Origin of the sequence: Pseudomonas sp. B5(2017) (genome assembly GCF_002112825.1) — a bacterium.
Taxonomy (GTDB): Bacteria; Pseudomonadota; Gammaproteobacteria; order Pseudomonadales; family Pseudomonadaceae; genus Aquipseudomonas; species Aquipseudomonas putida_Z.
Genome location: NZ_NEIR01000005.1, coordinates 1 through 114,888 on the forward strand (window position 1 = coordinate 1; position 114,888 = coordinate 114,888).

Below are 114,888 nucleotides of genomic sequence, written 5' to 3' on the forward strand. Positions count from 1 at the left end.
TGGGTTTTTAAGAAACCCTAAACTTGGCTCAGCAATCTCAAATGACTATGTGATTTCTCGCATGGCCACTTGTGATGCTGATAATCTTTGTGACTATCAGTCCGTACTCACAAGCACCCACACGAATTGCTTGATTCGATTTGTTAAAGAGCGTTTGGTTAAGAGCTTTTCGTCTCAACCGAGGCGCGCATTCTACGCTTTCCTCATTTGCTGTCAAGCGTTTATTTTGAAGTTTTTTGCGAGAAACTCGTTTAGCTTCAAACACTTGACTCGCTGCGATCTCTCGTAGCGGGAGGCAAATCATACAGCGTTTAGAAGCGCTGTCAACCATCATCTCAACCGCTGCCGATCATTCGATCGTAGCACTCCTGATACTGCCTGAATTGCTTAACTAATTGATTTACAAGAAGTTTTGCGCTTCGACTACGTCAGAAGTGGGGCGCATTATAAGGGGATTCGAAACCGCGTCAACCCTTAATTTCAAGAAACCCTGATATCGCTGAAAAGCAAAGCGGGGAGGCCTGTCGGCCTCCCCGCTTCTATATAGCTACACCTACCGACTATCACTCAGCCTTGAGGGTAACCCGGGCAAACGACTTCTTGCCCGCCTGGCACACATGGGTAGCACCCAGCGCAAACATGAAGTCACGATCAACCACCGCACCATCGACCTTCACCGCACCACCACTCAGCAAGTCCCGCGCCTGAGCCGAGTTCTTCACCAGGCCTGCCCGGTTCAGTACGGCAGCAATCGGCAGGCTTTCGCCCGCAGCCACTTCGATTTCCGGCAGATCTTCCGGCAGCTCGCCTTCCTTCATACGGTTACCCGCGGCACGGTGAGCATTGGCCGCAGCCTCCTCGCCATGGAAGCGCGCAACGATCTCTTCCGCCAGCTTGATCTTGATGTCGCGCGGGTTGGCACCATTGGCGACGTCGGCACGGAACTGCTCGATCTCTTCCATCGAACGGAAGCTCAGCAGTTCGAAGTAGCGCCACATCAGGGTATCCGGGATCGACACCAGCTTGCTGTACATCACCCCCGGCGCTTCCTGGATACCTACATAGTTACCCAGAGACTTGGACATCTTCTTCACGCCGTCGAGCCCTTCGAGCAGCGGCATAGTCACGATGTTCTGCGCTTCCTGGCCATAGGCGCGCTGCAGCTCACGCCCCATCAGCAGGTTGAACTTCTGGTCAGTACCACCCAGCTCGACATCCGCCTTCAGGGCCACCGAGTCATAACCCTGCACCAGCGGGTACAGGAACTCGTGGATGGCAATAGGCTGGTTGGTGGTGTAGCGCTTGTCGAAGTCATCGCGCTCGAGCATGCGCGCCACGGTGTACTGCGACGCCAGGCGAATGAAGTCGGCCGGGGTCAGCTTGTCCATCCAGGTGGAGTTGAACGCGACCTCGGTCTTGGCCGGATCGAGGATCTTGAACACCTGCTGCTTGTAGGTCTCGGCGTTTTCCAGCACCTGCTCGCGGGTCAGCGGCGGGCGCGTGGCGCTCTTGCCGCTCGGGTCACCGATCATGCCGGTGAAGTCACCGATCAGGAAGATGACCTGGTGCCCCAGGTCCTGGAACTGGCGCAGCTTGTTGATCAGCACCGTGTGCCCAAGGTGCAGGTCAGGCGCGGTCGGGTCGAAGCCGGCCTTGATGCGCAGAGGCTGGCCGCGCTTGAGCTTCTCCACCAGTTCCGACTCGACCAGTACTTCTTCCGCACCGCGCTTGATAAGCGCCAGCTGCTCTTCAACCGACTTCATAGACAAACCCGCAAGGCTCAGATTCAGGGGGAGCCAACCATACAAGATCGGCCGTCAATTACAAGTTTCGCAAAGGAATGTGACCCGAACACGGGCTTGCGGCGTCTACGCGCCCTTGCGTGAAAATGGATTTGGTTATATTTTATACAGTTATTTCATCTTCATCATGTCATTCATCTTTTCCATTTCACCTTTTTCAAAGTCACCTTGCCCATGACCAACGAACCGCCTAAAGCGCCCCCGCTTTATCCGAAAAGCCATCTGTTGGCCGCCAGCGGCATCGCCGCCCTGCTCAGCCTGGCCCTGCTGGTGTTCCCCTCCAGCGAAGTGGAAGCCAAGAAAACCACCCTCAACCTCGAGCTGGAGAGCCCTGCCGAGCAGTTGAAGGACGAATCCCGCGCTGCGCCCCTGGTGCAGGCAGAAGGTGAGCAAGGCTCGCCATTCGCCCAGATCGAAGAGGCCCCCCCCGAGACCCAGAAGGCCGAGCAGGAAGCCCCTGCCGCCGAACCGGTCGTCGAAGCCGCCAAGCAACCCAGCCACCGTGAAGTCACCGTGGCCCGGGGCGATACCCTGTCCACCCTGTTCGCCAAGGTCGGCTTGCCGACCAATGCGGTGCACGACCTGCTGGCCAGCAACAAGCAGGCCAAGCAGTTCAGCCAGCTCAAGCACGGCCAGGTGCTGCAGTTCGAGCTCGACAAGGACGGCCAGCTGGCCAGCCTGCACAGCAAGGTCAGCAACCTCGAAACCATTCGCCTGACCAAGACCGACAAGGGCTATACCTTCAACCGCGAAATCAGCAAGCCGGTAGTGCGTACCGCCTACGCCCACGGCGTGATCAAAAGCTCGCTGTCGGCCTCGGCCCAGCGCGCCGGCCTGTCCCACAGCATGACCATGGACATGGCCCGCGTGCTGGGTTACGACATCGATTTCGCCCAGGACATTCGCCCGGGCGATGAATTCGACGTGGTCTACGAGCAGAAGGTAATGGACGGCAAGGTCGTCGGCACCGGTAACATCCTGTCCGCGCGCTTCACCAACCGCGGCAAGACCTACACCGCCGTGCGCTATACCAACAAGCAGGGCAACACCAGCTACTACACCGCTGATGGCAACAGCCTGCGCAAGGCCTTCATCCGCACCCCGGTCGACTTCGCCCGCATCAGCTCGCGCTTCTCCGCCGGCCGCAAGCACCCGATCCTGAACAAGATCCGTGCCCACAAGGGCGTCGACTACGCCGCCCCGCGCGGCACTCCGATCAAGGCAGCCGGTGACGGCCGCATCGAGCTGGCCGGGCGCCGCGGTGGTTACGGCAACACCGTGATCATCCAGCACGGTAACCGCTACAAGACGCTGTACGGCCACATGCAGGGCTTTGCCAAGGGCATCAAGACCGGCGGCTCGGTCAAGCAGGGCCAGATCATCGGCTACATCGGCACCACCGGCCTGTCCACCGGTCCGCACCTGCACTACGAGTTTCAGGTCAACGGTGTGCACGTCGACCCGCTGAGCCAGAAAGTGCCGATGGCCGACCCGATCGCCAGGAACGAGCGCCAGCGTTTCCTGCAGCAAAGCCAACCCCTGATCGCCCGCATGGATCAGGAAAAGGCCACCCTGCTCGCAGCGAACAAGCGCTAAGCCCATGGCGCTCTACCTGGGGGTGATGTCCGGCACCAGCCTCGATGGCCTGGACATTGCCTTGATCGAACAAGGCGAACAGCTCGAACTGCTCGCCACCCACTACCTGCCCATGCCCGGCGACCTGCGCCAGGAACTGCTGGGCCTTTGCAGCAGCGGCCCTGACGAGATCGCCCGCGCTGCACTGGCGGAAAACCGCTGGGCCAGCCTGGCAGGCGAAGGCATCCGCCAACTGCTGGCCAGGCAAGGGCTGCAGGCCGGAGCCATCCGCGCCATCGGCAGCCACGGCCAGACCATCCGCCACGAACCTGCACGCGGCTTTACCGTGCAGATCGGCAACCCGGCGCTGCTGGCCGAGCTTACCGGTATCAGCGTGGTCGCCGACTTCCGCCGTCGCGATGTGGCCGCCGGCGGCCAAGGTGCGCCACTGGTGCCGGCCTTCCATGAAACCCTGTTCAGCCACCTGGGCCAGCGCCTGGCCATTCTCAACGTGGGCGGTTTCAGCAACCTCAGCCTGATCGAACACGACAAGCCAGTCCACGGCTTCGACTGCGGCCCGGGCAACGTGCTGCTGGATGCCTGGATCGAACGCAAGCGCGGCCAGGCCTACGATGCGGATGGGGCTTGGGCTGCCTCGGGCGTGGTGCAGGCCGACTTGCTCAGCGCACTGCTGGCCGACCCGTTCTTCGCCGGCAGCGGCCCGAAGAGCACCGGCCGCGAAGTATTCAACCTGCCCTGGCTGGATGGCCACCTGACCCGCCTGCCCGCTTACCGCGACGAGGACGTACAGGCAACATTGCTGGAACTGACCGCACGCAGCATCATCGACTCGTTGAGCAACGCCCAGCAAGGCACCGAAGCGCTGCTGGTCTGCGGTGGCGGTGCGCGCAACGGCGCCCTGATGGCACGCCTCGGCCAGTTGCTGCCCGACGCCCGTGTCGCCAGCACCGGCGCCCATGGCGTGGACCCGGACTGGGTCGAAGCCATGGCCTTCGCCTGGCTGGCCCACTGTTGCCTGGAAGGCATCGCTGCCAATCGCCCTAGCGTGACAGCGGCCAAGGGCCTGCGCGTACTCGGCGCAATCTACCCGGCCTGAACGTTACGCCAGAAAGCAAAACGCCGCGCAATTGCGCGGCGTTTTCGTATGGCCAGGCCTCAGATCGAGAACGAGGAGCCGCAGCCACAGGTGGTGGCAGCGTTCGGGTTCTTGATCACGAAGCGCGAGCCTTCCAGGCCTTCCTGGTAATCCACCTCGGCGCCGGCCAGGTACTGGAAGCTCATCGGGTCGACCACAAGGGAAACACCTTCGCGCTCGACGATGGTGTCGTCTTCGGCCACGTCTTCATCGAAGGTAAAGCCATACTGGAAGCCCGAGCAGCCGCCACCGGTGACGAACACGCGCAGCTTCAGACGATCGTTGCCTTCCTCGGAAACCAGGTTCTTCACCTTTTGCGCAGCGCCGTGGGTGAATTCCAAAGCGGTGGGGGTGAAGGTTTCGACGCTCATGTTGATTCTCCCGGCGTGGTAGCCGCCATAAAACTCGATGACGCGCATTATCCGCTTTCCCGAGAAAATCGGTCAAGAATTGTGCGGCTTTAGTCGCGACCTACAAAAAGGCCCGCACGACGCGGGCCTTTTCGAACGCTGGCGGCTTACGGCAGCAGGCCCGCGTGTGACAAGCCCATGCGCTCGTCCAGGCCGAACAGGATGTTGAGGTTCTGCACCGCCTGGCCGGACGCGCCCTTGACCAGGTTGTCGATCACCGACAGCACCACCACCAGGTCACCACCTTGCGGGCGATGAACGGCAATGCGGCAGACGTTGGCGCCGCGCACACTGCGGGTTTCCGGGTGGCTGCCAGCCGGCATCACATCGACGAACGGTTCATTGGCGTAACGCTTCTCGAACAGCGCCTGCAGGTCGACCGAGGTGTCGGCGACGGTAGCGTACAGGGTGGCGTGGATGCCACGAATCATTGGCGTCAGGTGCGGCACGAAAGTCAGGCCGATATCCTTGCCAGCGGCCAGGCGCAGGCCCTGGCTGATTTCCGGCAGGTGGCGATGGCCCTTCACTGCGTAGGCTTTCATGCTTTCGCCGGCCTCGCAGAACAGCGAGCCCACCGCCGCACCACGGCCAGCGCCGCTGACACCCGACTTGCAGTCGGCGATCAGGCGCGACGGGTCGGCCAGGCCAGCTTCCAGCAGCGGCAGGAAGCCCAGTTGGGTGGCGGTCGGGTAGCAACCCGGCACAGCGATCAGGCGTGCCTGGCGAATCTTCTCGCGGTTGACTTCAGGCAGGCCGTATACCGCGTCCTTGAGCAGCTCTGGCGCACCGTGCGGCTGGCCGTACCACTTGCCCCACTCGGCGGCGTCCTGCAGGCGGAAGTCGGCCGACAGGTCGATCACCTTGGTACCGGCCGCCAGCAGTTCGCCAGCCAGGGCGTGGGCAACACCGTGCGGGGTGGCGAAGAACACCACGTCGCAGGCGGCCAGGGTCTTGCTGTCCGGCACGCTGAACGCCAGCCCGTCATAGTGGCCGCGCAGGTTCGGGTACATGTCCGCCACTGCAACGCCCGCCTCGGAGCGCGAAGTGATGACCGCCACTTCGGCCTGTGGATGCTGTGCCAGCAGACGCAACAGTTCGACGCCGGTGTAACCCGTGCCGCCGACGATACCGACCTTGATCATAACGCTTGCCCCTTATCAACGAGCCGTCTGGAAAGCGCACGATAATAGGGGCGCAAGGCGCCTGTAACAACTCTTCGGGTGACCCTTCGGGCGCTTGACCACTACTATCTGACGACCGTGAATACCTGAAGGAACTCCCCCATGCTTTACCTATGGATCAAAGCGCTGCATATCGTCAGCGTGGTCTGCTGGTTCGCCGGCCTGTTCTACCTGCCGCGGCTGTTCGTCTACCACGCCCAAAGCCAGGACAGCATCAGCCAGGAACGCTTCGTGACCATGGAGCGCAAGCTGTTTCGCGGCATCATGAACCCGGCGATGATCGCCACCTACGTGTTCGGCGCGTGGATGCTCTACCTCACGCCCGGCTGGCTCAGCCAGGGCTGGCTGCATGCCAAGCTGACTCTGGTCATCCTGCTGACCGTCTACCATCACATGTGCGGCGCCCAGCGCAAGCGCTTCGCCAGCGGCAGCAACACCCGCAGCCACGTCTACTATCGCTGGTTCAACGAAGTGCCCGTGCTGTTCCTGCTGGGTATCGTGATTCTGGTGGTGGTCAAACCGTTCTGACATAGCCACCCGCTCAAGGAGCCTTGCCATGTCGTTACCTGCCTCCCTCGAACAACGCCTGCGTCTGCCCGTGGTTGCCGCACCGATGTTCCTGATCTCCAACCCCAGGCTGGTACTGGCCTGCTGCTCCAGCGGCGTGGTCGGCAGCTTCCCGGCCCTGAACCAGCGCGACAGCGCCGGCTTCAAGGCCTGGCTGGAGGAAATCGAGGCAGGCCTGGCACAGCTGCAGGCGCCAGCCCCCTATGCCGTCAACCTGATCGTCCACCCGACCAACCCGCGCCTGCAGGCCGACCTGGCGTTGTGCGTGGAACATCGTGTGCCGATCGTCATCACCAGCCTCGGCGCGGTGAAGGAAGTGGTCGATGCCGTGCATGGCTACGGCGGCCTGGTGTTCCACGATGTCACCACCCGCCGCCATGCCGAGAAAGCGGCCGAAGCCGGTGTCGATGGCCTGATCGCCGTTGCTGCAGGCGCAGGCGGCCATGCGGGCACCTGGAGCCCGTTCGCCCTGGCCGCGGAAATTCGCCAGTTCTTCGACAAGACCCTGCTGCTGGCCGGCTGCCTCAACCACGGCCATGAGATCCTCGCCGCGCAAATGCTGGGGGCGGACCTTGCATACATGGGCACCCGCTTCATCGCCACCGCAGAAAGCCAGGCCCCGGACGCCTACAAGCAGATGCTGCTCGATTCCCATGCCGCCGACATCGTCCACACCCCGGCGGTGTCCGGCGTCCCCGCCAGCTTCCTGCGCCCGAGCCTGGAACAGGCCGGCTATGACATCAACGCCATCAAGGGCGGCCATGAGCAAGGCAAGCTCAAGCCGATCGACGACGAAGCCAAGGCCTGGAAGACCGTGTGGTCGGCGGGCCAGGGGGTCGGCGGTATCGACGACCTGCCCAGCGCCAGCGCGCTGATCGGACGGCTGCATGACGAATACCGGGACGCCCTGGAACGCTGCCAGGCCCTGCGCGCCCGCACCCTGTAGCAAAAGGCAACACCTTGCCCGGCCAAGCTGTACACTAGGCGCCCTCTTCAGCCCCCAGGAGCCTTGCATGACCCGTTACGCCATGATCACTGGTGCTTCCAGCGGCCTGGGCCTGGCCCTGGCGGAAGCCCTGGCGCGGCGCGGGCGCAATCTGATCCTGGTGGCACGCCAGCGTGAAACGCTGGAACCGGTGGCCATCGAGCTGACCCAACGCTTCGGTGTCGAGGTGCTGTTCCGTGCCTGCGACCTCAGCCAGCCGTTGCGCCTGTCGGGCTTCGTGCTGGAACTGGAGGAAGGCGAGCGGCGCATCGACCTGCTGGTCAATTGTGCCGGCCTGCGCACCTACGGGCCATTCCTGGCCCATGAGTGGGCCGACGAACAGGACCTGCTGGAAGTCAACGTGCTGGCCCTGAGCCGCCTGTGCCACGCCATCGGTAACCTGATGGCCGTGCAGGGCGGCGGGCAGATCCTCAATGTCGCCGGCCTGGCCGGGGTGGCGCCTGGCCCGTGGATGGCCGCCTATGCCGCCAGCAAGGCCTATGTGCTGAGCTTCTCCCAGGCCTTGCGTGAAGAACTCAAGCGCACCGGCATCAAGGTTTCGGTACTGTGCCCCGGCCCGGTGCGCTCCTCGCGCCGGCGCATTCCGCGGCTGGATGGCAAGCCACGCTGCCTCAGCCCTGAGGAAGTGGCGCTGTACACCGTGCGCGCGCTGGACAAGAACCGTGCACTGATACTGCCCGGTCGTCGCAACCGCTGGCTGGCGTTCGCCCCGCGCCTGCTGCCACGGTGGCTGGTGCGCAAGCTGGCAGGGGCCATCCACCGCCGCTATTGCCCGGTAGGCATGGAATAGCCACTGGGCGAGCGGCGCCCGGCTGAGTACACTCGGCCCGACCCTCACCATGGAGCAAGTGCTGTGGACGATTTATTCATCAAGATCATCAACCGGGAGATCCCGGCGAAGATCATCTACGAGGACGACCAGGTTCTGGCGTTCCACGATATCGCCCCCCAGGCGCCCGTGCATTTTCTGGTCATCCCGAAAAAGCACATCCGCACCCTCAATGACTTGACCGAAGAAGACAAAGGCCTGGCTGGTCACATCTTGTTCACCGCCCAGCGTCTGGCCAAGGAACTTGGCTGCGAGGAAGGCTTCCGCGTAGTGATGAACTGCAACGAGCAAGGCGGCCAGACCGTCTACCACATCCACATGCACGTGCTTGGCCAGCGCCAGATGCACTGGCCACCGGGCTGATCCACGGCAAGCCACCCTGCCACTATTGCGGTAAACTGTCGGGCACATTCTTGCGGAGGTGCCCGATGGCTACCGAACGTCACTACTCGCCGCTCGACCGCTTGTTGCTGCAGGCCGATACCGCCATGCGCACCTTGCTGCCCTTCAGCGGCCAACCCGCCCGCCCATCGCCGGCCATCGTCCAGCCGGACGTCGACCTGGACGAACAGCAGGCTCGTCATGTTGCCGGGCTGATGCGTATCAACCACACCGGTGAAGTCTGCGCCCAGGCGCTGTACCAGGGCCAGGCCCTGACCGCCAAGCTGCCCGAAGTGCGCAAGGCCATGGAACACGCCGCCGAGGAAGAAGTGGACCACCTGGCCTGGTGCGAACAGCGCATTCGCCAGCTGAACAGCCACCCCAGCGTGCTCAACCCGTTGTTCTACGGCATGTCGTTCGGTATCGGCGCACTCGCTGGACTGGTCAGCGACAAGGTAAGCCTGGGCTTCGTCGCCGCCACCGAGCACCAGGTGTGCAAGCACCTCGACGAGCACCTGGAGCAGATCCCGCAGGAAGACGAAAAGTCCCGGGCCATCCTCGAACAGATGCGCATCGATGAGGAACAGCACGCCGAGTCTGCACTGGAAGCCGGCGGTTATCGCTTCCCCGCCCCTGTTCGCTTTGGCATGAGCCTGTTGGCCAAGGTCATGACCAAGAGCACCTACCGTATCTGAAGGCATCACCATGACGGACCGTTTCGACGCCAAGGACCTGGCGCGCGCCGTGCAAGCCGGCATTCTCCAGCCGGGCCAGGACCAGGCCCTGCTGGCCTTCCTGCGCCAGCAGCCGGCACAGCGCGGCAGCTTCCAGCTGGCCCATGTCGCTTTCTACTTCGGCGCCATGCTGATCATGGCAGCCATGGGCTGGTTGCTCACCGAAGCCTGGATGCGCATCGGCGACTGGGCGCTGCTGGTCATCGCCAGCCTCTATATCCTGCTGCTCACGCTGTTCGCCGTTAACCTGCAACGGCGCGTACAGCCAGTCGCGGCCGGCGTGCTGGCGGCAGTCGCGGTCAGCATCGTGCCATTGGCGGTGTTCGCCATCGAACGGCTGGCCGGCTGGTGGCCAATGGATGATGCGCAGGCAAACTATCACCAGTACTACACCTACGTGCAGGGCGGCTGGCTGGCAATGGAAGCAGCCACGGTGCTTGCCGGGCTGTTGATGCTGAGGCTGATCCCCTACCCGTTCATCGTCATGCCGATTGCCGTGGCCTTGTGGTTCATGTCGATGGACCTGAGCGAATGGTTCTTCGGCTCGCCATTCAGCTGGGAACAGCGCCGTGAGGTTTCGCTGTGGTTCGGGCTCGGGTTGCTGGTGGTGTTCGTCGGGGTGGACGGCCGCACCCGCGAAGACTACGCCCACTGGGGCTACCTGGCCGGGCTGGCGGCATTCTGGGGCGGGCTGACGCTGGTGGACAGCGGCAGCGAGCTGGGCAAGGCCCTGTACTGCCTGATCAATATTGCCCTGATGGGTATGGCGGTGCTGTTGCGTCGGCCGGTGTTCATGGTTTTCGGGGCGTTGGGCGTGGCGGCTTACCTGGGGTACCTGTCGTACGAGGTGTTTGCCGACTCGCTGCTGTTCCCGGTGGTGGTGACCTTGATCGGGCTGGGGGTTATTGGGCTGGGGCTGGTTTACCAGAAGCGGCGGGAGCGGTTGAGCCGGGTGATGCGCGGTTGTTTGCCGGGATGGGTGCGTGCTGCGCTGCCGGCGCTTCGCAGCTGAAATTGTCGGGGCCGCTCTGCGCCCCATCGCGACACAAGGCCGCTCCTGCAGGTGGTACGCGATCCCCTGTAGGAGCGGCCTTGTGTCGCGATGGGGCGCAAAGCGGCCCCAAAATGTCAGCCTTGACCCAGCTCTACAATCTCGTACCCGTGGGTAATCTCAACCCCGGCACGCTCGAGCATGATCGAAGCCGAGCAATACTTCTCCGCCGACAGCTCTACCGCACGCTTGACCTGGGCCTCCTTCAGCCCACGCCCCTTCACCACGAAGTTCATGTGGATCTTGGTGAACACCTTCGGGTCTTCGCTGGCACGCTCGGCCTCCAGAAACGCCTCGCAGCTTTCCACCGCCTGGCGCGACTTCTTCAGAATGCTGACCACGTCAAAGCTGCTGCAGCCACCCAGGCCCAGCAACAGCATTTCCATCGGGCGCACGCCCAGGTTACGGCCGCCGGCCTCGGGCGGGCCGTCCATCACGACGACATGGCCGCTCCCCGATTCGCCGAGGAACATCGCCTCACCGGCCCACTGGATACGTGCCTTCATCTACCCGGACTCCTGATTTTCGGAAAAGGGTGTCAGCTTAGACCTTGTGCGGCCGTGGGAAAAGCACGAGTCGTGTCGGTTTAGTACCGAAACATCCTGTAGTGTCTGATAAGCTGGCGCCAAATGACTGGCGCGTTCCGCCAGCCGACCTTTATAAAAAGCCTATGCGTCATATCGAACAGGATTTCGTGATGGTTGCTTCCGCCCTACCCGCCAAGATCAAGAACATCGACAAGCTGCTGGTGCACTGCCAGCGCCGTCGCTATACCGCCAAAAGCAACATCATCTGCGCCGGCGACCGGGCCGAGACACTGTCGTTCATCATCAAGGGTTCGGTCACCATCCTCATCGAGGACGATGACGGCCATGAAATGATCATCGCCTACCTCAACAATGGCGACTTCTTCGGCGAGTTGGGCCTGTTCGAACCGGTCGAGGGTGAACAGCAGCGCAGTGCCTGGGTGCGCGCCAAGACCGAATGCGAAGTAGCCGAAATCAGTTATGAGAAGTTTCGCGAACTGGCGCGCCAGGACCCGGAAATCCTCTATGCCCTGGGCAGCCAGATGGCCCAGCGCCTGCGCAACACCACGCGCAAGGTCGGCGACTTGGCGTTCTTCGACGTTACCGGGCGTGTCGCCCGCTGCCTGCTGGAACTGTGCAAGCAACCCGACGCCATGACCCACCCCGATGGCATGCAGATCAAGATCACTCGTCAGGAAATCGGCCGCATCGTCGGTTGCTCGCGGGAAATGGTCGGCCGCGTCCTCAAGGACCTTGAAGAACGCAGCCTGGTGCAGGTCAAGGGCAAGACCATGGTGGTCTACGGTACCCGCTAGTCCTTGGGCAGGTCGGCCAGCACCTTGGCATAGGCCTGCGACAGCCGCTCGAACCATGGGGCCGCAGGCGCCACTTCGTGCAGGGCGATGTGCGCATCGGCGCGGCAGCGCTGTTCCAGCTCGCAGCACTCGTTGAAGCGGTTGACCGCCGCCACCATCGATTCACGCTCGTTGTCCAGCAGCAGCGCACCGTGCACCAGCACCACCGGGCGCTTGCCACCCAGCCCCTGGCGCCAGCGCTGGGCGGTGCCCACCAGTTTGCGGCCATTGAGGTTGACGTTGTAGCGGCCATCGCAGAAGGCGCCGTCGATTTCACCCACCGACGCCACCCCGCCCCACTCGCGCAGCACGTCACACAGCGGCAGGCACAGGCGCTCGTAGGCGTTTTCGATACGGCCGTGGTCGCCTTCGCTGCGGGGGGCAACATAGACCAGGGCAACGTTCACCGTGGCGTGTGATTGCGGCACCGGCTCGCCGCCGGTTTCGCGCAGCAGCACCGGCCAGCCGGCAATCGCCAGCTCCGAGCAGGCGGCTTCGAAATTGTCCAGACGGCTCATGCGCCGGGGCATGACCAGGGCGTGGTCGGTCGGGCGCCAGAACAGCACGCCACTGTCGCGCTCGCCGCGGCAGACGGCGGCCAGCAATTCCTGTTCGGCGTGCAGGCCTTGTTCTACGGTCAGGGCCAGGGGTTGATCGGTCATTGATCCACCTTTGATGTTGTTATTCAGGGCCTCTTCGCGGGCACGCCCGCTCCCACAGGGATTACCACAGGCCCCGAGGGTGATGGAGAACCTGTGGGAGCGGGCGTGCCGAAGCGTCGGACCGCCGCGAAGGGGCCATTACAGGCATACAAAAAAGCCGGCAATAACGCCGGCTTCATTTGATCAGTCCAGTTGCTGAACAGTCTTCTTCACCTGTTCCGGGAAGAACAACCGCTGCAGCTCCAGCCCCGGCTGCTCGGCGCGCATGAACGCCTCACCGACCAGGAAAGAGTAGACCTCGTTGATCTCCATCAGCTCCACATCGGCCCGGTTCAAGATGCCACTCTCGGTAATCGCCAGGCGATCACGCGGAATACGCGGCAGCAGGTCGAGGGTGGTTTCCAGGCTGACCTCGAAGGTGTGCAGGTTGCGGTTGTTCACCCCTACCAGCGGTGTATCCAGGGTTTTCAACGCGCGCTCCAGCTCATCGCCGTCGTGCACTTCCACCAGCACGTCGAGGCCGACATCCTTGGCCGTGGCCGCCAGTTCGGCCATCTTCACGTCATCCAGCGCCGACACGATCAGCAGTACACAGTCCGCGCCCAGGGCCCGGGCCTCGACGATCTGGTACGGGTCGACCATGAAGTCCTTGCGGATCACCGGCAGCGACACCGCCGCGCGGGCCTGCTGCAGGTACTCGTCGGCGCCCTGGAAGTAGTCCACATCGGTCAGCACCGACAGGCAAGTCGCCCCGCCCTTCTCGTAGCTGACGGCGATTTCCGCCGGCACGAAATGCTCGCGAATCACGCCCTTGCTCGGCGAGGCCTTCTTGATTTCGGCAATCACCGCCGGCTGCTTGCGCGCGGCTTGTTCGATCAGGGCCTTGGCAAAGCCACGCGGGGCGTCGGCAGCCTTGGCCAGGGCCTCCAGTTCGGCAAGGCTGACGCGCGCGCTGCGCTCGGCCACTTCCTGAAACTTGCGGGCGATGATCCTTTCCAGCACCGTCGGCACACTCATGCTTCGTTCTCCACCTTGAATACTGCAGTAAAGGCACCCAGCTCCTGCAGCTTCTCCCAGGCCAGCCCGGTGTGCAGTACGTCGTGGGCCAGTTCCACACCGGCTTTCAGGCTCATGGCATGGTCAGCGGCATACAGCGCCGCGCCCGCATTGAGCACGATCATCTCGGCGGCCTTCTGGCCGTTTTCGGTCTTGCGTCGGCCCAGTGCATCGCGGATCAGCTCCAGCGACGCCTGCGGGTTCTCGACGGCCAGGCCGTGCAGGCTCTGGCTCTTCATGCCGAGGTCTTCCGGCTCTACCCAGTATTCGGTGATTTCGCCATTCTTCAGTTCGGCAACGAAGGTCGGCGCAGCCAGGCTGAACTCGTCCAGGCCATCCTTCGAGTGCACCACCAGCACGTGCTTGCTGCCCAGGCGCTGCAGTACTTCAGCCAACGGGCGGCACAGGGTCTGGGCAAATACACCGACCACCTGGTGCCTCACCCCGGCCGGATTCGTAAGCGGGCCGAGCATGTTGAACAGGGTGCGCAGCCCCAGGTCGCGACGCGGGCCGGCAGCGTGCTTCATGGCCGAATGATGGCTTTGCGCGAACATGAAGCCGATGCCCAGGCTGTCGATGCAGCGGGCCACCTGGGTGGGCGTCAGGTTCAGGTAGATACCGGCGGCCTCCAGCAGGTCGGCACTGCCGCTCTTGCCTGATACCGCGCGGTTGCCATGCTTGGCCACGGTGCAGCCTGCCGCCGCCAGTACGAACGACGAGGCGGTGGACACGTTGAAGATGTTGGCGCCATCACCGCCGGTACCGACGATATCGACCACGCCATCGAGGCTCTGCAGTTCGACCTTGTCGGCCAGCTCGCGCATCACCGACACCGCACCGACGATTTCGTCGATGCTTTCGCTCTTCATGCGCATGCCCATCAGGAATGCGCCAATCTGCGCTTCGCTGCACTGGCCGGTCATGATCTGGCGCATGACGTCGCGCATTTCTTCGGTGGAAAGGTCCAGCTGGCCGACGATACGGCTCAACGCACTCTTGATATCCATGTTCGATCCTTAGCGGCGGCCGCCGGTCTGCTTGAGGAAGTTGGCGAACAGTTCGTGGCCCTGTTCGGTCAGGATCGACTCGGGGTGGAACTGCACCCCTTCGATATTCAGCGTCTTGTGGCGCAGGCCCATGATCTCGTCGACCGAACCGTCAGCATGGGCGGTCCAGGCGGTCACTTCCAGGCACTCGGGCAAGGTTTCGCGCTTTACCACCAGCGAGTGGTAACGGGTCACGGTCAACGGGTTGTTGAGGCCGGCGAACACGCCCAGGTCACGGTGGTGTACCGGGCTGGTCTTGCCGTGCATCACCTGGCGGGCACGTACCACATCACCACCAAAGGCCTGGCCGATGGACTGGTGGCCCAGGCATACGCCAAGGATCGGCAGCTTGCCGGCAAAGTGCAGGATGGCCTCGATGGACACGCCCGCCTCGCTCGGCGTGCACGGGCCTGGAGATACGACGATGCGCTCGGGGTTGAGGGCTTCGATCTGGGCGATGGTCATTTCGTCATTGCGAATGACCTTTACCTCGGCACCCAGCTCGCCAAGGTACTGAACGACGTTGTAAGTGAATGAGTCGTAATTGTCGATCATCAGTAACATCGGGTTAAACCTCTTGAATCTACTGACTTCAGAATTCGAACCTTTCTGCACCAGCCAACAGGCGCGGCTTTGCCACAAGGGGCGGTAGACAGGAAGGCAAACGGGGGCGGGCCGGACGGGCCGGCAGGGGACAAAGTCAGGCGCGCCAACGCCAACGGGCGTGGGCCTTGATTACGCGCATCAAGAGTTTGCTGACGATCAACACAGGATAGGTCTCGCTCATACGTCCCGGCACAGTAGCCTACCGGGGCGGCGGGCGCAATATGCCTGTAAACACGGGGAAACGAATGGACTTGGGAGGGATGCACTGCGATTTGCTAAGGTCGATCGGGTTGTCCTTCATAAAAACAAAGAAAAGGATGTTCACCGATGCGAAAAGCACCGTTATTGCGCTTTACCGTTGCCTCACTGGCACTGGCCTGCAGCCAGGCGTTCGCAGCACCCTCGCCCTACTCCAGCATGATCGTGTTTGGTGACAGCCTCAGCGACGCCGGGCAGTTTGGCGGGGTGCGCTTCACCAACCGCGATGCCAATGGCAATTATGCGCCAGTGTCACCGATGATCCTGGGCGGGCGGCTCGGTGTGAGCCCGACCGAGCTTGGCCCTTCCACCTCCCCGGTCAATCCGGTACTGGGCCTTCCCGACGGCAACAACTGGGCAGTCGGTGGCTACACCACCCAGCAGATCCTGGATTCGATCACCACTACCTCCGAGACCGTCATCCCGCCAGGGCGCCCCGGCGCCGGGCAGGTACTGCGTGATAAACCGGGCTACCTGGCCAACGGCCTGCGCGCCGACCCCAACGCGTTGTATTACCTGACTGGCGGCGGCAATGACTTCCTGCAAGGCCTGGTCAACAGCCCGGCTGATGCCGTGGCCGCTGGCGCCCGCCTGGCCGCCAGCGCCCAGGCCCTGCAGCAAGGCGGTGCCCGTTACATCATGGTCTGGCTGCTGCCCGACCTCGGGCAGACACCGAACTTCAGCGGTACGCCGCAACAAAACCCGCTGTCGCTGCTTTCCGGCGCGTTCAACCAGTCCCTGCTCAGCCAGTTGGGGCAGATCGATGCCGAAATCATTCCGCTGAACATCCCCGTGCTGCTGAGCGAAGCGCTGGCCAGCCCCGAGCAGTTCGGCCTGGCCAGCGGCCAGAACCTGGTCGGCACCTGCTACAGCGGCGAAGGCTGCGTGGAAAACCCGGTGTACGGCATCAACGGCGCCACGCCAGACCCGACCAAGCTGCTGTTCAACGACTCGGTGCACCCGACCATCGCCGGCCAGCAACTGATTGCCGACTACGCCTATTCGATTATCGCCGCCCCCTGGGAACTGACCCTGCTCCCGGAAATGGCCCACGCCAGCCTGCGTGCCCACCAGGACGAACTGCGCAACCAGTGGCAGACACCCTGGCAGGCAGTTGGCCAGTGGCAAGCCTTCGTTGCCACCGGCGCCCAGGACCTGGACTTCGACGGCCAGCGCAGCGCGGCCAGCGGCGATGGCCGCGGCTACAACCTGACCCTGGGCGGCAGCTATCGCCTGAACGATGCATGGCGCCTGGGCCTGGCCGGCGGCGTGTACCGGCAGAAGCTGGAAGCCGGCGCACAGGATTCGGACTACAAGCTGGACAGCTACCTTGCCAGCGCCTTCGCCCAATACCGCCAGGACCGCTGGTGGGCCGACGCGGCGCTGACCGCCGGGCACCTGGACTACAGCGACCTCAAGCGCACCTTCGCCCTTGGCGTGAACGACCGCAGCGAAAAGGGCGATACCGATGGCGAGGCCTGGGCTATGTCGGGGCGGCTGGGCTACAACCTGGCAGCCGAGAGCAGCAACTGGCAGCTGGCTCCGTTCATCAGTGCCGACTATGCGCGGGTGAAGGTGGATGGCTATGACGAGAAAAGCGGGCGCTCGACGGCGCTGGGCTTCGATGACCAGGAACGTACATCACGCCGTTTGGGCGTGGGGTTGCTGGGCAGTGTGCAGGTGCTGCCGAGTACCCGGCTGTTCGCCGAGGTGGCGCAGGAGCATGAGTTCGAGGATGACCAGCAGGATGTGACGATGCACCTGACCAGCCTACCGGCGAATGACTTCACCCTGACAGGGTATACGCCGCACAGCGACCTGACCCGGGCGAGCCTGGGGGTGAGCCATGAAGTGGTGACGGGGGTGCATTTGCGCGGTAACTATAACTGGCGCAAGAGTGATGAATTGACGCAGCAGGGGGTGAGTGTGGGCGTCAGCGTCGACTTTTGAATTGATGGGGCCGCTTTGCGGCCCTTCGCGACACAAGGCCGCTCCTACAGGCGATCGTGTTTCCCTGTAGGAGCGGCCTTGTGTCGCGATGGGCTGCAAAGCAGCCCCAATGCCCACTGAATTACTTGGCCGAAGTCTGCTCAGCCAACGCCACCGCGCGGAACATCGCCCGGCGCTTGTTGATGGTTTCTTCCCACTCCAGCGCCGGCACCGAGTCGGCAACGATGCCGCCCCCGGCCTGCACATGCAGCTCACCGTCCTTGATTACCGCGGTACGGATGGCAATGGCGGTATCCATGTTGCCGTTCCACGCGAAGTAGCCGACGGCACCACCGTAAACCCCACGCTTGACCGGCTCCAGCTCGTCGATGATCTCCATCGCGCGAATCTTCGGCGCACCCGAAAGCGTACCGGCCGGCAAGATCGCCCGCAGTGCGTCCATCGCCGTCAGCCCTTCGCGCAACTGGCCAGTGACGTTGGACACAATGTGCATCACGTTGGAGTAACGCTCGATCACCATCTTCTCGGTCAGGCGCACGCTGCCGGTCGAGGACACGCGACCGACGTCGTTACGGCCCAGGTCGATCAGCATCAGGTGCTCGGCAATTTCCTTGTCGTCCGACAGCAGGTCGTCTTCCAGCGCGCGGTCGGCCTCTTCGGTAGCGCCACGCGGGCGGGTGCCGGCAATCGGGCGTACGGTGACCAGGTTGTCCTCGACGCGTACCAGCACCTCGGGCGAGCTGCCGACCACATGGAAGTCGCCAAAGTTGAAGAAGTACATGTACGGCGTCGGGTTGAAGCAGCGCAGCGCGCGGTACAGGTCGATTGGCGCAGCCTTGAAGTCGATCGACATGCGCTGCGACGGCACCACCTGCATGCAGTCACCGGCCAGGATGTATTCCTTGATGCGGCCGACGGCGTTCTCGTAATCCTCGCGGGTATAGCTGGAGCGGAATTCCGGCTCGGCAGCCTGCGGGCCACTCAGGTCCAAGCCACGGCGTGGAGTGATCGGCTGACGCAGGGTTTCCAGCAGGCCTTGCAGGCGTGCCTGGCCCTGTTCGAAAGCCTGCTCTTCAGCCGGGTCGACCAGCACGATCGCGTGCATCTTGCCCGCCAGGTTGTCGAACACCACCACCGCATCGGACACCATCAGCAGGATATCCGGCACACCCAGCGGGTCCGGGTTGGGGCTGGCGCCCAGGCGCTTTTCCACATAGCGCACGCAGTCGTAGCCGAAGTAGCCGACCAGGCCGCCGTTGAAGCGCGGCAGGCCAGGGATATCGGCGACCTTGTAACGGTCCTTGAAGGTTTCGACGAAGGCCAGCGGGTCTTCGACATCGTGGCTTTCCACCTCCACGCCATCCTGCAGGATGCTGACGTGGTAGCCGTGCACACGCATCACCGTGCGCGACGGCAGGCCGATCATCGAGTAACGGCCCCATTTCTCGCCGCCCTGCACCGACTCGAGCAGGTACGAGTTGGGCTGGTCGGCCAGTTTCAGGTAGATCGACAGCGGCGTGTCGAAGTCGGCCAGGGTTTCGCAGGCCAGGGGAATGCGGTTGTAGCCGGCAGCGGCCAGGCGCAGGAATTCTTCGCGGGTCATGGGTAGCCTCGTGGCAAGCAGCAATAGGTCAGGCAAACGGACGGGCCGGCACGCGCCGGCAGGCTGAAGTCAGGCGCGCCAACGCCAACGGGCCAGGGCCTTGATGACTTTCATCCAGAATTTGCCGGTAACCGCCACGGTGGACTCTCTGTCTTGTGAGGCTTGAAGGTCCGCCAACGTTATCCCAGTGGCCGGGTCTGCGCAACCGGGCAGCAATGCGCGCAGGTCGTCGATCACCAGGCTGGGGGCTTCGTCGTGGATCGGTCGGCCGTGGTTGTAGCCGTAGGTCAGGCCCACGCACTGCACGCCAGCCGCCTTGGCCGCCAGCACGTCACTGCGTGAATCGCCGACAAACAGCGACTGCTGCGGGGTGACACCGGCCATCTGCATGACGAACAGCAGCGCCGCAGGGTCGGGCTTTTTCTGCGGCAGGGTGTCGCCGCCGATGATCCAGCGGAAGTAGTTGCCGATCTTCATCTGGTCCAGCAGCGGGCCAACGAAGCGTTCGGGCTTGTTGGTGATCAGCGCCATTTCCACGCCCTGCTTGCGCAGCCAGCGCAGGGTGTCCTGCACACCGGGGTAGACCACGGTCAGTTCGTGGCTTTCGGCATAGGCGTCCATGAACAACGCCAACGCCTGGTCGGCCAGCGCATCGTCCACGGCAGCGTGGTCGATGCCACCGGCCAGCGCCCGGCGCACCAGCACCTGGGCACCGTTGCCCACCCAGTGGCGCACCGCCTCCAGGCCGGCAGGCGGGCGCCCCAGTTCGAGCAGCATGCGGTCCACGGCGGCGGCCAGGTCTGGCACGGAATCGATCAGGGTACCGTCCAGATCGAACATCACCAGCCTGGGCAGCGTCCCCGGGAACAGCTGCTCGAAGCCGCTCATGGGCGGGCCTGAGCCAGTTCGGAACGCATCCTGGCGATGACTTCCTGGTAGTCCGGGGCGTTGAAGATTGCCGAGCCGGCCACGAAGGTGTCGGCGCCAGCGGCAGCGATCTCGCGGATGTTGTTGACGTTGACGCCACCGTCGATTTCCAGGCGGATATCACGGCCGCTGGCGTCGATCAGCGCACGCGCCTCGCGCAGCTTGTCGAGGGTGCCAGGGATGAACTTCTGCCCGCCGAAGCCCGGGTTGACGCTCATCAGCAGCACCATGTCGACCTTGTCCATCACGTACTTCAGCGCGTCCAGGCTGGTGGCCGGGTTGAACACCAGGCCGGCCTTGCAGCCACCGTCCTTGATCAGCTGCAGCGAACGGTCGATGTGCTGCGAGGCTTCCGGGTGGAAGGTGATGTAGGTGGCACCAGCTTCGATGAAGTCGCCGATGATGCGGTCGACCGGGCTGACCATCAGGTGCACGTCGATCGGGGCGGTGACGCCGTACTTGCGCAGGGCGGTGCAGACCATCGGGCCGATGGTCAGGTTGGGGACGTAGTGGTTGTCCATGACATCGAAGTGGACGATGTCGGCACCCGCGGCCAATACCTTGTCGACGTCCTCGCCCAGTCGGGCGAAATCGGCGGAGAGAATGGAGGGGGCAATAGCGTAGGGCTGCATGGCGCACCTGTTGGCAGAATCACGGTGGCGCGCATTGTAACCCAGGGAAGCGGATGAAGGCTGATTAGCATCAACCTGGACCGGCCTCTTCGCGGCTAAAGCCGCTCCTACAGGGACCGCGCAGACATCGAAAGCTGCACAAATCCTGTGGGAGCGGCTTTAGCCGCGAAGAGGCCAGCACAGGCAACATACCTTCAACCAGGCTGCTGGGTCCTCAGCTTCTCGCTACGCCCACGCAACCACTCCAGGGTCAGCAGCAATACCACCGAGAAGGCAATCAGCAAGGTCGCCGCCGCAGCAATGGTCGGGCTCAGGTTCTCGCGAATACCACTGAACATCTGCCGCGGCAGGGTCGCCTGCTCCGGCCCGGCCAGGAACAGGGTCACCACTACTTCGTCAAACGACGTGGCAAAGGCGAACAATGCCCCCGAAATCACCCCGGGCGCGATCAGCGGCAGGGTCACCCGGCGGAAAGTCAGCAGCGGCGAGGCGCCCAGGCTGGCTGCCGCGCGCACCAGGTTGTAGTTGAAGCCCTGCAAGGTCGCCGACACAGTAATGATGACGAACGGCACGCCCAGTACCGCATGCACCAGAATCAGCGAGGTGAAGCTGTTGCCCATGCCCAGCGGGGCAAAGAACAGGTAGCTGGCCACACCGATGATCACCACCGGCACCACCATCGGCGAAATCACCAGCGCCATCACCAGCGACTTGCCCGGGAAGTCGCCACGGGTCAGCCCGATGGCCGCCAGGGTGCCGAACACCATGGCCAGCACCGTGGCTGCCGGGGCGACGATGATGCTGTTCTTCAAGGCCCGCATCCACTCGGCCGAGCCGAAGAAGTCCTGGTACCACTGCAGCGAGAAGCCCTGCAGCGGGTACACCAGGAAACTGCCACTGTTGAACGACAGCGGCACGATCACCAGCACCGGCAATATGAGGAACAGCAGGATCAAGCCGCAAAGAATGCGCAGGCTGTAGAACCACACCCGCTCCACGGGCGACATGTAAGGGCTCAGCATGACAAGGCTCCTCAGCTCAGGCGCAGGCGGCTGGCGCCGACCAGCCAGCTATAGATCAGGTACAACAGCACGGTCGCCAGCAGCAACAGCCCGCCCAGCGCGGTGGCCATGCCCCAGTTGATGCTGGTGTTGGTGTAGAAGGCCACGAAGTAGCTGACCATCTGGTCATTCGGGCTGCCCAGCAGTGCCGGGGTGATGTAGTAGCCGATGGCCAGGATGAACACCAGCAGGCAACCAGCGCCAACCCCGGCGTAGGTCTGCGGGAAGTAGACCCGCCAGAAACTGGCGAACGGGTGGCAGCCCAGCGAGATCGCCGCACGCATGTAACTTGGCGAAATGCCCTTCATCACGCTGTACAGCGGCAGGATCATGAACGGCAACAGGATGTGCACCATCGAGATGTACACGCCGGTGCGGTTGAACACCAGCTCCAGCGGCTGGTCGATGATGCCCATTGCCATCAGCGCGCTGTTGATCAGGCCACCCGACTGCAACAGCACGATCCACGCCGCCACCCGCACCAGGATCGAGGTCCAGAACGGCAGCAGCACCAGGATCATCAGCAGGTTGCTCTGCCGGGTCGGCAGGTTGGCCAGCAGGTAGGCCAGCGGGTAGGCCAGCACCAGACAGATGGCAGTAATCACCACACCCATCCACAGGGTGCGGGCGAAGATATCCAGGTAGATGGCCTGGTCCGGGGTGGCCTTGGCCAGTTCGCCAAGGTCATCGATACGGTGGTCGAGCGAAGCCAGCAGGTAGAACGAGGTGACCGTACTGGTGTTGCGACGGATCGCCTGCCAGTAGGCCGGGTCGCCCCAACGCTCGTCGAGGGCCTGCAAGGCATCTTTATAGGAAGCGGGTTCGCTCTTGAACGGCAGCGCCCGCGCGGTCTTGGCCAACAGGCTGCGGTAACCGGCCAGCTCCATGTTCAGGCGCTTGGAAAGGTCGCCCAGGGTCTGGTTCTTGCGCGACTCGGCCAGGTCCTGGCTCAACGCCTTGTACACGTCCTCGCCCGGCAGGCTCTTGCCATCCCACTGGGTGATGACGCCCACGGTGCGCGGCAGGCCGCCAACCACTTCCGGGTTGCCGACGCTCTTGTACAGCAGCGCCGCGATCGGCACCAGGAACACCAGCAGGAGAAACAGCGCCAGCGGCGCGATCAACGCCTGCGCCTTCCAGCGGTTGACCCGCTCGGCGTGCTTGAGGCGCTGCTTGAGACTTGGACCTGCGCCTTCTTTGAGGGGCACTGCAATGGCCATGGCGAACTCCGCGATACGAACTGAAAATGGGGCTGCTGCGCAGCCCATCGCAGGCAAGCCAGCTCCTACAGATACTCCGCTGGCTCCAGGGCAGCGGCCCCCTGTGGGAGCTGGCTTGCCAGCGATGGGCCGCAATGCGGCCCCCTACGCTGGTCGTTTACTTCTTCGCCGCCCAGGCGTTGAAGCGTTGCTCCAGCTGCTCGCTGTTGTCAGCCCAGAAGGCCACGTCGATCTGCACCTGGTTGGCGATGTTTTCAGGCGTGGTCGGCATGTCCTTCTTAACCGCGTCCGACAGCAGGCTCACGGCCTTGGAATTGGCCGGGCCGTAGGCGATGTTCTCGGAGTAGATCTTCTGCTGCTCGGGCTGCACGCTGAAGGCGATGAATTTCTTCGCTTCCTCGGCATCCTTGGCGCCTTTCGGGATGGCCCAGGCGTCGAAGTCGTAGATGCCGCCGTTCCATACCACCTTCAGGTTGCTCTCTTTCTGCACCGCAGCGATGCGGCCGTTATAGGCAGAGCTCATGACCACGTCACCCGAGGCCAGGTACTGCGGCGGCTGGGCGCCGGCTTCCCACCACTGGATGCTTGGCTTGAGTTCGTCGAGTTTCTTGAAGGCACGGTCCACGCCCTCTTTGGTGCCCAGCACCTGGTACACGTCCTTCGGCGCCACGCCGTCGGCCATCAGGGCGAATTCCAGGGTGTACTTGGCGCCCTTGCGCAGGCCGCGCTTGCCCGGGAATTTCTTGGTATCCCAGAAATCGGCCCAGCTGGTCGGTGCGGTCTTCAGCTTGTCGGCGTTGTAGGCCAGCACCGTGGACCATACGAAGAAGCCCACGCCGCATGGCTGGATGGCACCCGGCACGTAGTCGGCCTCATTACCGAACAGGGCCGGGTCGAGTTCTTCGAACATGCCCTCGTCACAGCCGCGGGCCAGTTCTGGCGACTCGACTTCCACCAGGTTCCAGGACACGCTCTTGGTGTCGACCATGGCTTTGACCTTGGCCATCTCGCCGTTGTACTCGCCTGCGACGATCTTGCCCTTGCCGGCCTTCTCCCACGGTTCGTAGAACGCCTTGACCTGGGCCGCCTTGTTGGCACCGCCGAACGAGACCACGGTGAGGTCTGCGGCCATGGCCTGGCCAGCGGCGAACAGCCCCAGGGCCAGGGCGGTCAGTTTCAACTGCTTGCGCATTATTATTCTCTCCACAGTACAGGGTTGGTGAAGCAATCGATCAATGGGCTTCGGCAATCGGATCGAGCGCGCGGGCGTGCTCCACCTCCCAGCCCAGCGGTACCACATCGCCCACGGCCAAGGCCGGGTCGAGCTCGGCAATCGGCTGTTTCACGAAGAAGTCGCCCTTGCCGCAAACCTCCAGGCGCACCCGCACGTGGTCGCCCAGGTAAATGAATTCGGCCACCCGGCCCGAGAAGCGGTTCACGCAGCTCTCGCTGTGGCCGTTCAGGCGCACGCGCTCCGGGCGGATCGACAGGGTCACCGGCTCGCCGGCCTGGCCGACATTCACCGCCAGCGCCTCGACCCGCTCGCCGCGCGGCAACTGCACCTGGCAGCGCTTGCCATCACTGGCCAGCAAGGTGCCGTTGATGCGGTTGTTCTCGCCGATGAAGTTGGCGACGAAGGTGTTGCAGGGTTCTTCGTACAGCGTGCGCGGGTCAGCGATCTGCTGGATTTCACCCTGGTGGAACACGGCCACCCGGTCGGACATGGTCAGCGCTTCGCCCTGGTCGTGGGTCACGTACACCACGGTCACGCCCAGGCGCTGGTGGATGTGCTTGATCTCCATCTGCATGTGCTCGCGCAGCTGCTTGTCCAGCGCGCCCAGCGGTTCGTCCATCAGCACCAGCTGCGGCTCGAACACCAATGCCCGGGCCAGGGCCACACGCTGCTGCTGGCCGCCGGACAGCTGGCCGGGGTAACGCTTGGCGAAGGCATCGAGCTGGACCATGTTCAGCACCCGCTTGACCCGCTCGCTGATGTCGGTCTTGCTCAGGTTGCGCACGGTCAGCGGGAAGGCCAGGTTCTCGGCCACGGTCATGTGCGGGAACAGCGCGTAGTTCTGGAACACCATGCCGATGTCGCGCTTGTGCGGCGGCACGTTGTTGATCGAGCGCCCGGCCAGCTGGATTTCACCGGCGGTGGGGGTTTCGAAGCCGGCCAGCATCATCAGGCTGGTGGTCTTGCCCGAGCCGGACGGGCCAAGCAGGGTGAGGAACTCGCCCTTGCGAATATCCAGGTTGAGGTCTTTGACGATCAGCGACTCGCCGTCGTAGCTCTTCTGCACACCACGGAAGCTGACCAGCGTTTCGCTGGTTGCAGCGTTCGACTTCGCCTCGCTCATGCCTGCACCTTCTTGTTGGATGACTGCGTAGGCAAAGACTAGACAAGCGGCAAGCGCCGGAAAATCGGGGGTGCTGAGAGAATGCCATCATCCGGATGGAAGATTTGTTGTAGGGATTCCCCTACAAAGATGGCGGGTTTGGAATACTTCTCTCAGCCCTCCGGCGCGCCCCTGTGGGAGCGGGTTCACCCGCGAAGAGGCCAGCCAGGCACCGCAGATGGCAGGTCAGGCCCTTTCGCGGGTAAACCCGCTCCCACAGGGATTCGCTACAGGACGCAGGAAGCGCATGTCGCATTCAGACCAGCTTGTGCTCCATCGCGTACTTCACCAGCTCAGCCAGCGAGTTCACTTTCAGCTTTTGCATCAGGCGCGCCTTGTGGGTGCTGATGGTCTTGCTCGACAGCGCCAGCTGCTGGGCGATGTCGTTGACGTTGGCGCCCTGGGCCAGGCGTTCGAACACCGAAAACTCCCGCTCCGACAGCAGCGTGTGCAACGGCCGCGACTCGGTCAGGCCCACTTCGAAGACCATGCGGTCGGCCAGCGCCGGGTCGATATAACGCCCGCCAGCGGCAACCCGGCGAATTGCGGTCAGCAACAGCGCCGGGTCGCTGTCCTTGGTGGCATAGCCCGCCGCCCCGGCCTTCAGCGCCCGCGCCGCCATCTGCGCTTCATCGTGCATCGACAGCATCAGGATCGCCGGGGCGTCGTGCAACGCTCGGATCCGCGGGATCGCCTCCAGGCCATTCACACCCGGCATCGAGATATCCAGCAGTACCACCTCGCACGGCGTGTGCCGCAGGGTTTCCAGCAACTGCTCACCGTTACCGGCCTCCCCCGCCACCTGCATGTCCTTGGCCAGGCCAATCAACTGCTTGATGCCCTCACGGACAATGGTGTGGTCTTCGGCCACCAGCACTCGAATCACGATCGCTCTCCTACTCCAACGGTATGGCCACGCTCAGGCTGGTGCCTTCGCCCGGTTCACTGTCCAGCGCCATGCTGCCGCCCAACATCAGCACCCGCTCACGCACCCCTACCAGGCCGAACGAGGTGGGCCGTGGCTGGTCGCGGCAAAAGCCCTGGCCGTCATCGCTGACAGTCATGCGCAATTGCCCGTGCTCACGCACCAGTTCGATCTCCACGCTGTGCGCCTGGGCATGGCGCATCACGTTGGTCAGCGCCTCCTGGAGGATACGGAACAGCCCGGTGGCCTTGGCATCGCTCAATGCTGGCAGATTATCCGGTACTTGCACCAGGCAGGGGATCTGCGTGCGTGCTTCAAAGCGCCGCGCCTGCCATTCGATGGCCGAGGCGATGCCGGCATCGAGAATCGGCGGGCGCAAGGCGGTGGCCACGTCGCGCACCAGCTGGAACAGTTGGGCGATCAGGCGCTTCATGCTGGTCAGGCGCTCGTTCAGGCCCGGGTCCAGCTCGGCGAAGGCCAGCTCGCACATCGACACCTCCAGCTTGAGCACGGTCAGCATCTGCCCCAGTTCATCGTGCACTTCCCGGGCAATGCGGGCCTTTTCTTCCTCACGCACGCTCTCCAGGTGGGCCGACAGTTCGCGCAGCTGCTCCTGGGACCTGGCCAGCGCCAACTCGGCCCGCTTGCCCTGGGTGATGTCCCACACCACGCCGTCCCACACCACCTGGCCGTTGCCCAGGCGCCGGGTGCTGGCCTTGATGTCGGCCCAGCGCTGTTCACCCTGGCGGGTGAGGATGCGCCCCTGCCAGGACCAGTCCTGGTCACTGGCCAGGGCCAGGTCCTGCACTCGGTGGTAATCGGCGCGGTCCTCGGGATGTACCAGGTTGCGCAGGCCCATCTGCGGGTGCTGGATCTCGCTGGGCGAATAGCCCACCAAGGCCTCGCTGCCCTCGCTGATGTAGGGGAATTCCAGGTCGCCCTCGGCCGGGTCGCGCTCCAGGCGGAACACCAACCCCGGCACGTTGCCGGCAATGCCCTTGAGCCGCGCCTCGCTTTCGCGCAGGGCCGCAAGGGCGCGGTGGCGCTCGGTAACATCGGCGAGGTAAACCACAAGGTACTCGGAATCACGAAAGCGCAGAAAACTCAGCGACAGCTCGACCGGCAGCAGGCTCTGGTCAGCCCGGCGGCACTGCGTCTCGAACTGGCCGACACCGCCCGCCCCGGTGCGCGCGCCCTTCCACAGCTCCAGCCAGCGGTCCATGGTCAGGCTGGGTTCAAAGTCGCTCAGCGGCCGCTCCAGCAGCGCGCCTTCGCCATAGCCCAGCATGCGCTCGGCGGCATGGTTGGCGTAGCGTACGTGGCTGTCCCAGTTGACCCAGAGGATGCCCACCGTGCTCTGGTCGATGGCGAACTGGCTCAGGCGCAACGCTTCTTCGCGCACCTGCCGCTCCACCAGGCTTTCGCGCGTGGCCAGCAGGCTGCGCTCCAGCTGGCGCTGCTGCCGACGCTGCCACACCAGGGTGGCCAGCACGCACAACAGCAGCATGCCGAACAGCAGGGCCAGGTTCTGCCAGAACCCCGTCGACTCGCTCAGGCGTGGGTACTTTGGCTGCAGCCAACGCTGGTGCAGTTGCTCCAGTTCCTTGGCCGGCAGCGTCTGCAGGCCACGCTCGAGCACATCGGCCAGCAGTGGCCAGTCGCGCCGCGAACCGATGCGCAACAGTTGCGGCAGGCCGATATCGCCGACCACCGCCAGCTCGCCGAACTCGCTTTCGCGCGACAGGCGGCTGAGCTGGGCTTCGTCCAGCACTGCGAAACTGGCCTGGCCGCCCACCACCAGTTGCAAGGCCTCGCGCTCGCTGGGCACCCCTTGCAGGTTGAGGTTGCTGTAGTTGCCGCGCAGGTAGTCCGCCAGCTGGCTGGGCATGCGCACCGCCACCCGCTGCTCGGCCTCGAGCGTTTCCAGTTCCACGGCCATGGTCCCGGTGCGCGGCCCAACCACCAGTTGCGGCACGCGCATGTACGGGTCGCTGAACAGCCACAGACGCAGGCTGGCAGGGGTCTGGGTAAGCCCCGGGGCAAAGTCGATTTCGCCGGCCTGCAGGGCATGCTCGAGGCTGGCCTGGTCGGCGAAGTTGCGCCAGGTAAGGTCCAGCCGCAGCGCCTGCGCCAGGCTGCTCACCAGTTCCACGTTGGCCCCGTACAGCTGCTGCAGGCGCCGGTCGAACTGAGCGTAGGGCGCCTGCAACACCAGGCCGACACGCAGACTGCGGTGTGTATCCAGCCATTGCTGCTGGGCCGGTTCCAGGGCAACCGTGGGCACCGCTTCGGGACTGGCCAATGCAATCAAGGGCAGCCAAAAGCAGCCGATAACCAACAGGCGACGCACTCGCTTCATCTACACGCTCGTCTTGGCAAGGCGGCCATGCAGCATGGCCGTCACGGGCAAATACTATTAGGCTGCCGGTATCATTCTGGCCCTGGGTTGACTCATGTCCACACTTTATCGCACGACGCTGGCAATGTGCTGCCTGGCCTCGATCCTTCCACTCGGCGCCCTGGCCGCCGATGCCGAAAAACCATCCACCACCACCGAGGCACCCGCTGCCCAAGCCCCTCGCCCGCCGCTGCTGGAGCGCAGCCAGGAGGACGCCCAGGCGCTGGAGCGGCTGGTGCCCAAGGCCGAACAGCAGACCCTGCAGGCCGGTGCCGACAGCTTCCTGGCCCTGTGGAAACCGGCCAACGACAGCGACCCGCAGGGGGCGGTCATCATCGTCCCGGGGGCTGGCGAAACGGCTGACTGGCCAAATGCGGTCGGCCCGCTGCGGCAGAAGTTCCCCGATATCGGCTGGCACAGCCTGAGCATCAGCCTGCCCGACCTGCTTGCCGACAGCCCGCAGGCGCGGGTCGAGGCCAAGCCGGCTGCCGAGCCGCAGCCAGACAACGGCGAAAGCGCCCCGGCCAAGGACGTGCCGGCCGATGCCAATGCCAACGTCGCCCAGGCCACCGCAGCCGATGCCGACACCGCGGAAAGCACTGACGCCAAACAGGCCAGCGAGCAAACCGACCCGGCCGATGCCGAGCGCATTTTCGCCCGCCTGGATGCTGCGGTGGCCTTTGCCCAGCAGCACAACGCCCGCAGTATCGTGCTGATCGGCCATGGCAGCGGCGCGTATTGGGCGGCCCGCTACCTGAGCGAGAAACAGCCACCGCAGGTGCAGAAACTGGTGATGGTTGCCGCGCAGACACCGGCGCGGGTGGAGCATGACCTGGAAAGCCTGGCGCCGACCTTGAAAGTGCCGACTGCCGACATCTACTACGCCACCCGCAGCGCTGACCGCAATGCTGCCGCGCAGCGCCTGCAGGCCAGCAAGCGGCAGAAGGACAGCCAGTACCGGCAGTTGTCGCTGATTGCCATGCCGGGGAACAAGGTGGCCGAGCAGGAGCAACTGTTCCGCCGGGTGCGGGGGTGGATGAACCCGCAGGGTTGATCCAGGAATGCTGCGGCCGCTTTGCGGCCCTTTCGCGACACAAGGCCGCTCCCACAGGTGCCGCGCAAAACCCGAGGGCTGCGCTGTACTTGTGGGAGCGGCCTTGTGTCGCGAAAGGGGTGCGAAGCGCCCCCGCTTTTACAGGCCGCGCCGCTTACGGATCATTGCATAGGCCTGATGCAACTCCCGGGTCCGCTCGGTCGCTTCACGCACCTGCGCCTCACTGGCACCAGTGCCCGCCAGCTTGTCCGGGTGGTGCCGGCTGACCAGCCGACGATACGCCTGCTTGACCTTGTCGGCATCGGTATCCGCCTCGACCGCCAGCAAGCGCAACGCCGCCGCATAGGTCATGGCGACCCCTTCCGGCCCCGCCGCCTTGCGTGGTTCGTACTCCAGCGACATGGCTTGCACCTGCCGCCGGCTCAGGCCCAGTTTCTGACCCCAGTCCAACAGCAGTTCACGCTCCTTGTTGCCCATCTTGCCGTCGGCCCAGACCATGCGCCAACAGGCACGCAGGGTGCCTTCGGCCGCATGCGGCTGCTGGCGAATGCGCCGCAGGTGCCCACCCAGCCGGTCCTTGCCCGCCTTGCCACGGTTGAACGCGGCAATCGCACGCAGCCGGGCCGCTTCGGCCAGGTCCAGGCGCACCATCTCCTGGCGCGCCTGCTGGATATGCTGCTCGCCCACCCGGCCATCGCACTTCGCCAGGCGCCCGAGCATCACGAACAGCAACTCATCGTCCTGCAAGGCCGGACGCCCGCCCAGGCGTTCGCGCATGTCCTCCCAGCCTTGCAAACGCAGGCGGCGGTCCATGGCCTGGCCGAGCAACGCGCCGAGCAAGGCCCCGGGGATGCTGGCAACGGCAAAGCCGGCACCGGCACCAATCACCGTGCTTGGCCACCACATGTCAGGCGCGCTCGCCGATCAGGCGCTCGGCCTCGGCCAGGCGCTCGATAGTACCGACATCAACCCAGTGCCCACGGTAGTGCTCGCCACTGACCTGGCCCGCAGCCATGGCCTTGCGCAGCAACGGCGCCAGCTTGAAGGCGCCAGGCTGGCAGCCTTCGAACAGCGCCGGGTGCAGCACCGAAAGGCCGCTGAAGGTCAGCGTGCCAGGGGCATCATCACCATCGACCACCCGCTCGCCCACCAGGCGGAAGTCGCCGCGGCCGTGATGGCCTGGGTTATCGACCAGCACCAAATGGGCCAGGCCTTGCAGGGGAGCCAGCAGGCGCGCGAAGTCGTAGTCGGTCCAGACATCGCCGTTCACCAACAGGAACGGCGCGTCACCCAGCAATGGCAGGGCCTTGAAGATGCCACCGCCGGTTTCCAGCGGCTCGCCTTCGGGCGAATAGCGGATGCTCAGGCCGAAACGGCTGCCGTCACCCAGGTGGTCCTCGATCTGCTGGCCGAGCCAGGCATGGTTGATCACCACCTCGGTGACGCCCGCCGCAGCCAGGGCCCGCAGGTGATACTCGATCAGTGGCTGGCCGGCGACCGGGACCAGCGGCTTGGGGGTGTGCAGGGTCAGCGGGCGCATGCGCTCGCCTTTGCCCGCTGCCAATATCATTGCCTTCATGCACGCGCTCCGGCCTGCAACTCGGCAATCAGCTCACCCAGCTCCGCCAATTCGGGCCGGCGGCTGATCACTTCTTCTATATAGGCGAAGAAGCGCGGCACGTCGCCCAGGTAACGGGGTTTGCCGTCGCGGTGGCAGATACGGGCGAAGATACCGATCACCTTCAGGTGGCGCTGCACACCCATCAGGTCGCTGGCACGCTGGAACGCCTCGAAGTCGGCCTGCACCGGGATGCCGGCAGCCTGCGCCTTCTTCCAGTAGTCGCGCAGCCAGCCTTCGACCCGCGCCTGCGGCCAGCTGAGGAATGCGTCCTTGAACAGGCAGGTGATGTCGTAGGTGACCGGGCCGTACACGGCATCCTGGAAATCCAGCACGCCGGGGTTGGGCGTGCTCTGCATCAGGTTGCGCGGCATGTAGTCGCGGTGCACCAGTACCTTGGGCTGGGCCAATGCGCTGTCGATCAGCAGCTGGCTGATTCGTTGCCAGGTGGCTTTCTGGGCATCGCTGAAGGCCAGGCCAAGCTCACGGCCCACGTACCACTCCGGGAACAACTCGATTTCACGGCGCAGCAGCGCATCGTCGTAGCTGGGCAGCGGCGCGTCCATCGGCAGGCGCTGGAACGCCAGCAACGCGTCGATGGCATCGGCGAACAGGCCGTCGGCGTTGTTGGCATCAATGATATCAAGGTATGTCTGGTGGCCCAGGTCACCCAGCAGCAGGAAGCCACGCTCCAGGTCCTGGGCATGGATCAGCGGCACATGCACGCCGGCGCTGGCCAGCAAGTGGTCGATGGCGACGAACGGTCGGCAGTTTTCCTGCGGAGGTGGTGCATCCATGATCACGAAGCTGTGGCCGGCGCCCTGCCAGCGAAAGTAACGACGGAAGCTGGCATCGCTGCTGGCCGCGGTCAGGCTGCCTGCGGGCACTTCGCCCCAGGCGTTTTTCCGGAAAAGATCATTGAGCTGCTCATCGAGCCAGACCGTCAGTTGTTGCAGGCGTACATCGTGTTCAGGCATTACAAGGGTCTCCGACGGCCCTAGCCGTCAAGCGGGTCATGCTTTATTATCCAGCATCTTTTTCAGACCATCGAGAGGCGTGCGGCCCCACACGCGGGCAGATGGCACGCAGGAAGCCCGGACTAATAAGATGGCATTGAAATCCCCCGCGTTTCGTAGAAAGTTTCCGTTGCTGGTAACCGGCGGTTTGCTGGCCCTGCAACCTCTGGCCACGTCTTACGTGGTGGCAGCCGAACAGTTCGACTGCCAAGTGTCCGCCTCCGGTGGTTGGGACTGCAAGCCCAAGACCCCAGCCAACAACCTGCCGCCGCGCCCGGTGCACGAGGGTGCTGCCGTCAGCACCGGCACCGAAGCCGCGAGCGAAGGCGAAACCGCGGACCGGCCGATGCTGGTCACCGAGGCCAAGGGCCGTGGCCTGAAGTCGCGTAGCGAAGACTACAGCCACCTGGACTGGGTTCCGCGTGAAAAGCTCACTGCCGCACAGCTGGCCGAAACCGGCCCGTACTGCGGTGGCGCCTACATCGAGCCAACCCGCCCGGGCATGGCCGACACCACGCCGAAGGACGAGTCGCCGACCTACATCAACGCCAAGGTATCCAAGTACCAGCAGGAGCAGCAGATCGCTACCCTCGCCGGTGACGTGGTGATGCGCCAGGGCAGCATGCAGGCCGAGGCCGACGAGGCCAACCTCTACCAGACCGAAAACCGTGGCGAGCTCAAGGGCAACGTCAAGATCCGTGACAACGGTTCGCTGGTGGTCGGTGACGAGGCACAGATCCAGCTCGACACGGGCGAAGCCCAGGTCGACAACGCCGAATACGTGATGCACAAGTCGCACATCCGCGGCAGTGCCCTGTACGCCAAGCGTGGCGAGAACGCCATCATCCGCCTCAAGGACGGTACGTACACCACCTGCGAACCGGGCAGCAACGCCTGGCAGCTGAAGGGCAACAACATCACCCTGAACCCGGCCACCGGTTTCGGTACCGCGACCAACGTTACGCTGCGGGTCAAGGATTTCCCGGTGTTCTACACACCGTACATCTACTTCCCGATCGACGACCGTCGCCAGTCCGGCTTCCTGCCGCCATCGTTCAGCAGCACCAGCGACACCGGCTTCATGCTGGTCACGCCGTACTACTTCAACCTGGCGCCGAACTACGACGCCACGTTGTACCCGCGCTACATGACCAAGCGCGGCCTGCTGATGGAAGGCGAGTTCCGCTACCTGACGCCTTCCAGCGAAGGCCAGTTCGGTGGCGCGTATCTCAACGACAAGAACGACGACCGCAAAGACCAGACTGACTACAAAGAGCAGCGCTGGATGGTCAACTGGCAGCACAAGGGCGGGCTGGACGAGCGCCTGATGACCGAGGTGGACTACACCGACATCAGCGATCCGTTCTACTTCCAGGACCTGGAATCCGACCAGATCGGTATTGAAACCCAGGACCTGCTGAACCAGCAGGGTGCATTGACCTACCGTGGTGACAACTACACCGCGCGGTTGAATGTGCATGCCTACGAGATGGCGACCATCTCGAAGATCACGCCGTATGATCGCCTGCCGCAGATTACCTTCAACGGTAAGCTGCCGTACGAGCCAGGTGGGCTCAATATTGCCTACGAAACCGAGGCAGTCCGTTTCGATCGTGACCTGAAAGACGACTTCGTACTGAACGAAGATGGCCTTCCCGACACTTCGGCGGGTGCGCCTGGTCGCCGCCTGGACCAGAACGTCAGCGGCATCGCTCGCGCCAACGGCAACCGTTTCAACGTCGCACCATCGATCAGCCTGCCGATGGAAGCCAGCTACGGCTTCCTGACCCCCAAGCTGAAGTATGCGTATACCCACTACGATCTGGACTTGGACAGCCAGGGTAAAACCCAGGCTATCGCGCAATCGGCCAACCCGGCGTACGGCAGCTACAACAGCTCGCTGAACCGCGACGTACCGATCTTCAGCGTGGACAGCGGCCTGTACTTCGACCGCAAAACTTCGCTGTTCGGCACCAACTACAAGCAAACCCTCGAACCGCGTATGTACTACCTCTACGTCCCGTACAAGGACCAGAAGGACATCCCGCTGTTCGACTCGGGTGAAACCCTGTTCAGCTACGATTCGCTATTCCGCGACAACCGCTTCAGCGGCACCGACCGTATCGGTGACGAGAACAAGCTGTCGCTGGGCGTAACCACCCGCTGGATCGAAGAAAACGGTTTCGAACGCCAGAACTTCAGCATCGGTCAGGCCTTCTACTTCAAGGACCGCAAAGTTCAGCTCCCTGGTATCGATTACCGTACCCGCAGCGACTCGCAGTCCGATGTGTCGCCATACGCGTTGGTGTACAACTACTACTTCAACCGCGACTGGCGCTTCAATTCGGACTTCAACTGGGACCCGGACAGCCGCAGCACCCGCTCGGGCAGCGCGATGTTCCATTACCAGCCTGAAGACAACCCGAACAAAGTGGTCAACCTCGGTTATCGCTACCGTAACGACACCATCTCCTACGACTCCACGACCGGTACCTGGAAAGTGGGCGGTGGCGACTACGGCGTCCCAGGCAGCGAGAACTACATCAAGGACTACTACAAGATCCAGCAGCATGACTTCTCGGTCATCTGGCCGATCGTTCCGCAGTGGAGCGTCATCGCTCGCTGGCAGCATGACTACAACCGCAACCGCACCCTGGAAGCCATGGGCGGTTTCGAGTACGACAACTGCTGCTGGAAGCTGCGTCTGATCAACCGTTACTGGATCGACTACGACGACTTCAGCCAAGCCCTCCCGGCGAACGAAAAAGGCGACCACGGCATCTTCCTTCAGATCGTCCTGAAAGGCCTCGGTGGTGTAGTCGGCAACAAGGTCGAATCTTTCCTCGACCAAGGCATTCAAGGTTACCGTGAACGTGAAGACCAAGCTTATTGATCGACTGCGCCCGGCGTTGCTGGGCGTTGCATTGCTGAGTGGCGCGGTGCATGCCGCGGTGCAACCTCTTGATCGCGTGGTGGCCATCGTCGACAACGACGTGGTCATGCAAAGCCAGCTGGACCAGCGTGTCCGCGAGGTCCAGCAAACCATCGCCAAGCGCGGCGGCGGCATGCCGCCTGCCGGTGCGCTGGACCAGCAGGTACTGGAACGCCTGATCGTCGAAAACCTGCAGCTGCAGATCGGCGAGCGCTCCGGCATCCGCATCACCGACGAAGAACTGAACCAGGCCATGGGCACCATTGCCCAGCGCAACGGCATGTCGCTGGACCAGTTCCACGCCGCCCTGGCCCGTGACGGCATGTCGTTCGACGACGCCCGCGAGCAGGTCAAGCGCGAGATGATCATCAGCCGCGTGCGCCAGCGCCGCGTGGCCGAGCGTATCCAGGTCTCCGAGCAGGAAGTGAAGAACTTCCTCAACTCCGACCTTGGCAAGATGCAGATGTCGGAAGAGTACCGCCTGGCCAACATCCTGATCCCGACCCCGGAAGCGGCCAACTCGGAAGCCATCCAGGCCGCCGCGCGCCAGGTTGGCGATGTGTACCAGCAGCTCAAGCAGGGCGCGGACTTCGGCCAGATGGCCATTGCCCGCTCCGCCAGCGAAAACGCCCTGGAAGGCGGCGAGATGGGCTGGCGTAAAGCCGGCCAACTGCCGCCAGACTTCGCCAAGATGCTCAGCAGCATGCCGGTTGGCGAAATTACCCAGCCTATCCGCATCCCCAACGGCTTCATCATCCTCAAGCTCGAGGAGAAGCGTGGCGGCAGCGAGAACGTGCTGCGTGACGAAGTGCACGTTCGCCACATCCTGATCAAGCCTAGCGAGATCCGCAGCGAGGCTGCCACCGAGCAACTGGCCGAGCGCCTGTACGAGCGCATCAAGAACGGCGAAGACTTCGGCGAGCTGGCCAAGAGCTTCTCGGAAGACCCGGGTTCGGCGCTCAACGGCGGCGACCTCAACTGGGTTGACCCGAACAGCCTGGTACCGGAGTTCCGCGAGCAGATGGCCAACGCCGCCCAAGGCGAAGTCACCCGTCCGTTCAAGACCCAGTACGGCTGGCATGTCCTGGAAGTGCTGGGCCGTCGCGCCACCGACAGCACCGAGCAGGCTCGTGAGCAACAGGCCATGAACGTACTGCGCAACCGCAAGTACGACGAAGAGCTGCAGACCTGGCTGCGCCAGATCCGCGACGAGGCCTACGTTGAAATCAAGCTGCCTGGCGCTGACCAGGCCGCCCAGTGAAGCCCCTGCGCTTCGCCGTCACCCCCGGCGAGCCGGCCGGCATAGGCCCCGACCTGTGCCTGCTGCTCGCCGCAGACGCCCAGCCCCACCCCCTGATCGCCATCACCAGCCGTGACCTGCTCGCCGAGCGGGCCACGCAGCTGGGGCTGGCCGTCAACCTGCTGCCGGTAGCGCCGGGCCTATGGCCCGAGCAGCCGGCGCCAGCGGGTAGCCTGTACGTCTGGGATACCCCCCTGGCGGCCCCGGTAGTGCCGGGCAAGCTCGACAAGGCCAATGCCGCGTTCGTGCTGGAAACCCTGACCCGTGCCGGGCAAGGCTGCCTGGACGGGCACTTCGCCGGGATGATCACCGCCCCTGTACACAAGGGCGTGATCAACGAAAGCGGTATCGCCTTCTCCGGGCATACCGAATTCCTTGCCGAGCTGACCCACACCGCGCAAGTGGTGATGATGCTGGCCACCCGTGGCCTGCGCGTGGCCCTGGTGACCACACACCTGCCACTGCGCGACATTGCCGACGCCATCACTGCCGAGCGCGTCGAGCGTGTAACCCGTATCCTGCATGCCGACATGCGCGACAAGTTCGGCATTGCCAACCCGCGCATCCTGGTGTGCGGCCTCAACCCGCACGCGGGCGAGGGCGGCCACCTGGGCCGCGAGGAAATCGACATCATCGAGCCGACCCTGGCCCGCCTGCGCACCGAAGGCATGGACCTGCGCGGGCCGCTGCCGGCCGATACCCTGTTTACCCCCAAATATCTGGAGCACTGCGATGCGGTGCTGGCGATGTACCACGACCAGGGCCTGCCTGTACTCAAGTACAAAGGCTTCGGCGCTGCAGTCAACGTGACCCTGGGCCTGCCGATCATCCGCACGTCGGTCGACCACGGCACCGCCCTGGACCTGGCCGGCACCGGCAAGGTCGACACCGGCAGCCTGCGCGTCGCGCTGGAAACCGCCTACCAGATGGCCGAGAACCGACCATGAACGAGCAATACCAACACCGGGCGCGCAAGCGCTTCGGCCAGAACTTCCTGCACGACGCCGGCATCATCGACCGCATCCTGCGTGCCATCAACGCCAAGGCCGGCGAACATCTGCTGGAAATCGGCCCCGGCCAGGGCGCCCTGACCGAAGGCCTGCTGGGCAGCGGGGCACAGTTGGACGTGGTGGAACTGGACAAGGACCTGGTGCCGATCCTGCAGCACAAGTTCGCCGGTCGCAGCAATTTCCGCCTGCACCAGGGCGACGCCCTGAAGTTCGACTTCAACCAGCTGGGTGTGCCACCGCGCAGCCTCAAGGTGGTGGGCAACCTGCCCTACAACATCTCCACCCCACTGATCTTCCACCTGCTCAGCCATGCCGGGCTGATCCGCGACATGCACTTCATGTTGCAGAAGGAAGTGGTCGAGCGCATGGCCGCCGGCCCTGGCGGTGGTGACTGGGGGCGTCTGTCGATCATGGTGCAGTACCACTGCCGGGTCGAGCACCTGTTCAACGTTGGCCCTGGCGCCTTCAACCCGCCGCCGAAAGTGGACTCGGCCATCGTCCGCCTGGTGCCGCACGAAGTGCTGCCGTACCCGGCCAAGGACGCAAAGCTGCTGGAGCAGGTGGTACGCGAAGCCTTCAACCAGCGCCGCAAGACCCTGCGCAACACCATGAAAGGCCTGCTCGACAGCGCCGCCATCGAAGCTGCCGGCGTGGACGGCAGCCTGCGCCCTGAACAGCTGGACCTGGCCGCCTTCGTGCGCCTGGCTGACCAGTTGGCTGACCTACAAGCCTGATATCTCCTGTACCGGCCTCTTCGCGGGTAAACCCGCTCCCACAGGTACTGCACAGCTCTCAAAATCTGCGCAGTACCTTGTAGGAGCGGGTTTACCCGCGAAAGGGCCGGGACAGACAACACAATCCCCAAGCCCCTCACCGCTGGCCCTCCCCCCTCCCAATGGCCTAGACTGCATTATTGCGTCAGTTCGCCCAAGGCCCTTGCATGTCCGACCCCCGCTATCAGATCGACGTCAGCGTCGTGACCCGCTACCTCAAAGAACAATCCGACCCCGAAAACAGTCGTTTCGCTTTCGCCTACACCATCACCGTGCAGAACAATGGCTCGCTCAAGGCCAAGCTGCTGTCGCGCCACTGGCTGATCACCAACGGTGACGGCGAGGTCGAGGAGGTGCGTGGCGCCGGCGTGGTCGGCCAGCAGCCCAATATCGACCCGGGCCAGAGCCATACCTACAGCAGCGGCGCGGTCATCAGCACCCGCGTGGGCACCATGCAGGGCAGCTACCAGATGTTCGCCGAAGACGGCAAACGCTTCGATGCCGAGATCGCCCCCTTCCGCCTGGCGGTGCCCGGGGCGCTGCACTGATGGCTACCTACGCCGTCGGTGACCTGCAGGGCTGCCTGCAGCCACTCAAGTGCCTGCTCGAACGGGTCAACTTCAACCCCGCCGTCGACCGCCTGTGGCTGGTCGGCGACCTGGTCAACCGCGGCCCCGAGTCACTGGAAACCCTGCGCTTCCTTTATTCGATCCGCCAGTCGCTGGTGTGCGTGCTGGGCAACCATGACCTGCACCTGCTGGCCGCCTGGCACAACGTCGAACGCCTGAAGAAAAGCGACACCCTGCGCGAGATCATCGAAGCGCCGGACGCCGACCAGCTGTTCGACTGGCTGCGCCAGCAAAAGCTGCTGCATTACGACGAACCCCGTGGCATTGCCCTGGTTCACGCCGGCATTCCACCGCAATGGACCTTGGGCAAAGCCCTGGAGCTGGCCGCCGAGGTCGAGGAAGTGCTGCGCGACGACGAGCGCCTGAAACTGTACCTGGACGGCATGTACGGCAACGAGCCGAACAAGTGGAGCAAGAACCTCAGCGGCATCGAACGCCTGCGGGTCATCACCAACTGCCTCACGCGCATGCGCTTCTGCACCGCCGAGGGCAAGCTCGACCTCAAGAGCAAGGAAGGCCTGGACACCGCCCCCAAGGGCTACAAGCCCTGGTACGCACACAAAGGCCGCCGCTCACGCCACGTGAAGATCATCTTCGGCCACTGGGCCGCCTTGCAGGGGCAGGTCGACGAGCCCGGCATCATCGCCCTGGACACCGGTTGCGTGTGGGGCGGTGCCATGACCCTGTACAACGTCGACAGCGGCGAATACCACCGTTGTGACTGCAGCGACGACGGCAACTTACGCCTCCCCACCCAAACGCCTACACTGAAAGATCAATCCTGAAGGAAGCCGTACCCATGAGCGAATTCAAGCGCATCCCTCCCGAACAGGCCCTGGCCCTGCGCGCGCAAGGTGCGGTAGTCGTCGACATTCGCGACCCGCAGGCCTTTGCCGCCGGCCACATCACCGGTGCCAAGCATCTGGATAACCATTCGGTCGCCGAGTTCATCCGCAATGCCGACCTCGATGCCCCAACCCTGGTGGTGTGCTACCACGGCAACTCCAGCCAGAGCGCCGCGGCCTATCTGGTGAACCAGGGCTTCTCGGACGTATACAGCGTGGACGGCGGCTTTGAGCTGTGGCGCGCCACCTACCCGGCCGAAACCGCCCAGGGCACTGCCGAATAATTTTTTCATTTTTACTGCAGCCCGCGCCCCATGCGGGCTTGCGGCTTATCTGACGAACGGTCGTTCGCAACTTCTCCGCCCCTCGCCCTTGACCTTGCGGATAACCAACTATTCTTAAGCGCAGGCCATCCAGAAAAAGGGGAGAGCCGGTACACCGGCGTGCGGGTCATCGGTAGCGTTACAGGGTGTTCTGGGGGGTATACAGCAATCGGCAACCCCGGTTGCATGCCAGCATCAGCTGACTGATCCGGCGTCGTCTCCACGTATCGAGCGAGGTGACGTCATGAGTATTTTTAGCCACTTCCAACAACGTTTCGAGTCTACGCGCCAGGAAGAACTCTCGCTGCAGGAGTACCTCGAGCTGTGCAAAGAGGATCGCAGTGCCTACGCATCGGCGGCCGAACGGCTGTTGCTGGCCATCGGTGAGCCGGAGCTGATCGACACCTCAACCAACTCCAGACTGTCGCGAATCTTCTCCAACAAGGTTATCCGCCGCTATCCGGCCTTTGCCGACTTCCATGGCATGGAAGAGTGCATCGACCAGATCGTGTCCTACTTCCGCCACGCCGCCCAAGGCCTGGAGGAAAAGAAACAGATCCTCTATCTGCTGGGCCCGGTGGGCGGCGGTAAGTCGTCGCTGGCCGAAAAACTCAAGCAGCTGATGGAAAAGGTACCGTTCTACGCCATCAAGGGCTCGCCGGTATTCGAGTCGCCCCTGGGCCTGTTCAACGCCACCGAAGACGGGGCCATCCTCGAGGAAGAGTTCGGCATCCCGCGGCGCTACCTGAACACCATCATGTCGCCCTGGGCCACCAAGCGCCTGCAGGAGTTCGGCGGCGACATCAGCAAGTTCAAGGTGGTGAAGCTGTACCCGTCGATCCTCAACCAGATCGCCATCGCCAAGACCGAACCCGGTGACGAGAACAACCAGGACATTTCGGCGCTGGTCGGCAAGGTGGATATCCGCAAGCTCGAGGAATTCCCGCAGAACGACGCCGACGCCTATGCCTATTCGGGCGCGCTGTGCCGGGCCAACCAGGGCCTGATGGAATTCGTCGAGATGTTCAAGGCACCGATCAAGGTCCTGCACCCGTTGCTCACCGCCACCCAGGAAGGCAACTACAACAGTACCGAAGGCCTCGGCGCCATCCCCTACTCCGGGATTCTGCTGGCCCACTCCAACGAGTCGGAATGGCACACCTTCCGTAACAACAAGAACAACGAGGCGTTCATCGACCGGATCTACATCGTCAAGGTGCCGTACTGCCTGCGCGTCAGCGACGAAATCAAGATCTACGACAAGCTGCTGATCAACAGTTCTCTGGCCAAGGCCCACTGCGCGCCAGACACGCTGAAGATGCTCGCCCAGTTCACCGTACTATCGCGCCTGAAAGAGCCGGAAAACTCCAACATCTATTCGAAGATGCGGGTGTACGATGGGGAAAACCTCAAGGACACCGATCCGAAGGCCAAGTCGATCCAGGAGTACCGCGATGCCGCCGGCGTCGACGAAGGCATGAACGGCCTGTCGACCCGCTTCGCCTTCAAGATCCTGTCCAAGGTGTTCAACTTCGACCCGCATGAAGTGGCTGCCAACCCGGTGCACCTGCTGTATGTGCTGGAGCAGCAGATCGAGCAGGAACAGTTCCCGGCCGAGGTGCGCGAACGCTACCTGCGCTACCTAAAGGAGTACCTGGCCCCGCGCTACATCGAGTTCATCGGCAAGGAAATCCAGACCGCCTATCTGGAGTCCTACAGCGAATACGGCCAGAACATCTTCGACCGCTACGTGCTGTACGCAGACTTCTGGATCCAGGACCAGGAATACCGCGACCCGGAAACCGGCGAAATCCTCAACCGTATCGCCCTCAACGAAGAACTGGAGAAGATCGAGAAGCCGGCCGGCATCAGCAACCCGAAAGATTTCCGCAACGAAATCGTCAACTTCGTGCTGCGTGCCCGGGCCAACAACAACGGCAAGAACCCGAGCTGGCTGAGCTACGAAAAGCTGCGGGTGGTGATCGAGAAGAAAATGTTCTCCAACACCGAGGACCTGCTGCCGGTCATCAGCTTCAACGCCAAGGCAAGCAAGGAGGACCAACAGAAACACAACGACTTCGTCACACGCATGGTGGAGCGTGGCTACACCGACAAACAGGTTCGTCTGCTGTCGGAATGGTACCTGCGGGTCAGGAAATCGCAATAAAGCGACAAGCTACCCACCGCGCGCCCAGGGCTGCTATGCCAGCCCTGGGCGGCGGCAGCTGCTTTGCTGCCTTTACGTGCAGCAGCTCGTAGCTTGAAGCGTGCAGCTGTTCCCAGCTACCGGAGGGACCATGAGCTACGTTATAGATCGACGCCTGAACGGCAAGAACAAGAGCACGGTGAACCGCCAGCGCTTCCTGCGGCGGTACCGCGAACACATCAAGAAAGCCGTCGAAGAGGCGGTAAGCCGCCGTTCCATCATGGACATGGAACATGGCGAGCAGATCAGCATCCCGGGGCGCGACATCGACGAACCGGTGCTGCACCATGGTCGCGGGGGCAAGCAGACCATCGTGCACCCAGGCAACAAGGAATTCACCGCCGGTGAACACATCCCCAGGCCACAAGGCGGTGGCGGTGGCAGCGGCCGAGGCAAGGCCGGCAACTCCGGCGAAGGCATGGACGACTTCGTCTTCCAGATCACCCAGGAAGAATTCCTCGAGTTCATGTTCGAGGACCTCGAACTGCCCAACCTGGTCAAACGTCACCTGACCGGGGCCGACACCTTCAAGACCGTGCGCGCCGGTATCGCCAACGAAGGCAACCCGTCACGCATCAACATCGTGCGCACCCTGCGTTCGGCCCATGCCCGGCGCATCGCCCTGACCGGCAGCAGCCGCGCACTGCTGCGCGAAGCGCAGAAGGAACTCGCCCGCCTGAAGGTCGAGGAACCCGACAACTTCACCGATATCCAGGAAGTCGAACACGAGATCGAACGCCTGAAGGCACGCATCAACCGCCTGCCCTTCCTCGACACCTTCGACCTCAAGTACAACCTGCTGGTCAAGCAGCCCAACCCCAGCTCCAAGGCGGTGATGTTCTGCCTGATGGACGTGTCCGGCTCGATGACCCAGGCCACCAAGGACATCGCCAAGCGCTTCTTCATCCTGCTGTACCTGTTCCTCAAGCGTAACTACGACCGCATCGAAGTGGTGTTCATCCGCCACCACACCAGCGCCCGTGAAGTCGACGAGGAAGAATTCTTCTATTCGCGGGAAACCGGCGGCACCATCGTTTCCAGCGCGCTGAAGCTGATGCAGGAGGTCATGGCCGAACGCTACCCGGCCAGCGACTGGAACATCTACGCCGCCCAGGCTTCCGACGGCGACAACTGGAACGACGACTCGCCGATCTGCCGCGACATCCTGGCCAAGCAGATCATGCCGCATGTGCAGTACTACACTTACGTTGAAATCACCCCGCGTGAACACCAGGCGCTGTGGTACGAATACGAGCGCATCGGCGAAGCCTTCCCCGACACGTTCGCCCAGCAGCAGTTGGTATCGGCCGGCGATATCTACCCGGTCTTCCGTGAACTCTTCCAGCGCAGGTTAGCCACATGACCGCCAGAGCACAGAGACGCCAACCTATTTCCACCGGGTCCGAGTGGACGTTCGAACTGATCCAGACCTACGACCGGGAAATCAGCCGTCTGGCCGAGCGTTACGCCCTGGACACCTACCCCAACCAGATCGAGGTGATTACCGCCGAGCAGATGATGGACGCCTACGCCTCGGTCGGCATGCCGCTGGGTTATCACCACTGGTCCTACGGCAAGCAGTTCCTCAGCACGGAGAAGTCCTACAGCCGTGGCCAGATGGGCCTGGCCTACGAGATCGTGATCAACTCCGACCCGTGCATCGCCTATCTGATGGAAGAAAACACCATGTGCATGCAGGCACTGGTAATCGCCCATGCCTGCTACGGCCATAACAGTTTCTTCAAGGGCAACTACCTGTTCCGCACCTGGACCGACGCCAGCTCGATCATCGACTATCTGGTGTTCGCCAAGCAGTACATCGCCCAGTGCGAAGAGCGCCATGGCATCGATGCCGTGGAAGACCTGATCGACTCCTGCCACGCCCTGATGAACTACGGCGTCGACCGTTACAAGCGGCCTTATCCCATTTCCGCCGAAGAGGAGCGGCGGCGGCAGAAGGAGCGCGAGGAGCACCTGCAGCGGCAGATCAATGACCTGTGGCGCACCATTCCGAAGAGTGCCGACAAGGGTAACGAGCGCGATGATGCACGCTTCCCCGCCGAACCGCAGGAAAACATCCTGTATTTCATCGAGAAGAACGCCCCGCTGCTGGAGCCCTGGCAACGTGAAGTGGTGCGCATCGTGCGCAAGATCGCCCAGTATTTCTACCCGCAGCGCCAGACCCAGGTGATGAACGAAGGCTGGGCGACGTTCTGGCACTACACGCTGATGAACGACCTGTACGATGAGGGGCTGATCACCGAAGGCTTCATGATGGAGTTCCTGCAGTCGCACACCAGCGTGGTGTTCCAGCCCGGCTTCGACAGCCCCTACTACAACGGCATCAACCCCTACGCACTGGGCTTTGCGATGTACACCGACATCCGCCGCATGTGCGAAAACCCGACTGAAGAAGATCGCCGCTGGTTCCCCGACATTGCCGGCAGTGACTGGCTTTCTACCATCAAGTTCGCCATGAGCAGCTTCAAGGACGAGAGCTTCATCCTGCAGTACCTGTCGCCGAAGGTCATGCGCGATCTGAAGCTGTTCAGCATCCTCGATGACGACCAGCGCGACGACCTGTATGTACCTGCCATCCACGACGAGGCCGGCTACCGGACCATTCGCGAACTGCTGGCGGCGCAGTACAACCTGGGCAACCGCGAACCGAACGTGCAGATCTGGAGCGTCGACCGCCGCGGCGACCGCTCGCTGACCTTGCGTCACCAGCAGCACAACCGCAAACCGCTGGGCGATTCTACCGATGAAGTGCTCAAGCACCTGCACCGCCTGTGGGGCTTCGACATCCACCTGGAGACCGTCCAGGGCGAGCAGGTGATGAAGACCCACCACATGCCACCACGCGGCGAGCACGGCGAAAGTGCCGACTACGGCCGCATGGACCTGGCTGTCATCCACCACCTCTAGTGCCACGCCATGAGTGCCGACAGGGTATCCTGTCGGCAGTTATGGAGAGCTGCACATGCACATCTACAAAGTCGGCGGCGCCGTGCGCGACCGCCTGCTCGGCCGCCCTGTCAGCGATATCGACTGGCTGGTGGTCGGCGCCACGGTCGAGGAAATGCACGCCAAGGGCTTTCGTCCGGTCGGCGCTGATTTCCCGGTGTTCCTGCACCCGAAAACCGGCGAGGAATATGCCCTGGCGCGCACCGAGCGCAAGAGCGGGCGCGGCTACGGCGGCTTCACCTTCCACGCCAGCCCCGATGTGACCTTGGAAGAAGACCTGATCCGCCGTGACCTGACCATCAATGCAATGGCCGAGGACGAGACGGGTACGGTGTACGACCCCTATCACGGCCAGAGCGATCTCGATCAGCGCCTTTTACGCCATGTTTCCCCGGCATTCGCCGAAGATCCTTTGCGCGTGCTGCGTGTTGCGCGCTTTGCTGCCCGATATGCGCCGCTGGGTTTCCGGGTTGCCGATGAGACGCTTGAGCTGATGCGCCAGATCAGTGCCTCGGGCGAACTGCAGGCACTGACCGCCGAGCGCAGCTGGAAGGAAATCGAGCGGGCACTGATGGAGGCGCAGCCGCAGGTGTTCTTCCAGGTGCTGCATGCTTGTGGAGCCCTGCGGGAGCTGCTGCCAGAGCTTGATGACGCCCCCCAGGCCCTGGCGGCGCTGGAACAGGCGGCCATGCACGAACAGCCCCTGCATGTACGCTGGGCCTGCCTGCTGCAGTCGCTGACACCGGCCGCGATCAAAGCCATCAACCAGCGCCTGAAGGCGCCGCGGGAGTGCCAGGAGCTGGCGCTGCTGACGGGTGAGTGCCTGAAGCTGGGCAACCAGGCGCAGGAGCTGCCTGCCACGGCACTGCTGGAGCTGTTGCAGAAGTTCGATGTGTACCGGCGGCCACAGCGGTTCGAAGACTTCCTGATCGCTTGCGAGATGACAGCGCTGGGCGAGGGCAAAGCGGGTTATCCACAGGCCGACTACCTGCGAGGGGCAGCGGCGGCGGCGCGGGCAGTGGATGTCAAGCCGTTGGTGCAGGCTGGGCTGACTGGCCAGGCCTTGGGGGAAGCGCTCAAAGGTGAACGGCTGAGAGCGCTCGAGGCTTACAAGCTCGGCTGAACATACCGGCCCTTTCGCGGCTAAAGCCGCTCCCACAGGTACGGCGTTGCTCTCGAGGTTGTCGCTGTACCTGTGGGAGCGGCTTTAGCCGCGAAAGGGCCGGTACAGGCTTACGCGGGAGTCAGCTGCAACCCACGCCACTCAAAGGCAACCGGGGCCAACACCTGATCAATCCGCGCCTCCTGCCACAACTGCGCCATTGTCTTGCCTACCCCCGGATGCACCAGCTCCGGCGCCAGCAGCGACAGCGGCCACAACACAAAGGCGTTCTTCAGGATCTCGGCCCGAGGCAACACCAGCCCATCGAACGTGCCGTGCAGGCCGTCATACATCAGCACGTCGATATCCAGCGGCAGGCCCTTGCGGTCCGGGGCATAGCGGCCATTGTCGGCCTCGATGAACTTCAACCGGCGGTCCAGTTCGATCAACGGCAACGCAGTCTGCCCGGTCACCACGAAGTTGATGAATGGCCCGCTCTTGATCCCCACCGCCTGGCTTTCGAACGCCGGCGAACAGCGCATGTCGGTCAGGATGCCCGCCAACGCATCGAGCCCGGCGCACAAGTGCGCCTCGCGATCGATGTTGCTGCCAAGGCCCAGGTAAACCGTGCTCAGAGACATCCGCGCTCGATCTCCACGCCAACACCACCACGGGCCGCCGGCACCGCACCCGGCTTGGTCAGTTTCAACCGCACCCACGGGATGTGGAACTCTTCCATCAACGTCGCCACCAGGCGCTCGGCGAAGGTTTCCACCAACTCGAAACGAGCCTGTTCGGCAAATGCCTGGATGCGCGCCGACACACTGGCATAGTCCAGTGCCAGGTTCAGGTCGTCACCGGCCGCAGCCGGGCGGTTGTCCCAGGCAAAGCTCAGGTCCAGGCGCAAGCACTGGCGAATATCCCGCTCCCAGTCATAGGCACCGATGACGGTATCGACTTCCAGGCCTTCGATGAACACTCTGTCCAAGCACTTCTCTCCACAGCACGACAAGGGCGACTGGCGCCGTTAGAATCAGGGCGTCCTCGCCCGGAATAGTTAGCATGTTTTGGTTACTGGCGTTGCTCGCCTACCTGCTCGGCTCGCTGTCCTTCGCCATCGTCCTCAGCCGCCTTACGGGCAGCCCGGACCCGCGTTCCAGCGGTTCAGGCAATGCCGGCGCCACCAACATGCTACGCCTGGCAGGCCGCAAACTGGCGATCCTGACCCTGCTTGGCGACCTGTGCAAGGGCCTGTTGCCGGTATTGCTCGCCCGCGGTGCCGGGCTGGACCTGCACGCGCAGGCCTGGATTGGCGTGTGCGCAGTGCTGGGCCACCTGTTCCCGCTGTACTTCCGCTTCCAGGGCGGCAAGGGCGTGGCAACCGCCGCCGGCATGCTCATGGCCCTGTACTTCCCGGCCGCGCTGCTGGCCATCGGTGCCTGGCTGCTGACCTTCTACCTCACCCGCACCAGCTCGCTGGCGGCGCTGATAGCCACACCGCTGACCTTGCCATTGCTGGCCTGGCGCGAGCCAGAGGCCCTGCTGCCGATCACTGTGCTGACGGCGATGATCGTATGGCGCCACCGCAGCAACCTGCGCGACCTGTTCGCCGGCCGCGAACGGCACTTCTAACGCTTAAACCGGCGGCAACTGCTCCATCGGCCAACGTGCCTGCACGCTGATTGCCAGGTCCTGCTTTTGCCCGGCCAACAACCGCTGGCAGCCGGCATAGGCGATCATCGCGCCGTTGTCGGTGCAGAACTGCGGGCGCGCGTAGTAAACGTTGCCCTTGATGCTGCCGAGCATGTCCTCGAGGGACGCTCGCAAGGCCTTGTTGGCGCTGACGCCACCAGCAATGACCAGGCGCTTGAGGCCTGTCTGCTTCAACGCCCGCTTGCACTTGATGGTCAAAGTCTCCACCACCGCCTGCTGGAATGCCAGGGACAGGTCGCAACGGGTTTGCTCACTGTCGTCGCCGGCATCGCGGCACTGCTGCCAGGTGTTCAGGGCAAAGGTTTTCAGGCCGCTGAAGCTGAACTCCAGGCCCGGGCGGTCGGTCATCGGCCGCGGGAACACGAAGCGGCCAGGCACGCCGCGCTCGGCCAGGCGGGCGATTTCCGGGCCACCGGGGTAGTTCAGGCCGATCAGCTTGGCGGTCTTGTCGAACGCTTCGCCGGCGGCGTCATCCAGGCTCTCGCCCAGCAGCTCGTACTGGCCGATGCCATCGACCCGCACCAACTGCGTGTGGCCACCGGAAACCAACAAAGCGACGAACGGAAACTCCGGCGGGTTTTCTTCCAGCATGGGTGCCAGCAGGTGGCCTTCCATGTGGTGTACGCCAATCGCCGGGATGTCCCAGGCAAAGGCCAGCGCCTGGGCGCAGGAGGCCCCCACCAGCAGGGCACCGACCAGGCCAGGGCCCGCGGTGTAGGCGATGGCGTCGATCTCGGTGGCGACGCAGCCGGCCTCATCCAGCACCTGGCGGATGAGTGGCAGCATGCGCTTGACGTGGTCACGCGAGGCAAGCTCTGGCACCACACCGCCGAACACGCGGTGCAGGTCGATCTGGCTGAACAGCGCGTCGGCCAACAAACCGCGTTCGCTGTCGTATAATGCGACGCCAGTTTCGTCGCAGGATGTTTCCAATCCCAGTACTAGCATGGGTTCGTCCCTTGTGGGGGCTGAATTCGAAGCCGCGCATGATAGTCCCCGTGTCGGATGCCGACCAGCGGTTTTCGATCAGAGGCTTTGCATTCCGGCTTGCTAAGGGTTAACATCCGCAACCCTTGAAAACCGACGTTCTCCAGCACACCTTTGTTTTGCCAGGAGCACGTCTACCCCGGTAATGAATTAAGGTAGCCCTGGATGCCAGCCGTCAAAGTTAAAGAGAACGAACCCTTCGACGTAGCTCTGCGTCGTTTCAAGCGCTCCTGCGAAAAAGCCGGTGTACTGGCTGAAGTTCGTAGCCGCGAGTTTTACGAGAAGCCGACCGCCGAGCGTAAGCGCAAAGCAGCTGCTGCTGTTAAGCGTCACGCCAAGAAAGTTCAGCGCGAACAGCGCCGCGCCGTTCGTCTGTACTAATACAGACGTTCTACGCAAAGCTTCTGCCCTGCCCGGCTAACCGCCGGGCGATGGCAGTGGTCGTTTCAAACTTGAGCAGCTAGCTCAAGGCCCTGCACAAGCTTCATGCGAACTGCACATGGGCAACCTGCCTGAAACGTCAGAGCTGGTCCTCCTTGTTGTATGACCAGACGTGCACGTCCGACTGACGGGCCCTCAGGGGCCGGCGACGAGCACACATTCCCTCGCACTTTCCCAAGCGGCACTCGCCCCATCCGGCGCGTGAGCGATTAGACTTGCCAGCTGCCAGATGACGAGACTGCCATGGCCGGGCTGATTCCCCAGAGTTTCATCGACGACCTTATCAACCGCCTCGACATCGTCGACGTGGTGAGTTCGCGCGTCCAGCTGAAAAAAACCGGCAAGAACTACTCCGCCTGCTGCCCGTTCCACAAGGAAAAGACCCCTTCCTTCACGGTCAGCCCCGACAAGCAGTTCTACTACTGCTTCGGCTGCGGCGCCGGCGGCAACGCCCTGGGCTTCGTCATGGACCACGACAACCTGGACTTCCCCCAGGCCGTCGAGGAGCTGGCCCGCGCCGCCGGCATGGAAGTGCCCCGCGAGCAAGGCCGCCGCGACCACAAGCCGCGCCAGCCAACCGATTCGCCGCTGTACCCGCTGCTGGACGCCGCCTCGGAGTTCTACCGCCAGGCCCTGCGCAGCCACCCGACCCGCAAGGCGGCGGTGGATTACCTCAAGGGCCGCGGCCTGTCCGGGGAAATCGCCCGCGACTTCGGCCTGGGCTTCGCCCCGCCAGGCTGGGACAACCTGCTCAAGCACCTGGGTGCCGACACCCTGCAGCAGAAGGTGATGATCGATGCCGGCCTGCTGATCGAGAACGCCGAAAGCGGCAAGCGCTATGACCGCTTCCGCGACCGGGTGATGTTCCCGATCCGCGACAGCCGCGGGCGCATCATCGCCTTCGGTGGCCGGGTGCTCGGCGACGACAAACCCAAGTACCTGAACTCCCCGGAAACCCCGGTATTCCACAAGGGCCAGGAACTCTACGGCCTGTACGAGGCACGCAAGCACAACCGCAACCTCGACGAAATCATCGTCGTCGAGGGCTACATGGACGTGATTGCCCTGGCCCAGCAGGGCCTGCGCAACGCCGTGGCCACCCTCGGTACCGCCACCAGCGAAGAGCACCTCAAGCGCCTGTTCCGCGTGGTACCCAGCGTGCTGTTCTGCTTCGACGGTGACCAGGCCGGGCGCAAGGCCGCCTGGCGCGCCCTGGAGTCGACCCTGTCGAACCTGCAGGACGGCCGCCGCGCGCGCTTCCTGTTCCTGCCCGAAGGCGAAGACCCGGACAGCCTGGTGCGCGCCGAAGGCACCGATGCCTTCATGGCCCGCATCAACCAGCACGCCCAGCCGCTGGCCGATTACTTCTTCGAGCAACTAGGCGTCGAAGCCGACCCGCGCTCGCTGGAAGGCAAGGCGCACATGGCGACCCTGGCCGCACCGCTGATCGAAAAGATCCCCGGCGCCAACCTGCGCCAGCTGATGCGCAACCGCCTGAAGGAAATCACCGGCCTCGACCCGCAGCAGGTCGAACAACTGGCGCAACACGCCCCGGCCGCCAGCAGCGTGCCGGACTACGACCCTGGCTACGACTACGACGCCATGGCCAGCTACACCCCCGACTACGGCGACATGCCGCAGCACGACTTCGCCCCCGTTCATCAGGAACAGGAGTGGAAGCCGAACAAGGGCGCTGGCAAGAAGCAGTGGAGCGACAAACCCTGGGACAAGAACCGCAAGGGTGGCAAGCCATGGCAGCAACGTGACGAAGCGCCACCACGCGTACCGGCCCCGGTCGAGCCGCCCACCCTGGCCGCCCTGCGCACCCTGCTGCACCACCCGCTGCTGGCCGGCAAGGTGGAGGATGCCAGCCACTTCGCCGACGAAGAACACCTGTACAGCCAGCTTCTGGTGGCACTGATCGAAGCCGCGCAGAAAAATCCTGGGCTAAGCTCAATGCAGTTGATCGCACGTTGGCACGGCACCGAACAGGGGCGCCTGCTGCGGGCTCTGGCGGAAAAGGAATGGCTGATCGTGGCCGACAACCTTGAACAACAGTTTTTCGACACTATAACTAGCTTGTCCGCCCGCCAACGCGAGCGCAGCCTGGAACAACTGCTCAGGAAATCACGTCAAAGCGAATTGACCAGCGAGGAAAAAACCCAGCTCCTCGCCCTGCTGAGCCGGAATGTTCCCGCACAAACGCCGACCTCATCTGGCGCGTGAGGCCCATGCTCGGGTATAATCCTCGGCTTGTTTTTTGCCCGCCAAGACCTTCAGTGGATAGGGTGTTATGTCCGGAAAAGCGCAACAGCAGTCTCGTATCAAAGAGTTGATCACCCGCGGTCGTGAGCAGGGCTACCTGACTTACGCGGAGGTCAACGACCACCTGCCTGAGGATATTTCAGATCCGGAACAGGTGGAAGACATCATCCGCATGATCAACGACATGGGGATCAACGTATTCGAGAGTGCTCCGGATGCGGATGCCCTTCTGTTGGCGGAAGCCGACACCGACGAAGCCGCGGCCGAAGAAGCCGCTGCTGCGTTGGCGGCAGTTGAAACCGATATCGGCCGCACGACCGACCCGGTGCGCATGTACATGCGCGAAATGGGTACCGTCGAGCTGCTGACCCGCGAAGGCGAGATCGAAATCGCCAAGCGTATCGAGGAAGGCATCCGTGAAGTCATGGGCGCCATCGCCCACTTCCCGGGCACTGTCGACTACATTCTCGGCGAATATGACCGTGTCACCACCGAAGGTGGCCGTCTGTCCGACGTTCTCAGCGGTTACATCGACCCTGATGACAATATCGCCGCGCCGACCGAAGAAGTGCCGATCCCTGGCACCAAGGCCGCCGCCGCGAAGGAAGAGTCCGACGACGACGAGGAAGAATCCGAAAGCGGTGACGACGAGGAAGAGGCCGAGAGCGGCCCGGACCCGGAAGTCGCCCGCCAGCGTTTCGGTGCGGTCAACGACCAGCTTCAGGCCACCAACAAGGTCCTGAAGAAGAACGGTCGCGCCCACAAGGAAAGCATCGACGCCCTGCAGGCCCTGGCCGACCTGTTCATGCCGATCAAGCTGGTACCGAAGCAGTTCGAGGTACTGGTAGAGCGTGTTCGTGACGCCCTGAACCGCCTGCGCCAGCAGGAACGCGCCATCATGCAGCTGTGCGTGCGTGACGCCCGCATGCCGCGTGCCGACTTCCTGCGCATGTTCCCGAGCAACGAAACCGACCAGACCTGGAGCGGTGACCTGGCCAAGCGCAACACCAAGTGGGCTGCCGCCCTGGGTGAAAAGGACGCTGCCATCGTCGCTTGCCAGCAGAAGCTGATCGACCTTGAGACCGAAACCGGCCTGACCGTTGCCGAGATCAAGGAAATCAACCGTCGCATGTCGATCGGTGAAGCCAAGGCCCGCCGCGCCAAGAAAGAAATGGTCGAGGCGAACCTGCGTCTGGTGATCTCCATCGCCAAGAAGTACACCAACCGTGGCCTGCAGTTCCTCGACCTGATCCAGGAAGGCAACATCGGCTTGATGAAAGCGGTGGACAAGTTCGAATACCGTCGCGGCTACAAGTTCTCGACCTACGCCACCTGGTGGATCCGCCAGGCGATCACCCGTTCGATCGCCGACCAGGCGCGCACCATCCGTATTCCGGTGCACATGATCGAGACGATCAACAAGCTCAACCGTATTTCCCGCCAGATGCTGCAGGAAATGGGTCGCGAACCGACCCCGGAAGAGCTGGGCGAGCGCATGGAAATGCCTGAGGACAAGATCCGCAAGGTACTGAAGATCGCCAAAGAGCCGATCTCCATGGAAACCCCGATCGGTGACGACGAAGATTCGCACCTGGGCGACTTCATCGAGGACTCGACCATGCAGTCCCCGATCGACGTGGCCACGGTCGAAAGCCTCAAGGAAGCCACCCGTGACGTGCTCTCGGGCCTGACCGCACGCGAAGCCAAGGTGCTGCGCATGCGTTTCGGTATCGACATGAACACCGACCACACCCTCGAAGAGGTGGGCAAGCAGTTCGACGTGACCCGCGAGCGGATCCGTCAGATCGAAGCGAAGGCGTTGCGCAAACTGCGCCACCCGACTCGCAGCGAGCATCTGCGCTCCTTCCTCGACGAGTGATGACAAACCCCGGCCCAGGCCGGGGTTTTCTTTTCCGGCCCTGCGCGATCCCTGTGGGAGCCGGCTTGCCGGCGATGGGCTGCGCAGCAGCCCCATTTCCTCATTACCTCCCCCTTCCGACAGCCAGAACACAAAGCCCGCCCTTCCACCGCACACCTGCAGCAATGCCCGTCTACACTCGACTTCATACCACTTGAATGTGAGGCCGCTATGCCGCTGATGCCGGCCATCCTGTTGCTGCTCCTGATTTTGTGGAACACAGCGGCCGGCGCCCTGACCCTGACAGACGAGGAGAAAGCCTGGTTGGCTGCCCACCCGCAGCTGAGCCTGGGTGTAGACGCCTCTTGGCCACCGTTCGAGTTTCGCGACCAGGAGGGCCGATACCAGGGATTGGCCGCCGATTACATCGCCACGATCCAGCAACGCCTGGGTGTGACGCTCAAACCGGTCGAACCCAGCAGCTGGACCGAGGTACTGGCGCAAGCACGCGAAAGCCGCATCGACCTGCTGCCCGGCATCATGTCCACCCCCGAACGCCAAGGCTACCTGGCCTTCACCCGGCCGTACCTCGACTTCCCGATCGTCATCCTCGCCCACAAAGGCGGCGCACAGCCGCGCAACCTGGACGACCTGTACGGCCTGAAGATTGCCGTGGTCGAAAACTACGCCCCGCACGAACTGCTGCGCACCCACCACCCGGACCTCAACCTGGTGGCCCTGCCCAACGTCAGCTCCACCCTGCAGGCCCTGGCCACCGACGAAGTGGACGCGGTGGTCGGTGACCTCGCGTCAAGCATCTGGAGCCTGCGCCAGCTCAAGCTCGATGGCCTCTACGTCAGCGGTGAAACGCCCTACCGCTACCAGCTGGCCATGGCCGCCCCGCGCGACAAGAAGGTGCTGGTCGGCATTCTCGACAAAGTGATGGCCGACATGAGCAGCGCTGAAGTCAGCCAGATCCAGCAACGCTGGGTAGGCAATGTGGTCGACCAACGGATGTTCTGGTCGGACCTGCTGGTATACGGCCTGCCGGCGGTGCTGGTATTGATGGCCGTGCTGGCAGTGGTCATCCGTATCAACCGCCGGCTCAGTTCGGAAATTTCCCGACGCATCGCCCTGGAACAGGAACTGCGCAGCAGCGAGTACCACTATCGCAGCCTGGTCGAGAGCCTGTCCGCCATCGCCTGGGAGGCCGACGCCAACGACTTCACCTACAGCTACGTCTCACCCCACGCCGAAGGCCTGCTCGGCTACCCATTGGCCGACTGGCTCAAGCCCGGCTTCTGGCGCAGCATCCTGCACCCGGAGGATGCCCTCTGGGCCCAGGCCTACTGCGACAGCGAAACCGCCGCCGGGCGCGACCACAGCCTCGACTACCGGGTAATCCGGGCCGATGGCCAGCCATTGTGGGTACGCAACATCGTCAGCATGATCGAGCATGGCCACCAGCCGGTGATGCGTGGCCTGATGATCGACATCAGCGAGACCAAGCGCACCGAGGACGCCCTGCGCCTGTCCGAGCAGAAGTTCGCCTCGGTGTTCCAGCAGTGCCCCGACATCCTGCTGATCGCCCGCCACAGCGACGGCTGCCTGCTGGAGGTGAACGAAGCCTTCGAAGAGCAGATCGGCCTCACCCCGGGCCAGGTAATCGGCCGCACCGCCACCGAGCTCAACCTGTGGGGCGTCGAAGGCACCGGCCCGCGATTGCTCGAACGCCTGCACCGGGGCGGTATCCGCAACCTGGAAATGAGCTTCCGCCGTAGCAACGGCCAACTGTTCACCGGCCTGACCTCGGCCGAAACCTTCGAGCTCGACGGCAACCTCGCGCTGGTGGTAGCGGTACGCGATATCAGCCAGCTCAAGGAAACCCAGGAGCAGCTGCAAATCTCAGAAGAGAAATTCGCCAAGGCCTTCCATGCCTCGCCCGATGGCCTGCTGCTGTCGCGCCAGAGCGACGGCTTGCTGCTTGAAGTGAACGAGGGCTTCTGCCGCCTCACCGGCTATGACCTCAGCCCGACGCTCGACCAGACCTCGCTGGACCTGGGCATCTGGGTCGACCTCAACGAGCGCAAGCGCCTGGTCGAACAGCTCAACCGCGACGGTTTCGTACGCGACTTCACGTGCCACCTGCGCCGCAGTGATGGGCAGATTCGCCTCTGCGAGCTCTCTGCACGGCCGCTGCCGATTGCTGGCGACGACTGCATGCTGACCATCGCCCGCGACATCACCGAGCGCCACCTGATGCAGGAAAAGCTGCAGCTGGCCGCTACCGTGTTCGAGAACACCGCCGAAGGCGTGCTGATCACCGACATCGACCAGCGCATCAGTGCCGTCAACCGCGCCTTCAGCGAAATCACCGGCTACAGCGAGATCGAAGCCCTCGGCCAGACTCCGCGCCTGCTTGCCTCCGGCCAGCACGACAGCGCGTTCTATGTCGCCATGTGGCACCAGCTGACCGACGAAGGCCACTGGCAAGGCGAGATCTACAACAAGCGCAAGAACGGCGAGCTGTACCCCGGCTGGCTGACCATCAGCGCCGTGCGCAACAGAGAGCGCGAGATCACCCACTTCGTCGCCGTGTTTGCCGACATCTCCAGCCTCAAGCACGCCCAGGCCAAGCTCGACTACCAGGCCCACCACGACCCGCTGACCGGCCTGCCCAATCGTGCCCTGTTCGAGAACCGCCTGCAGGCCGCACTCACCTGCTCGCAAGTGTCCAACCGCAAGGGCGCGGTGCTGTTCCTTGACCTCGACCGTTTCAAGCACATCAACGACAGCCTCGGCCACCCGGTCGGCGACCTGCTGCTCAAGGGCATTGCCCAACGCCTGAAGGAGCAGGTGCGTGATGTCGACACCGTGGCCCGCCTGGGCGGCGACGAGTTCATCATCCTGCTGCCCGGCTTGCACAAACCCAGTGACGCCAGCGCCATCGCCAACAAGCTGCTGGCCTGCTTCAACGCGCCGTTCCAAGCCGGCGAGCACGAGTTCTTCACCAGCGCCAGCATCGGCATCAGCCTTTATCCACAGGACGGCACCGACGTTTCCACACTGATTCGCAACGCCGACGCAGCCATGTACCGCTCCAAGGCCAAGGGCCGCAACCGCGTCGAAGCCTACACCCTCGACCTCACCGCCCAGGCCAGCGAACGCATCGCCCTGGAGCACGAACTGCGCCGCGCCATCGAGCGCAACGAACTGAGCCTGTGCTTCCAGCCCAAGCTCAGCCTCAAGACCCAGAGCCTGGTCGGCGCCGAAGCGCTGATCCGCTGGAGCCACCCGACCTTTGGTGAAGTGCCGCCAGAGCACTTCATCCACCTGGCGGAAGAGAACGGCACCATCCTCCAGATCGGCGACTGGGTACTGGAACAGGCCTGCCGGCAGATGCAGGCCTGGAAGATGCACTACGACCCCTTCGGCCCGCTGTCGATAAACCTCGCCGGCGCCCAGCTGCGCCACCCCCACCTTGCCCGGCGCATCGAACAGTTGCTGAAGCACTACCAGCTCAAGGCCGGCGACCTGCAGCTGGAAATCACCGAAAACTTCATCATGAGCCAGGCAGAGGAAGCCCTGGCCGTGCTGCACCAGCTGAAGAAGCTGGGCGTGCAGCTGGCCATCGACGACTTCGGCACCGGTTATTCATCGCTGAGCTACCTCAAGCGCCTGCCGCTGGACATCCTCAAGATCGACAAATCGTTCATCCGCGGCCTGCCCGACGATCCCCACGACGCCGCCATCGCCCGCGCGATCATCGCCCTGGGCCGCAGCATGCAGCTGACCATCATTGCCGAGGGTGTGGAAAACCAGGCCCAGCAACGCTTCCTGGCGGCTGAAGGCTGTGAGCAGATCCAGGGCTACATCGTCAGCCTGCCCCTGCCCCCGGACGACTTCGCGGCGACGTTTCTTCGCATAGCACTATCGGATCTTTCAGATGGCACAGGTACGAAACCCTCGTTATAATCCGGCCACTTACTGAGGGCCTATAGCTCAGTCGGTTAGAGCAGAGGACTCATAATCCTTTGGTCCACGGTTCGAGTCCGTGTGGGCCCACCAGAAACTCAAAGGCCTACGTTGCAGAACGTAGGCCTTTGTCATTTCAGGGACTGCAGTTGTCATGTTCTCCTGACTAGGGCAACTCCTCTTGCTGGGCAATCCAGCTGTGTATGTACTGAAGAACCCGTGTCGCACCTTCGGCAGTTTCCACCAGCTCTATCGGCCGCTCACCACTGAGGAACTGATTGGGCTGCTCCATCCACTTGAACGCTGCCGCCCTGCTTCCGCGTACAGGAATGGCCAGATCCAGAATTTCCTGCAGCAGTTCAGGTTGCCCATACCAAGACTCCGGCTTGATGGTTGGTTTCCTCCCTGGAATCACTCTTGGTAGCTGACAGGCCGCAAGCTCGCCTGAATTGATGTGCTCTCGCTTCCAGTGCGCAAACTTGATCAGGTCTGTATTCGCCGAGCGGTTTTGCCCCGACGTCGGCACAACCACGCCAATCCGCACATCTGTGTGAGCACGAATCATCTCAAGTGCAGGAGCGATGTCAGTATCGTTGGTAACGATGACGGCATGGTCAATCTGCCCCGTGATCGAATCATGGTAAGCCTGGAGGGCCAGATTCACGTCGCTCTGTTTCTCCTCCACCTTCCAGGCCTGGATTTCCCGGCACTCACGCGGAGCCTTGTCCGGATCTTCAGGGTCGACGATCTTCACCTTCATTTTATTGACGGCGTAATAACCTTCGATGAGCTCTATTCGACTGTCATGCAGCTTGCGCAAAGCGGTGTGGTAGCGAGCTTGTGACGACACCGAATCGCCAGCACGGGCGACCGACTCGATGATCTTTGCCGTGAAATATTTGATCGAGGGGGATTCCAGGAGCCGCCATGCCCTGATCTGGCCATGGCTGTCCGTGACCAGTATGGAAGGCAAGATGTGCTTTTCAAAGAGAGGTAGCAGGTCGAGCCACTTGTACGGTGTGCCGCGCAAGCAGCCGTAGTAGAAGTTGTAGCCGTCGATATAGATACGAGTGCGCAGAGGCTCAGAATCAAGCTTTCTCTGCATTTTTTGCACTCCAGAAACGAAAAAACCGGCTTAAGCCGGCTTTTTCCCCCTCCAACCAGATGGTCATGCCACGCCGGTCGTGAGGGTTAGTTGTTGTCGGCAGTATTGCGCAATGAGGGAGCTGATGCAAGGTGGTAGGCTGGCATCCTCGTCCTCCGAAACACAACGTTCGTGAGAGGGCCATTCTCTGCTCAGGCATGGCTATCTAGACAGCGATAAATCGTTAGATTTTGTGAGCCCTATCCCACCCTGGACCGCACCTCGACCTGCCGCACCAATCGAGCAGTTCTGCCATTGCGCCCGATGCTTACATGCCGGCGCGGCGGCTGTAGGAGCGGCCTTGTGTCGCGAAAGGGCCGCGAAGCGGCCCCGGGATTTCGGCGCTGATGCAAATATTGCTGGGGCTGCTGCGCAGCCCTTTCGCGACGCAAGGCCGCTCCTACAACGGGGGCGCGTCAGCATGGCCAACTGTCTACCCTTGCCCTGTTGACCGCAGGCTGGCTAGGCTAGCGGGTCAACCGTAGAGACTCGCCATGTCGGATTCCCGCTCCATCACGCTGGATGAAATCGATCGCCAGCTGATCGCCCTGCTGCAGATAAACGCCCGCGAAAGCGTCGCCACCCTCGCCCGTCAGTTGGGCATCGCCCGCACCACCGTCAACTCGCGCCTGGAGCGGTTGGAGAAGAACAAGGTCATCTCCGGCTATGGCGTGCGCCTGGGCCAGCGGGTGATGGGTGGTGGGCTGCAGGCGTATGTGGGGATCAAGGTGCAGCCGCGCTCGGGCAAGGAGGTGGTGCGGCGCCTGAGTGCCATGGGCCAGGTGCAGCAGCTGTGCGCAGTGAGCGGGGAGTTCGACTATGTGGCCTGGCTGCGTACGGATTCGCCCGAGCAACTGGACCAGTTGCTCGACCAGATCGGCAGTGTCGACGGGGTGGAGAAGACCACCACGTCGATCATTCTCAGCAGCAAGGTGGACCGCGGGCAGCCGCTCTGAACCTGGCTGGCGGTCAGGCCTCCTGGCCGTCGAGCAGGCCTTCCAGAATCGCCGAAAGGCTTTCGGCGGAATGCTGCATCGACCAGACAATGTCACGGCTGCGCTCGGGGGCGTGATGCTGGGCGTAGTCGGTGGCGATCTGATTGAGGCCACGGGCCAGCAGGCAGGCGTGGACCAAGGCGTCTGCGGCGTCGATGCCGGGGCGTATGGCGAATAATGGCGGGTGGCTGGATTCGCAGTTGCAGAAGGTTTTTTCTGCGGTGGGTTTCAGTTTTTCGGGTTGGTCGGGTAAGCGTTTGGTCATGGTATAGCCTCCAAATCACAAGGGTGATCGGCGGCCAATCGCATCCTTCTCACGGGAATTGGGTGGCAGCCATGCACGAGGTGAGAACCGGCGAACTTGGAGGCGCGTACCCGGCCAGGCAAAGCCTGCCCGCGCACAGCTGCCATAGCAGTGCGCCTCCAGAATGGTCCGCGGGTTCTCACGCCCGATCGCCGAATTTCCGGCGACCCAGTGAAGTTAACGATGAAGCGATTCCCGCGATGCCAGACCGAGGCGGTAGAGGGCGTAGGGTAGTTCCCTATTTCATGGCATGGGTGTAGGCAATTTCTGATCGACCGCATGGCAAGGGCAACACAGCCCCCTGTGGGAGCGGGTTTACCCGCGAATGCGTCGGTAGATTCACTGCAGCATTCGCGGGTAAACCCGCTCCCACATAGACCGGTTCCACTCTTGGATTAGTCAATCGCCTGCTTCGTCGTAATGCTCCTAAATAGTTCTATTTCGACGACACAAGCTACATTCAGACAACAATCTGTACCTTAATAACGAACACCCCACTCCCTAAAATGGCCCCCAGGCATCTCCTATACTCAGGCTCCGCCCGTTGCGCAGCCTCTCTGGCAAGGTCACTTCATGAACAAGAAAAACCGCCACCCCGCCGATGGTAAAAAACCCGTCACCATCTTCGGCCCGGATTTCCCCTTCGCCTTCGACGACTGGCTGGAACACCCCGCAGGCCTGGGCAGCATCCCGGCCGAGCGCCATGGTGAGGAAGTGGCAATCGTGGGCGCCGGCATTGCCGGCCTGGTGGCGGCCTACGAGCTGATGAAGCTGGGCCTCAAGCCGGTGGTGTACGAAGCATCCAAGCTGGGTGGCCGGCTGCGCTCGCAAACCTTCAACGGCACCGACGGGATCATCGCCGAACTGGGTGGCATGCGCTTCCCGGTGTCGTCCACTGCCTTCTACCACTACGTGGACAAGCTGGGCCTGGAGACCAAACCGTTCCCCAACCCGCTGACCCCGGCCTCGGGCAGCACGGTGATCGACCTGGAAGGCCAGACCTACTACGCCGAAAAACCCACCGACCTGCCCAAGCTGTTCCACGAAGTGGCCGATGCCTGGGCCGACGCACTGGAAAGCGGTGCCCGGTTCGCCGACATCCAGCAGGCCATCCGCGACCGTGACGTACCGCGCCTGAAAGAGCTGTGGAACAAGCTGGTACCGCTGTGGGACGACCGCACCTTCTACGACTTCGTCGCCACCTCGCGCTCGTTCGCCCAGCTGAGCTTCCAGCACCGCGAAGTGTTCGGCCAGGTCGGCTTCGGCACCGGCGGCTGGGACTCGGACTTCCCCAACTCGATGCTGGAAATCTTCCGCGTGGTGATGACCAACTGCGACGACCACCAACACCTGGTGGTCGGCGGTGTGGAGCAGGTACCGCAAGGCATCTGGCGCCATGTACCGGAGCGCTGCGTGCATTGGCCGGAAGGCACCAGCCTGAGCGGGCTGCATGGCGGCGCACCGCGTACCGGGGTCAAGCGCATCGCCCGCGCTGCCGATGGCCGCCTGGCGGTCACCGACAACTGGGGCGACACCCGTCACTACAGTGCCGTGCTCGCCACCTGCCAGACCTGGCTGCTGACCACCCAGATCGACTGCGAGGAATCGCTGTTTTCGCAAAAGATGTGGATGGCCCTGGACCGCACCCGCTACATGCAGTCGTCGAAGACCTTCGTCATGGTCGACCGGCCGTTCTGGAAGGACAAGGACCCGGAAACCGGCCGCGACCTGATGAGCATGACCCTCACCGATCGCCTCACCCGTGGCACCTACCTGTTCGACAACGGTGACGACAAGCCTGGGGTGATCTGCCTGTCCTACTCGTGGATGAGCGATGCGCTGAAGATGCTGCCGCACCCGGTGGAAAAACGCGTGCAACTGGCCCTGGATGCACTGAAGAAGATCTACCCGAAGACCGACATTGCCGGGCACATCATCGGCGACCCGATCACCGTTTCCTGGGAAGCCGACCCGCACTTCCTCGGCGCCTTCAAGGGCGCGCTGCCTGGGCACTACCGCTACAACCAACGCATGTACGCGCACTTCATGCAGCAGGACATGCCTGCCGAGCAGCGCGGCATGTTCATCGCCGGTGACGATGTGTCGTGGACGCCGGCCTGGGTGGAAGGCGCGGTACAGACATCGCTGAATGCGGTGTGGGGTATCATGAATCACTTCGGTGGCCGCACCCACCCGGACAACCCCGGCCCAGGCGACGTGTTCGACGAAATCGGCCCGATCGCCCTGCCGGACTGAGACAAGGAGGCAGCATGCGCATCGCTCTGTTCCAGGGCGCCCCCAAGCCACTGGACGTACCCGGCAACCTGCAAAGGTTGCGCCACCAGGCGCAACTGGCGGCCGAACGCGGCGCCCGGTTGCTGGTGTGCCCGGAGATGTTCCTGACCGGCTACAACATCGGCCTGGCCCAGGTCGAGCGCCTGGCCGAGGCCGTCGATGGCCCGGCGGCCATGGCGGTGGTGGAGATCGCCCAGGCGCACCGCATCGCCATCGTCTATGGCTACCCGGAGCGTGGCGATGATGGCGCGATCTACAACAGCGTGCAGTTGATCGATGCGCACGGCCGCAGCCTGAGCAACTATCGCAAGACCCACCTGTTCGGCGAGCTGGACCGCTCGATGTTCAGCGCAGGTTCCGATCAATTCCCGGTGGTGGAGCTGGATGGCTGGAAGGTCGGCCTGCTGATCTGCTACGACATCGAGTTCCCGGAGAATGCCCGGCGCCTGGCGCTGGACGGTGCCGAGCTGATCCTGGTGCCGACGGCGAACATGTCGCCGTACGACTTCATCTGCCAGGTGACCGTGAGGGCGCGGGCGCAGGAGAACCAGTGCTACCTGGTGTATGCCAACTATTGCGGCTCGGAAGGCGAGATCCAGTATTGCGGGCAGAGCAGCATCATCGGCCCGGATGGCAGCCTGCTGGCCATGGCCGGGCGGGATGAGTGCCAGTTGCTGGCGGAACTGGAGCATGAGCGGGTGGTGCAGGGGCGGGCGGCGTTTCCTTACCTGAGCGATCTGCGCCAGGAGCTGTACCTGCGTAAAGGCTGACAGGGGCCGCTGTGCGGCCCATTCGCGGGTAAACCCGCTCCCACAGGGTAAATCACAGGCCTGAAAGCTGTGCAGTGCCTGTGGGAGCGGGTTTACCCGCGAAGAGGCCGGCCCTGCAAACAAATGGGTTAGCATGAACACCTGCCCCGGAGTTTCCATGCCTGACGCCACCCGCCACCTCACCCTCGCCAACGGCCTGCAGCTGACCCTGCGCCACGCCCCGCGCCTGAAGCGCTCGGCCGCGGCCCTGCGGGTGCACGCGGGTAGCCACGACGCGCCGACCAGATGGCCCGGCCTGGCCCACTTTCTGGAGCACCTGTTCTTCCTCGGCACCTCGCGCTTCCCTCTGGACGACGGCTTGATGCGCTACGTGCAGGCCCTCGGCGGCCAGGTCAATGCCAGTACTCGCGAACGCACCACCGACTTCTTCTTCGAGGTCCCGCCCAGCGCCCTGGCCGGGGGGCTGGAGCGCCTGTGCCAGATGTTGGCCGAGCCAGACCTTTGCATCGAGCGCCAACGCCGCGAACGCGAAGTAATCCATGCCGAGTTCATTGCCTGGTCGCGCAGCCCTCAGGCCCAGCAGCAGTTCGCCTTGCTGCAATCGGCAGCGCCCGGCCATCCATTGGGCGCTTTTCATGCCGGTAACCGGCACACCCTGGCCTTGCAGGATCCTGCCTTCCAGCAAGCGCTCGGTGGATTTCACCAGCGCTTCTACCAAGGCGGCCAGGTCACCCTGAGCCTGTGCGGCCCGCAATCGCTGGATGAACTGGAATTGCTGGGCCGGCAGCACGCCAAGCTGTTCGCAACGGGTGAACGGGTGCCACAAGCTCTGCCACCGCCTTTATCGACGACCGACACGCACCTGTTGTTCAGCCACGAAAACCTGCCGGCAGGTGCCGACCAGGCCCTTGAGTTGCTGATCGCCTGCCTCGGCGATAGCCGCCCGGGCACCTGGCTGCATGCGCTTCGCCAGCGTGGCTGGCTGCAAGGCTTCAAGGCCGAGGCGCTGTATGCCTTTGCCGGGCAGTTGCTGTGGCACATTGACCTGAAGCTGAGCGAGGACGCCTGCCCAGAGGAAGTCGATGCCCTGTTGCAGGGCTGGTTCGGCTTCATCCGCCAGGCCGCCCCTGAGCAATTGAGTGCCGAGTTCGAGCTGCTGCAGCAAAGTCGCGAACGCAGTGCCAGTGCGCTTGAGCTGGCCCGCCGGGACAGCGCCGGCCAGCCGTTCGCCGGCCTGGACACACAAGGCTTGCAGGCCCTTCGTGCCCTGCTGGAAGGCCTGCCGGGCCGCGCACATGGGCATTGGCAACCGCCCGCCGTCGACCCCTTGCTCCTGGCCGACTTGCCTGATGCCAGTCCGCACCCGCTGCCAGCGGCACTGAAAGTGAGCGACCAGCTGCCTGGCGCCCGTCAGTACGCGGCGCTGTACCTGCGCTGGCATGTCCCGTCCCCCTTGCGCCAGCGCCTGCATGCGCTGCTCGAACGCGCCTTGCACCCCCTGCAGGAGCGCTGCGAGCGCGTATCGGTGCAGTTGCAGTTCAGTACCGCTGGCGAATATTGGCAACTGCGCTGCGCCGGGCTGCCGGCAGCGGTATTGCGCACTGTGGAGCAGGCCTTGGCACTGATGCTCAAGCCCCCGGCAGGAAGCTGGCTGCCGAGTTCGACGCAGCCTCCGGCACTGATCCCCATCCGGGCCCTACTCAAGCAGCTGCCCGACGCAGTGCTGGGCGCCGCGCCTGCACCTGCTCCGGCCTGCACCCTGGCACAGACGCATCTCGACAGCCTGTGGCAGCAAGCACGCTGGCACGGCCTGGCTGCCGGCTTCGACGATGCCGCCCTGAACGCATTGGGCACCGTGCTGCAGCACTGCCCTGGCCAAGGCTCGGCGCCTGGCCCTCTGCCCGCCTGGGCCAACCACCGTTGGCAACATGCCGAAGTACCTGGCAGTGAGCATGCCCTGCTGCTGTTCTGCCCACTGCCGGCGGCCATGGAAGCCGCTGGCCGCCTGCTCGCCCAATTGCTGCAAGGGCCGGTTTACCAACGGCTGCGGGTAGAATTGCAACTCGGCTATGCGGTATTCAGTACCTTTCGTCAGGTCGAGGGGGTCGGCGGCCTGCTGTTCGGGGTCCAGTCGCCTCATGCCAGCCAGGTACAGATCCTCGACCACCTGCTCACCTTGCTGCGCCAGGGCGTCACCCTGGCCCCTGCCGCTGGTCAGGCCCTGGCCGGGCAATTCGATGAACCGGCGATGGGCAACGCCGAAGTCGCCGAATGGGCGTGGCAGACATTCCTGGCCACACAACCCGGCAAGCTGGATGCGCTGCGCAGGTCTATCCTGAAAACGCGGCAGACGGATCTGGACCATCTGCTGAGCCACTTGCTCGATACAGGCTCCACTTGGCTATGCCTTGCCAACGCTGCCGCACCAGATGCTTCCTGGCTGGGTACAACCCCATGATTGTTACGAAAACCGCAACGGAGTTTTCGAATAATTAACCTTTCGGTACAAATTTTTCTTGTAAGATAGCGCAATCCCAACCATGGGAACCTCCAGCCAATGGCGGTACCCAAGTAGTAGCTGACAAACCCACCCCCTCATCCGGAAGGAGTAATTCCATGTGGACCAAACCTGCATACACTGATCTGCGCATCGGCTTCGAAGTCACCATGTACTTCGCCAACCGCTAAGCCCGGCTTACGGTTCAACGCCTCGGCCTGCCGGGGCGTTTTCGTTTTTTCGCTACGGTTTCTGCAGAGAGAGTGGCCATGTACATCCAGGTTCTCGGTTCCGCCGCCGGCGGCGGGTTCCCACAGTGGAACTGCAACTGCGTCAACTGCAAGGGCTTGCGTGACGGCACCCTGCGTGCCACGCCACGCACCCAGTCGTCCATCGCCCTGTCCGACGACGGCGTGCACTGGGTGCTGTGCAATGCCTCGCCCGACATTCGCGCCCAGCTCCAGGCCTTTGCGCCGATGCAGCCGGCCCGCGCCCTGCGCGACACCGGCATCAACGCCATCATCCTGCTGGACAGCCAGATCGACCACACCACCGGCCTGCTCAGCCTGCGCGAAGGCTGCCCGCACCAGGTGTGGTGCACCGACATGGTCCACCAGGACCTGACCACCGGCTTCCCGCTGTTCAACATGCTCAGCCACTGGAACGGCGGCCTGCAGTGGAACCGCATCGAGCTGGAAGGCAGCTTCGTCATCGACGCCTGCCCCAACCTGCGCTTCACCCCGTTCCCCCTGCGCAGCGCCGCGCCGCCCTACTCGCCGCACCGCTTCGACCCGCACCCGGGAGACAACCTTGGCCTGCTGGTAGAGGACACCCGCACCGGCGGCAAGCTGTTCTACGCCCCGGGCCTGGGCCAGGTGGACGACAAGCTGCTGACGATGATGCACGGCGCCGACTGCCTGCTGGTCGACGGCACCCTGTGGGAAGATGATGAAATGCAGCGCCGTGGCGTGGGCACCCGAACCGGCCGCGAAATGGGCCACCTGGCGCAGAACGGCCCCGGCGGCATGCTGGAGGTGCTGGATGGCTTCCCGCGCCAGCGCAAGGTACTTATCCACATCAACAACACCAACCCGATTCTCGACGAAGACTCGCCCGAGCGTGCCGAAGTGCTGCGCCGGGGTGTGGAAGTGGCCTTTGATGGCATGAGTATCGAGTTGTAACAGCCAGATTGCACAAGCAACACAGGCCCTGTGGGAGCGGGTTCACCCGCGAAGAATCCCACACAGTGTATGGCACCGGCTTCGCCGGTGTTCGCGGGTAAACCCGCTCCCACAGGGATCGCGCCGAGACTCAGCTATACAGGAGCCAGCCGAATGAGCGACGCACTGCCAATGTCCCCTGCCGAATTCGAGCAGGCCCTGCGCGCCAAGGGCGCCTACTATCACATTCATCACCCGTACCACGTGGCGATGTATCAGGGTCGCGCCACCCGCGAACAGATCCAGGGCTGGGTGGCCAACCGCTTCTACTACCAGGTCAACATCCCGATGAAGGATGCCGCGATCCTGGCCAACTGCCCGGACCGCGAAGTACGCCGCGAGTGGATCCAGCGCCTGCTCGACCACGATGGCGCGCCCGGCGAGGACGGTGGTATCGAAGCCTGGCTGCGCCTGGGCCAGGCCGTGGGCCTGGACCCGGACCAGCTGCGCTCCCAGGAGCTGGTACTGCCCGGTGTACGCTTTGCCGTGGACGCCTACGTCAACTTCGCCCGCCGGGCCAGTTGGCAGGAAGCGGCCAGCAGCTCGCTGACCGAGCTGTTCGCCCCGCAGATCCACCAGTCGCGCCTGGACAGCTGGCCGCAGCACTACCCGTGGATCGACCCGGCCGGCTACGAATACTTCCGCACCCGCCTGGGCCAGGCCCGGCGTGACGTGGAGCACGGCCTGGCGATTACCTTGCAGCACTACACCACCCGCGCGGGCCAGGAGCGTATGCTGGAGATACTGCAGTTCAAGCTGGATATTCTCTGGAGCATGCTCGACGCCATGAGCATGGCCTACGAGCTGAACCGCCCGCCCTATCACTCCGTCACCCAGGAACGGGTGTGGCACAAAGGGATCACCCTATGAGTTTCGACCGTAATCAAGTGCCAGCCTGGCGCCCCGGCTACCGCTTCCAGTACGAGCCGGCGCAAAAGGGCCATGTGCTGCTGTACCCCGAGGGCATGATCAAGCTCAACGACAGCGCGGCCCTGATCGGTGGCCTGATCGACGGCCAACGCGACGTTGCCGCGATCATCAGCGAACTCGAACAACAGTTCCCCGGTGTCCCGGAAGTGGCCGATGACATCGAGCAGTTCATGGAGGTGGCCCGTGCCGAACACTGGATCGTCCTCGCCTGAGTTACCGCCCACGCCCGCAGTCGGCCTGCCGCTGTGGCTGCTGGCCGAGCTGACCTACCGCTGCCCGCTGCAATGCCCGTACTGCTCCAACCCGCTGGACTTCGCCGCCCAGGGCCAGGAGCTGAGCACCGCGCAGTGGTTCAAGGTGATGGCCGAAGCCCGGGAAATGGGTGCCGCGCAAATCGGCTTTTCCGGCGGAGAACCGCTGGTACGCCAGGACCTCGCCGAACTGATCGGCGAGGCCCGCCGGCTGGGCTACTACACCAACCTGATCACCTCGGGCATCGGCCTGACCGAGGCGCGCATCGCCGACTTCAAGAAGGCCGGCCTGGACCATATCCAGATCAGCTTCCAGGCCAGCGACGAGCAGGTCAACAACCTGCTGGCCGGCTCGAAGAAGGCCTTTGCGCAAAAGCTGGAAATGGCCCGTGCGGTGAAGGCCCATGGCTACCCGATGGTGCTCAACTTCGTCACCCACCGGCACAACATCGACAAGATCGACCGCATCATCGAGCTGTGCATCGCACTGGAAGCCGACTTCGTCGAGCTTGCCACCTGCCAGTTCTACGGCTGGGCCCACCTCAACCGGCTGGGCCTGCTGCCGACCCGCGCGCAGCTGGAACGGGCCGAACGCATCACCAACGAGTACCGGGACAAGCTCAAGGCCGAGGGCAACCCGTGCAAGCTGATCTTCGTCACCCCGGACTACTACGAGGAGCGCCCCAAGGCCTGCATGAATGGCTGGGGCAGCCTGTTCCTCACCATCACTCCGGACGGCACCGCCCTGCCCTGCCATGGCGCGCGCCAGTTGCCGGTGCAGTTCCCCAACGTGCGCGACCACGACCTGCACCACATCTGGTACGACTCGTTCGGCTTCAACCGCTTCCGCGGCTATGAGTGGATGCCCGAACCCTGCCGTTCCTGCGACGAGAAGGAAAAGGACTTCGGCGGCTGCCGCTGCCAGGCCTTCATGCTCACCGGCGATGCCAGCAACGCCGACCCGGTGTGCGCCAAGTCGGCCGACCACGGCATCATCCTCAAGGCCCGCGAGGAGGCGGAAAGCGCCCAGCTCACCATTGAAGAGATGACCTTCCGCAATGAACGAAACTCCCGTGTCATCGTCCGCGGCTGAGTTCAGCGCGGCCCAGGCAGTTGCTGCCGGCACTGACTTCGCCGAACTCAAGGTCAGCGCCGCGGGGCTGTTCTGGAACGAGTTTCGCCCGGCCGATGGTGCCTGTCGCATCTGGCACTGGCAGCACCAGCAGGCCCGCTGCCTGACCCCCGATGGCTTCAGCGTGCGTAGCCGGGTGTACGAATACGGCGGTGGCAGTTTTTGCCTGGGTGGTGACGGGCTACTGTTCGTCAACGAAAAGGACCAGCAGGTCTATACCCAGGCCCTGGAAGGCGCGGTACCGCGTGCCCTGACCGATGATGCCAGCTGCCGCTATGGCGATGTGCAGTGGCACGACGGCCTGGTGCTGGCGGTCGAGGAGCAGCATGGCGAACGGGTCGAGCATCGCCTGGTCACCCTGGGGGAACAAGCCCGCGAAGTACTCGCCGAGGGTGCCGACTTCTATGCCTCGCCTACGGTGAGTACCGACGGCCAGCGCCTGGCGTGGGTCGAATGGGACCGCCCGGCACAACCCTGGACCGTCACCAGGCTGATGTGCCGCACACGTGATGCAAGTGGCCGCTGGGGGCCCGCGCAATGTGTGGCCGGCGCTGACGAATCGCTGCAGCAGCCGCGCTTCGATAGCGAAGGCCGACTCTACTGCCTGTCTGACCGCAATGGCTTCTGGCAACCCTGGGGCGAGGTCGATGGCTGCTGGCAGGCCCTGCCTGCCGAGCCCGCGGACCACGCTGCGGCACCCTGGCAACTGGGCGCCAGTACCTGGTTGGCGCTGGGGCCACAAAGCTATCTGGCCAGCTGGTTCGAAGACGGCTTCGGGCAACTGGGGCTGCGTACTGCCGATGGCCGCCTGGAGCGTTTCGCCAGCGCCTACACGCGTTTTCGCAGCCTGGCCATGGATGCCGAACACCTGTACGCGATTGCCGCCTCGCCGATCAGCCCGCCGGCGGTCATCGCCATCGCCCGCAGCAACCACGAGGTCAGCGTATTGGCTGGTGGCGCCGAAATACTGCCGGCAAGGCATATCAGCCTGCCACAGTCGATCCACTACGGCAGTGACGGCCACCGCGCCCATGGCTTCTTCTACCCGGCAGCCCGCTCGCAAGGGGCCGCGCCGCTGGTGGTGTTCATCCACGGCGGGCCGACTTCGGCCTGTTATCCCGTGCTCGACCCGCGCATCCAGTACTGGACCCAACGCGGCTTCGCCGTCGCCGACCTGAACTACCGGGGCAGCACCGGCTATGGCCGTGAATACCGCCAGGCCTTGCATCTGCGCTGGGGCGAAAGCGATGTGGCCGATGCTTGCGCGGCGGTGGAATACCTGGCCGGACGTGGGCTGGTCGACAGCCGCAAGGCGTTCATCCGCGGCGGTAGCGCGGGCGGCTACACCACACTGTGCGCCCTGGCGTTCCATGATGTGTTCCGCGCTGGCGCCAGCCTGTACGGGGTCAGCGACCCGGTTGCCCTGGGCCGGGCCACCCACAAGTTCGAAGGGGACTACCTGGACTGGCTGATCGGCGATCCGCTGCAGGATGCCGAGCGCTATCGCCAGCGTACGCCGCTGCTGCATGCGGGGCAGATCAAGGTACCGGTGATTTTCTTCCAGGGTGAGCTGGATGCGGTGGTGGTGCCGGAGCAGACGCGGTCGATGCTGGCGGCGTTGCAGGCTAACGGGATAGAGGCCGAAGGGCATTTCTATGCGGGGGAGCGTCATGGGTTCCGCAAGGCGGAGAACCTGGCGCATGCCTTGGAAGAAGAGTGGAAGTTCTATTGCCGGGTGTTGGAGGGCTGAGATTCTGGGGCCGCTTTGCGGCCCATCGCGACACAAGGCCGCTCCTACAGGGATCGCACAAGCCCGAATGTGGCGCTGTACCTGTAGGAGCGGCCTTGTGTCGCGATGGGCTGCAAAGCAGCCCCAAAAATCTCAGCGCTTGGCGATGATATACACCGCATGCACGATCCCCGGAATATACCCCAGCAAGGTCAGCAAGATATTCAGCCAGAACGCCCCGCCAAACCCCACCTGCAGGAACACGCCCAGCGGTGGCAGGATGATGGCGATGATGATGCGTATAAAGTCCATGCGAGTTTCTCCTGAAGGGGTTACATCAGAGACTAGCCGCCCGCCACAGAGGTTCAACAGGCAAAAAAAACGCCCCGGGCCGAATGAAACAGGCCAAGGGCGATGCGCAGGAACGCCAGACGGTTCGTAGAATTCTCGATGTCACCAGGCCGCTAGGCTGGCATTTCGCGGCGGGCCTGCTGCTGGGCGTGCAGGCGGGCGAAGGCACGGGCCAGGCGCAGCAGCATTTCGTCGATGTTGCCCTTGCTCACGGTCAGCGCTGGCGAAAAACGCACCACATCCGCCTGCGGTGCGTTGAGCAGCAGGCCTTCGTGCAGGGCAGCCGCCACCAGCTCGCGGGCTAGGTTTTCTTTCATCTGCAGGGCCCACAGCAGGCCTTGCCCGCGCACTTCGCCCTGGCCATAGCGCCCGGCCAGCCGGCTCAGGCCTTCACGCAGGTGGCGGCCGTTGTCCTGCACGTGGACGAAGAAGCCAGGCTCCAGCACGGTATCCAGCACGGCCAGGCCGGCGGCGCACATCAGCGCGTTGCCATGGTGGCTGCCTTCCAGTTCGCCAGGCTCGGCGCAGCACGCCGTGCCCCGGGCCAGCAAGGCCGCCAGCGGCACGCCACCGCCCAGGCCCTTGCCCAGGGTGATGATGTCGGCGCGCACGCCGTAGGTTTCCTCTGCCAGCAGCGCACCACAGCGGCCGATGCCGGTCTGCACCTCGTCGAGGATCAGCAGGATGCCCAGTTCGCGGCACAGCGTTTCCACACCCTTGAGGTATTCCTGCGTGGCCGGGATGACACCTGCCTCGCCCTGGATAGGCTCGAGCATGATCGCCACGGTGCGCGAGTCCACCTCGGCGTGCAGCGCCGCCAAGTCATTGAACGGTACCTTGCTGAAGCCCGGCAGGCCCGGCTCGCAGCGGTTGCATGGCAGCGGGTCGGACGCCGACAACGCGCCCAAGCTGCGGCCATGGCAGGCCTGGCTGGCGGTAATGATGTGATAGGCGCCGTTGCGGTGCAGTTGGCCCCACTTGCGCGCCAGCTTGATCGCACCTTCGCAGGCTTCGGCACCGCTGTTGAGCAGGTAGGCCTGGTCGCTGCCGGTGCTCTGGCACAGGCGGTTGACCAGCCCCAGCAGGCCACGGCTGTGGTAGCCCGAGCCCGGGTTGATCAGCGCCTGGGCCTGGTTGCCCAGCGCCTTCACCAGCACACTGGGGCTGTGGCCCAGGCAGTTGACTGCACCACCTTGGGTGAAGTCCAGGTAGGCATGCCCTTCGTTGTCCCACAACCAGGAGCCCTGGCCACGCACGAACACCTGCGCTGCGCGTTCGGTGCTGGGCATCAGGCGCTCACGCGACAGCTGCGGCGCTTCCGGCACGATCACCGGCGCACGCTTGGGCTCGGCGACGGCGGCAGGGGCCGGGCGGCGCAGGTTGAACAGGTTCATCAGGGCTCCAACCAATCACGACAGGGGCGGCCACGGTGCGGTCTGGGTGCCGGCACTCGATATTTTGCCTTTCCTATCAAAAGTGTTTTTCATCCGGGGTAACAATCGATCGATTCATCGCTGTAACCCGTTGGAATACGGCGATAGACTAGGCCTCGCGAGGGTTTTCGACCATTTCGTTTTTCCAGCATTTTCGATAAGTATCACTTATGGATTTCCGCCAACTGCGTTATTTCGTCGCGGTGTATGAAGAAGGCCACGTGGGCCGCGCCGCCGAGCGCCTGTCGCTGTCCCAGCCAGCGCTTTCCCAGCAGATCCGCCAGCTGGAGCACAGCCTCGACCTGAGCCTGTTCGAACGCAGCAACAAGCGGCTGCTGCCGACTCTGGCCGCCCACACCCTGTACAACCACGCCCTGCCGTTGCTCGACGGGCTGCAGCGAGCCCACGAGGCCATGCGCAACTTCAAGGGCCAGTCGCTGCGTACTTTGGCCATCGGCGTGCTGCAGACCGTGCGACCGAGCCTGGTGCCGCAGCTGCTCGAGCGCCTGCGCAGGGCACAGCCGCACCTTGTGGTGCAGATCTACGAATTGTCGGGGCTGGAGATCGAACGGCGCTTGCTCAATGGCAGCCTGGACATCGGTATCAGCTACCTGCCGCCACGCCAGCCGGGGCTGCATGGTCTGTTGCTGTACGAAGATGAGCTGCAACTGGTCATCCCCGCTACCCACCCGCTGAAGGACTTCAAGAAGGTGTCCATTCGCCAGGCCGCCGAGCTGCCCATGCTGATGCTGGGCGAGGAGTTCCAGATCCGCCAGATCTGGCAGGCGCAGCTGGCCAGCCAGGGGCGTCGGCCGCAGGTGCAGGCAGAGATGAACAACATGGCGGGGATTCTCGACAGCCTGGCCCATACCGCGCTGGCCACCATCCTGCCGGGGCGGGCCAAGGAGGCCGCCGAGGATGACCAGGGGCTGCTGTGGAAGCCGTTGAGCGAGCCGCGGGTACCGCTGAAGGTTGGCTTGGTGTTCCGCGATGCCCAGCGCCAGCAGGCCTCTGTGGAGCTGCTGCGCACGCTGCTGGAGGAAGAGACGGACGCCCGCCTGTTGGGCGCATCACCGCTGGATGTGCTGGGCTGAAAAACACGCGCACAAAGAAAACCCCGCCGAAGCGGGGTTTTCCAGACTGTTTCCCTGTGACATCCGTATCGCCCCGCCATCCTGGCAGGTGGTCCTTCGTCGTCATCCTTGATCTGTCCTTTGCGCTTCCTGCGCAACGTCCATGTGGTAAAGAATAGCCGTGGATCCAATCTGAGAACAGTGGTGAAAAGTCACCACGTTGTGTAGGAAAAAGCTTACACGACAGGGGCCGCTTGGCGGCCCATCGCGACACAAGGCCGCTCCTACAGGGGAACGCATAGCCATTCGAGCTTGCGCGGTACCTGTAGGAGCGGCCTTGTGTCGCGATGGGCTGCAAAGCAGCCCCCCAAAATCCCTCAGAACTGCTCGGCATCCAGCAGGTACAACGACTCACTCCCCGCCTTCACCGAAGCCACCAGCGAATCCACCCGCGGCAGCAACCGCGCAAAGTAGAACCGCGCCGTACCCAGCTTGCCCGAATAGAACGCTGCATCCCCCTCACCCGCCTTCGCCGCCCGCGCCATCAATGCCCACATGTAGGCATAGGCGACATAACCAAAGGCATGCAGGTACTCGACAGAAGCCGCGCCAATCTCGTTCGGGTTGCCCTTGGCCTGTTCCAGCACCCACTCGGTCAGCCCGTCGAGTTGATCGAGACCGGCAGCCAACGGCTTGGCAAATTCATCCAGCTCGCTACCCGCGCTGGCAATGAACTGGCGAATCTCGTCGGAGAACAGCCGGTAGTACGCCCCACCACTGGCCACCACCTTGCGCCCCATCAGGTCGAGGGCCTGGATGCCGTTGGTGCCTTCGTAGATCTGCGTGATACGCACATCGCGCACCAGTTGCTCCTGCCCCCATTCGCGAATGTAGCCATGCCCGCCGAACACCTGCTGGCCGTGCACCGCGCACTCCAGGCCCAGGTCGGTTAGGAAAGCCTTGGCCACCGGCGTCAGCAGTGCCACCAGCTCTTCGCTGCGCTTGCGCACGGCGGGGTCTTCGCTGTACTTGGCACTGTCCAGCTGCATGGCCACGTAGCTGGAGAAGGCACGGCCACCCTCGATCAGCGCCTTCATGGTCAGCAGCATGCGGCGCACGTCCGGGTGGACAATGATCGGGTCAGCGGCCTTGTCCTTGGCTTGTGGCCCGGTCGGGGCGCGGCTTTGCAGGCGGTCGCGGGCGTACTCCACGGCATTCTGGTAGGAGCGCTCGGCCGAAGCCAGGCCCTGGATACCAACACCCAGGCGCTCGTAGTTCATCATGGTGAACATGGCCGCCAGGCCCTTGTTCGGCTCACCGACGAGATAGCCGACCGCTTCGTCGAAGTTCATCACGCAAGTGGCCGAGGCCTGGATGCCCATCTTGTGCTCGATCGAGCCACAGGTGGCCGGGTTGCGCGCCCCCAGGCTGCCGTCTTCATTGACCAGGAACTTCGGCACCAGGAACAGCGAAATGCCTTTCGGCCCCGCCGGTGCGTCCGGCAGCTTGGCCAGCACCAGGTGGATGATGTTCTCGGTCAGGTCGTGCTCGCCGCCGGTGATGAAGATCTTGGTGCCGCTGACCTTGTAGCTGCCGTCGGCCTGGGGCTCGGCCTTGGTGCGGATGATGCCCAGGTCGGTACCGGCATGCGGCTCGGTCAGGCACATGGAACCGGCCCACACGCCGGCGTACATGTTCGGCAGGTACTTTTCCTTCAGCGCTTCACTGGCGTGGGCATTGATCGACAGGCAGGCGCCGGCAGTCAGCATCGGGTACAGGCCGAAGGACAGGCTGGAGGCGTTGACCATTTCCTCGACCTGGGCCGAGATGACCTTGGGCATGCCCATGCCGCCGAACAGCGGGTCGCCGCCCACGCCCACCCAACCGCCTTCGGCGTAGGTGTTGTAGGCCTCGATGAAACCGGCTGGGGTACTTACCGCGCCGTTTTCCCAGTGACAGCCCTCTTCGTCGGCGGCACGGCTGAGCGGTGCGATGGACTTGGCAGTGACCTTGCCGGCTTCTTCCAGCACCGCCATGGCCGTGTCGGCATCGACAACCTCGGCCAGCCCGGGCAACTGCGCCCACTGCTCGGCCACGTTGAAGACTTCATTCAGTACGAAGCGCATGTCGCGCAGGGGCGCTTTATATTCAGCCATGACAACCTCTCGCTAGTCGGTTCGGGGCGGTCTCGGGGAACCGCGACACTGGGTTGCAGGCAGTGTAACCGAACAACTTTTACGAGACATAGGGTCATCACTAGACCGTACAGTCTATTTCGGTCACGCCGTGCGCACTGCCCCTCGCTGCGATTGTTGCCCATGCACCATGACACAATTGCGCCCCGCGCCCTTGGCGCTGTACAGCGCCTGGTCGGCGGATTTCAGCACGGCTTCGGGGTTACGATGATCGGCCTGACGCTCGGCCACGCCGATGCTGATGGTGACCGACACCGTGCCGCCACTGCTGCCCGCCCGCCGTTGGCGCCCGGTGGTATCGTCCTGCGGGCGGTTGTGCTGGTCGCGCAGGTGCATCACGTAATTGGCGATCACTTCGCGCACGGCCTCCACGTGCGGCACGCATTCCTCGGCGGTCTTGCCAGCAAACACCAGGGCGAATTCCTCGCCGCCATAGCGGTAGGCGCGGCCACCCCCGGTGACCTTGGACAGGCGGCTGGCAACCAGGCGCAGCACCTGGTCGCCGACGTCGTGGCCGTGGGTGTCGTTGAATTTCTTGAAGTGGTCGACATCGGTCATGGCGATCACATAGTTGCGCCCCAGGCGCTGCATGCGCTCGTTCAGCGCACGGCGCCCCGGCAGGCCGGTCAGCTCGTCGCGGAAGGCCATCTGGTAGGCCTCGTGCGCCACCGCTGCGGCGATCATCAGCATCACCTGGCTGCACATGATGTTCAGGGTGAACGGCAGGATGAAGGTTTGCGGCAGCATCCAGAAGATGCCCAGCAGGCCCATCACCTGCGCAGCGTGCAGCGGCCGTGGCGCACGCAGGTATTGCACCACCAGCAGGATGAATACGCCGAGGAACAGCGGGTAGACCATCTGGATCAGGCTCATCCACTGGCCATGCAAGGTTGGCCAGCGGATTTCCGCCAACCAGGTCAGCAGCGCTTCGGGGTAGCTTTGCTCCAGGGCCACTGCCACGCTGCCCACGGCAAACAGCACGGCGCCACGGGCGACCAGGTCCTGCAGCAGGTGGGTGCGCTCCTGCCAGGCACCATACAGCCCGAACAGGGTGGGCAGCAGCAGGCACACCAGGTGGAAGATCACCGCCGCGTCCTCGCGCACGCGGCCATGGTCACGGTAGAAGTCGGTCTGGGTGTCGAGCAGGTAGTAGGCGATGTACACCGTGAGCATCAGGAACAGCTCGCGCTGGCGACGGTACACCGCACAGTAGGCTCCGCCCAGCAGCAGGACCAAGGTGGGCAGGACGTTGAACAGCGATGTGAAAAAGACACTGAGGTCTCTCACATAGGCCGCGGCGAGGCCTGCCAGCAAAAGAATCAGCGAAGGCAGGAAGTGGCTCGCGCGAACAGCGTTAAAACGAAACAAGGGTAATCTCCAACCCGGCAGATCAATGGTGGCATTGTGCCCTTACTTCATCGGCAGTGCACATGAACAGTTGAATTTCGAATCAGACTCGATTCCTTGTAGGAGCGGCCTTGTGTCGCGATCGGGGTGCGTAGCGGCCCCAGGATTTCTGCCACAGCAAAGATCGCCGGGGCTGCTTTGCAGCCCATCGCGACACAAGGCCGCTCCTACAAGGGGACCGCGCCGGACCTGAAGAAATAAAAAACCCGCCTGCCGGTGAAGGCAGGCGGGTTTGGTTTACAGCGGCAGGATCAGTACGACAGGCCGAAGTGCTCTTCGTCCATCGCCATCAGGTTGTTGGCACCCGACAGCATGGTCGCCACGTGGGTACGGGTACGCGGCAGGATGCGCTGGAAGTAGAAGCGCGCGGTCTGCAGCTTGGCGGTGTAGAACGCTTCTTCGCTGGTGCCGGCAGCCAGTTTCTCGGCCGCCAGGCGGGCGATGTCGGCCCAGAAGTAGGCCAGGCAGGCGTAGCCGGAATACATCAGGTAATCCACCGAGGCCGCACCCACTTCTTCGCGGTCCTTCATGGCGGCCATACCCACTTTCATGGTCAGCTCGCCCCATTCCTTGTTCAGCGCCGCCAGCGGTTCGACGAACTCCTTGACCGCTTCGTTGCCTTCCTGCGCCTGGCAGAACTTGTGCACGATCTTGGTGAAGCCCTTCAGCGCTTCGCCCTGGGTCATCAGCACCTTGCGGCCGAGCAGGTCCAGGGCCTGGATGCCGGTGGTGCCTTCGTACAGCATGGAAATGCGGCTGTCGCGCACGTTCTGCTCCATGCCCCACTCGGCGATGAAGCCGTGGCCACCGTAGATCTGCACGCCATGGTTGGCGGCTTCGAAGCCGACCTCGGTCATGAACGCCTTGGCGATCGGGGTCAGGAACGCCAGCAGGGCATCGGCCTTCTTGCGCTCTTCTTCATCCTGGCTGTACTTGACGATGTCCACCTGCTTGGCAGTGAAGTACACCATCGCGCGGTTGCCTTCGGCGAAGGCCTTCATGGTCAGCAGCATGCGACGCACGTCCGGGTGGACGATGATCGGGTCAGCAGCCTTGTCCGGTGCTTTCGGGCCGGTCAGGGAACGCATCTGCAGGCGCTCACGGGCGTACTTCAGACCACCCTGGAACGCTACTTCGGCGTGGGCCAGGCCTTGCAGCGCGGTACCCAGGCGAGCGGTGTTCATGAAGGTGAACATGCAGTTCAGGCCTTTGTTGGCCGGGCCGATCAGGTAGCCGGTAGCGCCGTCGAAGTTCATCACGCAGGTGGCGTTGCCGTGGATACCCATCTTGTGTTCGATCGAGCCGCAGCTCACGCCATTGCGCTCGCCCACACCGCCTTCGGCGTTGGGCAGGAACTTCGGCACGATGAACAGCGAGATGCCCTTGGTGCCAGCCGGTGCGTCCGGCAGGCGGGCCAGGACGATATGGACAATGTTGTCGGCCATGTCGTGCTCACCGGCCGAAATGAAGATCTTGGTGCCCGACACCTTGTAGCTGCCATCAGCCTGTGGCTCGGCCTTGGTGCGCAGCATGCCCAGGTCGGTACCGCAGTGCGGCTCGGTCAGGCACATGGTGCCGGTCCACTCGCCGGATACCAGCTTGGTCAGGTAGGTGTGCTGCTGCTCGGCGGTGCCGTGCGCAGAGATGGTGTTCATCGCGCCGTGCGACAGGCCCGGGTACATGCCCCACGACCAGTTCGAACCACCGACCATTTCGCTCAGGGCCAGGCCCAGCGATTCCGGCAGGCCCTGGCCGCCGTGCTCGACGTCATGCGCCAAGCTCGGCCAGCCGCCTTCGACGAACTGTTCGTAGGCCTCTTTGAAGCCGGTAGGGGTTTTCACGCCCGATTCGCTCCAGGTGCAACCTTCCTGGTCACCCACGCGGTTCAGCGGCGACAGCACCTGCTCACAGAACTTCGCGCCTTCTTCGAGGATCGCGTCGACCATGTCGGGCGTGGCGTCCTGGCAACCCGGCAGGCTCTGATAGTGCGCCTCATAGCCGAGCAGCTCGTCGCGAACGAAGCGGATATCACGCAAGGGGGCTTTGTAATCAGGCATTGCGATGAACCTCTAGGTGAGTTCTGTGGGGTGACCCGCACTTGGCGGCCGTCGATCAAACAGTTGTTTGAAACTTACGTTTAGCTCCGCCTTATGTCAAGGATGGACTATGGTGCCATTTACGCCACGAAAAATGGCAAAAGCGCCAAGCCATGATATGTACCCCTGTGGGAGCGGGTTTACCCGCGAATGGGCCAGCCCGGAAAACAGAGGTGTCCGGGCGGACGCATTCGCGGGTAAACCCGCTCCCACAGGGATAGCGTTAGGTTCGGGAAGGGCCGCCGTATCAGGCGTAGGTGTCGATGATCCGGCCGAGCATTTCGTCGGATGCCTTGGCGACCTTTGCGCCAAGCTCGACTTCGAGTTTGCCCACGGCCAGCTGCACGGTGCTGGTGGCCAGGTCCATCTGCTGGCTGCGGTCGACCGCGCGCAGGCGTTCGGCCTGAAAATCGCTGGACTGGCTGGTGGCGCTACGTTCGGCGGTGGTGCTGGCGATCTGGCTGGCGGCCTGATCGACGCGGTTCTGGCCGGTCTGGATTGCGCTCAGGCCCGCGTAGTAGGCGGAGCTACCGGTGATTTCCATGTCAGGACTCCATTGACGCTGGATGACGAACAGGCCCAATTAAAGCAGGCCAGGGGTGAAAAGGCCCGTTTAAATCCCTAATGGCCTGGTGCCATTTGATAGGCCTTGGGTATTCCTGCACTGGCCTCTTCGCGGGTAAACCCGCTCCCACAGGTACTGCACAAGTCTCAAAAACTGTGGAGATCCTGTGGGAGCGGGTTTACCCGCGAAAGGGCCTGGCCTGGAAACGGCTAATCCAGCAGATCCAGCTGAAGGTGTTCAGCCACCATGTCGGCACTGGCCTGCTTCAATTTGGGCACACGCCCCAGGCATGGCGCTGGCAAACGCTCGGCCAGGCTGGCCAGGTTCTCTTCCAGGCGCGAAGTACGCGGCTCGATGATGTTCGCCACCCATCCCGCCAATTGCAGCCCGTCACGGGCAATCGCCTCGGCGCTGAGCAAGGCGTGGCTGATGCACCCCAGTCGCACCCCCACCACCAGGATCACCGGCAACTTCAAGGCAATGGCCAGATCGGACAAGTTGGCCTGCCCCGACAACGGCACGCGCCAGCCACCGGCCCCCTCGATCAGGGTGAAGTCGGCATCTTGTTGCAGCACATTGCGCATCGCCGCCAACAGTTCCGGCACGGCAAGCGTTACTCCCGCCTCGCGCGCTGCCACATGGGGTGCGATAGCCGGTTCGAAGGCAAACGGGTTGACCTGTTCGTAGGGCAGCTTGATCGTGCTTTCATCGATCAGCGCCTGGGCGTCACTGTTGCGCAAGCCTTTCGGTGTCATGGTGCAACCGGAGGCCACCGGCTTGGCCCCCAGCGTGCTCATGCCCTGCAACCGTGCCGCATGCAACAGCCCGGCAGCGATGGTGGTCTTGCCAACATCGGTATCGGTACCGGCAATGAAATAGGCCTGGTTCATCTCGCTCCCCTTACACCTGTGGCTTGCGCAACAAACCATAGACCACCTGATAGGTGGCTGGCAGCCCCTCAGGCTGGCGAAACGCCTCATAAGCCTGCAGCAGGCCCTGAATGCGTGCCCGGCCGGTAAGCCCGGAAGGTCGGCCAGGGTTCAGGTTGTGAGCACCGAGGGCCTTGAGTTCATGGGTCAGGCTGCGTACATCCGGGTAGTGCAGCACGTGCGGGCAGCGCTGCAGCCCGAGCTGTTCGAAGCCGCTGGCTGCGCACAGGCGCTGATAGTCCTCGAAACGGCGGAAGCGGTTCACATGCACCAGGCCATCCACCGCCTGCCAACTGGCGCGCAGTTCATCGAGCGTACCCACACACAGGCTGCTGAAGGCCAGCACGCCGCCCGGGCGCAGCACTCGCAGCGCTTCTGCCAGCACGCTGGCGAACTGGTCGCACCACTGCACGGCCAGGCTGGTGAACACCAGGTCGACGCTGGCATCACGCAGCGGCAAACGCTCGGCGTCACCGGCCACGTGATAGAGCGCCCCGCCCTGTTCGTTGCGGGCATGGCACAACATGCCCTCGGCGATATCCACCGCCACACCGCTGGCCTGGGTGAAACGCTCGGCCAGCGCCCGGCTGAAATGGCCGGTGCCGCTGCCCAGGTCCAGCCAGCGTGACGGCTGCAGGCCTTCCGGCAACTGCTCCAGCAAGCTCGAACCCACCGCGCGCTGCAAGGCTGCCACGCTGTCGTAGCTGGCTGCGGCGCGGGAGAACGAGGCCGCTACCTGGCGCTTGTCGGGCAGCGCGCCGGGCAAGGTTGGACGGGAAAGGTCAGTCATCGCCACTCTCATGCAGGAAACTCTTGATGCCCGCCGCCAGTTCCTGCGGGTACTCCAGCAGAAACGCGTGGGAACTGTCTTCGACCAGGCCCACTTCCACATCGGGCAGCAGCTCGCTCAGCGCTTTTGCCGCCTCTGCCGGCACCAGCGCATCGCTGCCGGCGAACAGGTGCAACTGCGGGCCACCGTAGGCCTGCAGTGCTTCGCGGGTGTCCAGCCTGGCCAGCACCTCAAGGCCGGTGGCCAGGTACAGCGGGTCGGTGTCCGGTACGCCGACACCAAGCTGGCGCAGCAGGGTACGCGGTTGCAGGGCACCGTCGCTGCACAAGGTACGGAAGCGCTTCAGGGTGACCTGGGTATGGCTGCGGCAGCCGTCGAGGAAGGTGCCGAAAGTGTCTTCGGCCATGCCGTGGGGCCAGTCGGGGCGCGCCACGAAACTGGGGTTGCTGGCCAGGGTCAGCAGGCCGCAGCAATGGTCGCCGCGCTTGTGCGCCAGCGCGCTGGCCAGCATGCCGCCTAACGACCAGCCGCCCAGCCAGACATCGCTCGGCAGCTTGCGGTCGAGGTGGTCGACCCAGGCCTGCACATCGCTGTCGGCCAGTTCCGGCAAGGGCATCAGCTCTACCTGCAGGCGGGCGTCCTGGGCACGCAGGCTGGCGGCCAGCGGCTCCAGAGAAGCAGTGCCCAGGCCCCAACCAGGCAACAGAACAAGTCGATTACGCATCGGCGCTCTCCAATTGTGGATAACACTCGGCCAATGCATTCAACAATAGCTGCACCTGCGCCTCGCTGTGCGCGGCGCTCAATGTCACCCGCAGGCGTGCGCTGCCCGCCGGCACGGTGGGCGGGCGGATGGCCGTCACCAGCAAGCCGCGCTCGCGCAGCATGCGTGACAGGCGCAGGGCCTGTGCGCTGTCGCCGATGACGATCGGCTGGATCGGCGTCGGGCTGTCCATCAATGCCAGGCCGATCTGCTGCGCGCCTTCACGGAACTGGCGGATCAGCGCGGCCAGGTGCTCGCGGCGCCAGGCCTCGCGACGCAGCAGTTCCAGGCTCTTGAGGGTGGCGCAGGCCAGCGCCGGTGGCTGGCTGGTGGTGTAGATGTACGGGCGGGCGAACTGCACCAGCGCCTCGATCAGTTCTTCGCTGCCAGCCACAAAGGCGCCAGCGGTACCACAGGCCTTGCCCAGCGTACCGATCAACACCGGCACATCTTCAACGCCCAGGCCGAAGTGCTCGACGATACCGCCACCCTGGGTGCCGAGGGTGCCCAGGCCATGGGCATCGTCGACCATCAGCCAGGCACCGCGGGCGCGGGCGACATCGGCCAGCGCCGGCAGGTCGGCCAGGTCGCCGTCCATGCTGAACACGCCATCGGTCACTACCAGGGTATTGCCGACGGCCTTGTCCAGGCGGCTGGCCAGGCTGGCCGGGTCGTTGTGCAGGTAGCGGTTGAAACGGGCGCCGCTGAGCAAGCCGCCATCCAGCAGCGACGCGTGGTTCAGGCGGTCCTGCAGCACCGTGTCGCCCTGCCCCACCAGCGCGGTGATGGCGCCCAGGTTGGCCATGTAGCCGGTGGAGAACAACAGCGCGCGCGGGCGCCCGGTGAGTTCGGCCAAGGCCTCTTCCACCTGGTGGTGCGGCGTACTGTGGCCGATCACCAGGTGCGAGGCACCGCCACCGACACCCCAACGCTCTGCGCCGGCCTGCCAGGCGGCAATCACCTCGGGGTGGTTGGCCAGGCCCAGGTAGTCATTGCTGCAGAAGGCCAGCATACGCTGGCCATCGACCACCACTTCCGGCCCCTGCGGGCTTTCCAGCAGTGGCCGCTGCCGATACAGGTCTGCGGCGCGCCGTTCGGCCAGGCGCGCCGCCAGGTCGAAGGCCATTTCAGGCTGTCGCGGCGTTGTAGAACATCTCGCTGCTGCGCTGCTCGACCAGCGCCTGCTCGATGGCCGCCTGGTGCACTTCGTCGGCGTGCTCTTCACGCGCTTCGGGCTTGATGCCCAGGCGTGCGAACAGCTGCATGTCCTTGTCGGCCTGCGGGTTGGCGGTGGTCAGCAGTTTTTCGCCGTAGAAGATCGAGTTGGCGCCAGCCATGAAGGCCAGGGCCTGCATCTGCTCGTTCATCTGCTCGCGGCCGGCGGACAGGCGCACGTGCGACTTGGGCATGAGGATACGGGCAACGGCCAGCATGCGGATGAAGTCGAACGGGTCGACGTCTTCTTCCTCGGCCAGCGGCGTGCCGGCCACCTTGACCAGCATGTTGATCGGCACCGACTCCGGGTGCTCGGGCAGGTTGGCCAGCTGGATCAGCAGGCCGGCGCGGTCGTCCAGCGACTCGCCCATGCCGAGGATGCCGCCGGAGCAGATCTTCATCCCGGCATCGCGCACGTAGGCCAGGGTCTGCAGGCGCTCGCTGTAGGTGCGGGTGGTGATGATGCTGCCGTAGAACTCCGGCGAGGTGTCGAGGTTGTGGTTGTAGTAGTCCAGGCCGGCCTGGGCCAGGGCCTTGGTCTGCTCCTGGTCGAGCTTGCCGAGGGTCATGCAGGTTTCCAGGCCCATGGCCTTCACGCCTTTGACCATCTCCAGCACGTAGGGCATGTCTTTGGCCGACGGGTGCTTCCACGCCGCGCCCATGCAGAAGCGGGTAGAACCGATGGCTTTGGCGCGGGCGGCTTCTTCCAGCACCTTCTGCACTTCCATCAGCTTCTGTTTTTCCAGCCCCGTGTTGTAGTGGCCGGACTGTGGACAATATTTGCAATCTTCCGGGCAGGCGCCGGTCTTGATCGACAGCAGGGTCGAAACCTGCACGCGGTTCGGGTCGAAATGCGCGCGGTGCACGGTCTGCGCCTGGAACAGCAGGTCATTGAATGGTTGCTGGAACAGCGCCTTGACCTCGGCCAGGGACCAGTCGTGACGTGTTGTTGCAGTTGTGCTGGCGCTCATTGGCGTTTCCTTGTTTAGGCTGAAGCAGGCGCCGGGACAGGAAAGCCCGCCAGCGCATCACGGATAGCTCGCATAGTCATGGAAGGCCTATGAACTGTCAACCACACTGGAAAAGACTGGTTTACAAGTGCTCACTTATTAACCAATCGTGTTTACTGTGCGATGAACCTGCCGAGCAGGCCTACCCGCTGTGCGTCGCCTGCGAGCAGGAACTGCCCTGGCTGGGCGATCATTGCCTGCGCTGCGCCCTGCCGTTGCCCATGGCCGGCCTGACCTGCGCTCAGTGCCAGCGCCGCGCACCGGCCTTCGAGCAGGTGCTTGCACTGTGGCATTTCGGCTTTCCGGTGGACACGCTGATCAGCCGTTTCAAGCACAACCGCCAGTGGCCCTTGGGGCGCCTGATGGCCGAATTGCTCGGGCATGGGCTGCTGCACCGCTTTACCGAAGGGCTGCCGCGCCCCGACCTGTTGTTGCCTGTACCCTTGGCCAAACGTCGACTACGGGAGCGGGGGTTCAACCAGGCGGGGATGCTCGGGCGCTGGCTGTCGTCGCAGGTGGGGGTACGTTGCGACGAGCGGTTGCTGCTGCGCACACGGGAGACACCTGCGCAGCAACAACTGGACGCCAAGGCCAGGCGACGCAACTTGCGCCAGGCGTTTGCGGTCAAGGGCAAGCTGACGGGCAAGCATGTCGCCATTGTCGATGACGTGTTGACCACCGGTGCGACCGCGCAGGCAGTTGCCGAAGTGCTGCGCAAGGCCGGTGCGCGGCGGGTGGATGTGTATTGCCTGGCGCGCACGCCCAAGCCGGGGTATGTATGAGCAAGCGCGGATCGCCCGGTGTAGGAGCGGCCTTGTGTCGCGATCGGGCTGCGCAGCAGCCCCAGCGATATTTGCCAAGGCATGAATCGTGGGGCCGCTTCGCGCCCCTTTCGCGACACAAGGCCGCTCCTACACACTATCCATCCTCAGGCCCCCACAAGACCGAATGCCCATGCCCCTGCCCCCCCACCTCACCCAGCACATCGCCCGCCGCCCCCAGCGCATCGCGCTGCTGCAGCATATTGCCGAAGAAGGTTCGATCACCCGCGCCGCCAAGGCTGCGGGCATCAGCTACAAGGCCGCCTGGGACGCCATCGACGAACTCAACAACCTGGCCAGCCAGCCCCTCGTCGAGCGCAGTACCGGCGGGCGTGGTGGCGGTGGTGCCCGTCTGTCGCCGGAAGGCCAGCGGGTGCTGCGCCTGTATCAGAGGCTGCAGGCCCTTCAGGCGCAAATCCTCGAAGCGGCCGAGGAGTCCAGCGACCTCGACCTGCTCGGCCGGCTGATGCTGCGTACCAGCGCGCGCAACCAGTTGCAGGGCCAGGTCAGTGGCCTGCGCCGCGAGGGACGGCATGATCGCGTCAGCCTGGCGTTGGGCGGAGGGTTGGAGATCGAGGCGTTGATCACCCAGGACAGCACCGCACGGCTGGAACTGACGCTGGGTACGACGGTAGTGGCGCTGCTCAAGGCAGGGTGGGTGAGGTTGCTGGCCGACGAGGAAGAGGCCGAAGTGGGTAGCAATTGCCTGCGGGCGACGGTGGAGGAGGTGCTGGCGGAGGCTGATGGGCCTGGTGAGGTCCGGTTGGCGTTGGGGAATGGGCAGACGTTGTGTGCGTTTGCCGAGACGGATTGGTTGGCTGGGCAGCGGGTGGCAGCAGGCAGTTCGGTGCGGGTTCAATTTCATCCCTCTTATGTATTGCTTGGGATTCCTGCATAGCCTGGCCGCCAGGGAAACGATGCACCTGTGGGAGCGGGTTTACCCGCGAAGAGGCCGGTACAGGCATAACGCGCTACCATGGCCCCCACGCCGCCTACCCCCGGAGCCACCATGTCCCACCCCTTCGACACCCTCACCCCCGACCTGGTCCTGGACGCCGTGGAAAGCCTGGGCTTTCTCAGCGATGCCCGGGTGCTGGCGCTGAACAGCTACGAAAACCGCGTCTACCAGGTGGGCATCGAGGGCGCGCAACCGCTGATCGCCAAGTTCTACCGCCCAGGCCGCTGGAGCGACGCGGCCATCCTCGAAGAGCACAGCTTCACCGCCGAACTGGCCGACTGCGAAGTGCCGGTGGTCGCCCCGCTGCAGCACAACGACCGCACCCTGTTCGAACACCAGGGCTTCCGCTTCACCCTGTTCCCCCGCCGCGGCGGCCACGCGCCAGAGCCGGGCAACCTCGACCAGCTCTACCGCCTCGGCCAGTTGCTCGGCCGCCTGCACGCCGTGGGCGCCAGCAAACCGTTCGAGCACCGCGAAGCGCTGGCTGTGGACAACTTCGGCCATGCATCGCTGAATACCCTGCTGGAAGGCGACTTCGTCCCCCGCGAACTGCTGCCAGCGTTCGAATCGGTAGCTCGCGACCTGCTCAAGCGGGTGGAGGACATCTATGCCCGCACGCCGCACCAGCTCATCCGCCTGCATGGCGACCTGCACCCCGGCAACCTGATGCACCGCGACGAGGTGTACCACGTGGTCGACCTCGACGACTGCCGCATGGGCCCGGCGATGCAGGACCTGTGGATGATGCTGGCCGGCAGCCGCGAGGAGCGCCTGGGGCAACTGGCCGAACTGATCGACGGCTACAACGAGTTCCACGACTTCGACCCGCGCGAGCTGGCCCTGATCGAGCCCCTGCGCGCCCTGCGCCAGCTGCACTACAGCGCCTGGCTGGCGCGGCGCTGGGACGACCCGGCATTCCCGCCGAGCTTCCCCTGGTTCGGCCAGCCACGCTACTGGGGAGACCAGATTCTCGCCCTGCGCGAGCAAATGGCCGCACTGGATGAAGCGCCGCTGAAATTGTTCTAGAAGCACGCCCGCCTCTGTCTACAATAGGCGTCGCTTTATTTAGCTACCTAAGCAAGGATTCTGCATGCACGCCGCAAACCCGCGTCGCGGGTACCTACTGGGCCTCAGCGCCTACATCATCTGGGGGCTGTTCCCCCTGTACTTCAAGGCAATCCAGAGCGTCCCGGCGGTGGAGATCATTGTCCACCGGGTGCTCTGGTCGGCTTTGTTCGGCTCGTTGCTGCTACTGGTGTGGAAACACCCTGGCTGGTGGCGTGAACTGCGTGACAACCCGCGCCGGCTGGGCATCCTGGCCCTGAGCGGGGCGCTGATCGCCGGCAACTGGCTGACCTACGTATGGTCGGTGAACAACGGGCGCATGCTCGAGGCCAGCCTGGGTTACTACATCAACCCACTGATCAATGTGCTGCTGGGCATGCTGATTCTCGGCGAGCGCCTGCGCCGCCTGCAGTGGCTGGCCGTGGCCATGGCCGCCGTGGGTGTGGCCCAGCAGGTGTGGCAGGTGGGCAGCCTGCCGTGGGTGTCGCTGGTGCTGGCGCTGAGCTTCGGCTTCTATGGGCTGATTCGCAAACAGGCACCGGTGGCGGCGCTGCCGGGCCTGGTGGTGGAAACCTGGATGCTGGTACCGCTGGCCCTTGGCTGGCTGTTGCTGCACCCGGCGGCGACAAGTGCCCAGGGCGCGTTCTACACCAGCAGCGAAGCGTTGTGGCTGATGGCTGCGGGGCCGGTGACACTGGTGCCGCTGGTGTGCTTCAACGCTGCCGCGCGGCACTTGCCGTATACCACGCTGGGCTTCCTGCAGTACCTGGCGCCGACCCTGGTGCTGCTGCAGGCGGTGCTGCTGTTCGATGAGCACTTGTCGTCGAGCAACTTGGTGGCGTTCATGTTCATCTGGGCGGGTTTGGCGATTTACAGCGTCGATGCGTGGGTCAGTTTGCGCAAGCGTAGCTGATCAAAAAATGATCACAACTCTGCAGGCCTTGTGATTCGTGGCCTGCAGAGACATCTCCAAAGGTTATCCACACCCTCGTCCCCGTGCTTTGTGCACAAGCTGCTGATTTTTGGGTGTTTTTTGATCAAAGCCGTGCAAGGCGCGCGTGGCCTGGGCTGGAGAGGGGAACCCCCAGGTTATCCACAGGCCCTTCCCCGTGATATCGGGATAACCGCAGGGGGCTGCTTTGCAGCCCATCGCGACACAAGGCCGCTCCTACAGGGGAACGCGTAACCCTTGTAGGAGCGGCCTTGTGTCGCGATGGCCGCGAAGCGGCCCGGCAATCTCGGATCAATCCTCCGGCCGCAGCTTCAACTCCACCATCAAGTCGTCCGCCAGGCTCTCCAGCTTCTGCTGCAAATCCTCCAGCGACAGGGTCAACGGCAATGCCAGCAAGGCATCGGCATGGAACAGCGGTTCGCTGCTCATGGGCGCCGGCCGCACCTCAGTGGTAAACCGCTCAAGGTTCACCCCCAGGTCCGCCAGCAAGCGGGTGATATCACGCACGATCCCCGGCCGGTCATTACCTACCAGCTCCATTGCTATCGGCTTCCAGGTACACGACGGCTCGATGCCGCTCTCGGCGATCAGCACGCGAATGTCATATCGGACCAACCCCTGCAGCGAAGCCACCAACTCGTCGTAGTTTTCCGCCGGCACCGCCACCCGCAGGATGCCGGCAAACTGCCCGGCCATGCGCGACATGCGGCTTTCCAGCCAGTTGCCACTGTGGTCGGCGATGCACTGGGCAATGCGCTCGACCTGGCCGGCCTTGTCAGGGGCAATCACAGTCAGTACAAGATGATCCACAAGCCCTTCCTCGTGTCGGACCGCGCCGTGCGGCAGAAAATCGGGGGATCGACTCAGTATAGGCAAGGCGCGGCAACCTGCCGCAGGGCAATCCGCATAACGAATCGTGTACTGTTTCAAGATTTATCTGGAACAATCCACCTGTTTTTTGCGAACATACTCACTCCCAGCGTGACCATACGCGACCAACGGGTCGCATAACGGCGCTTTTAGTCTGATTTTGCCCCGCCTACTGCTTCATGTAGTATCCCGTGGCGCGGACTACAAAACGTCGTTTGGATGTCTGCCAAGGCGCCTGTGAAAATACGCACACTGTCTGCCAGCCGGTCTGGCAGGCCGCACCCAGCCGCGCTCGGGGCTTTACTCGGGGGCATGCACTGGTGCCGTGTTTAGAGAAGCGCTACAGGCTTAATACAGAAGAGCGAAATAGCTGAGCAGAGTGAGGCAAGCAATGACTGGATACGTTCAAGTCGGTGGCCTTCAGGTCGCCAAGGTCCTGTACGACTTCGTGAACAACGAAGCCATCCCGGGGACCGGCATCGTCGCCGAGCAGTTCTGGGCGGGTGCAGAGAAGATCATCAATGACCTCGCTCCAAAGAACAAAGCCCTGCTCGCCAAGCGCGACGAGCTGCAAGCCAAGATCGACGCCTGGCACCAGGCACGCAAAGGCCAGGCCCACGACGCCGTAGCCTACAAAGCATTCCTCCAGGAAATCGGCTACCTGCTGCCACAAGCCGACGATTTCCAGGCCACCACCCAGAACGTGGACGAAGAAATCGCCCACATGGCCGGCCCGCAGCTGGTCGTACCGGTGATGAACGCCCGCTTCGCCCTGAACGCCGCCAACGCCCGTTGGGGTTCGCTGTACGACGCGCTGTATGGCACCGATGCCATCAGCGATGAAGGCGGCGCCGAGAAAGGCCAAGGCTACAACAAGGTACGTGGCGACAAGGTCATCGCCTTCGCCCGCGCCTTCCTCGACGAAGCCGCGCCACTGGCGGCCGGCTCGCATGTCGACTCCACCGGCTACCGCATCGAAGGTGGCAAGCTGGTAGTTGCCCTGAAAGGCGGCAGCAACAGCGGCCTGCGTGACGACGCCCAGCTGATCGGCTTCCATGGCGATGCCGCCGCGCCGACTGCCGTGCTGCTCAAGCACAACGGCCTGCACTTCGAAATCCAGGTCGATGCCAGCACCCCGGTCGGCAGCACCGACGCCGCCGGCGTGAAAGACATCCTGATGGAATCGGCGCTGACCACCATCATGGACTGCGAAGACTCGGTTGCCGCCGTCGACGCCGACGACAAGGTGATCGTCTACCGCAACTGGCTGGGCCTGATGAAAGGCGACCTGGCCGAAAGCGTGAGCAAGGGTGGCAAGACCTTCACCCGCACCATGAACCCGGACCGCGAGTACGCCGCGCCCAACGGCGGCAGCGTGACCCTGCACGGTCGTTCGCTGCTGTTCGTGCGCAACGTTGGCCACCTGATGACCAACCCGGCGATCCTCGACGCCCAAGGCAACGAAATCCCCGAAGGCATCCAGGACGGTCTGTTCACCAACCTGATCGCCCTGCACAACCTCAATGGCAACACCAGCCGCAAGAACACCCGCAGCGGCAGCGTGTACATCGTCAAGCCGAAGATGCACGGCCCGGAGGAAGTAGCCTTCGCCGCCGAGATCTTCAGCCAGGTCGAAGACCTGCTGGGCATGAAGCGCAACACCGTCAAGGTCGGCATCATGGACGAGGAGCGCCGTACCACGGTCAACCTCAAGTCGTGCATCAAGGCCGCAGCCGAGCGCGTGGTGTTCATCAACACCGGCTTCCTTGACCGCACCGGCGATGAAATCCACACCTCGATGGAAGCCGGCGCCGTGGTGCGCAAGGGCGCCATGAAGAACGAGAAGTGGATCGGTGCCTACGAGAACAACAACGTCGACGTTGGCCTGGCCACCGGCCTGCAAGGCCGTGCGCAGATCGGCAAAGGCATGTGGGCCATGCCCGACCTGATGGCGGCCATGCTCGAGCAGAAGATCGCCCACCCGCTGGCCGGTGCCAACACCGCCTGGGTGCCGTCGCCGACCGCCGCCACCCTGCATGCGCTGCACTACCACAAGGTGGACGTACAGGCGCGTCAGCGTGAACTGGCTTCGCGTACCCCGGCGTCGGTGGACGACATCCTGTCCATCCCGCTGGCCGCCGACACCAACTGGTCGGCCGAAGAGATCCGCAACGAACTGGACAACAACGCTCAGGGCATCCTCGGCTACGTGGTGCGCTGGATCGACCAGGGTGTGGGTTGCTCGAAGGTGCCGGACATCAACAACGTCGGCCTGATGGAAGACCGCGCCACCCTGCGCATTTCGGCCCAGCTGCTGGCCAACTGGCTGCGCCATGGCGTAGTCAGCCAGGAGCAGGTGCTGGAAAGCCTCAAGCGCATGGCCGTGGTGGTCGACCAGCAGAACGCCGGCGACGCCCTGTATCGCCCGATGGCACCGCACTTCGACGACAACGTCGCGTTCCAGGCTGCGGTAGAGCTGGTGGTGGAAGGTGGCAAGCAGCCGAACGGCTATACCGAGCCGGTACTGCACCGCCGTCGCCGCGAGTTCAAGGCGCGTAACGGGTTGTAAGCGACATCTGCGACAGGGGGCCGCTTTGCGGCCCTTTCGCGACACAAGGCCGCTCCTACAGGTACCGCGCAAGGCTGAGGTCTGGCGCAGTACTTGTAGGAGCGGCCTTGTGTCGCGAAAGGGCTGCAAAGCAGCCCCACTCCTGCACTACTCGATCTTCAGTTCTTTCTTCACCAGCTCCAGCAGCCTGTCCAGATCGACCGGCTTCAGCAGAAAATCCACAACCCCCAGGTGCATCACGTCCACCGCCTCTTTCACATCGGTGTCGCCCGACACCACGATGATCGACAACGCCGCCCGTTCCGACTCGCGAATCTGCCGGATCAGGTCCAGGCCATCCTCGGGCTGCATGCGCAAATCCGTGATCATCAAGCCGATTCGTTGCTGGTAGTGCAGGTATAGCCTGGCTTCCTCGGCCCCATCCGCTCCGACACAGTCGATCCCCCGGCTTTTCAGGTACAGGATCAGCGCCTCACGGTTCACTGCATTGTCATCCACCACCAGCACCAACGGCTTGGCAGCCACGGGCGCACTTACGACTGCCAATGCCTCGCGCTCGGCGTCGCTCAGGATGTCGTGTTGCTCAGGCATGCTCATCTCGTCAAAAAAATTCCGCTTCAGCATTAGGACCGCAGAACTTGCGCAACCCGGCTGGCCTTTCGTCGGGTCTTTGACAGGGGCGCTCATAGACTTACGTCCAATGGGCACCACCCCGCCGCAAGCCGACCATGGAGGCAGAGAACAACATGGCCGGCACCTATATATAGATATATATAGTTCGGCATAGCGATACGGTCAGTTTCATGAGTAAAAAGGACGCCTACAGCCAGGCGGGCAGGACAGCAGTGCTGCAGAACATCCAGGGCACCCTGCAGTTCCTGCAGCGTTTTCCGCCGTTCAACCAGATGGAACACAGCCACCTGGCCTACCTGGTCGAACAGTGCCAGCTGCGCTTCTATGCCAGCGGCGAAAGCATCGTCAAACCTGCCGACGGGCCGGTCGAGCACTTCTACATCGTCAAGCAGGGCCGCGTGGTGGGTGAGCGCCAGCACCTGGTCAAGCCTGGTGTGGAGACCACCTTCGAAATCACCAGCGGCGAATGCTTCCCGCTGGCTGCCCTGCTCGGCGAGCGAGCGACCCGTACCGAGCACCTGGCCGGTGAGGACACCTTCTGCCTGCAGCTGAACAAGGCCGCGTTCATCCGCGTGTTCTCGATGTCGGAAGTGTTTCGGGATTTTGCCCTGCGCGGGGTCAGCAGCCTGCTCGACCAGGTCAATCAGCAGGTACGCCAGCGCGCGGTGGAAACCCTCGGCACCCAATATTCGCTGAACACGCCACTGGGTGAACTGGCCATGCGCCACCCGGTGGTGTGCAGCCCCGACACGCCCCTGCGCGACGCCGTGCGGCTGATGCACGAGCAGCAGGTCGGCAGCATCGTGGTGGTCGACCCGCAGCGCTACCCCACCGGTATCTTCACCCTGCGCGACCTGCGCCAGGTGGTGGCTGCGGCCGATGCCGACCTGGGCGCGCCCATCGCGCGGCACATGACCGCCCAGCCATTCTACCTCAGCCCCCAGGCCAGCGCCTTCGACGCAGCCATGGCCATGACCGAGCGGCATATCGCCCACGTATGCCTGGTGGAAAAACGACGCCTGTGCGGTGTGGTTTCGGAGCGCGACCTGTTCTCCCTGCAACGGGTCGATCTGGTGCACCTGGCGCGCACCATCCGCCATGCGCCACGCCTGGATACCCTGGTCTCGCTGCGCGGCGAAATCAGCCAACTGGTCGAGCGCATGCTGGCCCATGGCGCGTCCTCCACGCAGATCACCCAGATCATCACCCTGCTCAACGACCACACCGTGTGCCGGGTGATCGAACTGGCGCTGGCCGAGCGCGGTGACCCGGGCGTGCCGTTCAGCTGGCTGTGCTTTGGCAGCGAAGGGCGGCGTGAACAAACCCTGCACACCGACCAGGACAACGGCATCCTCTTCGAAGCCGCCGACGGCGCCGAAGCCAACGCCATCCGCGCACGGCTGCTGCCGCTGGCGCAATACATCAACCAGTGCCTGGCCCAGTGTGGCTTCACCCTGTGCAAGGGCAACGTCATGGCCGGCAACCCAGAGCTGTGCCTGTCGCGTAGTGAGTGGGCGCGGCGTTTTTCCGGTTTTGTCCGTGAAGCCAGCCCGGAGAACCTGCTGGGCTCGAGCATCTATTTCGACCTGCGCGTGGTGTGGGGCGACGAGCAAGGTTGCGAGCAGCTGCGCCAGGGCCTGCTCGAGCAGGTGGCCGATAACCGCATCTTCCAGCGCATGATGGCTGACAACGCCCTGCGTCAGCGCCCACCGGTGGGCCGCCTGCGCGAGTTCGTGCTGACCCGCCAGGGCAACGACAAGGCCGCCACCCTCGACCTCAAGGTCCAGGGCCTGACGCCCTTCGTCGATGGTGCCCGGCTGCTGGCCCTGGCCAACGGCATCGGTGCCTGCAATACCCTGGAACGCCTGCGCCAGCTGGTGGCCAAGGGCGTGATCGAGGCACTGGACGGCGCAGCGTATGAAGAGGCCTACCACTTCATCCAGCAAACCCGCATGCAGCAGCACCAGCGCCAGACCCGCGACAACCTGCCCTATTCCAACCGCCTGGACCCGGACAGCCTCAACCACCTGGACCGGCGCATCCTGCGCGAGTCCCTGCGCCAGGCCCAGCGCCTGCAAAGCAGCCTGGCCTTGCGGTACCAGCTATGAGCCTGTTCGCCTGGCTGCGCCCCAGTGCGCCCGAACTGGACCATGCCACGCGCCAGCGCCTGGCCCGGCTGCCCAAGGCCGCGCCCCTGGGGGTGTGTACCCTGCGCGAGCAGCGCTGGGTGGTGCTCGACCTGGAGACCAGCGGCCTGAACCCCAACCGTGACCAGGTGCTGTCGGTTGGCGCCGTGGCCATCGAGGATGGCGCCATCGACTTTGCCCAGCAGTTCGAACGCACCCTGCACCGGCCTTTGCAGAAGACCAACGCCAGCGTGCTGATCCATGGCCTGGGCCCGAGTGCCCTGGCTGCCGGTTGCGACCCGGCCGAGGCCTTGCTCGACCTGCTCGACTTCATTGGCAATAGCCCGGTGCTGGCATTCCACGCGCCGTTCGACCAGCGCATGCTGGCCCGTGCGCTGAAGGAAAGCCTGGGCTATCGCTTGCACTCGCCCTTCCTGGATGTTGCCGAGCTGGCACCGATGCTCAACCCCGACACAGTGCTGCGCGAGGCCGGGCTGGATGACTGGGTGGCGCGGTTTGGCCTGCAGGTAGAGGAGCGCCATCATGCCAGCGCCGATGCCCTGGTTACCGCCGAGCTGGCGCTGATCCTGTTCAGCCAGGCCCGGCGCCAGCAGCTGGACAGCCCGCTGCAGCTGGAGCAGCGGCTGCGCGGCTGGCGGCGGCGGAAAGCGCACAATCACGGCCTGTGAAGATCCTGTAGGAGCGGCCTTGTGTCGCGAAAGGGGCGCGCAGCGGCCCCACATTTTCAGCTTCGCCGCAGATATGGCCGGGGCTGCTATGCAGCCCTTTCGCGACGCAAGGCCGCTCCTACAACGACCGAGTTGCTGAACGGCCACCTGCCTTTTCCATGATGGCCATCCGATAAGCGTCCATTGCACCCACCCCCTCCCCTCTGCAACAATCGCGAATAATTATCGTTAGTTAATGCATTCGTTCCGGGGGGACGCTGCTTGTCTTCTGCACAGAGCCCACACGCCGATCTGGTCGGTGCGCTGTACCGCGACCACCGCGGCTGGCTGCTCGCCTGGCTGCAACGCAGCATGGCCTGCCGCCAACGTGCCGAAGACCTGAGCCAGGACACCTTCGTGCGCCTGCTCGGCCGTGAGCAACTGGATACGCCCCGCGAACCCCGCGCATTCCTGGCCGCCGTGGCCAAGGGCCTGATGTTCGACCACTTCCGCCGCGCCGCGCTGGAACAGGCCTACCTGGCCGAACTGGCCCTGATGCCGGAAGCCGAACAACCTTCCCCGGAAGTGCAGCACCTGATCCTCGAGGACCTCAAGGCCATCGACCGCCTGCTCGGCAAGCTGTCGAGCAAGGCCCGTGCAGCATTCCTGCACAATCGCCTGGACGGTATGAGCCATGCCGAAATCGCCGAGCGCATGGGGGTTTCGGTGTCGCGGGTGCGCCAGTACATCGCCCAGGGCATGCGCCAGTGCTACGTGGCCCTGTACGGGGAGCCGACGTGAGCAGTGCACCGGTTTCGTCCCGGGTGCTGGAAGCCGCCATTGCCTGGAAACTCAGCCTCGACAACGGCAGCGGCACACCCGACGAGCGCAGCGAATTCATGCGCTGGCATGCCGCCAGCGAGGAGCACGCCCGCGCCTGGCGCCAGCTCGGCGCCATGGACCAGCGTGTGAGCGCCGCTGCCGGCCCGGCACGCCAGGCCCTGCTGCAATCGCGCGCCGGCCTGCGCCGACGCATCGGCAAGGTCGGCGGCGGGCTGGCCGGCATGTTTCTTTTGGGCTCGCTGCTGGCCTGGGTCGGCGCACCATCGCTGGCACCGAGCTACTGGCTGGCCGACCAGCGTACCGCCACCGGCGAACTGCGTACCCTGCGCCTGGAAGACGGCACCTTGCTGAGCCTGAACAGCCACACTGCCGTGGATATCGACTACGCCGGCGAGCAGCGGGTAATCGTGCTGCACCAGGGCGAGATTTCGGTCGAAACCGGCCATCAGGACCCGCGCCCGCTGCTGGTGCGCACCGGCGATGGCCGCCTGCGCCCGTTGGGCACGCGCTTCCTGGTGCGCCGTGAGGACGACGGCACGCGCCTGGAGGTGTTGCAGGCCTCGGTCGCCGCCATGCCGCTGAACAGCGGCGACGAACAGGTGCTGCGCGAAGGCCAGCAGGTGCTGATGAACGCCAACGGCCTTGGCCGGATCGGCACGGTGCCAGCCGGTGCCGACGCCTGGACCCGCGGCATGCTGGTGGTGGACAACGTGCGCCTGGCTGACCTGCTGGCCACGCTCGGCCAGTACCGCAGCGGTTACCTCGGGGTGGACGAGCAAGTCGCCGACCTGCGTGTGACCGGCAGCTTCCCGCTGACCGACACCGACCTGGCGCTGTCGTCGCTGGTGCCGGCACTGCCGGTGAAGGTCGAGCGGCATACGCCGTGGTGGGTGACCGTCGTTCCCAAGTAGGCCTGCACCGGCCTCTTCGCGGGTAAACCCGCTCCCACAGGATTGCACCAGCCTCAAAGCCCCCGCGATCCCTGTGGGAGCGGGTTTACCCGCGAAAGGGCCGGTACAGGCAAAAACCAACTTCAAATAATTCTCAATTTATTTCAGATTCGCCCTGTCACTTTTCAAATCTCGCTCGGCAAGGAAGCAGAAAGCACTTATCCGTCGAGGAGCCGCTGCATGTCCCGTGCTGTTGATCGTATCCTGCGCCCCAGCCTGATGGCCTTGGCCATCGCCGTGGCCGCGCCATTGGCCAGCCCTGCCCTGTTCGCCGCCGAGCAATCCGCTCAGCGCGCCTACGACCTGCCCAGCGCCCCGCTGGCCACCACCCTCAACCAGATCGCCAGCCAGGCCGGCATCACTCTGGCCATCGACCCGGCACTGGTCAGCGGCCGCACCTCGGCCCCGGTGAGCGGGCAGTACGATGGCCTTGGTGCCCTGCAGGCCGCCCTGCGCGGCACCGGCCTGCAGCTGCAGCAAAGCAGCGTGGGCAGCTACAGCCTGGTGGCTACGCCGGAAGGGACACTGGCGTTGCCGGAGACTGCGATCAATGCCACTTCCAACTATGAAAGCGCCTGGGGGCCGGTAGAGGGTTACACCGCGACCCGGACAGCAGCTGGCACCAAGACCGACACCGCGATCGCTGAACTCCCCCGCTCGGTAAGCGTGATCACCCGCCAGCAGATGGAAGACCGGCCGGTGCTCAGCCTGAACGATGCCCTTCGCTACACCGCTGGCGTGCAAAGCAGCGGCTATGGCTCCGACTCGCGCAGCGACTGGTTGCTGGTACGTGGTTTTGAGCCTACCCAGTTCCTCGATGGCCTGCCATTGCCCAAGGGCAACTACGCCACCCCCAAGATCGAACCCTGGAACCTGGAGCGCATCGCCGTGCTGCGCGGCCCGGCTTCTTCGGTCTACGGCCAGACTCCACCAGGCGGCCTGCTGGACATGACCAGCCGTCGGCCGCAATTGGAAAGCAGCCACGAAGTCGAAGCCCAGGTTGGCAGCAATAACCACAAGCAGATCAACTTCGACAGCACCGGCAAGCTCGACGATGCAGGCCAGTTCCTGTACCGAGTGAGCGGCACCGTGCGTGACAGCGGTGCGCCGGTAGACCACATCCCGGACAAGCGCTACAACATCGCGCCCAGCCTGACCTGGAACATCAACGACGATACCAAGCTGACGTTCATCAGCCAGTACACCCGCGATGACACCGGCATCACCGGCCAGTTCCTGCCACTGCAAGGCACCAAGCTGGATAGCCCCGCAGGCAAGATTTCGCACCACAAGAACCTGGGCGACCCGGATTGGGAGTCCTACGACCGCACCTACTACCACCTGGGCTATGCGTTCGAGACCCGCCTGAACGATACCTGGCAGTTCCGTCAGAACCTGCGCTACGCGCGTAACGAACTGGACTTCAAGGGCATTACCGCCGGTGGCTCGATCTGGCCAGCCGGCCCGGACGAAGCTGTCAGCGCCGATGGCACCGTGCAACGCACCGCCGGTATCGTCGAGGAGGACATCTCCCAGTTCGCCCTGGACAACAACTTCCAGGCCGACTTCCAGACCGGCCAGGTTGCCCATACCCTGCTGCTGGGTCTCGACCACCAGCGCTCGGACAGCAATGCCCGCTGGCGCTGGGGCTCGGCTGGTGTGCCACCGAGCAATATCCACAACCCAATCTACGGTCAGGATTTCTCGAACGTTCAGTACTTCGACATGTACGACTACGACCAGAAAACCCAGCAGACCGGCCTGTATATCCAGGACCAGATGGCCCTGGACAACTGGCGCCTGACCCTTGGTGGCCGTGAGGACTGGGTGCACACCGGCACCACCTTCCACAACCAAGGCGATGCCACCAACACCCAACGCGACAAGAAATTCAGTGGTAACGCAGCACTCAGCTATGTATTCGATAACGGCCTGACGCCTTACATCTCCTATGCCGAGTCGTTCCAGGCCGCCACCGGCTCCACCGTCAACAGCACCGATGCCTTCAAACCGACCGAAGGCAAGCAATACGAACTGGGCATCAAGTACCAGCCTCCAGGCAGCAATAGCCTGTTCACCGCTGCTGTGTTCGACCTGACGCAGGAGAACATGTCTGTGACCGAGGGTGGTGTAACCCGCCAGGTTGGCGAAGTGCGTGTCAAAGGCCTGGAGCTGGAGGCTACCTCGGATGTGACCGAGAACCTCAAACTGGTGGGCTCGTACACCTACAACGACAGCGAAATCATCAAAGGCACCAGTGACGAGAAAGGCAAGCGCATGGCGCAGGTGCCGCGCAACCAGGCCACTGCCTGGGCTGACTACACCTGGCACAGCGGACCACTGGATGGGTTTGGGGTCGGCGTTGGCGTGCGCTACGTGGGCGACACCTACGGTAATACCACTAACACCGATTGGGGCCATGTGGGGTCCTACACCGTCTACGACGCATCGGTGCACTACGACCTGGGCCGCCTGAACAGCACCCTCAAGGGAGTGACCGTAGCCGTGGATGCGAAGAACCTGTTCAACAAGGACTACTTGTCTACCTGTGACGGGTACTACTGCTACTACGGCGACGAGCGCAACGTGGTGGCCAGTGTCAATTACAAGTTCTGAGTGAACGGGGGCCGCTTTGCGGCCCTTTCGCGACACAAGGCCGCTCCTACAGGAAAACGTGCTCCCCTGTAGGAGCGGCCTTGTGTCGCGAAAGGGCTGCGCAGCAGCCCCAGCTTCCGACAGGCAAAAATCGGTACCGTGATGAAAAGCCCAACCATCCGCCGCTGGTCGGTGATCCACACCTGGAGCAGCCTGGTCTGCACCCTGTTCCTGCTGTTGCTGGCAGTCACCGGCCTGCCGCTGATCTTCCACCACGAACTCGAACACCTGCTCGGCGACGCCCCCGAACTGCGGGAAATGCCGGCCGATACACCACACCTCGACCTGCAGCAGTTGGTGATCAAGGCCGAGCAGCACCTCCCCGGCGAGGTCATGCAGTACTTCGGCTACGACGAGGACGAAGCCAACGGCGTAGTGGCCATAACCGCCGCCACCGCCGGCACCGATCCCAATTCGTCGCACACCTTCATGCTCGACGCCCGCACCGGTGAAGCCGTGGCCATGCCGGCCGCCAACGGCGGCTTCATGATGACCATGCTGCGCCTGCACGTGGACATGTTCGCCGGCCTGCCCGGCAAGCTGCTGCTGGCCTTCATGGGCGTGCTGTTCGTCGTGGCGATCATCTCCGGCACCGTGCTCTATGCACCGTTCATGCGCCGCCTGGACTTCGGCACGGTGCGCCACGGCAAATCCCGTCGCCTGCGCTGGCTCGACCTGCACAACCTGATCGGCGTGGTCACCTTGGCCTGGGCTCTGACGGTAGGCGTGACCGGTGTCATCAGCGCGCTGTCGGACCTGGTCATCGCCGCCTGGCGCAACGACAGCCTGGCCGCCATGGTTGCCCCGTACCGTGATGCCCCACCGCTCACCGAACGCGCCCCGGCCACCCACCTGCTGACCATCGCCGAACAGGCCGCCCCCGGCATGCGCCCGGACTTCATCGCCTTCCCCGGCACACGCTTTTCCAGTGAGCACCACTATGCGGTGTTCATGAAGGGCGCCACGCACCTGACCTCGCACCTGCTCACGCCCGTGCTGATCGATGCGCGAACACTGGCGGTGACCGCCGTCGGCGAACGCCCCTGGTACATGGATGCCATGGGCCTGTCGCAACCACTGCACTTCGGCGACTACGGCGGCCGGCCAATGCAAATCCTGTGGGCGCTACTCGATGTGCTGACCATCATCGTCCTCGGCAGCGGCTTGTACCTGTGGTGGGGCAAACAACGCACGAAGCGGGAGGCGCGGGCATGAGCCACAGGTCACAGCCGACCTGGCGCATCTTCGTCTGGCCGATGGTCGTGGCCTTGCTCACTGCCGTGGGGCTGTTTGCCGCCTTGCTGGGGGACGGGGTCTGGGACAGCCTGGCCTGGCTCGGCCTGGGGGTGTCGGCGGCTCTCGGCCTGCAAGGTTTCTACCCTCGTCCACGGCAGTAACCGGGTAATACCCGCACCCTCTTTTGCCGCGACATGGTTGGCTCCCATTTTCCAAGGAGCCATACCATGACACCCTTGCAGCGCCTCGAAGCGCTCGATCAACAACTCATCGCCCTTGAGCAAGGCAAACCCGAACTGGCGGGCGAAACGGAACCGGCCGCCATGCGTCAGCGTTTTTTTGGTGACCTGGCAGCGTTCTGGAACGACCCTGTCGAAGCAGGCCACAGCCGCGTCCGGCAACTGCGCGAACTGCGTCATGAGCAACTTCTGGCCGAACTGGAACTGCGCCTCGCCGACCAGACCCTGGACTACAGCCACATCAGCCTGCTGCGCACCTCCCTGGAGCTGCCGCTACCCTGGCAGCGCAACCACCTGCCAGACACCCACCGGGCCCAGGTTTATCGGCCGGTATTCAACCGCTCAAGGCCCCATGGCCGGTTGCCGTTACCCGGCGTGCTGGTATTGGTGGCAGACGCACCGGAAGGGGCCGTTGCCGAGCCTGCAACAGCCACAGGCCAGGCACTGCTGTGCAGCGTTTCTCATGGCGTTGAAGGCTTCGCCAACCTGGCCGAACTGCATAGAGAGCTGTGCGAGCGCCTGGACGACCCCATGCAAAGCCGGCCAATGCTGCAACTGCTACCCCGCCTGCAGGATCAGCAACTGATCCGGTGTGCCGACCGGCTGCGCTACGAGTGGTTTACTGGCGACCTGGTCGAACAACAGGCCACTGACGTGATCGACGCGCAGCATCAACGGCTTACCATCGCCTGGCACGCCGCCTGGGCGCTTGACCAGAATCCGAATCTACCGGCACTGAAAAGCACCCTGGCCAAACAGCAGTCACTGACCGATCTCATGGGCAGCCAATATGCGTTGTCCACCCGTTATGCGCTGCTGCTGGAAAAACACCTGCCCGCCTGGCTGCGCCAAAGCTCCACGCAAAGCCTGACGCACATCATGCAAACGATCCAGGAGCTCGCCGGGGCCATCACCCAGGCTGCTGCACCCGGCCTTTTGACCCTGGAGGCATTCGGTAATCGCCACCACCTGCTGGCATGGGTGCGCGAACGCCTTGGCAAGGCGCTGCGGCGCGAATTCTCCATCGACTTGCCTGCCGAAAAAGTCTGCATAACCGTCACGCTTGCACACCGCACCGGCCCGCTGATCAACCCGCTGGCACCTTCGGGTTACGTGGCCGTTGCCAACCGTCGCCATGTCGGTGGCACCATCGAACTGGTAACCACCACCTACCGCCTGGACGAGCTGGCCCTGTTGAACATCGGCTGGTTCGACGTCGATTACTGGCTGACTGCCCGGATACACAACGAGGACGGTTCCACGCTGGAATCAATATCCGCGGAAGGGGTAAAGCGCCTGGTGCGTGAGCTGGACGCCGGCAGTGGCTACATCCGCTACCTGCGAACCCACCTGCTGGAGTCTCCAGGTGCGCGCTGGCGCATGCAATGCCACGGCAACATGAACCGCGCCCGCATGCGCGCCGAGGCGGCCAAGGCCCGCTATGCCAGGCACTTTCTGAACGATACCCACGAGCGGGGCTATCGCTGGGTCAAGGCCGTCACCGACCACCCCGACAACAATTGGCGCCCTACCATCGACGAGCATCGTATCGCGGTGCGCCAACTGATCATCGACGGGCACACGCTGCAAGGGGTACTGCTGCTCAATGCCGAGAGCGACAACCAGCCGTCGCTGGTGCTGTATACGCCGGACGCTCCCGACCGGCGCGCATGGCGTGAATACCCCGATACCCGGGCGCTGCTCAGAACCCTTCGCAGCACGCCTTCCTTGCGAAAGTACCTGATCCAGCGCGCGCCTCTGGCTGATGGCAAGCGGCTCGACAAGTTGGTGCGCAAAGGCCGCCTCGGGCCATATGTGCAAAGACCAATGATCAACGGCAACCTCTTCGATGCCCTTTACAAGGCCCAGGTCCACGCCATGATCGCCGAGGCCGATACCAACAGCCGCAGCAACCGCGAGCTGCTCGGCGAGTACGGGCTGTCGACGCTGCGCCTGGTTCTCGACATGATCAGCCTCGTGCTACCGGCCCCGACAATGTCAGCCCTGGCCTTCGGCCGTATGTCGATTTCGCTGTGGGACGGCTTCGAAGCCCTGGAAAAAGAGGATTACGCAGCAACCTTCCACCACGCCATGGCCGCTTTGAGCCACAGCGCCGACGGGTTGTCCAGTTTCGCTGGCTCGCCCCTCATGCGCAGGGCCATGCGCGGCCTGCCACCGCAACCCCCGCGCCCACTGCCGAAAACCCACGAAGCGGCCGTGGACGTTAGCAAGCTGCGCTACCGGATCGACGGGGTTCATGGCGAGGAAGTGTACGAACAGATCAACAGCGTGCCAGGTCCGGACCGGTACTTCGTCAAGGACAGCCAGGGGCGGTTGTACAACGTCCACTTCGACGGCTATCGCTGGAGGGTGCTCGACCCCAGGCAGCCGGATGCCTACGCGCAACTGCCGATCAAACGGCTGCGCAATGGCAATTGGGTGGTCGATTCCATCGTGCTATGGCATGACGGGCTACCTGACGTAGCCCAGCTGTTGGAAGAGGTACGCCTGCAACCGCCGCTCGAGGGCGAACCGGTGGCAGGGGAAGCCGACCTGCACGACGCCGGGGGGCAACTCTATCTGCAGCTGGGTGACCAGCAGTTGCCGGTTCGTCGGCACCTGCTCGCCGGGCATTACCATCTGCTGCTGCCCGAGAAGGCACTGGGCGCAGTCCACGCCTGGGCAGTACTGCGCCAACAGGGCGGCCAATGGCGTATTCGCGTGCGCCAGCCAGGCCGCAGCAGCGACTGGCTGGCACTGCCGGCGGATTACTCGGCCAGCTTGGGCAGCAGCCGGTCCAGCCGCTGATGCAAGGCACTGCCACTCGGCCAGTTGCGCAGCAGCCGCGCCCGATCACGGGCGTAGGCCGGGGCGAAGCTGAGCTGGGTGGCGTGCTGGCACATGGCGTCGAGGTCGATCAGCGACCACTGGCCGTTGTGCCAGAACAGGTTGTGGCCCTTGAAGTCGCCGTGGCTGATACGCTCGCGAATCAGTTGCTGCATCACATGCACCAGGGCATCCACCTGCTCCTCGGGCGCATCGCCGTTATCCACGTAGGGCGCGAAACATTCGGCCAGGTCCGGGCCATCGACATACTCGGTGACCAGGTAGGCACGGCTTCGCAGCCCCATCACCCGCTGCTCCAGCACCGCGAGTGGACGCGGCGTGGCAATGTCGAGGAACTCCAGGCGGTGGCCTTCGATCCAGGAATGCCAGGCCCGGCTCGGGCGCCAGAAGCGCTTGAACCAGTGCGCGGTGTTCTTGATGTTGTAGCGTTTGAGCACCAGTGTGCGGCCGCCAACCTCGATGCGCGCCACGCTGGCCGCACCACCGGTCTTGTACAGGTGGCCCTGGTCAATCAACGCGTCAGCCTGCTCCAGCACCGGCAACATGGCTTCGGCCTCGTCGCGGCGGACTGCCCGCAAGCCCGAAAGGCTGCGCTCGACACTGAACAGGCTGCATTCACGACCAGCCTTTTCCAGGTAATCCTTCTGGCGCCAGCTGCGCACCTTGTCCACCTGCTTCTGCAAGGCTTCCAGCGGCAGCGCATGCTCGGCGTTGGCCAGCAGGTAGTGCACCAGCAGTTCTTCGATGAACGGCTCCAGGCGCTTGGGTAGCTGGGCGAAGAACACCCCCAGGTTTTCCAGCACACGTGGGCGCGACAGCTGCTGGCCAGGCGTTTCGGCCTTGATGCCGGCGCCGTCGATCAGGTACAGCTTGCCGCCGTGGCGCAGCAGGTTGTCCAGGTGCAGGTCTTCCTGCCACAGGCCCCGGGCGTGCATGTGCGCCACTGCGGTGAGCGCCTCGCCCAGCACCAGGTGCTGCTCGTCGGCCAGTACCGGCAAGCTCTCCACTGCCGCCCAGGCATCGGCCAGGCTTTCGGCACCGTCGAGGAATTCGAACAGCAGCCAGCCGCCCTCGCCTTCCTTGAGGCCGTCGGCCAGCAGCTTCGGCGTGGTCAGGCCCTGCTCGGCCAGCAGCTTCACGCCTTGCAGTTCGCGCTGGAAATGCCGTGCAGCGTTACCACCGACCAGCAGCTTGGCCAGCACCGGGGTACCGCGCCACACGCCGGCGCCCACATAGCGCTGGCCCGGCAGCACGCGCAGCAGGCTGAGCAATTGCAGGTCGGCCATGCCGGCGGCATCGGCCAGGGTGATGCTCAGGGGCAGCGAGGGGCTGCGCCCGGCCTCTTTCAATTCAGACAAACGCATCAGCGGGCCTCTTTTTCACGACGGCGTTGCGTCAGGCGTTGCAGCCAGGTATCGACCAGCGTGCCATCGGCAGGCTGCGCCAGGTAGCTGGCCAGCAAGGTACGTACATCACGCTCGCTCCAGACCGGGGCACGACGCAGCAGCGGCTCCAGGTCCTTGAGACGGTCACGCATGCCGAACAGCAGGGGGCGGGTCTTCTCCAGGTCGATCAGTTGCGCGTCCCAGCCTTCGCGGCGCTGGCGCAGGAAGATGTGCTTGGGGTAGAAGCAGCCATGCACCTGGCCGGCGCTGTGCAGGGTGCGCGCCAGCTGGCCGCAGGCCTGCAGGACGCCATTGCGTTCAGCATCGCTCAGTTGTGGCCACTGGGCCAGCAGGCTGTCGAGGTCGGCCCATTCGTCCAGGGCGCGAGTCATCAGGATCGCCCGGTGCGTGCCACCTTTCTTGCGCTCGCCATAGAACACCGCCTGCAAGGCCGGAATGTGCAGCTTCTGGTAACGGCTGATGTTGCGGAATTCGCGGGCGAAGGTCGGCTCGCCGAATGGCCGGTGCAGGGTACGGGTCAGGTAGTCGCTCTGGCGCTTGAGGTAGTAGCCCTTGCCTTCGAGTTCCAGGCGGAACACGCTGCTCCAGCCTCCGCGGCCGGTGTTCGGTTCGTCCACGGCATCCAGTTGCAGTGCCCACAGCGCCTCGAAGTCATCCAGGCCATGGCGTTTGAGCAGCGCGAGGTCCGCGCTGGCCAGGTAATCGGTCATTCCCTTCCCTCGAAAAAGCTCACCACCTGGCGAATGCGCTTCTTGTCACGCACATTCAGCCGGTCGCGGCCACGGTATTGCAGGTAGAAACGCAGGCGCTGGGTTGCCGACAGGTGGTATTTGGCCACTTTGTCCAGGCACGCCAGGTCCTTGATCATCCGGTGCCGCCACATGAAGCCGCGCCAGAAATCGCCGGTGGGGCAGTCGATGAAGAATAGCGTGCCCTGGTCGTCGACCAGCAGGTTGCGCCATTTCAGGTCGTTGTGGGCGAAGTGGTGCTGGTGCATGACCCGGGTGTGGCGCGCCAGCTGGCTGCTGACATGCCCGACCCAGGCGCGATCGGCCAGGCGTGCATCGTTGCGCTCGGCCAGCGCCGACAGGTCTTCGGTGCGCGGCAGTTCGCGGGTGATCATGGCCCCCCGGCCAAAGGCCAGGCCATTGCGCTCCAGGCCCCAGGCCACCACTTCGGCAGTGGGGATGCCCCACTTGTCGAACTGCTTGAGGTTCTGCCATTCGGCCTTGATCCGCGGCCGGCCCAGGTAACGGCGCATGTGCTTGCCGGCCCCGGTGTAGCGCTTGACGTAGTAATTGACCCCGTCACGCTCGATACGCACCACCTCGCTGATCGGGTCGCGGGTCAGGCGCTCGCCTTGCAGGGCAAATACCGCTTCCAGGCTGCCGAAGTCCGCCGCCAGGTGTTCGTAGCCCGGCGCCAGTGTCCACCCCGCCATCAGAGTGCATCCCCATAACGTTGTTTGCGGTCATAGAGTTTCTGCGCCTTGCGCTCCAGCCAGGCGAGCAGCGAGGCTTCATCCTTCAGGACCTGCCGCAGCGGGCGCTGGAAGTAACCGCGCAGGAAGCGCAGCTTGTCGCGCTGGGTCAGGCCGATGTCCAGCGCCGAGAAGTACAGCGCGGCCAGGTCCTTGTCGCGCCAGCGGCGGCTGATTTTCGCCCGGGTCTGCGCGCGGTGCAGGTCGATCACCGACAGTTTGAAGTCGTCCGCCGTCACCGGGCGGTCGGTGTGCAGCAGGAAGTGGCAGATGTAGCAGTCGCGGTGGTTGACCCCCGCGCGGTGCATGCCGCCGGTCATCTTCGCCACTTCGGCGATCAGCGCGCGCTTCAGGCGCGGCTCGGGCGGCTGCCTGACCCAGTCGATGCTGAAGTCTTCCAGGCTGATGGTCGGCGCCAGTTCTTCGGTGATGATGAACGAATGCTGCGCGGCCGGGTTGCTGCCACGCTCGCCATAGGCGACGGCAGTCATGGTCGGCACGCCAACCTGGTGCAGGCGCTGGATGGCCTGCCATTCCTGGCCGGCGCCAAGCACCGGCAGCTTGGCGGTAAGCAGGTTCTTGAATATCTCGCCCCAGCCAATGCCGCGGTGGATCTTGACGAAGAAGCCCTCGCCAGCGACCTCGGTGCGCAGCGTGCGGCGCCCTTCCAGTTCGCGATAGACCTCGCCTTGCAGCGCCTCCACAGCATCGAAGGCATCACGCCCGGCCCACAGGCGCTTGAACGGTTCGGCCAGTATCAGCTTCATGCGGACTCCTGCCCCAGGATCACGTCGGCGGCATGCTGCGGCATGCTGTACAGATCGGCGGTTTCAGCAAACGCCAGGCCGTTGCGCGACCAGCTGGCGCGGGCCTGTTGGTCTTCAAGCATACGCTGCAGGTAACCATTGAGCTGTTCCTGCTCGAACGGCTCGTCCAGCACCAGGCCGCTGTCGGCCTCGGCAATGTAGTGGGCGTAGCCGCACACCTTGGAGACCAGCACCGGCAGGCCGGCCACCAGCGCCTCGAGCAGCACCGTGCCGGTGTTCTCGTTGTACGCCGGGTGGATCAGCAGGTCGGCGCCCAGCAGGAAACGCGGGATGTCGCTGCGGCCCTTGAGGAACTGCACCTGCTCGCCCAGGCCCAAGGTAGCGCTTTGCAACTGGAACACCTTGGGGTCATCCTGGCCGATCACCATCAGCCTGGTGCGCTTGCGCAGGGCCGACGGCAGCGCGGCCAGGGCCTTGAGGCTGCGGTCAACGCCCTTGGTCTTGAAGCCCGAGCCAATCTGCACCAGCAGCAGGTCGTCATCGCCCAGGTTGAATTCCTTGCGGAACTCGGCGCGGATTTCGCCGGCATTGGCCGGCGCGCGGCGGTCCTGGGAAATGCCCGGCGGCAGCAGGTGGAAACGCTCTACCGGGGTGCCGTAGTGCTTGATGAACAGCGGCTGCTGCACTTCGGAAATCATCAGCACTTCGGTATGGGCGTCCTTGGCGAACACCGCACGTTCGTACTCGGCAAAGTGCCGGTAGCGGCCCCAGCGGCGGTACAGGCCGCCACGCAGGGTCTGCGCCTTGTCCTCGAAGCAGCCGTCGGCGGCGTAGTACACGTCCAGCCCAGGCATCTTGTTGAAGCCGATCAGGCGGTCGACCGGGCGCTTGGCCAGGTCGGCGGCCATCCAGGCGCTGAGCTTCTCGTTGCGGCGGTGATTGAAAATCGCCTTCACCGGCGCCACCAGCACTTCGAAGCCCGGCGGAATGTCACCCTCCCAGATCAACGTGTACACACGGATCTGGTGGCCCCGCTTCTGGCATTCCAGGGCAATGCGCATGAAGTCGCGCTGCAGCCCGCCAAAGGGGAAATATTTGTAAAGCACGAAAGCCAGTTGCATCAACGGACATCCTCAGCCAGCAGCAACGCGCTCAAGCGGCTCGCCACATGCTCGGGATTCAGGCGAGTGAAGCACAATGGCCACTCGCGTTTCAGATCGAACCGGCGCAGGTCATCGGCGCTCGGTTTGTAAGTGCACTTTTTCTGCAGGCAGGGCGCGCAGGGCCAGTCACTGGCCTGGTGAATCTGGGTCCGTCCGTAGGCGCCGGTCAGGCCCGGGTTGGTCGGGCCGAACAGCGAAATGGTGGGCACATCGAGTGCCGCCGCCAGGTGGCCGAGGCCGGTATCGACCGCCACGCAGGCTTTTGCCGCCGCCAACACGCGTGCGACACCGGCAAGGTTCAATTTGGGGAGCACCTGGCAGTTGTTCAAGCCCTGGGCGATACGCTCGGCCCGCGCCTTCTCGGCCGGGTTGCCCCACGGCAGGCGCACTTCCAGCTTGCGCCGGCCCATGCGCTCGGCCAGTTCGCGCCAGTAGGCTTCGGGCCAGTGCTTGGTCGCCCAGGTGGTGCCATGCAGGAACACCACATAGGGGGCGGCCGGCGGCAGTTGCAGGCGCTCGAGGTCGAGGCCGTAGTTGCCGATGCCTTCCGGCAGGTCGTAGGCCAAGGCCATGGCGAACAGCTGGCGCACCCGCTCCACCGCGTGCTGGCCGGTGGCAACCGACAGGCGCCGGTCATAGAAGCGGCTGGCCCAGCCTTCGCGGGCCGAGTAGCGGTCCAGGCCGGCCACCGGCGCCTTCACGTAGCGGGTCAGCCAGGCCGATTTGACCAGGCCCTGGGCGTCGATCACCAGGTCGTACTTGCGCTCGCGTACACGTTGCTTGAATGCCTTCCACTCGCCGCTCTTGATGGTTTGCCAGAGGTTCTTGCGCCAGCGGCGAATGGCCACCGGGATCACCTGGTCGACCGCCGGGTGCCAGCTGGGGATTTCGGCGAAGCCTTCTTCCACCACCCAGTCGAAGCGGATGCCCGGGATGGCGTGGGCGGCATCGGTAAGCGCCGGCAAGGTGTGGATCACATCACCCAGCGACGAAGTCTTGATGATCAGTACCCGCACTTAGTCGACCTCGGCCACGGTATCGATCAGGTCCGGCCCGGTCAGGCTGTGCAAAGCAGCGATGACTTTGCCCGGTTCCAGCAAACGCAGGCAGTTGTAGTGACCGAAGCGGCAGGTGCGGTCGAAGCACGGGCTGCACTCGATGCCGGTGCGCACCACTTCCACGTGCTCGGCCAGCGGCGGGGTGAAGCCTGGCGAGGTCGAGCCGTACACCGCCACCATTGGTCGGTTCAGCGCGGCGGCCACGTGCATCAGGCCCGAGTCGTTGGACACCACGGCATGGGCGCAGGACATCAGGTCGATAGCCTCGGCAAGCGAGGTTTCGCCGGCCAGGTTGGACGACTCTTCACGCAAGCCCGGGATCAGCCGGTCGCGAATCTGCTCACCGACCGGGTGATCGTTCTTCGAGCCGAACAGCCACACCTGCCAGCCCTGGCGGATCATCGCATCGGCCACGGTGGCGTAGTGCTCGGCCGGCCAGCGCTTGGCCTCGCCGAACTCGGCACCGGGGCACAGCGCCAGCACCGGGCGGTCCAGCTCCAGGCCGAACTTGGCCAGGGCGGCGTCGCGGCTTTGCGCTTCGATCTGCAGGCTGGGGCGCGGGTACGGCTGCGGCAGCTCGGTGCCGGGCGCGTAGGCCAGGGCCATGAAGCGCTCGATCATCAGCGGGTAGCGGGCCTTGTCCAGCTTGCGCACGTCGTTGAGCAGGCCGAAGCGCATTTCGCCACGCCAGCCGGTGCGCTTGGGGATACCGGCAAAGAACGGCACCAGCGCCGACTTGAGCGAGTTGGGCAGCAGGATGGCCTGGTCGTACTGGCCGGCCAGGGACTTGCCGATGCGTCGCCGCGTGGCCAGTTCCAGTGCGCCGTGGCCGAGCGGGAAGCTCAGGGCCTGACGGACCTCGGGCATGCGTTCGAGGATCGGCCGGCTCCACTCGGGGGCCAGCACATCGATCACGCAGTCGGGGTGCTGCTGTTTCAGGCACTGGAACAGGGTCTGCGCCATCACCATGTCGCCGACCCAGCTGGGGCCAATGATCAGTATTCTCATGCTTAGTCCAGAAACGCTCGGGGAGGCTACAGGCTGCGGTACAGCCTGGCCTCCCCTCTTTATATTCAGGCTATGTGGCGGACAGTGTACCACCGGTGGTGAGGCATGAGCCTTTGGGGCTGCTTTGCAGCCCATCGCGACACAAGGCCGCTCCTGCAAGGGAATGCGATCTCCTGTAGGAGCGGCCTTGTGTCGCGATGGCCGCAAAGCGGCCCCAGCAATCTCAAGTCAAACCCAATTCACCCCAGATCCGCCGCACCTCACGGCGTTCATCGGCAAACTGCGCCGCATCGATAACCCCGGCCTGCTTCTGCAGGGCCTGGCGGTGCGAGGCCGAGCGGAACGCCTTGTACACTTCACGCAACAGCACCGCGTCACTGGCCGGCATCAAACCCGCCTGCTCCAGCTCTTCCAGAATGCGGATGTTGTCGGTCCATCGGAGTATGGCCGGGTGGTCGTGGGACCAGGCCAAAGCGGCGTATTGCACCATAAATTCGATATCGACGATACCGCCGGCATCCTGCTTGATATCGAACGGCACACCGGCCTCGAAGGCGTTTGCCGCGGTACCGGCTGCGGTGGCCTTGGTGCCGAGGTTGTCGCGCATCTTGGCGCGCATTTCGCTCACTTCGCTGCGCAGTTTTTCCAGGTCGCGGGCCTGGCCCAGCACCTTGGCGCGCACGCCTTCGAACGCCGTGCCCACCTGCTTGCAGCCCACCAGCACCCGGGCCCGCACCAGGGCCTGATGCTCCCAGGTCCAGGCCTCGTTCTGCTGGTAGCGCTCGAACGCTCCCAGCGAACTCACCAGCAGGCCCGAGGCCCCCGACGGGCGCAGGCGCATGTCCACGTCATACAGCTGGCCCGAGTTGGTCTGGGTGGTCAGCAGGTGAATGATGCGCTGGCCCAGGCGGGTGAAGAACTGCGCACTGTCGATCGGCTTGGCGCCGTCGGTTTCCGCCTGCGGGTCGCCGTCATGGATGAATACCAGGTCCAGGTCCGAACCGTGACCCAGCTCCAGGCCACCTACCTTGCCGTAGCCGATGATGATGAAGCCCGGGTCGCACAGGCTGCCGTCGCTGCGCTTGGGCTGGCCGTGGCGAGCCACGGTCTGGCGCCAGGCCAGGGCCAGCACCTGGTCGAGGATGGCCTCGGCCAGCCAGGTCAGGTAGTCGCTGACTTTCATCAGCGGCAGGTTGCCGCTGATTTCCGAGGCGGCCACGCGCAGGCTGTGGGCCAGCTTGAAGTGGCGCAGCGCCTCCATTTGCTGTTCCAGGTCGTCCTCGGGGATGCGCGTCAGGCGCTCGCGCAGTTCGCTGGCCAGCTCCGGCGCCAGTGGCGGGCTGAACAGGCGGCCTTCATTGAGCAGTTCATCGAGCAGCAGCGGGTAGCGGGCAATCTGCTCGGCAATCCACGGGCTGGCGGCGCACAGGGTCAGCAGGCGGCGCAAGGCGCCGGGGTTTTCGGTCAGCAGCACCAGGTAGGCAGAACGGCGTGCCACGGCCTCGACCAGCGGCAGCACGCGCTCGAGCACCAGGTCGGGGTTGTCATGTTCCACAGCCTGAGCCAGCAACCGCGGGATAAAGGCGTCCAGGCGCTCACGGCCAATCCGCTGCATCGAACGCAGCTGCGGGCTGGAGCGCAGCGCGGCCAGGCGCCGCAGGGCTTCGGCGGGCTGCTGGAAACCGGCCTCCTGCAGCTGACGGCCAGCGGCATCTTCATCCTGCGCCTGCTCCCACAGCGGCGACCATTCGCCACCCACCACCAGCTCGCCCTCGCCGTCTTCATCATCCGGGTCGGCGATCACCTGGCGGAAGTGCCAGTCAATCCGGCCACGCCAGTGCGTCAGCTGGTCATGGAAGCTTTGCCAGTCGGCATAACCGAGCATGTAGGCCACCCGCGCCTTATCGGTCTCGCTGTCCGGCAGCATCTGCGTCTGGCGGTCGGCGATGGCCTGGATGGCGTGTTCGGTATAGCGCAGGAACTCATAACCCTCGCGCAACTCGGCGACCACGGCTGGCGGCAGGTAGCCCTGGCCCTCGAGGGTGGCCAGCACTTTCAGCAGCGGCCGCTGTTGCAGGCTGAGGTCGCGCCCGCCGTGGATCAGCTGGAAGGCCTGGGCGATGAATTCCACCTCGCGAATGCCACCGGCACCCAGCTTGATGTTGTCGGCCATGCCCTTGCGCCGCACTTCCTGCTGGATCAGCTGCTTCATGGTGCGCAGCGCTTCGATCGCGGAAAAGTCCAGGTAGCGGCGGTACACGAACGGCCGCAGCATCTCCTGCAGCTGCGCGCCGGCCGCCTGGTCGCCGGCCACCACCCGCGCCTTGATCATCGCATAGCGTTCCCAGTCACGGCCCTGGTCCTGGTAGTACTGCTCCAGGGCATTGAAGCTGAGCACCAGCGCGCCGGCCGAGCCATACGGGCGCAGGCGCATGTCGACGCGGAACACGAAACCGTCGACGGTGACCGGGTCCAGCGCCTTGATCAGGCGCTGGCCCAGGCGGGTGAAGAACTCCTGGTTGTCCAGCGAGCGCTTCACCCCTTCGGTTTCGCCGCCTTCGGGGAAGGCGAAGATCAGGTCGATGTCCGACGACAGGTTCAGCTCCACCGCGCCCAGCTTGCCCATGCCCAGCACCACCATGTGCTGCGGCTGGCCGCTGCGGTTGCCGACAGGCGTGCCGAACTGCTGGCAGTGGCGCGGGTACAGCCATTGGTAGGCTTCATCGATGGCGGCGTCGGCCAGGTCGGACAGGTCGCGGCAGGTTTCGCCCAGCGCGGCCTGGCGGGTGATGTCGCGCCAGATGATGCGCAACTGTTGGCGGTTGCGCTCGCGGCGCAGGTTGCGCGCCAGCTCGTCCTCGCTCTGCGCCGCCTGGGCGGCTGCAGCAATGTGCCCGCGCAGTTCACCCGCGGCGTAACGCCGATCCAGCTCGCCACTGGCCAGCAGGCCGAACAGCATGGCCGGCTCGCGCCGGACCAGGCCGAGCACGAAGTCGCTGGCGGCGGCTACCTGGTCGAACTGTTGCCGGTGCAGCGGGCTCCAGGCCTGGAGATCGAGTTCCGGGTGGGCAGCCACCGCATCGCTGATGAATTGCTGGTTGCGCGCGACCAGCGGCTGCAGGGTGGCGGGCAGATCGGACGGCAAAGGTAGGCGCATGGTCTATCCTTGATCGGCGTGAAATAGAGGGGAAGAAGCGGCCAAGGGGAAGCCGGACCACGGTTGGACTGTCGTACAAAAGTTGGAAATAGCTGAAAGAAACGAAAAATTGGCAACAAACATCAAGAGTTACCCGTTCGCGACACAATGCCAACCAACATGAACGTTTTTCCTCACAAGCCAGCATGCGACGAAACGTCGCACAAATGTAGTTTTACTACTACTCGTGTCGTGTAAAAGCATGAAATGCGAAAGCAAATGTAGTAAAACTACACGGCGCCGGAGGACACCCCGGTAATCCAAGAATTCACGACGTCTGCCCATAAGGCCAGTCGCAATCTCAGGCAATCGATTCTGGTTGCCTTTCCGCCCTGGAGCAAGCCATGCAAGACCTCGATCCAATCGAAACCCAGGAATGGCTGGATGCCCTGGAGTCGGTCCTCGACAAAGAAGGCGAAGACCGCGCTCATTACCTGATGACCCGTATGGGCGAGCT

98 protein-coding genes and 1 tRNA gene (1 of these 99 only partly in view) are annotated in these 114,888 nt (G+C 63.9%); 53 read left to right on the forward strand and 46 right to left on the reverse strand.

Translation table 11 applies throughout. The features are described from left to right. Window positions 1–563: 563 nt before the first annotated feature. Entirely contained in the window at window positions 564–1,763 is a 1,200-nt protein-coding gene (gene tyrS / locus CAG00_RS08790; protein ID WP_025337483.1) for a tyrosine--tRNA ligase, read from the reverse strand. 213 nt (window positions 1,764–1,976) lie between these two features. Between tyrS and CAG00_RS08795 the strand changes: the two genes are divergently transcribed. Together CAG00_RS08795 and CAG00_RS08800 are read left to right on the forward strand one after the other, a co-directional pair. Next, the gene (locus CAG00_RS08795; protein WP_085664067.1) at window positions 1,977–3,398 is read left to right on the forward strand and encodes a peptidoglycan DD-metalloendopeptidase family protein; all 1,422 of its coding nucleotides are present in this window, start codon (window positions 1,977–1,979) and stop codon (window positions 3,396–3,398) included. Between the two features lie 4 nt (window positions 3,399–3,402). Beyond that, complete coding sequence (locus CAG00_RS08800) at window positions 3,403–4,494, forward strand: anhydro-N-acetylmuramic acid kinase (protein WP_085618976.1); 1,092 nt, start codon at window positions 3,403–3,405, stop codon at window positions 4,492–4,494. A gap of 59 nt (window positions 4,495–4,553) precedes the next feature. Here the strand turns inward: CAG00_RS08800 and erpA are convergent, their stop codons facing one another. Both erpA and argC read right to left on the reverse strand, forming a co-directional pair. Continuing rightward, on the reverse strand, window positions 4,554–4,904 hold the full coding sequence (gene erpA, locus CAG00_RS08805; RefSeq protein ID WP_015268740.1) for an iron-sulfur cluster insertion protein ErpA: 351 nt from the start codon (window positions 4,902–4,904) through the stop codon (window positions 4,554–4,556). A 146-nt stretch (window positions 4,905–5,050) separates the two neighbouring features. Further along, on the reverse strand, window positions 5,051–6,085 hold the full coding sequence (argC, locus tag CAG00_RS08810; RefSeq protein ID WP_013970618.1) for an N-acetyl-gamma-glutamyl-phosphate reductase: 1,035 nt from the start codon (window positions 6,083–6,085) through the stop codon (window positions 5,051–5,053). A 141-nt stretch (window positions 6,086–6,226) separates the two neighbouring features. Here argC and hemJ point away from each other — a divergent pair, with 141 nt between their 5' ends. From hemJ to CAG00_RS08840, 6 genes are all read left to right on the forward strand, one after another. Then, window positions 6,227–6,652: a protoporphyrinogen oxidase HemJ gene (gene hemJ / locus CAG00_RS08815; RefSeq protein WP_003258833.1), complete on the forward strand. Its 426-nt coding sequence runs from the start codon at window positions 6,227–6,229 to the stop codon at window positions 6,650–6,652. A 28-nt stretch (window positions 6,653–6,680) separates the two neighbouring features. Beyond that, the gene (locus CAG00_RS08820) at window positions 6,681–7,637 is read left to right on the forward strand and encodes a nitronate monooxygenase family protein (protein ID WP_085664068.1); all 957 of its coding nucleotides are present in this window, start codon (window positions 6,681–6,683) and stop codon (window positions 7,635–7,637) included. Window positions 7,638–7,704: 67 nt separating this feature from the next. Next, window positions 7,705–8,487, forward strand: coding sequence for an SDR family oxidoreductase (locus CAG00_RS08825; RefSeq protein WP_085618970.1), 783 nt, complete (start codon window positions 7,705–7,707; stop codon window positions 8,485–8,487). Window positions 8,488–8,550: 63 nt separating this feature from the next. After that, window positions 8,551–8,889 carry a histidine triad nucleotide-binding protein gene (locus tag CAG00_RS08830; RefSeq protein ID WP_013970615.1) on the forward strand — a complete coding sequence of 113 codons (339 nt, stop codon included), beginning with the start codon at window positions 8,551–8,553 and terminating at the stop codon, window positions 8,887–8,889. 65 nt (window positions 8,890–8,954) lie between these two features. Beyond that, window positions 8,955–9,602 carry a 2-polyprenyl-3-methyl-6-methoxy-1,4-benzoquinone monooxygenase gene (gene coq7, locus CAG00_RS08835; protein WP_025337477.1) on the forward strand — a complete coding sequence of 216 codons (648 nt, stop codon included), beginning with the start codon at window positions 8,955–8,957 and terminating at the stop codon, window positions 9,600–9,602. 10 nt (window positions 9,603–9,612) lie between these two features. Further along, entirely contained in the window at window positions 9,613–10,653 is a 1,041-nt protein-coding gene (locus tag CAG00_RS08840) for a DUF2157 domain-containing protein (RefSeq protein ID WP_085664069.1), read from the forward strand. A gap of 116 nt (window positions 10,654–10,769) precedes the next feature. On the opposite strand, the gene CAG00_RS08845 is transcribed toward CAG00_RS08840, so the two are convergent. Next, on the reverse strand, window positions 10,770–11,198 hold the full coding sequence (locus CAG00_RS08845; protein WP_025337475.1) for an OsmC family protein: 429 nt from the start codon (window positions 11,196–11,198) through the stop codon (window positions 10,770–10,772). Window positions 11,199–11,389: 191 nt separating this feature from the next. Between CAG00_RS08845 and crp the strand changes: the two genes are divergently transcribed. Further along, window positions 11,390–12,034: a cAMP-activated global transcriptional regulator CRP gene (gene crp, locus CAG00_RS08850; RefSeq protein ID WP_012270218.1), complete on the forward strand. Its 645-nt coding sequence runs from the start codon at window positions 11,390–11,392 to the stop codon at window positions 12,032–12,034. Here crp and CAG00_RS08855 read toward each other — a convergent pair. The 4 genes from CAG00_RS08855 to CAG00_RS08870 form a co-directional block, all read right to left on the reverse strand. Further along, window positions 12,031–12,735 (reverse strand): lipoate--protein ligase family protein, encoded by a 705-nt coding sequence (locus CAG00_RS08855; protein WP_085664070.1) that lies wholly within the window; start codon window positions 12,733–12,735, stop codon window positions 12,031–12,033. The genes crp and CAG00_RS08855 overlap by 4 nt on opposite strands. A gap of 183 nt (window positions 12,736–12,918) precedes the next feature. Beyond that, window positions 12,919–13,752, reverse strand: coding sequence for an indole-3-glycerol phosphate synthase TrpC (gene trpC / locus CAG00_RS08860; RefSeq protein WP_025337472.1), 834 nt, complete (start codon window positions 13,750–13,752; stop codon window positions 12,919–12,921). Further along, entirely contained in the window at window positions 13,749–14,798 is a 1,050-nt protein-coding gene (trpD, locus tag CAG00_RS08865; RefSeq protein WP_085664071.1) for an anthranilate phosphoribosyltransferase, read from the reverse strand. The genes trpC and trpD overlap by 4 nt, the downstream gene beginning before the upstream one ends. A 9-nt stretch (window positions 14,799–14,807) precedes the next feature. Further along, the gene (locus CAG00_RS08870; RefSeq protein ID WP_003259809.1) at window positions 14,808–15,401 is read right to left on the reverse strand and encodes an aminodeoxychorismate/anthranilate synthase component II; all 594 of its coding nucleotides are present in this window, start codon (window positions 15,399–15,401) and stop codon (window positions 14,808–14,810) included. Between the two features lie 369 nt (window positions 15,402–15,770). On the opposite strand from CAG00_RS08870, the gene estP reads away from it, so the two are divergent. After that, window positions 15,771–17,651 carry an esterase EstP gene (estP, locus tag CAG00_RS08875; protein WP_085664072.1) on the forward strand — a complete coding sequence of 627 codons (1,881 nt, stop codon included), beginning with the start codon at window positions 15,771–15,773 and terminating at the stop codon, window positions 17,649–17,651. Between the two features lie 121 nt (window positions 17,652–17,772). On the opposite strand, the gene trpE is transcribed toward estP, so the two are convergent. The 9 genes from trpE to CAG00_RS08920 form a co-directional block, all read right to left on the reverse strand. Further along, the gene (trpE, locus tag CAG00_RS08880; RefSeq protein WP_013970606.1) at window positions 17,773–19,254 is read right to left on the reverse strand and encodes an anthranilate synthase component I; all 1,482 of its coding nucleotides are present in this window, start codon (window positions 19,252–19,254) and stop codon (window positions 17,773–17,775) included. Window positions 19,255–19,323: 69 nt separating this feature from the next. After that, window positions 19,324–20,142, reverse strand: a complete 819-nt coding sequence (locus CAG00_RS08885; RefSeq protein ID WP_085618962.1) for a phosphoglycolate phosphatase — start codon at window positions 20,140–20,142, stop codon at window positions 19,324–19,326. Then, the gene (gene rpe, locus CAG00_RS08890; protein ID WP_075044416.1) at window positions 20,139–20,813 is read right to left on the reverse strand and encodes a ribulose-phosphate 3-epimerase; all 675 of its coding nucleotides are present in this window, start codon (window positions 20,811–20,813) and stop codon (window positions 20,139–20,141) included. The genes CAG00_RS08885 and rpe overlap by 4 nt, the downstream gene beginning before the upstream one ends. A gap of 194 nt (window positions 20,814–21,007) precedes the next feature. Beyond that, window positions 21,008–21,835 carry an ABC transporter permease gene (locus CAG00_RS08895; RefSeq protein WP_013970603.1) on the reverse strand — a complete coding sequence of 276 codons (828 nt, stop codon included), beginning with the start codon at window positions 21,833–21,835 and terminating at the stop codon, window positions 21,008–21,010. Window positions 21,836–21,846: 11 nt separating this feature from the next. Next, complete coding sequence (locus CAG00_RS08900) at window positions 21,847–23,094, reverse strand: ABC transporter permease (protein WP_013970602.1); 1,248 nt, start codon at window positions 23,092–23,094, stop codon at window positions 21,847–21,849. A 157-nt stretch (window positions 23,095–23,251) separates the two neighbouring features. After that, the gene (locus CAG00_RS08905; protein WP_085664073.1) at window positions 23,252–24,286 is read right to left on the reverse strand and encodes an ABC transporter substrate-binding protein; all 1,035 of its coding nucleotides are present in this window, start codon (window positions 24,284–24,286) and stop codon (window positions 23,252–23,254) included. A gap of 40 nt (window positions 24,287–24,326) precedes the next feature. After that, window positions 24,327–25,451 (reverse strand): ABC transporter ATP-binding protein, encoded by a 1,125-nt coding sequence (locus CAG00_RS08910; RefSeq protein ID WP_012270208.1) that lies wholly within the window; start codon window positions 25,449–25,451, stop codon window positions 24,327–24,329. A gap of 295 nt (window positions 25,452–25,746) precedes the next feature. Then, a complete protein-coding gene (locus CAG00_RS08915; protein WP_170929296.1) occupies window positions 25,747–26,379 on the reverse strand; it encodes a response regulator transcription factor in 633 nt (210 codons plus the stop codon). 7 nt (window positions 26,380–26,386) lie between these two features. Then, window positions 26,387–28,774, reverse strand: a complete 2,388-nt coding sequence (locus CAG00_RS08920; RefSeq protein WP_085664074.1) for a PAS domain S-box protein — start codon at window positions 28,772–28,774, stop codon at window positions 26,387–26,389. A gap of 94 nt (window positions 28,775–28,868) precedes the next feature. Between CAG00_RS08920 and CAG00_RS08925 the strand changes: the two genes are divergently transcribed. Then, window positions 28,869–29,867, forward strand: coding sequence for an alpha/beta hydrolase family protein (locus tag CAG00_RS08925; protein WP_085664075.1), 999 nt, complete (start codon window positions 28,869–28,871; stop codon window positions 29,865–29,867). A 138-nt stretch (window positions 29,868–30,005) separates the two neighbouring features. On the opposite strand, the gene CAG00_RS08930 is transcribed toward CAG00_RS08925, so the two are convergent. Genes CAG00_RS08930 through CAG00_RS08940 form a run of 3 tightly spaced genes read right to left on the reverse strand, consistent with a single transcriptional unit; the run spans window position 30,006 to window position 32,462 of the window. Further along, window positions 30,006–30,773: a TerB family tellurite resistance protein gene (locus tag CAG00_RS08930; RefSeq protein WP_085664076.1), complete on the reverse strand. Its 768-nt coding sequence runs from the start codon at window positions 30,771–30,773 to the stop codon at window positions 30,006–30,008. A gap of 1 nt (window position 30,774) precedes the next feature. Beyond that, window positions 30,775–31,446 carry an N-acetylmuramate alpha-1-phosphate uridylyltransferase MurU gene (murU, locus tag CAG00_RS08935; RefSeq protein WP_085664077.1) on the reverse strand — a complete coding sequence of 224 codons (672 nt, stop codon included), beginning with the start codon at window positions 31,444–31,446 and terminating at the stop codon, window positions 30,775–30,777. Further along, window positions 31,443–32,462, reverse strand: a complete 1,020-nt coding sequence (locus CAG00_RS08940; protein ID WP_085664078.1) for an aminoglycoside phosphotransferase family protein — start codon at window positions 32,460–32,462, stop codon at window positions 31,443–31,445. The genes murU and CAG00_RS08940 overlap by 4 nt, the downstream gene beginning before the upstream one ends. 130 nt (window positions 32,463–32,592) lie before the next feature. Between CAG00_RS08940 and CAG00_RS08945 the strand changes: the two genes are divergently transcribed. The 11 genes from CAG00_RS08945 to CAG00_RS08995 all read left to right on the forward strand — a co-directional run bounded on the left by CAG00_RS08945 (window position 32,593) and on the right by CAG00_RS08995 (window position 46,609). Next, window positions 32,593–35,394: an LPS-assembly protein LptD gene (locus CAG00_RS08945; protein WP_085591385.1), complete on the forward strand. Its 2,802-nt coding sequence runs from the start codon at window positions 32,593–32,595 to the stop codon at window positions 35,392–35,394. Further along, window positions 35,375–36,694, forward strand: coding sequence for a peptidylprolyl isomerase (locus tag CAG00_RS08950; protein WP_061550904.1), 1,320 nt, complete (start codon window positions 35,375–35,377; stop codon window positions 36,692–36,694). Before CAG00_RS08945 ends, CAG00_RS08950 begins: the two co-directional genes overlap by 20 nt. Further along, window positions 36,691–37,680 (forward strand): 4-hydroxythreonine-4-phosphate dehydrogenase PdxA, encoded by a 990-nt coding sequence (gene pdxA, locus CAG00_RS08955; protein WP_085664079.1) that lies wholly within the window; start codon window positions 36,691–36,693, stop codon window positions 37,678–37,680. Before CAG00_RS08950 ends, pdxA begins: the two co-directional genes overlap by 4 nt. Continuing rightward, window positions 37,677–38,477: a 16S rRNA (adenine(1518)-N(6)/adenine(1519)-N(6))-dimethyltransferase RsmA gene (rsmA, locus tag CAG00_RS08960; RefSeq protein WP_085664080.1), complete on the forward strand. Its 801-nt coding sequence runs from the start codon at window positions 37,677–37,679 to the stop codon at window positions 38,475–38,477. Before pdxA ends, rsmA begins: the two co-directional genes overlap by 4 nt. 206 nt (window positions 38,478–38,683) lie before the next feature. Then, window positions 38,684–39,064, forward strand: coding sequence for a Co2+/Mg2+ efflux protein ApaG (gene apaG, locus CAG00_RS08965; RefSeq protein ID WP_012270198.1), 381 nt, complete (start codon window positions 38,684–38,686; stop codon window positions 39,062–39,064). Further along, entirely contained in the window at window positions 39,064–39,930 is an 867-nt protein-coding gene (locus CAG00_RS08970; RefSeq protein WP_085664081.1) for a symmetrical bis(5'-nucleosyl)-tetraphosphatase, read from the forward strand. Before apaG ends, CAG00_RS08970 begins: the two co-directional genes overlap by 1 nt. 14 nt (window positions 39,931–39,944) lie before the next feature. Beyond that, the gene (gene glpE, locus CAG00_RS08975) at window positions 39,945–40,274 is read left to right on the forward strand and encodes a thiosulfate sulfurtransferase GlpE (RefSeq protein WP_061303896.1); all 330 of its coding nucleotides are present in this window, start codon (window positions 39,945–39,947) and stop codon (window positions 40,272–40,274) included. 283 nt (window positions 40,275–40,557) lie between these two features. Beyond that, window positions 40,558–42,480: a PrkA family serine protein kinase gene (locus CAG00_RS08980; RefSeq protein WP_015268718.1), complete on the forward strand. Its 1,923-nt coding sequence runs from the start codon at window positions 40,558–40,560 to the stop codon at window positions 42,478–42,480. 130 nt (window positions 42,481–42,610) lie between these two features. Next, window positions 42,611–43,882, forward strand: a complete 1,272-nt coding sequence (locus CAG00_RS08985; RefSeq protein ID WP_013970586.1) for a YeaH/YhbH family protein — start codon at window positions 42,611–42,613, stop codon at window positions 43,880–43,882. Next, window positions 43,879–45,447: a SpoVR family protein gene (locus CAG00_RS08990; RefSeq protein WP_025337455.1), complete on the forward strand. Its 1,569-nt coding sequence runs from the start codon at window positions 43,879–43,881 to the stop codon at window positions 45,445–45,447. The genes CAG00_RS08985 and CAG00_RS08990 overlap by 4 nt, the downstream gene beginning before the upstream one ends. Before the next feature lie 55 nt (window positions 45,448–45,502). Then, on the forward strand, window positions 45,503–46,609 hold the full coding sequence (locus CAG00_RS08995; protein WP_085664082.1) for a multifunctional CCA addition/repair protein: 1,107 nt from the start codon (window positions 45,503–45,505) through the stop codon (window positions 46,607–46,609). A 110-nt stretch (window positions 46,610–46,719) separates the two neighbouring features. Here the strand turns inward: CAG00_RS08995 and folK are convergent, their stop codons facing one another. Together folK and folB are read right to left on the reverse strand one after the other, a co-directional pair. Then, entirely contained in the window at window positions 46,720–47,229 is a 510-nt protein-coding gene (gene folK / locus CAG00_RS09000; RefSeq protein WP_085664083.1) for a 2-amino-4-hydroxy-6-hydroxymethyldihydropteridine diphosphokinase, read from the reverse strand. Continuing rightward, window positions 47,220–47,576 carry a dihydroneopterin aldolase gene (folB, locus tag CAG00_RS09005; RefSeq protein ID WP_004375185.1) on the reverse strand — a complete coding sequence of 119 codons (357 nt, stop codon included), beginning with the start codon at window positions 47,574–47,576 and terminating at the stop codon, window positions 47,220–47,222. Before folB ends, folK begins: the two co-directional genes overlap by 10 nt. A 74-nt stretch (window positions 47,577–47,650) precedes the next feature. On the opposite strand from folB, the gene plsY reads away from it, so the two are divergent. After that, a complete protein-coding gene (gene plsY / locus CAG00_RS09010) occupies window positions 47,651–48,220 on the forward strand; it encodes a glycerol-3-phosphate 1-O-acyltransferase PlsY (protein WP_085664084.1) in 570 nt (189 codons plus the stop codon). Between the two features lie 3 nt (window positions 48,221–48,223). Here plsY and tsaD read toward each other — a convergent pair whose 3' ends face one another. Further along, window positions 48,224–49,249: a tRNA (adenosine(37)-N6)-threonylcarbamoyltransferase complex transferase subunit TsaD gene (gene tsaD, locus CAG00_RS09015; RefSeq protein WP_025337452.1), complete on the reverse strand. Its 1,026-nt coding sequence runs from the start codon at window positions 49,247–49,249 to the stop codon at window positions 48,224–48,226. A gap of 204 nt (window positions 49,250–49,453) precedes the next feature. Here tsaD and rpsU point away from each other — a divergent pair, with 204 nt between their 5' ends. From rpsU to CAG00_RS09040, 5 genes are all read left to right on the forward strand, one after another. Beyond that, the gene (gene rpsU, locus CAG00_RS09020) at window positions 49,454–49,669 is read left to right on the forward strand and encodes a 30S ribosomal protein S21 (RefSeq protein ID WP_003255575.1); all 216 of its coding nucleotides are present in this window, start codon (window positions 49,454–49,456) and stop codon (window positions 49,667–49,669) included. 303 nt (window positions 49,670–49,972) lie between these two features. Continuing rightward, window positions 49,973–51,955 (forward strand): DNA primase, encoded by a 1,983-nt coding sequence (dnaG, locus tag CAG00_RS09025; RefSeq protein ID WP_025337451.1) that lies wholly within the window; start codon window positions 49,973–49,975, stop codon window positions 51,953–51,955. Window positions 51,956–52,022: 67 nt separating this feature from the next. After that, window positions 52,023–53,873 (forward strand): RNA polymerase sigma factor RpoD, encoded by a 1,851-nt coding sequence (gene rpoD, locus CAG00_RS09030; RefSeq protein ID WP_025337450.1) that lies wholly within the window; start codon window positions 52,023–52,025, stop codon window positions 53,871–53,873. Window positions 53,874–54,083: 210 nt separating this feature from the next. Then, window positions 54,084–57,827, forward strand: coding sequence for an EAL domain-containing protein (locus CAG00_RS09035; protein ID WP_085664085.1), 3,744 nt, complete (start codon window positions 54,084–54,086; stop codon window positions 57,825–57,827). A 16-nt stretch (window positions 57,828–57,843) separates the two neighbouring features. Next, window positions 57,844–57,920 (forward strand) — tRNA-Ile (locus tag CAG00_RS09040). A 73-nt stretch (window positions 57,921–57,993) separates the two neighbouring features. On the opposite strand, the gene nicB is transcribed toward CAG00_RS09040, so the two are convergent. After that, the gene (gene nicB / locus CAG00_RS09045) at window positions 57,994–58,932 is read right to left on the reverse strand and encodes a 6-hydroxy-3-succinoylpyridine 3-monooxygenase (protein ID WP_085664086.1); all 939 of its coding nucleotides are present in this window, start codon (window positions 58,930–58,932) and stop codon (window positions 57,994–57,996) included. Between the two features lie 533 nt (window positions 58,933–59,465). Between nicB and CAG00_RS09050 the strand changes: the two genes are divergently transcribed. Continuing rightward, the gene (locus tag CAG00_RS09050; protein ID WP_015268712.1) at window positions 59,466–59,927 is read left to right on the forward strand and encodes an Lrp/AsnC family transcriptional regulator; all 462 of its coding nucleotides are present in this window, start codon (window positions 59,466–59,468) and stop codon (window positions 59,925–59,927) included. A 13-nt stretch (window positions 59,928–59,940) separates the two neighbouring features. Here CAG00_RS09050 and CAG00_RS09055 read toward each other — a convergent pair whose 3' ends face one another. Continuing rightward, window positions 59,941–60,231 carry a hypothetical protein gene (locus tag CAG00_RS09055; RefSeq protein ID WP_025337447.1) on the reverse strand — a complete coding sequence of 97 codons (291 nt, stop codon included), beginning with the start codon at window positions 60,229–60,231 and terminating at the stop codon, window positions 59,941–59,943. Between the two features lie 612 nt (window positions 60,232–60,843). Between CAG00_RS09055 and CAG00_RS09060 the strand changes: the two genes are divergently transcribed. The 9 genes from CAG00_RS09060 to CAG00_RS09105 all read left to right on the forward strand — a co-directional run bounded on the left by CAG00_RS09060 (window position 60,844) and on the right by CAG00_RS09105 (window position 71,115). Beyond that, a complete protein-coding gene (locus CAG00_RS09060; protein WP_013970572.1) occupies window positions 60,844–62,526 on the forward strand; it encodes an NAD(P)/FAD-dependent oxidoreductase in 1,683 nt (560 codons plus the stop codon). A 14-nt stretch (window positions 62,527–62,540) separates the two neighbouring features. Next, complete coding sequence (locus CAG00_RS09065; RefSeq protein WP_085664087.1) at window positions 62,541–63,335, forward strand: carbon-nitrogen hydrolase family protein; 795 nt, start codon at window positions 62,541–62,543, stop codon at window positions 63,333–63,335. Window positions 63,336–63,492: 157 nt separating this feature from the next. Further along, window positions 63,493–65,793: a pyrroloquinoline quinone biosynthesis protein PqqF gene (gene pqqF, locus CAG00_RS09070; protein WP_085664088.1), complete on the forward strand. Its 2,301-nt coding sequence runs from the start codon at window positions 63,493–63,495 to the stop codon at window positions 65,791–65,793. Between the two features lie 158 nt (window positions 65,794–65,951). Further along, window positions 65,952–66,023, forward strand: coding sequence for a pyrroloquinoline quinone precursor peptide PqqA (gene pqqA, locus CAG00_RS09075; protein ID WP_003243383.1), 72 nt, complete (start codon window positions 65,952–65,954; stop codon window positions 66,021–66,023). Between the two features lie 78 nt (window positions 66,024–66,101). Continuing rightward, the gene (gene pqqB, locus CAG00_RS09080) at window positions 66,102–67,013 is read left to right on the forward strand and encodes a pyrroloquinoline quinone biosynthesis protein PqqB (protein WP_024086143.1); all 912 of its coding nucleotides are present in this window, start codon (window positions 66,102–66,104) and stop codon (window positions 67,011–67,013) included. Between the two features lie 153 nt (window positions 67,014–67,166). Further along, window positions 67,167–67,922, forward strand: a complete 756-nt coding sequence (gene pqqC, locus CAG00_RS09090; RefSeq protein WP_003255592.1) for a pyrroloquinoline-quinone synthase PqqC — start codon at window positions 67,167–67,169, stop codon at window positions 67,920–67,922. After that, window positions 67,919–68,194 carry a pyrroloquinoline quinone biosynthesis peptide chaperone PqqD gene (gene pqqD, locus CAG00_RS09095; protein WP_004375207.1) on the forward strand — a complete coding sequence of 92 codons (276 nt, stop codon included), beginning with the start codon at window positions 67,919–67,921 and terminating at the stop codon, window positions 68,192–68,194. The genes pqqC and pqqD overlap by 4 nt, the downstream gene beginning before the upstream one ends. Beyond that, complete coding sequence (pqqE, locus tag CAG00_RS09100) at window positions 68,166–69,326, forward strand: pyrroloquinoline quinone biosynthesis protein PqqE (protein WP_025337440.1); 1,161 nt, start codon at window positions 68,166–68,168, stop codon at window positions 69,324–69,326. Before pqqD ends, pqqE begins: the two co-directional genes overlap by 29 nt. After that, window positions 69,292–71,115 (forward strand): S9 family peptidase, encoded by a 1,824-nt coding sequence (locus CAG00_RS09105; RefSeq protein WP_085664089.1) that lies wholly within the window; start codon window positions 69,292–69,294, stop codon window positions 71,113–71,115. The genes pqqE and CAG00_RS09105 overlap by 35 nt, the downstream gene beginning before the upstream one ends. Before the next feature lie 132 nt (window positions 71,116–71,247). Here CAG00_RS09105 and CAG00_RS09110 read toward each other — a convergent pair whose 3' ends face one another. Next, window positions 71,248–71,406 carry a YqaE/Pmp3 family membrane protein gene (locus tag CAG00_RS09110; RefSeq protein WP_009681539.1) on the reverse strand — a complete coding sequence of 53 codons (159 nt, stop codon included), beginning with the start codon at window positions 71,404–71,406 and terminating at the stop codon, window positions 71,248–71,250. A gap of 152 nt (window positions 71,407–71,558) precedes the next feature. Continuing rightward, window positions 71,559–72,839, reverse strand: coding sequence for an aspartate aminotransferase family protein (locus CAG00_RS09115; protein WP_085664090.1), 1,281 nt, complete (start codon window positions 72,837–72,839; stop codon window positions 71,559–71,561). Window positions 72,840–73,048: 209 nt separating this feature from the next. On the opposite strand from CAG00_RS09115, the gene CAG00_RS09120 reads away from it, so the two are divergent. After that, on the forward strand, window positions 73,049–73,972 hold the full coding sequence (locus CAG00_RS09120; RefSeq protein WP_004375209.1) for a LysR family transcriptional regulator: 924 nt from the start codon (window positions 73,049–73,051) through the stop codon (window positions 73,970–73,972). A gap of 356 nt (window positions 73,973–74,328) precedes the next feature. On the opposite strand, the gene CAG00_RS09125 is transcribed toward CAG00_RS09120, so the two are convergent. From CAG00_RS09125 to bioB, 9 genes are all read right to left on the reverse strand, one after another. After that, window positions 74,329–76,107 carry an acyl-CoA dehydrogenase C-terminal domain-containing protein gene (locus CAG00_RS09125; protein ID WP_085664091.1) on the reverse strand — a complete coding sequence of 593 codons (1,779 nt, stop codon included), beginning with the start codon at window positions 76,105–76,107 and terminating at the stop codon, window positions 74,329–74,331. Window positions 76,108–76,230: 123 nt separating this feature from the next. After that, on the reverse strand, window positions 76,231–77,514 hold the full coding sequence (locus tag CAG00_RS09130; RefSeq protein WP_025337436.1) for a diguanylate cyclase: 1,284 nt from the start codon (window positions 77,512–77,514) through the stop codon (window positions 76,231–76,233). A gap of 290 nt (window positions 77,515–77,804) precedes the next feature. After that, the gene (locus CAG00_RS09135) at window positions 77,805–79,610 is read right to left on the reverse strand and encodes a phenylacyl-CoA dehydrogenase (protein WP_085664092.1); all 1,806 of its coding nucleotides are present in this window, start codon (window positions 79,608–79,610) and stop codon (window positions 77,805–77,807) included. A 286-nt stretch (window positions 79,611–79,896) separates the two neighbouring features. Beyond that, window positions 79,897–80,193, reverse strand: coding sequence for a hypothetical protein (locus CAG00_RS09140; RefSeq protein ID WP_003258614.1), 297 nt, complete (start codon window positions 80,191–80,193; stop codon window positions 79,897–79,899). Window positions 80,194–80,423: 230 nt separating this feature from the next. Next, the gene (gene bioD / locus CAG00_RS09145; protein WP_085664093.1) at window positions 80,424–81,104 is read right to left on the reverse strand and encodes a dethiobiotin synthase; all 681 of its coding nucleotides are present in this window, start codon (window positions 81,102–81,104) and stop codon (window positions 80,424–80,426) included. A gap of 10 nt (window positions 81,105–81,114) precedes the next feature. Beyond that, window positions 81,115–81,933: a malonyl-ACP O-methyltransferase BioC gene (gene bioC / locus CAG00_RS09150; protein WP_085664094.1), complete on the reverse strand. Its 819-nt coding sequence runs from the start codon at window positions 81,931–81,933 to the stop codon at window positions 81,115–81,117. After that, on the reverse strand, window positions 81,926–82,657 hold the full coding sequence (locus CAG00_RS09155) for an alpha/beta fold hydrolase (protein WP_085664095.1): 732 nt from the start codon (window positions 82,655–82,657) through the stop codon (window positions 81,926–81,928). The genes bioC and CAG00_RS09155 overlap by 8 nt, the downstream gene beginning before the upstream one ends. Next, a complete protein-coding gene (bioF, locus tag CAG00_RS09160) occupies window positions 82,650–83,822 on the reverse strand; it encodes an 8-amino-7-oxononanoate synthase (protein WP_085664096.1) in 1,173 nt (390 codons plus the stop codon). The genes CAG00_RS09155 and bioF overlap by 8 nt, the downstream gene beginning before the upstream one ends. A gap of 1 nt (window position 83,823) precedes the next feature. After that, complete coding sequence (gene bioB, locus CAG00_RS09165) at window positions 83,824–84,882, reverse strand: biotin synthase BioB (protein WP_013970556.1); 1,059 nt, start codon at window positions 84,880–84,882, stop codon at window positions 83,824–83,826. 89 nt (window positions 84,883–84,971) lie between these two features. Here bioB and CAG00_RS09170 point away from each other — a divergent pair, with 89 nt between their 5' ends. From CAG00_RS09170 to rarD, 4 genes are all read left to right on the forward strand, one after another. Next, complete coding sequence (locus CAG00_RS09170; protein WP_085664097.1) at window positions 84,972–85,703, forward strand: ComF family protein; 732 nt, start codon at window positions 84,972–84,974, stop codon at window positions 85,701–85,703. A gap of 172 nt (window positions 85,704–85,875) precedes the next feature. Next, window positions 85,876–86,640 (forward strand): TOBE domain-containing protein, encoded by a 765-nt coding sequence (locus CAG00_RS09175; RefSeq protein ID WP_085664098.1) that lies wholly within the window; start codon window positions 85,876–85,878, stop codon window positions 86,638–86,640. Window positions 86,641–86,751: 111 nt separating this feature from the next. Further along, a complete protein-coding gene (locus CAG00_RS09180) occupies window positions 86,752–87,726 on the forward strand; it encodes a serine/threonine protein kinase (protein WP_085664099.1) in 975 nt (324 codons plus the stop codon). 64 nt (window positions 87,727–87,790) lie between these two features. Further along, complete coding sequence (gene rarD / locus CAG00_RS09185) at window positions 87,791–88,678, forward strand: EamA family transporter RarD (RefSeq protein WP_013970552.1); 888 nt, start codon at window positions 87,791–87,793, stop codon at window positions 88,676–88,678. 330 nt (window positions 88,679–89,008) lie between these two features. Here rarD and CAG00_RS09190 read toward each other — a convergent pair whose 3' ends face one another. Beyond that, window positions 89,009–89,527 (reverse strand): glycine cleavage system protein R, encoded by a 519-nt coding sequence (locus CAG00_RS09190; RefSeq protein WP_085591348.1) that lies wholly within the window; start codon window positions 89,525–89,527, stop codon window positions 89,009–89,011. A 451-nt stretch (window positions 89,528–89,978) separates the two neighbouring features. Between CAG00_RS09190 and CAG00_RS09195 the strand changes: the two genes are divergently transcribed. Further along, on the forward strand, window positions 89,979–92,156 hold the full coding sequence (locus tag CAG00_RS09195) for a malate synthase G (protein ID WP_085664100.1): 2,178 nt from the start codon (window positions 89,979–89,981) through the stop codon (window positions 92,154–92,156). A gap of 147 nt (window positions 92,157–92,303) precedes the next feature. Here CAG00_RS09195 and CAG00_RS09200 read toward each other — a convergent pair whose 3' ends face one another. Further along, complete coding sequence (locus tag CAG00_RS09200) at window positions 92,304–92,843, reverse strand: response regulator (protein ID WP_085664101.1); 540 nt, start codon at window positions 92,841–92,843, stop codon at window positions 92,304–92,306. A gap of 116 nt (window positions 92,844–92,959) precedes the next feature. Between CAG00_RS09200 and CAG00_RS09205 the strand changes: the two genes are divergently transcribed. The 8 genes from CAG00_RS09205 to CAG00_RS09240 all read left to right on the forward strand — a co-directional run bounded on the left by CAG00_RS09205 (window position 92,960) and on the right by CAG00_RS09240 (window position 104,314). Further along, complete coding sequence (locus CAG00_RS09205; protein WP_085664102.1) at window positions 92,960–94,897, forward strand: DUF294 nucleotidyltransferase-like domain-containing protein; 1,938 nt, start codon at window positions 92,960–92,962, stop codon at window positions 94,895–94,897. After that, complete coding sequence (locus CAG00_RS09210) at window positions 94,894–95,604, forward strand: PolC-type DNA polymerase III (RefSeq protein ID WP_025337421.1); 711 nt, start codon at window positions 94,894–94,896, stop codon at window positions 95,602–95,604. Before CAG00_RS09205 ends, CAG00_RS09210 begins: the two co-directional genes overlap by 4 nt. Window positions 95,605–95,865: 261 nt before the next feature. Then, window positions 95,866–96,384 (forward strand): RNA polymerase sigma factor, encoded by a 519-nt coding sequence (locus CAG00_RS09215; RefSeq protein ID WP_025337420.1) that lies wholly within the window; start codon window positions 95,866–95,868, stop codon window positions 96,382–96,384. Then, window positions 96,381–97,337: a FecR domain-containing protein gene (locus tag CAG00_RS09220; protein WP_085664103.1), complete on the forward strand. Its 957-nt coding sequence runs from the start codon at window positions 96,381–96,383 to the stop codon at window positions 97,335–97,337. The genes CAG00_RS09215 and CAG00_RS09220 overlap by 4 nt, the downstream gene beginning before the upstream one ends. A 219-nt stretch (window positions 97,338–97,556) precedes the next feature. After that, window positions 97,557–99,992, forward strand: a complete 2,436-nt coding sequence (locus tag CAG00_RS09225; RefSeq protein ID WP_085664104.1) for a TonB-dependent siderophore receptor — start codon at window positions 97,557–97,559, stop codon at window positions 99,990–99,992. Window positions 99,993–100,133: 141 nt separating this feature from the next. Next, complete coding sequence (locus CAG00_RS09230) at window positions 100,134–101,246, forward strand: PepSY domain-containing protein (RefSeq protein WP_085664105.1); 1,113 nt, start codon at window positions 100,134–100,136, stop codon at window positions 101,244–101,246. Further along, complete coding sequence (locus tag CAG00_RS09235; RefSeq protein ID WP_085664106.1) at window positions 101,243–101,428, forward strand: hypothetical protein; 186 nt, start codon at window positions 101,243–101,245, stop codon at window positions 101,426–101,428. The genes CAG00_RS09230 and CAG00_RS09235 overlap by 4 nt, the downstream gene beginning before the upstream one ends. A 66-nt stretch (window positions 101,429–101,494) precedes the next feature. Beyond that, window positions 101,495–104,314: a dermonecrotic toxin domain-containing protein gene (locus tag CAG00_RS09240; RefSeq protein ID WP_085664107.1), complete on the forward strand. Its 2,820-nt coding sequence runs from the start codon at window positions 101,495–101,497 to the stop codon at window positions 104,312–104,314. Here CAG00_RS09240 and CAG00_RS09245 read toward each other — a convergent pair. From CAG00_RS09245 to glnE, 8 genes are all read right to left on the reverse strand, one after another. Continuing rightward, entirely contained in the window at window positions 104,275–105,717 is a 1,443-nt protein-coding gene (locus tag CAG00_RS09245; protein WP_085664108.1) for a lipopolysaccharide kinase InaA family protein, read from the reverse strand. The genes CAG00_RS09240 and CAG00_RS09245 overlap by 40 nt on opposite strands. Continuing rightward, window positions 105,717–106,469, reverse strand: coding sequence for a lipopolysaccharide kinase InaA family protein (locus CAG00_RS09250; protein ID WP_085664109.1), 753 nt, complete (start codon window positions 106,467–106,469; stop codon window positions 105,717–105,719). The genes CAG00_RS09245 and CAG00_RS09250 overlap by 1 nt, the downstream gene beginning before the upstream one ends. Then, window positions 106,466–107,200, reverse strand: coding sequence for a lipopolysaccharide kinase InaA family protein (locus CAG00_RS09255; protein WP_025337412.1), 735 nt, complete (start codon window positions 107,198–107,200; stop codon window positions 106,466–106,468). Before CAG00_RS09255 ends, CAG00_RS09250 begins: the two co-directional genes overlap by 4 nt. Continuing rightward, window positions 107,200–108,006: a lipopolysaccharide core heptose(I) kinase RfaP gene (gene rfaP, locus CAG00_RS09260; protein WP_085664110.1), complete on the reverse strand. Its 807-nt coding sequence runs from the start codon at window positions 108,004–108,006 to the stop codon at window positions 107,200–107,202. The genes CAG00_RS09255 and rfaP overlap by 1 nt, the downstream gene beginning before the upstream one ends. Next, window positions 108,003–109,127 (reverse strand): glycosyltransferase family 4 protein, encoded by a 1,125-nt coding sequence (locus CAG00_RS09265; protein ID WP_013970538.1) that lies wholly within the window; start codon window positions 109,125–109,127, stop codon window positions 108,003–108,005. Before CAG00_RS09265 ends, rfaP begins: the two co-directional genes overlap by 4 nt. Then, window positions 109,127–110,185: a lipopolysaccharide heptosyltransferase I gene (waaC, locus tag CAG00_RS09270; RefSeq protein WP_015268679.1), complete on the reverse strand. Its 1,059-nt coding sequence runs from the start codon at window positions 110,183–110,185 to the stop codon at window positions 109,127–109,129. Before waaC ends, CAG00_RS09265 begins: the two co-directional genes overlap by 1 nt. Beyond that, on the reverse strand, window positions 110,186–111,235 hold the full coding sequence (gene waaF, locus CAG00_RS09275; protein ID WP_085664111.1) for a lipopolysaccharide heptosyltransferase II: 1,050 nt from the start codon (window positions 111,233–111,235) through the stop codon (window positions 110,186–110,188). A gap of 223 nt (window positions 111,236–111,458) precedes the next feature. Continuing rightward, window positions 111,459–114,392, reverse strand: coding sequence for a bifunctional [glutamate--ammonia ligase]-adenylyl-L-tyrosine phosphorylase/[glutamate--ammonia-ligase] adenylyltransferase (gene glnE, locus CAG00_RS09280; protein WP_085664112.1), 2,934 nt, complete (start codon window positions 114,390–114,392; stop codon window positions 111,459–111,461). A 383-nt stretch (window positions 114,393–114,775) separates the two neighbouring features. Between glnE and aceE the strand changes: the two genes are divergently transcribed. Beyond that, a protein-coding gene (gene aceE / locus CAG00_RS09285; protein ID WP_085618446.1) for a pyruvate dehydrogenase (acetyl-transferring), homodimeric type crosses the window boundary here: on the forward strand, window positions 114,776–114,888 show its beginning. The gene runs 2,533 nt beyond the window's last position; the window shows 113 of its 2,646 coding nt (coding positions 1–113); the start codon lies at window positions 114,776–114,778; its stop codon lies off the right edge, out of view.

Excerpts from the sequence above, each read along its gene's own strand:
- tyrS (WP_025337483.1), bottom strand. The coding sequence starts at position 1,763 with ATGAAGTCGGTTGAAGAGCAGCTGGCGCTTATCAAGCGCGGTGCGGAA.
- CAG00_RS08795 (WP_085664067.1), top strand. The coding sequence starts at position 1,977 with ATGACCAACGAACCGCCTAAAGCGCCCCCGCTTTATCCGAAAAGCCAT.
- CAG00_RS08800 (WP_085618976.1), top strand. The coding sequence starts at position 3,403 with ATGGCGCTCTACCTGGGGGTGATGTCCGGCACCAGCCTCGATGGCCTG.
- erpA (WP_015268740.1), bottom strand. The coding sequence starts at position 4,904 with ATGAGCGTCGAAACCTTCACCCCCACCGCTTTGGAATTCACCCACGGC.
- argC (WP_013970618.1), bottom strand. The coding sequence starts at position 6,085 with ATGATCAAGGTCGGTATCGTCGGCGGCACGGGTTACACCGGCGTCGAA.
- hemJ (WP_003258833.1), top strand. The coding sequence starts at position 6,227 with ATGCTTTACCTATGGATCAAAGCGCTGCATATCGTCAGCGTGGTCTGC.
- CAG00_RS08820 (WP_085664068.1), top strand. The coding sequence starts at position 6,681 with ATGTCGTTACCTGCCTCCCTCGAACAACGCCTGCGTCTGCCCGTGGTT.
- CAG00_RS08825 (WP_085618970.1), top strand. The coding sequence starts at position 7,705 with ATGACCCGTTACGCCATGATCACTGGTGCTTCCAGCGGCCTGGGCCTG.
- coq7 (WP_025337477.1), top strand. The coding sequence starts at position 8,955 with ATGGCTACCGAACGTCACTACTCGCCGCTCGACCGCTTGTTGCTGCAG.
- CAG00_RS08840 (WP_085664069.1), top strand. The coding sequence starts at position 9,613 with ATGACGGACCGTTTCGACGCCAAGGACCTGGCGCGCGCCGTGCAAGCC.
- CAG00_RS08845 (WP_025337475.1), bottom strand. The coding sequence starts at position 11,198 with ATGAAGGCACGTATCCAGTGGGCCGGTGAGGCGATGTTCCTCGGCGAA.
- crp (WP_012270218.1), top strand. The coding sequence starts at position 11,390 with ATGGTTGCTTCCGCCCTACCCGCCAAGATCAAGAACATCGACAAGCTG.
- CAG00_RS08855 (WP_085664070.1), bottom strand. The coding sequence starts at position 12,735 with ATGACCGATCAACCCCTGGCCCTGACCGTAGAACAAGGCCTGCACGCC.
- trpC (WP_025337472.1), bottom strand. The coding sequence starts at position 13,752 with ATGAGTGTGCCGACGGTGCTGGAAAGGATCATCGCCCGCAAGTTTCAG.
- trpD (WP_085664071.1), bottom strand. The coding sequence starts at position 14,798 with ATGGATATCAAGAGTGCGTTGAGCCGTATCGTCGGCCAGCTGGACCTT.
- CAG00_RS08870 (WP_003259809.1), bottom strand. The coding sequence starts at position 15,401 with ATGTTACTGATGATCGACAATTACGACTCATTCACTTACAACGTCGTT.
- estP (WP_085664072.1), top strand. The coding sequence starts at position 15,771 with ATGCGAAAAGCACCGTTATTGCGCTTTACCGTTGCCTCACTGGCACTG.
- trpE (WP_013970606.1), bottom strand. The coding sequence starts at position 19,254 with ATGACCCGCGAAGAATTCCTGCGCCTGGCCGCTGCCGGCTACAACCGC.
- CAG00_RS08885 (WP_085618962.1), bottom strand. The coding sequence starts at position 20,142 with ATGAGCGGCTTCGAGCAGCTGTTCCCGGGGACGCTGCCCAGGCTGGTG.
- rpe (WP_075044416.1), bottom strand. The coding sequence starts at position 20,813 with ATGCAGCCCTACGCTATTGCCCCCTCCATTCTCTCCGCCGATTTCGCC.
- CAG00_RS08895 (WP_013970603.1), bottom strand. The coding sequence starts at position 21,835 with ATGCTGAGCCCTTACATGTCGCCCGTGGAGCGGGTGTGGTTCTACAGC.
- CAG00_RS08900 (WP_013970602.1), bottom strand. The coding sequence starts at position 23,094 with ATGGCCATTGCAGTGCCCCTCAAAGAAGGCGCAGGTCCAAGTCTCAAG.
- CAG00_RS08905 (WP_085664073.1), bottom strand. The coding sequence starts at position 24,286 with ATGCGCAAGCAGTTGAAACTGACCGCCCTGGCCCTGGGGCTGTTCGCC.
- CAG00_RS08910 (WP_012270208.1), bottom strand. The coding sequence starts at position 25,451 with ATGAGCGAGGCGAAGTCGAACGCTGCAACCAGCGAAACGCTGGTCAGC.
- CAG00_RS08920 (WP_085664074.1), bottom strand. The coding sequence starts at position 28,774 with ATGAAGCGAGTGCGTCGCCTGTTGGTTATCGGCTGCTTTTGGCTGCCC.
- CAG00_RS08925 (WP_085664075.1), top strand. The coding sequence starts at position 28,869 with ATGTCCACACTTTATCGCACGACGCTGGCAATGTGCTGCCTGGCCTCG.
- CAG00_RS08930 (WP_085664076.1), bottom strand. The coding sequence starts at position 30,773 with ATGTGGTGGCCAAGCACGGTGATTGGTGCCGGTGCCGGCTTTGCCGTT.
- murU (WP_085664077.1), bottom strand. The coding sequence starts at position 31,446 with ATGAAGGCAATGATATTGGCAGCGGGCAAAGGCGAGCGCATGCGCCCG.
- CAG00_RS08940 (WP_085664078.1), bottom strand. The coding sequence starts at position 32,462 with ATGCCTGAACACGATGTACGCCTGCAACAACTGACGGTCTGGCTCGAT.
- CAG00_RS08945 (WP_085591385.1), top strand. The coding sequence starts at position 32,593 with ATGGCATTGAAATCCCCCGCGTTTCGTAGAAAGTTTCCGTTGCTGGTA.
- rsmA (WP_085664080.1), top strand. The coding sequence starts at position 37,677 with ATGAACGAGCAATACCAACACCGGGCGCGCAAGCGCTTCGGCCAGAAC.
- apaG (WP_012270198.1), top strand. The coding sequence starts at position 38,684 with ATGTCCGACCCCCGCTATCAGATCGACGTCAGCGTCGTGACCCGCTAC.
- CAG00_RS08970 (WP_085664081.1), top strand. The coding sequence starts at position 39,064 with ATGGCTACCTACGCCGTCGGTGACCTGCAGGGCTGCCTGCAGCCACTC.
- glpE (WP_061303896.1), top strand. The coding sequence starts at position 39,945 with ATGAGCGAATTCAAGCGCATCCCTCCCGAACAGGCCCTGGCCCTGCGC.
- CAG00_RS08980 (WP_015268718.1), top strand. The coding sequence starts at position 40,558 with ATGAGTATTTTTAGCCACTTCCAACAACGTTTCGAGTCTACGCGCCAG.
- CAG00_RS08985 (WP_013970586.1), top strand. The coding sequence starts at position 42,611 with ATGAGCTACGTTATAGATCGACGCCTGAACGGCAAGAACAAGAGCACG.
- CAG00_RS08990 (WP_025337455.1), top strand. The coding sequence starts at position 43,879 with ATGACCGCCAGAGCACAGAGACGCCAACCTATTTCCACCGGGTCCGAG.
- CAG00_RS08995 (WP_085664082.1), top strand. The coding sequence starts at position 45,503 with ATGCACATCTACAAAGTCGGCGGCGCCGTGCGCGACCGCCTGCTCGGC.
- folK (WP_085664083.1), bottom strand. The coding sequence starts at position 47,229 with ATGTCTCTGAGCACGGTTTACCTGGGCCTTGGCAGCAACATCGATCGC.
- plsY (WP_085664084.1), top strand. The coding sequence starts at position 47,651 with ATGTTTTGGTTACTGGCGTTGCTCGCCTACCTGCTCGGCTCGCTGTCC.
- tsaD (WP_025337452.1), bottom strand. The coding sequence starts at position 49,249 with ATGCTAGTACTGGGATTGGAAACATCCTGCGACGAAACTGGCGTCGCA.
- rpsU (WP_003255575.1), top strand. The coding sequence starts at position 49,454 with ATGCCAGCCGTCAAAGTTAAAGAGAACGAACCCTTCGACGTAGCTCTG.
- dnaG (WP_025337451.1), top strand. The coding sequence starts at position 49,973 with ATGGCCGGGCTGATTCCCCAGAGTTTCATCGACGACCTTATCAACCGC.
- rpoD (WP_025337450.1), top strand. The coding sequence starts at position 52,023 with ATGTCCGGAAAAGCGCAACAGCAGTCTCGTATCAAAGAGTTGATCACC.
- CAG00_RS09035 (WP_085664085.1), top strand. The coding sequence starts at position 54,084 with ATGCCGCTGATGCCGGCCATCCTGTTGCTGCTCCTGATTTTGTGGAAC.
- nicB (WP_085664086.1), bottom strand. The coding sequence starts at position 58,932 with ATGCAGAGAAAGCTTGATTCTGAGCCTCTGCGCACTCGTATCTATATC.
- CAG00_RS09050 (WP_015268712.1), top strand. The coding sequence starts at position 59,466 with ATGTCGGATTCCCGCTCCATCACGCTGGATGAAATCGATCGCCAGCTG.
- CAG00_RS09055 (WP_025337447.1), bottom strand. The coding sequence starts at position 60,231 with ATGACCAAACGCTTACCCGACCAACCCGAAAAACTGAAACCCACCGCA.
- CAG00_RS09060 (WP_013970572.1), top strand. The coding sequence starts at position 60,844 with ATGAACAAGAAAAACCGCCACCCCGCCGATGGTAAAAAACCCGTCACC.
- CAG00_RS09065 (WP_085664087.1), top strand. The coding sequence starts at position 62,541 with ATGCGCATCGCTCTGTTCCAGGGCGCCCCCAAGCCACTGGACGTACCC.
- pqqF (WP_085664088.1), top strand. The coding sequence starts at position 63,493 with ATGCCTGACGCCACCCGCCACCTCACCCTCGCCAACGGCCTGCAGCTG.
- pqqB (WP_024086143.1), top strand. The coding sequence starts at position 66,102 with ATGTACATCCAGGTTCTCGGTTCCGCCGCCGGCGGCGGGTTCCCACAG.
- pqqC (WP_003255592.1), top strand. The coding sequence starts at position 67,167 with ATGAGCGACGCACTGCCAATGTCCCCTGCCGAATTCGAGCAGGCCCTG.
- pqqD (WP_004375207.1), top strand. The coding sequence starts at position 67,919 with ATGAGTTTCGACCGTAATCAAGTGCCAGCCTGGCGCCCCGGCTACCGC.
- CAG00_RS09105 (WP_085664089.1), top strand. The coding sequence starts at position 69,292 with ATGAACGAAACTCCCGTGTCATCGTCCGCGGCTGAGTTCAGCGCGGCC.
- CAG00_RS09110 (WP_009681539.1), bottom strand. The coding sequence starts at position 71,406 with ATGGACTTTATACGCATCATCATCGCCATCATCCTGCCACCGCTGGGC.
- CAG00_RS09115 (WP_085664090.1), bottom strand. The coding sequence starts at position 72,839 with ATGAACCTGTTCAACCTGCGCCGCCCGGCCCCTGCCGCCGTCGCCGAG.
- CAG00_RS09120 (WP_004375209.1), top strand. The coding sequence starts at position 73,049 with ATGGATTTCCGCCAACTGCGTTATTTCGTCGCGGTGTATGAAGAAGGC.
- CAG00_RS09125 (WP_085664091.1), bottom strand. The coding sequence starts at position 76,107 with ATGGCTGAATATAAAGCGCCCCTGCGCGACATGCGCTTCGTACTGAAT.
- CAG00_RS09135 (WP_085664092.1), bottom strand. The coding sequence starts at position 79,610 with ATGCCTGATTACAAAGCCCCCTTGCGTGATATCCGCTTCGTTCGCGAC.
- CAG00_RS09140 (WP_003258614.1), bottom strand. The coding sequence starts at position 80,193 with ATGGAAATCACCGGTAGCTCCGCCTACTACGCGGGCCTGAGCGCAATC.
- bioD (WP_085664093.1), bottom strand. The coding sequence starts at position 81,104 with ATGAACCAGGCCTATTTCATTGCCGGTACCGATACCGATGTTGGCAAG.
- bioC (WP_085664094.1), bottom strand. The coding sequence starts at position 81,933 with ATGACTGACCTTTCCCGTCCAACCTTGCCCGGCGCGCTGCCCGACAAG.
- CAG00_RS09155 (WP_085664095.1), bottom strand. The coding sequence starts at position 82,657 with ATGCGTAATCGACTTGTTCTGTTGCCTGGTTGGGGCCTGGGCACTGCT.
- bioF (WP_085664096.1), bottom strand. The coding sequence starts at position 83,822 with ATGGCCTTCGACCTGGCGGCGCGCCTGGCCGAACGGCGCGCCGCAGAC.
- bioB (WP_013970556.1), bottom strand. The coding sequence starts at position 84,882 with ATGAGCGCCAGCACAACTGCAACAACACGTCACGACTGGTCCCTGGCC.
- CAG00_RS09170 (WP_085664097.1), top strand. The coding sequence starts at position 84,972 with ATGAACTGTCAACCACACTGGAAAAGACTGGTTTACAAGTGCTCACTT.
- CAG00_RS09175 (WP_085664098.1), top strand. The coding sequence starts at position 85,876 with ATGCCCCTGCCCCCCCACCTCACCCAGCACATCGCCCGCCGCCCCCAG.
- CAG00_RS09180 (WP_085664099.1), top strand. The coding sequence starts at position 86,752 with ATGTCCCACCCCTTCGACACCCTCACCCCCGACCTGGTCCTGGACGCC.
- rarD (WP_013970552.1), top strand. The coding sequence starts at position 87,791 with ATGCACGCCGCAAACCCGCGTCGCGGGTACCTACTGGGCCTCAGCGCC.
- CAG00_RS09195 (WP_085664100.1), top strand. The coding sequence starts at position 89,979 with ATGACTGGATACGTTCAAGTCGGTGGCCTTCAGGTCGCCAAGGTCCTG.
- CAG00_RS09200 (WP_085664101.1), bottom strand. The coding sequence starts at position 92,843 with ATGAGCGCCCCTGTCAAAGACCCGACGAAAGGCCAGCCGGGTTGCGCA.
- CAG00_RS09205 (WP_085664102.1), top strand. The coding sequence starts at position 92,960 with ATGAGTAAAAAGGACGCCTACAGCCAGGCGGGCAGGACAGCAGTGCTG.
- CAG00_RS09210 (WP_025337421.1), top strand. The coding sequence starts at position 94,894 with ATGAGCCTGTTCGCCTGGCTGCGCCCCAGTGCGCCCGAACTGGACCAT.
- CAG00_RS09225 (WP_085664104.1), top strand. The coding sequence starts at position 97,557 with ATGTCCCGTGCTGTTGATCGTATCCTGCGCCCCAGCCTGATGGCCTTG.
- CAG00_RS09230 (WP_085664105.1), top strand. The coding sequence starts at position 100,134 with ATGAAAAGCCCAACCATCCGCCGCTGGTCGGTGATCCACACCTGGAGC.
- CAG00_RS09235 (WP_085664106.1), top strand. The coding sequence starts at position 101,243 with ATGAGCCACAGGTCACAGCCGACCTGGCGCATCTTCGTCTGGCCGATG.
- CAG00_RS09240 (WP_085664107.1), top strand. The coding sequence starts at position 101,495 with ATGACACCCTTGCAGCGCCTCGAAGCGCTCGATCAACAACTCATCGCC.
- CAG00_RS09245 (WP_085664108.1), bottom strand. The coding sequence starts at position 105,717 with ATGCGTTTGTCTGAATTGAAAGAGGCCGGGCGCAGCCCCTCGCTGCCC.
- CAG00_RS09250 (WP_085664109.1), bottom strand. The coding sequence starts at position 106,469 with ATGACCGATTACCTGGCCAGCGCGGACCTCGCGCTGCTCAAACGCCAT.
- CAG00_RS09255 (WP_025337412.1), bottom strand. The coding sequence starts at position 107,200 with ATGGCGGGGTGGACACTGGCGCCGGGCTACGAACACCTGGCGGCGGAC.
- rfaP (WP_085664110.1), bottom strand. The coding sequence starts at position 108,006 with ATGAAGCTGATACTGGCCGAACCGTTCAAGCGCCTGTGGGCCGGGCGT.
- CAG00_RS09265 (WP_013970538.1), bottom strand. The coding sequence starts at position 109,127 with ATGCAACTGGCTTTCGTGCTTTACAAATATTTCCCCTTTGGCGGGCTG.
- waaF (WP_085664111.1), bottom strand. The coding sequence starts at position 111,235 with ATGAGAATACTGATCATTGGCCCCAGCTGGGTCGGCGACATGGTGATG.
- glnE (WP_085664112.1), bottom strand. The coding sequence starts at position 114,392 with ATGCGCCTACCTTTGCCGTCCGATCTGCCCGCCACCCTGCAGCCGCTG.